Genomic DNA, 112,774 nt, shown 5'->3' on the forward strand with positions numbered 1-112,774 from the left:
ACAACCACCATGATCGTCGGCCGGACTTCCTCGATGTTCGAGGCCAGTTTCTCCAGTCCTTCCGAATAATAGATTTCGGCGCCCAGTCCGATCGGGAAGAACTGACCGGCGCTATGTTCATACGCGTGGCTGAGGGGCAAGAATGACAGGAATACTTCATCGTCCCAGCCAAAATCATTTTCAATGACCTCCGCCGGTCCCTTGACGTTGTGCAAGATGGCGCCGTGATGCTGCATCACGCCGCGCGGTTTGCCTCCCGTGCCGCTGGTGTAGATGAGGCAGGCCGTGTCATCGCGTGTAATGGCCTTGGCCTGATCAGCGACCTCTTTGACATCTTCATCGGTACCCTGAACCAGATCGGCCCAGCGATGGATTGCAAAATCGCCGGTCTGACCGATCCGCAGATCGGAAATGCCGATAACAATATCAGCATCTGCAGAACTGATAATCGAAGGCAACAAATTCTGTGCCAGCTTTTGATCCGAAACGATCACTGCCTGGGCACCGCTATTGTCCAGTATGTGCTGATGATCGCCGGGCGTATTGGTGACATATGTCGGAACGGTCACACATTGCGCCGCCATGATGCCAAGATCAGCGATGCACCATTCCGGACGGTTTTCCGAAACCAGCATGACCCTGTCTCCGGGCTTCAAGCCTATTTTCTTCAGCGATTTTGCGAGAGCTGCGACTTGTCTTGCCGCTTCTGCCCAACTGGTGGAACGCCATTCTCCATCAATCTTGGCGCTCAAAAAAGGCGCTTCTCCAGCCGCTTCTGCACGGGCAAAAAACATCGAAACAAGATTGGAGAAGCCGTCAATTTCAAGATAACGATCTTTTGTTTTTTTCGCAGCCACTATTACACCCTCTCATCAGCCGTGTCCCGAACAGGAAGGCTGCTTTTCCGGTTTCAGGCTAGCGTGGATAGATGGCTCGGGCAAACATTTTTGCTGTAGTCTCGATCATCATCCAGCCCGTCGTCTGGCTAGGGAAGCTCGCTCACCGCCTGGCCGGTGCTGCGCGGATCAACGGCGCCGACCCAGCCTTTGTCAGTTTTCTGAGCACCAGCGAGTTTGGATGGCAGGCCAGATGTGTCCACAACATGACCAAAACTGGCGATATCAGCCTGCAATTTGGTGAGATCACTCGCGCCTTCAATCAAGACCTTGTCTCTGCGAAAATAGATGTTTGGCAGTGCCATGGCCTGTTCGAGCGTCAGGCCATAGTCGATTACGCCAATCAGGGTTTTGGTCACGTGCATGATAATCCGCTTCCCGCCCGCCGAACCCAGCGCCAGAACCGGTTCATTTTGCGCGTTGTAGACAATCGTTGGCGACATCGAAGACAAGGGCCGTTTGCCGGCTTCGACGCGATTGGCAACCGGAGCACCGTCTTTCTCGGGCGCGAATGTAAAGTCGGTCAGTTCATTGTTGAGCACCATGCCGCGCGCCAGCAGCTGACTGCCAAACGGGCCTTCGACCGTGGAGGTCATGTTTGCGATATTACCTTCGCTGTCGACAGCCGTAAAATGTGTGGTGCCAGCGACTTCTGATGATATTGCCGCCGTGCGACGTTCAGCGCCCGGCGGATTTCCTGCCAAATAGCTGTTCCGGGCGCGACGAGCGGAAATCATTTTTGACCGCTTGCCGACATAGGCAGGGTCAATCAGTCCCGCGACCGGTACCGATACAAAATCCCGGTCAGCGAGATATTTTTCGCGATCCGCATAGGCCAGACGCATGGCTTCGGCGATCAGGTGCCAGCTCTTGGCATTGTCGGGACCAATGGCCTTCATGTCGAACCGCTCCAACATGCCAAGTATCTGCTGAACAGTGGTGCCGCCGGATGATGGCGGTCCCATGCCGCATATCTTGTAAGCGCGGTACATGGAACAGACCGGCGCCCGCTGCTTGGCTTTGTAATTTGCGAAATCATCTACAGAAATCGCCGCCTTGTTGGCGGGCGCATTGGCCACCGCTGCAGAAATGGCCGCTGCAGTTTCGCCGGTGTAAAAGGCATCGGCCCCGCCAGCTTGCAAATCCCGAAGAAGCTTGCCGAGCTCCGGGTTTTTAATGATCGTACCGGGCGTAGCGGGAGCGCCATCGCGCCAGTAAAGCTGTTGCATTTCGGGGAATCCAACCCAGAGCGGCGCCAGTCGCTTCATCCAGTCCGATTGCGGGTTGCTGACGGCATAGCCTTGTTCGGCGAGGCGGATCGCAGGTTCAAACAGGCGTTCCCATGGTAGCTTGCCCCACTTGCGATGGGCCATTTCCATCAGTCGCATATTTCCGGGCACGCCCACAGACTTGCCGCCGGGAACCGATGCGCGGAATCCTTCGGGCTTTCCGTCCTTGTCGAGAAATCTGTCTACCTTGGTGGACGATGGCGCCATTTCACGGCCATCGATTGTTTCAATCCAGCCTCGATCTCCGTCATGATGGAGTAAAAAGCCGCCGCCACCGATGCCGCTGGATTGCGGTTCTACAACCGTGAGGGCCAGCATCATCGCCATGGCCGCATCCGCAGCCGAGCCGCCCGCCTGCAATATCTCAAATCCGGCCTTGGTGGCCTCAGGATGAGCTGATGCAGCCGTGCCGACATTCTGAGCCTGTGCCGGCAAGGCTATTGGTGTGATCAGGAAAAAAGCGAAGAAAGTCAGGAGTTTTTTCATGGCCAGAGTTTTATGGACGCGCCGGTCTTTTGGCAAATCATTTGTCGCCCGCGCCGACAGCATCTCCAACCGAAGCAAAGCCGTCGCGTTTGAGCAGCTTTGCAAGGTTGCAGTTCATGCGCCGGGCGATCGCCGGGCCCGCGTAAATCATTGCGGTATAGAGCTGAACCAGAGACGCTCCTGCGAGGATTCGGTCATACGCGTCCTGAGCCGTGCTGATACCGCCCACACCTATAAGCGGTATTTTTCCGCCACTTGCAGTCCGAAAATCCTTCAACCTTTGCAGCGCGAGGTCTTTCAACGGTGCACCGGACAGCCCGCCGGTTTCTTCGCCATTGGCAGATTGAAGCTGCGGACGGGTAATCGTCGTGTTGGATATGATAAGGGCATGCAGCTTGTGGGTCATCACCACATCAATAATATCGTCGATATCAGCCGGTTCGAGATCGGGAGCAACCTTGAGGAAAACCGGAACCTCAATATCGCCGCGGGCTTCCATCACCGCTGACAGCAACTCTTCAAGCGCGCCTTTGTCCTGCAAGGCCCGCAGGCCTGGCGTGTTGGGAGAACTGATATTGACGGTGAGATAGTCCGCGAGCGGCGCCATGTTGCGAACGCCAATGACATAATCGGCGATACGATCTGCGCTGTCCTTGTTGGCACCGATGTTAATTCCGAGAATCCCCTTGCCCATCCGGCGACCTATGCGCTTGATCCGGGGTATCGCCTTGTCCTGCCCTTCATTGTTAAACCCCAGTCGGTTGATGACGGCCTTGTCTTCCGGCAGACGAAAGATGCGCGGTTTGGAATTTCCGGCCTGGGGCAGGGGTGTCAGCGTGCCGACCTCTGCAAACCCAAAGCCCAGACGGACCAGGGCGTCAGGCACTTCACCGTTTTTGTCGAACCCGGGCGCCATTCCGATCGGATTGGGAAATGTCAGTCCCGCCAATTTGGTGGCGAGGACCGGATCGTTTTTGGGGGCAGGACCGAGTGGCAGAGCTTTGAGCCCGGCAATGGTCAGGCCATGGGCTTTTTCAGCCTCGAGGGAGAAAAAGAACGGACGCGCAAGATCATATAGCATGGCCGCGCCTATGGCATTGCAAGGATGGATGGGCAATGGCCTGCATCAGAAGTTTGCCGAAAACTTCGCGGGGAAATTTTGCCGATAATTTGCCGAGAATTTGATCGCAGTCGCAACCAAATATGATATGCGCTCAAACAGAAAAACGAGGTGATTATGATTGCTACTCCTGATTTTGATTTTCAGCTCGGCGAAATGGCCGACCAGATTCGTGATACTACCCGGCGCTTTGCCGAAGAAAAGATCATGCCACTCGCGGAAAAAATGGACCGTGAAGACTGGTTCCCGCGTGAGCTATGGGAGCAAATGGGCGAACTGGGCCTGCACGGCGTTACCGTTGAGGAAGACGATGGCGGTCTGGGGCTCGGGTATCTCGAGCATGCGATTGCAGTGGAAGAAGTCAGTCGCGGCAGTGCGGCTCTCGGACTGAGCTACGGAGCGCACAGTAATCTCTGCGTCAATCAGATCCGCCGCTGGGCATCCCCCGAGCAGAAAGCAAAATATCTGCCGAAGCTGATCTCCGGCGAACATGTCGGATCGCTGGCGATGTCCGAAGCCGGGGCTGGTTCTGATGTCGTGTCGATGAAGCTCAAAGCCGAAGCGGTGCAGGGCGGTTATATCCTCAACGGAACCAAATTCTGGATCACCAACTCGACCGATGCGGACACGCTGGTAGTTTATGGCAAGACACGGCCCGACGCAGGGTCCGGCGGCATTACTGCTTTTCTGATCGAGAAGGGCATGAAGGGTTTCTCCATCGGCCAGAAGATCGAAAAGGTCGGCATGAAGGGCAGTCCAACGGCCGAGCTGGTGTTTGACGATTGTGAAGTGCCGGAGGAAAATGTCATGGGCCCGATTAATGGCGGCGTCGGTGTGCTGATGTCCGGTCTCGACTATGAGCGAGCCGTGCTCGCCGCGATTCCGCTCGGCTTGATGCAGGCGTGCCTCGATACGGTCATTCCGTACGTTCGCGAACGCAAGCAGTTCGGAAAACCGATCGGGACATTTCAGCTGATGCAGGGCAAGATTGCCGATATGTATGTGCGCCTGAACAGCGCGCGGGCCTATGTCTATGCAGTCAACAAGGCGTGCGATGCCGGACAGACCACCCGGTTCGATGCAGCCGGCGCGGTCATGTACGCGTCGGAAAGCAGCGTCCGCGTCGCCGAGGAATCAATTCAGGCGCTCGGCGGAGCAGGCTATACGACAGACTGGCCGGTAGAGCGTTACTGGCGCGACAGCAAATTGCTCGACATCGGCGCGGGCACCAACGAAATCCGCCGGATGCTGATTGGCCGGGAACTGATCGGAGGGGCGTGAACAACGACTTGCCTCGAGGAATCAGTATCTCAATCTTCCAATGGGAGTTTGCATGACCTACACACTTGTCACCGCCAATCGGAACTATTCCAGCTGGTCACTGCGTCCGTGGATATTGATGAACGCTCTGGATATCCCGTTTGAGGATGAGATTGTTTATTTTGAAGCTGAAAATTACGAGCGGTTCCGAAAGTTTGCACCCAATGCGCAGGTGCCGTGTCTCAAGGATAGGGACCGGGAAGGAAACGTAAGCACGATTTGGGATTCGCTTGCGATTATCGAATATCTCGCAGAGCGTCATGCAGGTTGTTGGCCAGTGGAAGATGGCGCGCGAGCATGGGCGCGCTGCGCATCAGCAGAAATGCATGGCGGCTTTTCGGCGTTGCGCAATCAGTGTCCGATGAATGTCGGCGTTCGTGCCAGAATGCATGATATCGACAAATCATTGCAGCGGGATATCGATCGGATCAGCGAACTGTTCGCTGAGGGTGTGGATCGTTTTGGCGGTCCCTGGCTGGCCGGTGAATCGCTTTCTGCCGTTGATGCCTTTTTTGCACCCGTTGCATTTCGTGTTCGTTCGTTTGACCTTGATATTGGCGCTGCTGGCAAGATCTGGGTTGATCACATGATTTCACATCCCGCGATGCAGGAATGGGAAGCGGAAGCTTTGGCCGAACCGTTACGGGAAATCGGTCATGAAGAGGAAATTGCAGCCAGCGCAACGATATTGCAGGATTTTCGGGCGGCCGTTTGATGATCTGCTGCAAATTGACGGTTGATTAGAGACGGCGCTTCGTTCAAAGCCGGGTAAAGCTGATGCTGCATTGCAGCATATTTCCCGAATTTTTTTGATTGAGGCCCGTAACATGGCGATTCACAGCGATTTCAAGCGCGACTGGCTTTCCAACCCGAAAACCGAATTTCTGGCTGGACTGGTTGTGGCTCTGGCCTTGATTCCAGAAGCAATCGGCTTTGCCATCATCGCCGGCGTCGATCCACGCGTGGGTCTCTATGCAAGCTTCTCGATTGCCGTCATCATATCCATGATCGGTGGTCGGCCCGGTATGATCAGCGCCGCAACGGCTGCCGTTGCCGTGCTCGTCGTTCCTCTGGTTCGGGATTATGGACCTGAATATCTGTTCGCGGCAACTATATTAATGGGCATTTTCCAGGCGATAGCGGCACTATTAAGGCTGGATATGCTGATGCGGTTTATCTCGCGGTCAGTGATTACCGGTTTCGTCAACGCGCTGGCGATCCTGATCTTCATGGCGCAATGGCCGCAACTCTGGGGAGATGATATTGGTTGGCAGGCCTATGCAATGGTGGCAGCCGGACTGGCGATAATTTACGGGCTCCCGAAAATTACGACATTGGTGCCGTCACCTTTGGCTGCGATTATTGTCCTTGCGGGCATCAGCATGTACTTCAAAGCGGATGTGTTTACCGTTGGCGACATGGGCGAGTTGCCCGACAGCCTGCCGTGGTTTCACGTACCGCAAATTCCGATTACCTGGGAAACATTGCGGATCATCGCGCCTTATTCTCTGGCCATGGCTGCGGTGGGTTTGCTTGAATCCCTGCTCACCGCCTCGATTGTGGATGACATGACTGAAACGCGCAGTGACAAGAAGCGTGAAACTTATGGTCAGGGCATCGCCAATTTTGTCACCGGTTTCATTGGCGGCATGGGCGGTTGCGCGATGATTGGGCAGTCGGTGATCAACATTAAATCCGGCGGCCGGAGACGGCTCTCCACATTTGTCGCCGGTGTGATGTTGCTGGTACTGATTGTCGGACTGGGCAGCTGGGTGGCGCAAATTCCGATGCCGGCCCTGGTTGCCGTCATGATTTTTGTTTCGATCAGTACCTTCCGCTGGAAAAGCTTTACCGAAATTACCCACCACCCCTGGCCATCCAATGTCGTGATGATTGCAACGGTTGTCATGGTGGTCGCCACTCATGACCTGTCTATCGGCGTGCTGACCGGTGTGCTGCTGTCGGGTATTTTCTTTGCATGGAAAGTTCGCCAGCTCGTTACGATCCAGGATTTTGTCGAAGTCACAACTCACCGCTACGTGTTTGGCGGGCAGATCTTTTTTGGATCGGTCGACATGCTTTACGAAGCCATGGAGTTTAACGAAGACGGTATCGATAAGGTCGTTATCGATGTTCACGATGCCCATTTCTGGGATATTTCGGCGACAGGCATGCTCGACAAGATTGTCGAACGGCTCAAGAATGAAGGCAAAGAGGTTGAACTGATCGGGATGAACGAAGCCAGCGCAACGCTTGTTGAGAAATATAGCGAAAACGACCGGCCGTTTGAAAGCCTGGGTATCGTCGGCCACTAGTTTTCTGCGAGCAGCGGCGAAAGATATGCTAACCCTGCACAAGTTCCTGATTCGTCACTTAATTTAGAGGCCTCTTTAATGATCAAATTGCACCATCTGGAATATAGCCGCTCGACCCGCATCATCTGGCTTTTGGAAGAATTGGGCGTCGAATATGAGATGGTCCGTCATCAGCGCCATCCTGAAACCATGCGCGCCCAAGCCGATCTGGCGGCGATCCATCCTCTGGCCAAGGCGCCTACTGCGATAATTGACGGTCAGCTGATGATGGAATCAGGCGCAATTATTGAATATCTTCTCGAACAATATGGTGAGGGCAGGTTCGCTCCGGCTCCCGGATCAAAGGATCGCTCCGAATATCTGGAATGGTTGCACTTTGCAGAGGGTACGCTGGCTAATCCCGTAATCGTGCAGATGCTCGCGCCTCGCTTTGGCGGACTGGGAGAAGGCTATGCGCCGTTTGTCGAGGGAGAAGTGGTCAAGTTGCTGGACTATGTCGAGCACCATCTGGATAATCGCGAATTCATAGTCGGCGACAGCTTTACCGGGGCCGACATCAATATCATGTATGTCATCGAACTGGCGATGGCAGCGGGCATGCTGGCCAACCGGCCCTCCAGCATGGACTATGGCAAGCGCATGATGGCACGCGACGGATACCGCAAGGCAATCGAGCTGGGCGGACCGATCGTACCTTCGCTCGGCGCCTGAGAACGTCTCCTGACAGTGCAGACTGATCAGGATATCGCACCGCCGTGGGGCGGACGCCTGCTGACGGTCATTTTGCTGATTCTGACGCTTCTGGCATTTGCCGGAAACTCCTTGTTGAACCGGGCGGCGCTGGCTGATCATACCATTGACTGGGCCAGTTTCACCACCATCCGGCTGGTCTCCGGAGCCTTGCTTCTCGCCCTCCTTTTCGGCTTTCGCCACGGCAGGGCGGTTTTGCCCCGCGCAGACACCCTTGTCCCCGCACTGGCACTCTATGCCTATGCCGTTTGCTTCTCTTTCGCTTATGTTTCGCTCGAGGCGGCGATTGGTGCGATTATATTGTTTCCGGCTGGCCAGATCAGCCTGCAGATGATCGGGATAGCGCGGGGGATTTATCCCACGTCCATCCAGTGGACCGGACTGGCTCTCGCGTTGGCCGGTCTGATCGTGTTTCTCGCTCCGGGCGACAGCGCACCATCTCTGCTTGGCGGCCTTGTCATGGCGCTGGCCGGAATATCCTGGGGGTTTTACAGCTGGGCAGGCAAAGGAACATCTCAACCGGCCCTGGCCACCGCGCGCAATTTTGTCGGAGCAGCTTTGCTCTGCCCTTTGCTTGTCCCGTTCATCCCTGACCTTGGATCGATCCAGCCAACCGGGATAATTTTGGCCGTGGTCTCCGGAACCATCACCTCGGCACTGGGCTATATCAGCTGGTATGCCGTATTGCCGCGTATTCCGGTCAGCACGGCTGCGGCATCGCAATTGTCCGTACCGGCTATCGCCGCTCTTGGCGGAGTTGTGCTGCTCGGTGAGATTCTGACGGGGCGGTTTTTTATCGGAAGCGCGATGATTTTCGCTGGTATCGCGCTGACTATGTTTCGCCGGACAGGGAATCCAGATCGCTAGGTCCAGCCGCGTCGCGGACGACCGCTGTGCCAGCCTCTCGCTGTTCCTTCAGTTCCGCTTTCAACTTCACCGGATCCCTGGCAAATACAAAACCGAAACTGACCCCGCCTTCCTTGCCAATGGTGGCATGATGCAGTTTGTGCGCCTGAACCAGTCGTTTGGCATATCCTGATTTGGGCACATATTTGAAATAGCGCTGATGGACCAGTCCGTCATGGATCAATGTGTAAATGATTCCGTAAAACAAGATGCCGAGACCGATCCATGTACCGGGTTCCCAATGACTGTCTCCCATGATCATCGGACTGCCGACGATGAACATGGAGATGCTCATCACCGCACCGACTATGCCAAAGAGATCGTTTTTTTCCAGCGCCTTGTCATGTGGCTCATGATGATCACGGTGCCAGCCCCAGCCAAAGCCATGCATGATATATTTGTGCGATGCCCAGGCGACAAATTCCATCCCGATGACCGCACACAATATCGTTGTTATGATCGCAAAACTGTCCATCTGGCGAAGATAGGCCTTTCTGAAGGGTATTTGAAGTCACTTCGTGCTTGCCTGCGCAATTGATCTGGCTAAACGAAACACCATATTGGGGAAAAGGACGATATGGCAGAAGCAAAAACCCTCTACGAAAAAATCTGGGATGCCCATGTGGTGGATCAGCGTGATGACGGCACAGCACTCATCTACATTGATCGTCACCTGGTTCACGAAGTGACCAGTGCGCAGGCCTTTGAAGGCTTGCGAAAAGCAGGACGGACTGTGCGCAGGCCAGACTTGACGCTTGCTGTTCCCGACCACAACGTTCCCACAACAGCCCGGATTGATGCAGCCGGAAACCGCATGCCGATTCTGGATCCGCAAAGTGCGGAGCAACTTGAGGCGTTGGAAACCAATGTCGCGGCCTTTGGTGTCCCTTATTTCGAAGCAACGGATGAGAAACAGGGCATTGTCCATGTCATTGGACCGGAGCAGGGATTTACCCTGCCAGGCACGACCATGGTTTGCGGCGATAGTCATACCGCAGCCCATGGCGCTCTCGGGGCGTTGGCATTTGGTATTGGGACCAGCGAAGTCGAGCATGTTCTCGCGACTCAGACGTTGTTGCTAAAACGCTCGAAAACCATGGAGATCCGGGTTGATGGACAGCTCGGACCGGATATCAGTCCCAAGGATTTGATCCTGCATATTGTTGGCGTAATCGGAGCAGCCGGAGGTACCGGTCATGTGATCGAATATCGCGGAGAAGTATTCGAAAAAATGTCGATCGAAGGACGCCTTACAGTGTCCAATATGTCCATCGAAGCGGGCGCACGAGCAGGTTTGATCGCTCCGGATGAAACGACTTTTGCATATTTGAAGGGGCGCCCGATGGCGCCTCGGGGCGCGGATTGGGACGCGGCGGTGGCTTACTGGAGAACCCTGCCCACGGACGACAGCGCACGATTTGACAAATCCGTCACGATTGACGCCGCGAAGATTGCTCCCTCTGTAACGTGGGGAACAAGCCCCGAAGACGTTGTGCCGGTCACGGGAATTGTTCCGGCTCCGGAAGATTTTGCAGACCCTTCGAAACAGGATGCGGCACGAAAATCCCTTGAATATATGGGATTGCGGGCCGGTGAGAAAATGAATGAAATTGCGGTGGAGAACATTTTCATCGGCAGTTGTACAAACAGCCGGATCGAAGATTTGCGTGCCGCAGCCGACGTGCTGAAAGGTCGCAAGAAGGCTGATGGCGTCAAATGGGCGATTGTCGTGCCGGGCTCAGGTCTGGTAAAAGCGCAGGCAGAAACGGAAGGGCTCGACAAAATATTTACGGATGCCGGCTTTGAATGGCGGGAACCAGGTTGTTCGGCGTGCCTGGGAATGAACCCGGACAAAATCCCGGCGGGAGAGCGCTGTGCTTCGACCTCGAATCGCAATTTCGTTGGACGGCAGGGACCTGGCGCCAGAACGCATCTGGTTTCACCGGCCATGGCCGCCGCTGCCGCTGTAACAGGAAAGCTCACAGATGTTCGTGAGCTCATAACCCAGGACTGAACGATGACTGATGATAAAAAACCCGAAGAACCGAAAAAGTCTGCATCGCAAGATGGTGAAGACAAGAAATCCGGGAAATGGTCGACTGGCGCAAAAGTCGGCGCTGCGGTTGGGTCTGCAGCGGTGGCAGCTGCCCTGATCTACGCCGGACGCCACAAGATGCGCAAAATGGATGAGTTCAAAGCGGCCAAACCCAAGCCGGGGACGCGTTACGAAAACGAACCGGTTGACGATGACGATGGGGTTCCGGAATGAAACCCGTCCGCTCAGTTGAGGGGCGTGCAATCCCCTTTGGTCAGAAAAACGTCGATACGGACGTTATTATCAGTGCCGAATGGCTGAAAACCATATCGCGGGAGGGACTTGGCGCGGGCGCGTTTGAATCGATCCGAGCGCAGGAAGGCAATATTTTCGACGACCCGGAATATGCGGGTGCATCGATACTGATTGCAGGTGACAATTTTGGCTGCGGTTCAAGCAGAGAACATGCCGCGTGGGCGCTTGATGATATGGGAATAAAGGCGATTATCGCACCCAGCTTTTCAGATATTTTTTCGGGCAATGCGTTCAAGAACGGACTGCTTGCAATTGCCCTGCCTCAGACCGCAATTGACCGGCTGATGGAAGTCGCAAAAACCGATCCCGTCACCATCGATATGGAGAGTATGACCGTCACTACACCTTATCAGGACCGGTTTGAATTCGAGATGGATGCGTTCCGCCAAAAATGTCTGATGGAAGGTCTTGATGAAATAGACCTGACAATGACGAATTCCAGTGCCATAGACCGACACGAACAGAAGGTCGATTCTGCGCAGCCCTGGCACAAGCCGGTGCCCGCCTGATCAAACAACTCTTCGTTGAGAAAAGAGGAAGCAAAATATGAAAGCACTAATGTCTACGAAAGTCGGCGGTCCCGATACGCTGGAAATGATCGACGTCGATGGCCCGGTTGCAGGCAAGGGCCAGGTGATTATTGATGTGAAAGCATGCTCTATCAACTATCCTGATGTACTCATCATTCAGGATATGTATCAATTCAAACCCCCGCGGCCGTTTGCGCCTGGCGGGGAAGTCTCCGGCGTTATCGCGGCGGTTGGCGAAGGTGTGACAGCCGTCAAGGTTGGTGACCGAGTGGCCTCGACTACCGGTCATGGCGGGTTGGTTGAGCAAGTTGCAGTTGATCAAAATAGCGTGTTCAAGATTCCGGACAGCGTCAGTTTTGAAGATGCGTCGGCTTTGATCCTGACTTATGGCACGTCGATCCACGCCCTGGTTGATCGCGGGCATATCAAGGAAGGCGATACGTTGCTGGTTCTCGGCGCATCCGGCGGCGTCGGTATTGCTGCTGTCGAACTTGGCAAGGCTTTCGGCGCGCGTGTGGTAGCGGCCGTGTCATCCGAGGAAAAGGCGGCATTTGCCAAAAAAGCAGGTGCTGATGAAACGGTCGTTTACGGCAGAGCGCCTTTTGACAAGGAGGCGTCGAAGGCGCTTGCCGGTCAGTTTAAAGCAGCTGTCGGACCGGGCGGAGCTGACATTGTTTATGACGCAGTTGGCGGTGATTACAGCGAGCCTGCCGTGCGGTCGATCGCATGGGAAGGTCGCTTTCTTGTGGTTGGATTTCCAGCCGGCATCGCAAAACTGCCGCTAAATCTGACATTGCTGAAATCTTGCGATGTGTGTGGTGTATTCTGGGGCGCTTATGCAGCACGTGATCCGGAGGGCAACCGCTCTCACATCAAACGGCTGTTCAAACTCTGGGATCAGGGCATGATCCAGCCGCGCGTGTCCGAGGTTTTTGCGTTTGAAGATGCCGGGAAAGCAATCCAGAAAATGGCAGATCGTGGCGCGATCGGAAAACTGGTCGTGAAAGTTGCTGATTGATCATGTTGTGCCCTTGTGGCGCGGCGGTACAGTGCCTATTTTTAGATTTGAACAAGACAACAAGAGTTAAGGGAAGATAATGGCTAGCTTTGATGATCGTGAGAAGGCGTTTGAAGCGAAATTTGCACGCGATGAGGAATTGCAGTTCAAGATCACCGCACGGCGAAACCGCTTGGTCGGAGAATGGGCTGCAGAGAAAATGGGTCTGACGTCCGAAGAAACGGATGCCTATGCCAAGGCTGTGGTTCAGGCTGATTTTGAAGAGGCTGGTGACGAAGACGTTATCCGCAAACTTCTGGGCGATCTGACTTCTGCTGGAGTGGATATTGATGACGCCGGCATCCGAACAGCCTTGACCGACAAGATGGTCGAGGCGCGGCGCCAGTTCATCGAACAAGCTGAATAGGACTGCCGAATATGCCGATGGCGAGCGCAGATCTGGAGGCGATGATCCTGGAAGCTTTTCCCGATGCTATTGTCGAAATTCAGGACCTTGCAGGGGATGGTGATCATTATGCCGCCAAGGTGGTGTCAGCTGCCTTTGCCGGTATGAGCCGCGTCAATCAGCAGCGGGCAGTATATGCCGCCCTCAAAGGTAAAATGGGTGGAGAGTTGCATGCGTTGCAGCTGACCACCGGAACTCCCGCTTAGGAGAATTATTATGTCAGATGCAACCAACGCAAAAATCGAAGACATGGTCACGAACAATGACGTCGTGCTTTTCATGAAAGGAACACCCCTGTTCCCGCAATGCGGTTTTTCGAGCAAAGCCGTCGCAATACTGGAGCATCTGGGCGTTGGCTTTGAATCCGTGGATGTGCTCCAGGACATGGACGTTCGCCAGGGCATCAAGGCTTTTTCCGACTGGCCCACGATCCCGCAGCTATATGTCAAAGGCGAATTTGTCGGTGGCTCGGACATCATGATGGAAATGTATGAAGCCGGTGAACTGGGCGAGCTGATGGCCGCAAAGAAAGTTGCGCCCGCAAGCTGATGAGTTTTCGGGCTGTTTGACAGACCACCTTTTCGTAAGCGCTGATATAATATCTTGAAACGGGCGATCGGTTTCGAGCGCAAATCGATATTGGTGTGCTGATTCGATCTGCTGGCCAAAAAGATTACACCAGAATCAGAAGCGGCCCGGATTAGGAGTTCCGAGCCGCTGTGATACAGGGTAGTGTTTGTCTGTAATTTCTATGAGAGGGGACGATGGAGACCAGGCCGTCGTCCCCCTCATTTCTGTTTCGTGGGAATGAAACAATAGGAACAAACCATACCTTGCACTGTTCATGCCAGTTTTGACCTCGGACGCAAATTCAGTGATTTAGCTGGTTATCAGGCTGTTAACGTTTGGTTTGATGTAAAATTTCTCGACAGCGACAGAGCGAATTTTCCGAGTTTCTGACAGGCCAGCGCGCGCGACTTGTAAAATTCATTGTTTACAACCGTAGTCGATTAAACTACAACTGTGGTCAAGTCAGGATAGCCGAAAGCTTGTTTTCGGTTGAGGGAGCACTTTGATGGTTGAGCGCATCAGCGAAGCAGAACATGAAGTCATGGAGGTGCTGTGGGCAAAAGCACCTCTGACCGCGACTGAAGTCGCCGACCGCGTGATCGAGGCAAAGGGCTGGTCGCTTCAGACGGTGAAGACGCTACTTTCCCGGCTGGCTGCCAAAGCCGTTGTCGGAACAGAGCGCGACGGGCGCCGGTTCCTTTATTCGCCACTGGTCGAGAGAGATGCTTATCTGGCGGGAGTTTCACGTAAATTTGTCGATCGACTTTTCGGGGGGAAAGTCACGCCGCTGGTTGCGCACCTGGCGGAGGCCGACGAATTGAGCGCGGATGATATTCGCGAAATCGAAGAGCTTTTAAGGGAGTTGAAAGCATGAGCAGCGAGCTTTTGGGAAGCGGGATTTTTGCAGTTTGGACTCTGGATACAATGGTGTCGATGACATTGTTGATGGCACTGGTGCTTCTCATTCGAAAGCCTGTCAGCCATTTTTTCGGTCCCCATATCTCCTATCTGCTCTGGATTTTACCGCTTGCACGCCTGTTCATGCCGACATTGACTGTCACGGTTCCTGCAGCCGAAGTTGCCGAGCCCCTGGTACCCGCGATTCTTGCTTCGGATCTTGCGCAGTCTTCTGCTGTCCAGCAAGTTGCTGTCAGCGCGTTTGCTTCTGTGAACTGGGTTATGATTGCCGTGATATTGTGGATCGGCGGAGCAGGATTGCTGTTTGTGAGCAAGCTTGCTGGTTATTTTCAGTTTCGCGAAGATATTCTCGCCGATGGCCAGCTCGTTGGCCAGCATGGCAATATTAAAATTCTTGAAACCGCTGCCGTCGGTGGACCGCTCGCATTCGGGATTTTCGACAAATATATCGCCGTGCCTGCAGATTTCTTCCGCAATTACGCGCCGCGCGAACGGGAACTGGCTCTGGAGCACGAAATCGCGCACCATCGCTCCGGTGATCTGGCTGCGAATTTCGTCGGCCTTCTTATTCTTTCACTTCACTGGTTCAATCCGGTGGCCTGGTTTGCTTGGATTGCCTTTCGGCAGGATCAGGAAACGGCCTGTGATGCACGTATATTGCAAAAAAGCGGTCGCGAGGTTCGGGCCGTCTATGGCCGGACGATCGCGAAATCAGTTTCCGGACACAAGCTGGGTCTCGCCAGTCCTCTGAACCAGAAGGACAAGATCAAGGACCGGCTTAAAATGCTTGGCCAAAATGAGAAATCGTCCTTTCGCAAGCGTGTTGGCGCCATTCTGGTCGGTGCGGGCACTATTGTCGCGTTGCCACTGACTGCTACCGTTACATATGCTGTGGAACCAATTGTCGAGGATCTGGTGGAGCCGGATGTTTCGGTTCCTGTTGCACCGGACGCCCCCATTGCACTCGTTCCGCCAGCTGCACCTGCAGCTCCGGAACCATTGGAAGTTGCCGCAACTGATCGGGCAGGGAGTGTCACGAACATCACCATGCTAAACGGACAGAAGAGCGGTGATGACTGGGAAGAGCATGTTCATAAAGTCAAAGTCAATGGACGGACAATTATCCTGCGCACCGGTGAAAAACTGACGGCGAAGCAAGTACGCAAACTGGTTGAGGAAGCCGAAAAGTCTCGTATGGCAGCCGATCAGGCTCTGCGCGAAATGGATTTCGACCGGGAAGAACTGAAGCGCCAGATGCAAGACATCCAGCGTGAATTTCAAAATTCCCAGATTGAATGGAAACGTGAGGTTGCTCTGGCTCAGCGTCATGCGAAGCAAAGCGTTCGAGAAGCCCAGAACGAGGTTCGTCAAGCGCAGCGCGAAGCGTGGCAGGAAGCGCGCGAGGCCGAACAGGAAGCACGCGAAGCGGATCGGGAAGCGCGCGAGGCCGAACAGGAAGCGCGCGCAGCAGAACGCGAAGCACGTGAAGAGGCCCGTGAAGCTCAACGCGAAGCGCGATGGGAAGCCAGAGAGGCTATTCGTGAAGCCGAACGCAATTCCGCCAGTGAAAGTCGCAAAACCTCGCGTATCTGGAGCATTGCCAATCAGGTTGCGGAAATATCCTTCGCACCGCAATTGCCGGTTGCTCCTTCCGCCAGGAAGTCAGACATAAACTGCAAGGCGATGAACAAGAAAATCGCCTTTGGCGGCGAACGGGGCGGAATGACCGAACATGCGTGGGCCGTGGTTGCCGGTTGCGGAACTTTTGAAACCAAGATCGATCAGAAAAAAATGATGAAAATCACGCTTCGCTCCCTCAAGGAGCGCCGGGCTGCGGCAGCAAAATCCTGCGATACACCCAAGGCCAAATTGCGCCGGGATCTGAAAAACTATGATCGGGAAATCGAAAAATTGCAGATCAAACTGCAAACGATTTGATCTAAACTGTCGAAAAATTTGAATGGATCGCGTGCGGCTTCGGTTGCCCAGGATGATTTTTGGTTGTGTTCGCGGCTGAATATGCCACATCCCTGTCATGGATGAGCAATTTGATCCCGCCAGTTTCCCGACAGGCCTGGCAGAGCAGCTGGAACCGCTGATTGTCCGCGTTCTCGCCGGTAACCCCAGTCCCTATACATATACCGGCACCCAGACTTATCTGGTCGGCAATGGTAGTGATCGTGCCGTGATTGATCCCGGTCCTGCGCTGGATACCCATATCGATGCCATTATGGCCGCAGCTGGCGATGCAAAAATCACTGCGATCATGTGCACGCATACCCACCGCGACCACAGCCCTGCTGCGGGACCGCTTTCTGTGCGAACAGGTGCTTCTATCATCGGATGCGCCCCGCTGGTGCTGGAAGATGATGGGCCACGCGCGGATGAAAGCTTTGATCAGACCTATAGTCCGGACCGTATCCTGGTCGACGGCGAAACTCTGGCCGGCGATGGCTGGACGATCGAAGCCGTTGCAACACCAGGTCATACATCCAACCATTTGTGTCTCGCCGTGCAGGAATCCGGTGCGATGTTCACCGGCGATCATGTCATGGCCTGGTCGACCAGTGTGATTTCGCCGCCCGATGGCGACATGGCGGACTATATGGCTTCGCTGCAGAAAATCTATGAACGGGAAGACAAGGTCTATTATCCGGCACACGGGAAGCCGGTGGACAAACCGCAACAGCTGGTTCGCGGGATGATGGGCCACCGCAAACAGCGGGAACGTCAGATCCTAAACCTACTCGATGAGGACGCATCGGCCATTCCGGACATGGTTCAGAAAATGTACAAAGGACTGGACCCGCGGCTGTTTGGTGCTGCTGGCAGGTCAGTTCTGGCCCATCTCCTGGATTTACAAAATCGCGGACGGGTTGGAGAAGAAAATGAAGTCTGGAGCCTGACCGAATGAAGCGGCTGGGCAGCCTGACGATATTGTCTGTCGTCATTGCGGTCGCTGTGCTGGCTTATTTGTTGTGGCCAAAAGGTGCGGAACAATCCGCAGCGGCAGAGGACGACGATATTGTTGCTTCATTTGCCCTGCCGGAAGCGATCACCAACAATGCCGTCGCGAAGGCCCAGGGCCCAGACGGGGCCACTTTGTACAGCTTTAATGGCCTGACAAAGGGCAAGAGCTGGCAGGATACCAGCCATGCGGCATTTGCCTGTGTCATCAGCTCACAAACCTGTGAAACGATTGCACCGGTGCCGGTTGACGAAGGCAGATTGGCCAGCGCTGCCGTTACAATCTCCGGTAAAATCTATCTTTTCGGCGGATATACGGTTGCCGAGAGCGGCACTGAAGTTTCGACTCCGGAAGTATTTGCTTTCGACCCGGAGGATGAGAACTATGCACGGGTGGCCGACATGCCGACACCGGTCGATGACATGGTCGTTCTGCCCTATCTCGACCGCTATATCTATCTGGTATCCGGCTGGCATGATCAGGGCAATGTCAGTCTGGTCCAGCTCTATGATACCCGAACCGACGGTTGGACCCAGGCCACCGCGTTTCCCGGCAAACCCGTCTTTGGTCATGCCGGTGGCATGGTTGGCAACAGCATGATCATTTCAGATGGCGTCGCGGTTGCCGGTCTGGTTGATGGCAAACGCAAGTTTGTCGCTGCCCCATTTACGTGGCGCGGTGACGTTGATCCCGATGATCCGGCACAAATTGACTGGAAACCGGTTGATCCCATGCCCGGTGGACCGCTTTATCGCATGGCATCGATGGGGGATGAGCAGCGCGGGCAGGTAATATTCGCGGGCGGCGGCGACAATCCATATAATTACAATGGCATCGGTTATGATGATGTGCCCGCAAAACCTTCTGACCGGATTTTTGGATATGATCTGAATTCGGATAGCTGGCAGGCATTGGGAAGGCTGGATGCGGCGAGCATGGACCATCGCGGGCTCGTAAAATCGGGCGATGATTACTATATATTGGGGGGCATGGATGCGGCCCGGACAGTGAAAGCGGAAATCGTAAAATTCCGCATCGACGATTGATCTTTTCGGTCGCCGCATGGCATAGCCAAAGCAACTCATTCAAAGGAACGATATAATGGACGCACGTGGTGGAATTGGAGGCAGCCTGGCAGGCGTGGACGTGATCGAAGAGATCAACCGGCTGCGCAAGGAACGCAATGCGATCATCCTCGCCCATTATTATCAGAAGCCCGAGATTCAGGATATTGCCGACTTTGTCGGAGACAGTCTGGAATTGTCGCGCAAGGCTGCGGAAACCGATGCTGATGTCATCGCCTTTTGCGGCGTGAAATTCATGGCAGAGACCGCCAAAATTCTCTCGCCGGAAAAGGTCGTTGTGCTTCCCGATCTGGATGCGGGTTGCTCGCTGGAAGATTCATGCCCGCCAGACAAGTTCAAGGCGTTCCGCGACGAGCATCCTGATCATATCGCGCTTACCTACATTAACTGCTCCGCTGAAGTAAAAGCGCTGTCCGATATTATCGTCACCAGTTCGTCGGCCGAACATATTCTTTCTCAGATACCAAAGGATCAGAAAGTGATCTTTGGCCCTGACAAGCATCTCGGCGGATATATCGCGCGCCAGACCGGCCGCGACATGCTGCTGTGGCCTGGCGTGTGTATCGTCCACGAAGCATTTAGCGAGACAGAGCTGCTCAAACTCAAGGTGAAGCACCCCGATGCGCCCGTCGCCGCGCATCCCGAATGTCCGGCCTATATTGTTGATCATGCCGACATGGTCGGTTCGACCAGCGCGATCCTGAAATATGCGAAGGAATTTAACGGTGACACAATCATCATCGCCACCGAACCGCACATCATCCACCAGATGGAAAAAGCAGTTCCGGAAAAGAATTTTATCGGCGCACCCGGCGCGGACGGAAACTGCAACTGCAATATCTGCCCCTATATGGCGCTGAACACGATGGAGAAACTCTACGTGGCCTTGCGCGATCTGGAACCCCGGATCGAGATGGACGAGGAGCTGCGCCTGGCCGCGAAGAAGAGTTTGGACAAAATGCTGGAAATGGCAAGTGCTACGATTGGGCAGGGCGATTTGGGGCCTACTGATTTGGCCCATGAGGGGTGAGTTAGTTGAATTCAACCTGCGAAAAATTGAAGCAACGTTGGAGCAATAAGCATGAATCTGGCAGGGTCGATTTCATCCAAGGCAATTCAATCAAGTTGCTGGAAGATAGATACGACATCCTGATTCCCGGCACTTTCAAATCCTATCTTCAAACAACAGCGCCAATGCCCCATCAGGACAGCGTTGACGATGATTTTGTTGATTGGTGGTCAGCAGACCGCATAAAAAACATTCCTGAAGAGTATGATGGCGAAATCTCCCACGAACAAATTGCCAAGCATTCGGGCAAATATCTTTTTTTTGCAGACTATTGTATTTGGAGTTGGGCATGGGCGATTTGTTGTCAATCTGGCTCAGACTATGGGAAAATAGCCGTAATCGGAGGCAAAGACAGGTTTGTTGCCGATAATTTTGATAAGTTTGTTGAATTGTCGCTTACGGATATTGATGCGTTGAATTGATTTAAGGGTGTCTACTCTCAATTGTTTTCGCTTCGACGCCCGAGATGCCAGCCTGCGCTAGCATGGCAGATTATCACTTTCGGTCGTGGCAGCTTGTCGTTAGACAGTGGCCATGACCTTCACCCTAGACCGCTTCGACCTCGACGCTTTTGTTCAATCCACGCTAGCGGAAGACCTCGGTCCTACCAGCCGCGATGTCACATCCGAGGCCGTGATTCCGGAAGATGCTGTCTTCACCGGCGTCATGGACAGCCGCCACGATGCCGTTATTGCAGGGCTTCCCATTGCCGAAGCATTTTTTCGGGCGCTGGATCCGGACGTCGAGATTGAAATTCTCACGCAGGAAGGCGAGGCAGTCGAAGCCGGCACGGATATCATGCGCCTGAAAGGCAAGGGCAGGGCGATGCTGACGGCGGAACGCAGCGCGCTTAACACGGTTCAGCATCTCACCGGTATTGCAACCATGGCCAACGAATATGTTCGCCAGATACAGGGCACGAACTGCACGTTGCTCGACACCCGCAAAACCATTCCCGGCCTGCGGGTGCTGGAGAAATATGCGACGCGCATGGGCGGGGCGCAGAACCACCGCATGGGTCTGTGGGACGCAGCGATGATCAAGGATAATCATGTCGCGGTCGCGGGGGATATTAGCGAAGCGGTGAAGCGCGCTGTTGATGCCGGAATTGAACGGATCATTGTCGAGGTAGACCGGGTCGATCAGATTGAACCGGCGCTGGCAGCGGGCGCGACCCATTTGCTGCTCGACAATATGGAGCCGGCAACCCTGCGCGGGGCGGTGACGCTGATTGGCGGACGTGTGCCGACAGAGGCCAGTGGCGGCATCAATCTGGAGACCATTCGCGACAAGGCGGAAACCGGCGTGGATTTCATTTCGGTCGGGCGTTTGACACAATCGGCTCCGGCGGCTGACATCGGGCTGGATTTCTGGCAGGATTAGCAATCAAGACATGACGTATTCGCCAAGGCCCAATTCTGTTCTTTGGTTTGAGCGCTTATACGGGTTGTCGATTTTTGGTTCATTTGTTGAACTCGTGCTCCAATGGGACAATATTTTTGTTGATGATGAATTTGATCCGGAAACATATAGGATTTTCGTGGCCGCCACGATTTCGGCAATGGTCATCGTTTTTGCGATCGAGTTGCTGCTCTGGTTTTACACCGCACATCGCGCGTCTAAAATTGCGAAATGGATACTGATATCAATTTCAGTGGCTTCGCTGGTGAGTTGGGCCGTTGACTACACAGGATATGAAGGAACCGACCTGGTATTTTATGCTGCTTCAAAAACTCTTGCATTTGTTGCTTTTGCGCTTCTTTTCCGATCCGATGCCCGTCTTTGGTTCGCATCAAAAGGGGCAATCTCACTGGAAAAAGACACGGACCTGGAAGATGTGTTCAAGTAGATTGAAAACCAGTGTTTTGAAGGCTGTTTCTCTTTTGACCAGGGCCTTCAGGTCATTTTGCATCCCGCTGATGCTTTTTGTTCCAACAATGGCAAATGCCCAATCCTATCAATGCCGCGCGCCTTCACTCATCCAGCCGGCATCACCATCCAAAAAGCCAGCCAGCCAGCCACGCCGGATCAAGCCGATATCCGGCTATACGCTGGCGATGAGCTGGTCTCCGGAATTTTGCCGTACCCGCAAGGACAATGCGCGCCATAAAACGCAGTGTAGCGGCGATGATGGCAGTTTTGCGTTCATCCTCCATGGCCTCTGGCCGGATGCACAGGGACCGTCTTATCCGCAATGGTGCCGGCCAACCAGGGCGCTTTCACCGGCGATTGTGAAACGCAATTTCTGCATGATGCCCACCGCGCGTCTAATGGCCACAGAATGGGCGAAGCACGGGTCTTGCATGGCCCGACGCCCTGAAACCTATTTTCGCATTTCACGGATCATGTTCGGGGCGGTGGTGTTCCCCAATATGGACCGGTTATCACGCAAACCGCTCACGGCCGGCCAGTTGCGCCAGGCGTTTGTATCCGCCAACGAAGGACTTGCCGCCAATATGATCAGACTCAAAGTCAATCGTCGGGGATGGCTGGAGGAAGTACGTATCTGTCTGGGGCAAGGCTTTCGGCCAAAACGCTGTCCATCGCATATGCAGATGCTGGGTAATGACAGCGCCGTGAAGATCTGGCGGGGAGCTTAGGCGCTAGTCTTTAACGCTATCGGCCCAACGGGCTGACCATTGGTCCAGAGCGATCATTTGCTCGCCCAGTTCGGTTCCCAATGCGGTGTAGCAATATCCTCCTTCTCGATGATCGATGATCGCCATTTTGCGCAGTTCCCGGAGGCGGTTATTCAGTGTTGTGGGCGAGACATCGTCACAGCGTTCCTGAAGATTGCGAAAGGTCTGGGGACCATCACGCAGCTCCCACATGATCCGCAAGGTCCAGCGTTTACCCAGAGCATCCAGCAAAACCATGATCGGCCGACCGGTCGTCGATCCGCGCGTTATACTCCTGTCTGGCATGAGCGTGCACCTTTTTCTTGACGCTACATATAATGTAGCGCATGTATACTACATAATATGTAGCAAGGAGATAGCAGATGCGCAATATTTTAGGGCCTTTGGACCGTCCAATGTGTCCAGAAATCGAAGCAATTTTACAAAACTATCCGCAGCAGGATGGATATTTGCTGACCCTCTTCAGGACCTTTGCGAACAGCAAGAGGTTTTTGCAGAAAGCGGTTCCCAATCTTCTGGACAAGGAAAGTCCGCTATCGCTGCGTCAACGGGAGATCGTTATTCTTCGCACGACTGCCAACCGGAACTGCGAATATGAATGGGGGGTCCACGTCGCGATATTTGCCAAAGCGGCCGGCTTTTCAGAAGCGCAAATTGCTGCAACGCGATATCCGGAGGCGAATAGCGAACTCTGGGATGCTGACGAACATTTGCTGATACGCTGTATCGACCAGTTATGTGATCAGGGAATCGTGGAAGATGCTGATCTGCATCATTTTCAGCAATGCTGGTCGTTGGAGCAACAACTGGAAATTATGGCCTTGTGCGGTACCTATCATACCGTCAGTTTTGTTGCGAATACGGCAAGACTGGCCGGTGAGGAATTTGGCGCCCGCTTCCCCGCTGCCTGATGTTCAGTCCTTGCCGAACAGTGTCGGGCTGTTATCGATGGTGTGCGTTCCGGGATGGTGCTTGTCGAGATGTTTGCGGATGATCTTGAGATTACGGCTGTTGGACCGCCACAAAAAGTCAAACAGGTCACCAGCCAACGGCACTGCTCCCAATGCGGTATCAATGCCGACATTGGCCGCCATGCGGGATAATTGCCATTTGGACATGCCCAGATTGCGGGCTTCCCAGACGATATAGGCCCCCATGACTGCGGTAACGATATCACCAACCACAGGGATCAAACCGACCAGAGAATCGATGCCAATCGGACGGTTTATTCCGGGAATGACAAAGGCACGTTCCAGCACCTTTTCCATCGCTTCAACGCGCTGGCGCACCGCTTGGGGATCGCGGCTGACATCGGGCAATTGCTCCGCGAGCCGTTTCAGCTGCTCTTCTGAAATGGCCATATACGCGTCTCCCTGTCCTATAAACCTCATACACTTATGATATAGGTATTCCCACCAGCGTATTCAATGGATGCCACCCGCGGGGATTTACCGCAAACCCGCGCTGATCGGGCCGTACGATAGACCAGCGGACGGGCGTGCCCAGCGGGATGTAGTTGTAATGATTGACCAGCATCTGTTCGGATTCAGCATAAAGCCTTGCCTTGATTTCAAGGTTGGTTGCTGCGTCAGCTTCGGAAATCTTGCTGTCGGCATCATTGAGGCAGACCGGCGTCTGATCACAACTGAATCGGGACAGGAACCATTGCGGACTGTCATAAGGCGCCAGTTCATCGATCAGAAGAACATCTGCCTCTGCGCCCAATCCGACTTTCCTGGCATCCAGTCCCACCCGGCGCAAATCCGCGCGAATGCGAATGAATAAAATATCTGCACCCGCGGCATCGGGTAAGGAGACGGACAATGGCTGGACAAAGCCTTCGGATGCTTTCCACCGGCTAACGTGCTGCCGGGCAAATGCGATCCGATCCTGCATTGTCATCGAGGCCCAGTCGGGCCGTGTATTGATCCCGGCAACATCAAGAGCTTCCGGGACGATCTTCTGGCGACTTTTCCAGGCTGTGACATTCGGAAAGGACGTCAACAGGGCGGGGCGGTCGATGGCCATTGATAAAATTTCCCGATTTTGGGGGACCGACCAGAAGCCCTCACCGCGGATAAATCGCAATCCGAACAGTCCCGCAACCGGGTCCAGTCGCAGATTATTGGTGTTGATCCCGGACTCGTCGATAAGCGGCAAGTGATGAAACTTGCCATTGAGTACCACGTCAATATGCCCGGCATCAAAGCGCGCGATCGCCCGGGATGCCGTTTCACTGCGCAATGTGACACGCCGGGGGTCGTCTTCGACGGCGGTCTCTTCTTCTTCCGGATTTTCTTCTTCATTCTCATCCGGCAACACGAGCGGAGCCAGTTGATAGAAGGGTGCTCGGTCGAACTCGATCATTGGACCAGCGCCATGGCCGGCACGGAACAGGCCCATTTCCGGTTGCGCCAAAAGCTGCAGGAAATTGGGGTGCGGTGAATCCAGGCGGATTTCTATCACGCGCCCGGTCATCGAGATAATTTCGTCGACTACGCGCAGGTCCCGGCCCAGGCGACTGGTGCGCAATTCCACAAATCGTTCCGTCAGCAAGGTCGCGATGCGTTCTGCTGTAATCTGTCTGCCGTCTTCCCATTTGGTTTCGTTCAGGCGGAAAATATAGCTGAGACCATCATCAGTTACGATCCAGCGCGCTGCAATTGAGGGGACGACACGCCCTTGTTCGTCCAGACCAATTAATCCCTTGGCAACAGCAGACCGCGCAGTGGCCGATGCGTAGTTTAACCGGATTCCGACAGGATTGATGCTGGTGCCAGCGTCATCAATTACGGTCACCCGCGCACGATCTTCATTTCCCGAGGCACTGCATGCCGCAAGCGCCAGGCTGGCCGTCAATGCCAGACAGATCTTGAAGGAGCGAGCGAGGCGAGGCATGATCATTTCGCCCTTATACGCAAAGTACGGCTGGGGTGAACATTGGAAATATTATCTTCCCATCCCGAGATGCGTTCTGAAACCAGTGAACGCGTCACGTAAAAGTACAGAGGCAGAACCGGCGTATCGGCGGACAGGATCTCATCGGCCTGTCTCATGAGGGCATCGCGTTGATCCGGATCCGGTGTCTCCAGCGCTTTGGTGATAAGTCCATCATAATCCGGATTATTGTACCCGGAATAGTTACCTGAACCATTTGCAGATTGATGCACCATCAAAAAATTGTCAGCGGTGGGAATGTCGGCAATCCAGCCGGACCGTGCCAATGCAAAATCATGCTGGCGCAGTGCTGCGAAGTGCAAGGCCGCTTCGCTGTTGAACAGGCTGGCATTCACGGACAATGGTTTCCACATCGCCGCCAGGGCCACTGATACCCGGCGATGTTCGGTCGAGCTGTTGAAACGAATCTCGAATTCCAGAGGATTGTCAACGTTATAGCCTGCGTCCGCAAGAAGCTTTCTGGCCTTGGACAGTCGTTCTTCTCTCGGCTGATCAGCCCATTCCGGCTTGAAATTTTCCTGCCCAGCCAATCCTGGCGGTAACAGGCCCCAGGCAGGGATATTGCCGATCCCGATCACTTCATCCACGATCCATTGACGCTCGACTGCCAGTGATAGCGCCATGCGGACCCGGCGATCATCAAAGGGAGGTCGCCGTGTGTTGAACGCATAATAATAGCTTCCCAGATAGGGCACGCTGTGCGCCAGACCGGGATGCTCTTCCTGCAACCAGCGGTGCCGGCTCGCCGGATAGTCCGCTGCTATATCCGCACCGCCGGCGAGGAAAAGCCGCATTGCCGACAATCCATCATCCATTGGTTTCCAGATGATGGTCTCTACAATTTTCCGTTCGTCGTGCCAGTTGGCGTTGCGATCAAGCCGGGCATGATCGTTGAGTCGCCAGCTTGTCATCTGATACGGGCCGCTGGTAACCAGCGGTCGGTCGGAAGTCCATTTGTCGCCGACCGCACCAATCCGGTGTAACGGAATTGCTGCCATCGCGGGGTGAGCCAGAACTATGGGCAGGGAAGGGGCCGGGGCAGCGAGGATTATCTGAACGCCATTTTCCCCGGTTGCGCGAACTCCAGAGATATTGTCAAATAACGACTTTGCCGGCGCTGCATTGCCGGGGTCGCGAAGTCGCTTCAATATTTGCGGAAAAATGGTGGCATCGAAACTTGCTCCATCTGAAAAGCGCAAATTCTTTCGAAGTATGAACGTCCAGACGCGGCCATCGTCCGACACCATCCATTGCTCAGCCAGTCCGGGTTCTGCCTCGCCTCGGGCATTGAGTCGCGTCAGTCCTTCAAACTGATCTGCCGCGATGCGCAGCGATGACAGATCAGAAATTTTCTGGGGGTCGAGACCTTTGATTTCGGAATCCGAAAGTCTGACAATCTGATGGCGACCGGGCATGGTGTTTTCGTCCAGCCGTGGCTCGCATCCCGTCAGCATCAACAGCAGGCAGAAAAAGAAAGTCATGCGCATATTCTGACACTAGTTGTTTTTGCTGGATCAACAAACAGTAACTCTTATGTTGAGTGCTGTTACGGAGAAAAACATGGTGGGTTTGCAGTATGATATTAGCGGAATCGGCGGATCGACTGGCAATGCCATTATTGAACTGCTCCCGGAAATAGCCAGCCGCGCGAGCGAAACCGAGCAAGCACGGCAGTTGCCGACTGACCTGGCGCTGAAACTGGCAATGGCGGGAGCCTATAATCTTTCAAAACCCGCAGCGATTGGAGGGCTGGAGCTGGAGCCTCTCGATTTTCTGAAAATTATTGAGACTATCGCAGAAGCCGATGCCAGCGCGGGGTGGTGCGCGATGATTGCGGTAACGTCCACACTTGGTGCCGCCTACATGGATCAGACCGCTGCACGGGAAATATTCGGTTCCCGGCATGTGATAACCGGCGGCGTATTCGCACCAATGGGCAAGGCGGTAGACAAGGGCGATCACTATCTGTTGTCCGGCCAATGGCAGTGGGGTTCCGGATCACCAAATTGTGACTGGCTGGGCGGCGGTGCAATGATATTCAAGGACGGAGATTTGCAAAAGTTCGACAATGGTGCGCCCTGCCACCGCATGTTGTTCTTTCCGGCGGATGCAGTGGAATTCATCGATAGTTGGCATGTTTCGGGAATGAAGGGCACGGGATCCGGAGACTTCAAGGTGCAGGATCTGATCGTGCCAAAAGAACGCAGCGTGTCATTCGTTGCTGATGTTCCCAGAGAAAAAGGGCCACTATACAAATTTCCTTTGTTCGGTTTGCTCGCATTGGGGGTTTCGTCGGTTGCTCTGGGAAATGCACGTGCCGCACTTGAGGAAATCAAGACGGTAGCCTTAAACAAGAAAACACCGGGTGGTGGGCGGACCATGGCGCAGCGGCCAACGGTTCAAGTGGATCTCGCCAAAGCAGAAGCCAGGTTGAGCAGCGCATTTTCCTATTTGGAGTCGGCGGTTACCCAATCGTGGATTGAGGCAACGGGAGAAAATGCCATATCGCCCAAAACGCGCGGAAATTTGCGTCTGGCCTGTGCCCACGCAACGGAAATCGCGGCGGACACTTGCAAATCTGCCTATACGCTCGGAGGAGGAGCTGCGGTGTATAGCGGCAATAGCTTGCAACGGAGATTCCGGGATGCGCATGTTGCGACCCAGCATATTGCAACCGCGCCAGCGGTGTTTGAACTTGCAGGCAGGATCATGCTTGATCAGCCTTCGGATATGTCGATGCTTTGAGCCGCTTGAAAGGGTCAGCGGTTAACCTGAATATCAATCCGGTTAGATTTGCAATTCGTCGCCAATTCTGTCGAGTGTTCCGGACATTGTGGTTTTCGCTGAATCGGTCAAAGTCAATAATACCCTGACCCGGTTTGCTTTATCACGGGTCTTGCGTACCAATCCGATGCTGTGCAAATAATCGACATATCTGTTCATCGTACTTTTTGGGACGTTGTAGGCAATCGCGAGATCCGAAGCGACAACCGTTCGTCCGATCTCCTCCGAGCAGGTCAGGTCCAGCAGGATATTCCAGGGAATCTCGGTTATCTCGTCCGAAACCTGTTTGAAGCTTCCCGCACGGATCGTCCAGATCTTCAGCAAAAGAGACGCGATCTTCGGGCTGTCAATATCATCGGCGGAGGGTTCTGGTTCGGCCGATGTCTGAAACATCAATGACGAACTTGAATCTTCAGGCGAAACCATTCCGGAACCTTCCACTGGTTCATTTTCTAGTTCGGAACGATCGCGATCAGTGATGATATTAGCCCCCCTAATCATCATTTGACTGGTTGCAAACGTATCTACCAACCGGATGGTAGTCAACGAAATAGCCGTGTTCCGCCGGTATTTTACATATTGCCGCCATTTGATACGTTTTTTGCATATACGAGATTTGCTGTTACAAGGATGCTATGGATACGCGATCCGCCATATTGGAACATGCAGAGCGAGCCGCCCGGCAAAAAGGGCATAATGGCTTCAGTTTTGGACATATTGCGCGGGATGTTGGTATTCGCAAAGCCAGCATGTTTCATCATTTTCCCACAAAACCCGACTTGCTGGTCGCTGTTTTTGCGCGCTATTCTCAGCGGTTTTACGGCTGGTTTGATGGCATGGATCAAAGCAAGGCAAATGGCGCAACACGTTTGGCCGCCTATCTTGCGGAAACGCGTGCTACCATCGAAGATGGAGAGTCGATCTGTTTGTCGATTGCGCTGTGCGTGGACCGTGACGCTCTTAACGAACAATTGATTGATGATGTGAAAGAGTTTCAGGCTCGCAATATGATCTGGCTAACCGAGGCATTCGCAAGGGGACAGGTTGACGGTTCGGTTTCCGGGATAAGTGATCCTGAGTCAGAGGCCATGGCTTGTCTGGCACAAGTCGACGGAGCTATAGTGATGTCCCGTTTACACAAGGACACTTCCTATTTTGATCGGGCATTGGCGCAGTTGCGATTGCGATTGTCTTGAATTCAGACTGGTGCGGACGGCGGGACTCGAACCCGCACACCCATTTCGGATAGCAGATTTTAAGTCTGCTGCGTCTACCATTTCGCCACGTCCGCACCGGTAGATCCGGTGAGATAACCGGATGTCTTGCGACAAGCATTATTGCACGCGGCGGGTCAAGTGCCGTCAGCATAAAAATGGAAAATTTCATGTGAACCAGACGACAAGGCCGCCATTTGTTCAGATTGTTACCGCTTGTTCAGGCGTTCCCGAATCTCTTTTCCAGGTTTGAAATAAGGTACGCGTTTTGCGGGCACCTGAACGGATTCACCCGTGCGCGGGTTCCGACCAATGCGCGGTTTGCGTTCGCGGGTAGAGAAAGCTCCAAATCCCCGGAGCTCGATCCGGCCACCTTCTGCAAGTTTTTGGGTTATCTGATTGAAAAACAGATCCACAATTTTTTCGATTTCATCCGGCTTTAATTCCGGGTTCTCATGTGCCAGTTTTTCAAGCAATTCGGAACGTATCATCGGCTTGCCTTTCCGCTTCAGGGGCAACCATGCCATTTTTGGAATCAGGCTTTCAAAGAAAGCAGTTCCACCTACTAGGAATAAGCCTTGATAGTGCCAGAAAATTTACATGTTTTCAATGGGCTTTGGATTTTATGACTCGATACGTATTGAATCGGGACGGATTTATACAGGCTCGGTTGGCCTGAAACGCAAAAAAGCCCGCCTCCTCGTGGGAGAACGGGCTTTTTGTCATATTGATCAAGGCAGTTAGCCTGGTTGGATCAATCGTCTTTCTTCTTGAGCGCTTCGCCCAGAATGTCGCCAAGGCTGGCACCAGAATCGGTGGAACCAAATTGCTCGACAGCCTGTTTTTCTTCAGCCAGCTGATGCGCCTTGATCGAGAAGTTTGGTTTCTTGGAACGATCGAAACCAATGACCATTGCGTCAACTTTCTGACCAACCTGGAAGCGATCAGGCCGCTGCTCGTCGCGATCACGGCCAAGATCTGTCCGCTTGATGAATCCGGTAGCACCATCGTCACCAACCTGAACTTCAAGTCCACCGTCGCGTACTTCGAGAACGTTCACGGTCGCAACCGATCCCTTCTTCATGCCGCCAGTGTCAGCGCCGCCAACAGCGGGAGCGCCTTTCTCAAGCTGTTTCATGCCCAGTGAAATGCGTTCCTTGTCAACATCGATGTCGAGAACGATAGCTTTCACCTGCTCACCCTTGTGGTGGAGGTTGAGCGCATCTTCGCCGGAAATGCCCCAAGCGATATCGGACATGTGAACCATGCCATCGACGTCGCCTTCGAGACCAACGAACAGACCGAATTCGGTTGCATTCTTGACTTCGCCTTCGACGGTGCTTCCAACAGGATGCGTGTCTGCAAAATCGGTCCACGGATTGGACTGAGCCTGTTTGAGGCCAAGTGAAATCCGGCGTTTTTCGGTATCAACCTCAAGAACAATCACATCGACTTCCTGCGAAGTGGATACGATTTTGCCTGGATGTACGTTTTTCTTGGTCCAGCTCATTTCCGAAACATGGACAAGGCCTTCAATGCCAGCTTCCAGTTCCACAAACGCACCATATTCAGTGATGTTGGTTACGGAGCCGGACAGCTTGGTGCCCACAGCATATTTCTCGGAAGCCGAATCCCATGGATCGCTTTCGAGCTGTTTCATGCCAAGCGAGATACGTTGTGTATCCTTGTTGATCTTGATGATCTGAACTTTCAGCGTATCGCCGATATTGATCATCTCGTTCGGATGATTGACCCGCTTGTAGCTGAGGTCGGTAACGTGGAGCAGGCCGTCAATGCCGCCCAGATCAACAAATGCACCATAGTCGGTGATGTTTTTGACGACACCTTCGGTAACCTGTCCTTCAGCCAGAGACTCGATAAGGCCGGAACGTTGCTCTGCACGGGTTTCTTCGAGAATGGCCCGACGGGAAACAACAATATTGCCCCGCTTGCGATCCATTTTCAGGATCTGGAAAGGCTGTGAAATGTCCATGAGCGGGGTGACATCGCGCACCGGGCGGACGTCAACCTGGCTGCCGGGCAGGAAGGCTACGGCGCCATCAAGATCGACGGTAAAGCCGCCTTTGACACGTCCGAAGATAATCCCGTCAACACGGTTGCCTTCGTCATATTCTTTTTCAAGCTTGTCCCAGCTTGCTTCGCGGCGAGCGCGATCGCGGGAGAGCATGGCTTCGCCATTTACATTCTCGATGCGGTCGACATAAACTTCGACTTCGTCACCTACGCTGAGTTCGGCTTTCTGACCGGGAGCGGCGAATTCACGCAGCGCAACACGGCCTTCTGATTTCAATCCTACATCGATGACAGCCATGTCATTTTCGATGGCGGTTACGGTGCCTTTGACGACGCGGCCTTCAAAGCCTTGGTCTTCTCCACCGAGAGATTCGTTTAAGAGTGCCGCGAAATCGTCGCGGCTTGGAAATGCCGTTGAGGCCATATGGTTATATCCTTAGTAGTCAATTTTTCGGGCCAAGCGGTTGGTTCCGCTGGTCTTGGACCAAAACACAACCATCACCGAATGTGATAGCCGTATTCCCCGGAAAAGTACCAAAACAGCGGTGCGAAACTGTAAGCACAAATAGCAAAAGCTGCGCCAAAGCCGGAGTGGTTCTGCACCATTCCGTCTTGCACATCGCTTTTCTGCTATGCCGGATCTTTGTTGTGCCGGCCGCTTATCTTCGCATTCACCATGGCAATTGCCCGTTGAACGGCGTCGCCTATAGTCAAATCGGTTGTATCAAGCAAGTCCGCATCTTCAGCGGGTTTCAAAGGTGCGGTGGAGCGGTTGCTGTCACGTTCATCCCGTTTCAGGATATCGGCGAGAATATCATCGAAATTCACCATCTCACCGCGGCCGATCATTTCGTCAAATCGCCGGACTGCCCTTGCATCTGCAGATGCAGTAACGAACAGTTTGGCATCCGCATCTGGCGCAATGACCGTGCCGATATCCCGACCATCGAGAACGGCGCCACCGGTTTGATATGCAAAATCCCGCTGACGTTTGTCGAGCGCCATGCGAACTGCCGGATGGACCGAGACTTTACTCGCATATCCGCCAATACCTTCGCTGCGCAGGACCGGATCATCGAGAAGGCCCCCGTCAAAGATACAGCCTTTTAGCGCATCCTCTTCCTTGTCCGGATCGCCGCCCATCTGGACGACCATCCAGCCAACCGCGCGATACAACAAACCGGTGTCCATCAGCGGAAGTTGAAAATGCTTCGCCAGCTGGCGGGATATGCTGCCTTTTCCGGATGCGGTGGGGCCGTCCACAGCGATGATCATCGTTGCTGCCCCACTTTTTGCTGCCAGGCTTTCCACAAACCGCCCAGCGCGATGGCAATCCAGACAATTTCGAGCAGGAGCGAAGCGAGATTGAAGTGGACCATCAGTGAAACGGTAAGCAGCGCGGCGCCCAGCAGGTTCGCCCCATTATAGGCGAATGGATTTACAGAAGGTGCATAGACATTATACGCATAGGCAGCGACAATCAGCACGCTTCCCAATATACCGACAATATTGGCAGCCAGGTCCGAGATCATGCGGCCGCCAGTCCTTTAAGGAGTTTTTCAAAGCCCGGGAAACTGGTCTGTGCCGGGGTCATGTCATCCACTGTCAGTCCGCCTTTGGTCATCAACCCGGCCACAGCAAAGCTCATCGCGATGCGGTGATCCAAAGCGGTTTCAATGGCTGGCTTTGTGCGTCCGCCTTGAAGTTGTTTACCGCCATTGCCGTTGATGATCAGGCCATCCTCCTTTTCCGCAACATCCACGCCGAGAATGCGAAGGCCGGTTGCCATTTGGGTCAGTCGATCAGATTCCTTCACACGCAATTCGTGCAGTCCGCTCGTGCTTGTCGTACCTTCTGCTAAGGCGGCGGCTACAAACAAGACTGGAAATTCGTCGATCATGGACGGTGCGATATCGCCGGGTACGTCGATTCCGCGCAATGTACTGTGTCTTACGTGAAGATCAGCAACCGGCTCTCCGCCAACAACGCGTTTGCGTTTGAAGGTCAGGTCGCCGCCCATTTGCCGAAGAACATCGAACAGTCCCGCACGCGTCGGATTGATTCCTACATTTTCGACAATGATATCCGATCCCGGGACGATCAGAGCGGCGACCACGGGAAACGCTGCGGAAGAAGGATCTCCCGGTACCTTTATTTTCTGGGGCTTGAGTTCGGCTTCACCGGTCAGTGAAATGATCCGGCAGCCGTCCGCATCTGTTTCGACGGTTACGTCGGCGCCAAAGCCTCGCAGCATGGTTTCACTGTGATCGCGTGTGAGGACGGGTTCGACAATGCGGGTAATACCGGGCGTATTCAGACCTGCGAGCAATATCGCGGATTTTACCTGTGCCGATGCCACGGGCAGGCGATACAGGAGAGGCATTGCCGGAACTGTCCCGTTGACCGTGAGTGGAAGGCAGGCCTTGTAATCTGACGATTGCCGCGCCTGTATCTGTGCACCCATATCGGAAAGAGGATCAATCACCCGGCCCATCGGACGTTTCGACAAGGAGGCATCACCGACAAAGGTTGCGCTAATCGCATGCGAGGCAATCAGGCCGATCAACAGCCGGGTAGATGTCCCGCTATTTCCCATTTCCAGCGCACAGTCAGGTTGCATCAATCCGCCCACGCCCACGCCATGCACCGTCCAGACATCCCCTTTTTTTTCGATCCGAGCGCCCATGGCGCGAAGTGCGGAGGCTGTGGCCAGAACATCCTCCCCCTCCAGCAATCCTGTGATCTGACTCTTTCCAACCGCCAGGGCAGACAGAATCAGAGCGCGATGGGAAATGGATTTATCCCCGGGAACCGATAATTTCCCCTTCAGGCTTCCGGACGGAACAAATCGTTTGTGATTGCCGGTTAGTGGGGGCTGTTTTGCAGTTTTGCGTGTCATTGACGGACTTTGTTTCACGAGTTCGCACGGCTGAAAGGTTCAGCGATTCGTGCAGGGATGTGAAACGGCTTTTGACAGCGCCATCAAGCTATGGCAAGGCGCGCTCCGATTGGATGATCGATTCCGCCTTTTATGGAGTCGTGCATCGCAGATAAACCTGACAAGCAAGGATTTGGAACCAGCCATGGTTAAACCGGAATGGGGCACGAAAAGAAGCTGCCCAAAATGTGGAACACGTTTTTATGACCTGGGTAAAGAAGACCCGGTTGCCTGCATTGAATGCGGTGAAACCTGGACGCCCGAACCGAGCTTGAAATCCAAGCAACCCATGCCGTTTGAAGAAGCGCCGAAGAAAGACGCCAAGAAAGAAGCGGATACAGTCGATGATGACGATCTGGACGTAAACATCGACGATGCCGAACCATCAGCTGATCAAGAGGTTGACCTCGGCGGCGACGATGATTTGGGCGTCAGCAAAGGCAAAGGCGACGACGAACCGGACGAAACCTGATATTCAATTTACATGCAGGCCGCGTTTTGGCTTGCATTTGAGAGCGCGACTGGATTAAACGCGCGCTCTGGATAGGGGCCTTAGCTCAGCTGGGAGAGCGCTTCGCTGGCAGCGAAGAGGTCAGCGGTTCGATCCCGCTAGGCTCCACCAGCCTTCGCTAAAGCTACGGCTGGCAGGCCAGCAAGTAGCTTTAGCGAAGGCTGTCCGCCGAAGCTCGAAGAGCGAAGGAGGACTTGGCAATGCACTATGTTTATGTTCTCCAGAGCCTTTCTCACCCAGAACAATATTATACCGGTTTGACGGACAACGTTGCATCTCGTTTGCGGGATCACAATGCCGGCAAATCTGCCCACACAGCAAGATACAAGCCATGGAAGGTTGTTTCTTTTCACTATTTTCAGAATGAGGAAGTTGCTTTGGCATTCGAGAAATATCTCAAGTCAGGTTCTGGCCGGGCTTTTTCAAAGAAGCGTTTACGTTAACCCATGACCTCGACACCAACCCACTATGACGCAATAATCCTCGGCGCTGGCGGAGCAGGATTGATGTGCGCCGCATTGGCCGGACAACGCGGCCGCAAGGTTCTGTTGATCGATCATGCCGATGAACCGGGAAAAAAGATCCTGATTTCTGGCGGTGGACGATGCAATTTTACAAATAGCAACACCACTCCAGACCGCTACCTGTCTGCAAACAGGCATTTCGCCAAATCTGCGCTTAGCCGCTATACGGCCCAGGATTTTATCGCATTGGTCAACAAATATGACATAGCCTGGCATGAAAAAACTCTGGGTCAGCTTTTTTGCGATGGCTCGGCCAGACAGATAGTCGCGATGCTTATGGAAGAGTGCCCGGATGAATATGTCACCGTCTCGCTGGGACAATCGATCACCGATATCTCGCATTCTGATGGTCAGTATCAGGTGGGCTATGGCAACAAATCGGCTTTCGCGTCCTCCCTCGTGATCGCGACCGGCGGTCCATCCATTCCGAAAATGGGTGCGACCAGCTTTGCTTACGACATAGCCCGGCAATTTGGCTTGAAAGTTGTAGAGCCCCGTCCTGCGCTGGTGCCACTGACTTTGGGCGGAGAAGAAACGTTGTTCCGGTCGTTGTCCGGCGTTTCAGCTCCAGTCATCGCCACTTGCGGAAAAACCGCCTTTCGCGAAGCTGCGCTGTTTACACATAGGGGATTGTCGGGTCCCGCCATTTTACAGATATCTTCTTATTGGAAACATGGTGAACCGGTGTCCGTGAACTTTTTGCCTGACCACAGTCCGGACTGGCTGGTGGAATTGAAACGCCAGCAGCCGCGATTGCATCTCAAAAAGGCGATTGCGGAGTTATTGCCATCCCGGTTGTCCGAAACTTTGATCGAACGCATCGCGCTTGCCGGTGATCTCGGCAATCTGGCAGACCGCAAACTGGAAGAAGCCGCCAGGCGTTTGTCAAATTGGCGCTTTATGCCCAACGGGACCGAAGGTTATGCCAAGGCGGAAGTCACTGCCGGAGGGATTAGCACGGCCGACATTTCATCCAAAAATATGGAAGCTAGGCAGATGCCCGGACTCTATGCTATTGGCGAGGCCGTAGACGTCACCGGCTGGCTCGGTGGCTATAATTTTCAATGGGCTTGGGCAAGCGGTTATGCTGCCGCACAAACTCTTTAAACAAGCGATACAATATCACAGACCGCAGGCGATTGGCATTTCCGCGCGGCTTTCAATCTTTGCCACGGAAATTTGAACATGCCTTTCTCCTCAGTATCTCCGCTTCTTGCCGAAGCGCTTGCAAACCGCGAATATGCGAAACCGACGGCGGTACAGGCCGCGGTGCTGGAGCCGGAAACTGAAGGACGTGATCTTATCGTTTCCGCCCAGACCGGCTCGGGCAAGACCGTTGCTTTTGGTCTCGCGATGGCACCGCAACTGCTTGATGACAACGGTCGCTTCCCGTTCCTGGTCGAGCCGCTGGCTTTGGTGATCGCTCCTACCCGGGAGCTGGCGTTGCAGGTAAGCCGCGAGCTGAAATGGCTTTATGAACCGGCCGGTGTGCAGATCGCGACATGTGTTGGCGGTATGGATGCTTCCAAAGAACGTCGGACCCTTCGTCGCGGTGCGCACGTGATTGTCGGAACACCGGGCCGTCTGCGCGACCATCTGGAACGCGGTGCGCTTGATCTCAGCAAGCTCCGTGCCGCTGTTCTCGATGAAGCAGATGAAATGCTCGACATGGGCTTTCGCGAAGATCTCGAAGAAATACTTGATGCGACGGCTGAAGATCGCCGGACTTTGCTGTTTTCTGCAACGATTCCAAAACCGATTATCAATCTGGCCAAGCGCTATCAAAATGATGCGATGCGCATTTCCACAGTAGGGGAAGATCGTGGACATGGTGATATTGCCTATCAGGCAATTACGGTTGCTCCGGCGGATACTGAAAACGCGGTGGTCAATCTGCTGCGCTTTCATGAAGCGGAATCAGCAATGCTCTTTTGTGGAACCAGGGAGGCTGTACGCCGGCTCCATGCAAGTCTGGTAGACCGGGGTTTCAGCGCCGTTGCTTTGTCCGGCGAACATACACAGGCCGAACGTAACCAGGCGATGCAGGCCTTGCGCAGCAAGCGCGCGCGCGTTTGTGTGGCAACCGATGTGGCGGCACGCGGGCTCGATTTGCCAACATTGTCGCTGGTTGTTCACGTCGAAATCCCGCGTGATGCAGAGACTTTACAGCACCGTTCCGGACGGACGGGGCGTGCTGGTAAAAAAGGAACTGCGGTGATCATCGTGCCCTATCAGCGGCGCAAACGAGTCGAATCCATGTTGCGCGGGGCAAAAATCAATGCGGAATGGAAAGATGCCCCGACCCGGGCGGACATCCGCAAAAATGACGCGGAGCGTTTAATCGAAACCTTGCTGCAACCGGTTGAAATTGACGAGGATGATCTGGAGCTGGCCAAACGGCTGATGGCAGAGAAAACACCGGAAGAAATTGCGGCGATGCTGGTCCAGTCGCATCGGGCCAAAATGCCGGCACCAGAACAAATGCTGGATCGGGGTGCACAGTCAAAACCCGCTCCCGGTGGGCCACGTCCCGGATTTGAAGATACGGTCTGGTTCAAGATGAACGTCGGTCACAACCAGCGGGCAGATGCACGCTGGATCTTGCCGGTGCTTTGCCGTCGGGGCCACATTACGAAGAATGAAATTGGCGCCATCCGGATTAACGGTGATGACACCCTGTTCGAAATTCCGCGCCGGGTGGTGGAAAAGTTTACCAAGGCCATTGCCGAGAAACGCGAAACCGGCAGCGATGATACCGACGATATCACCATCACGCAATTTGAGGGGACACCGCGCGATGCGGCAAAACGCAATCGCAAGGGCGGCCGGCGAGACAATGCAGGTGGTGGTCGCGACTACAGCAATGCCAGCAAGAAGTTCGGTGGCAAGAAGTTTGGCGGCAGGAAATTTGATGACCGCAAATCCGGTGGCAAGTCCGGCGGGCGTGATTTTGGCGGCAAAAAGAAATATGGTCAGAAATCGGATAGTGGACCCGGAGATCGCGGTCCCAAAGATCGCAATGCACGCGGCGAAGGGTCGTCCGATGGCGGCGGAAAGCCTTATGTGAAACGCAAGCCCGCTGGTGACCGGGAAGGCGGAAACGAAGGCAGCGGCAAACGCAGCTTTGGCGATGGTTTCAAAAAGAAATCCGGTGTCAAAGGCGATCGCAAATCCGGCCCCAAAGGCGATTTCGGCGGCAAGAAGAAAAAACCACATCGCGGTAAAAGGCCATTTGAAGGCAAGCCGCAAGCTGACTAAGCCAGACCATGACTGAACCAATCCAGATCTTTGTTGATGCCGACGCCTGTCCGGTAAAGGACGAGATCTACCGGGTCGCTTATCGTCATGAAACTCCGGCGGTCATTGTCAGCAATAGCCATTTCCGGATTCCTCAACACCCCCTGATTAGTAGGGTTGTGGTTAGCGATGCATTTGACGCGGCCGATGATTATATCGCGGAACGGGCGGGGCGCAGGCATGTCATCATAACCAACGACATTCTGTTGGCGGAGCGCTGTCTGAAAAGCGGTTCACACGTGCTCGCACCCAATGGCAAGCCTTTCACCATGGATTCCATCGGTGCAGCAGTAGCGACTCGCGCCATCATGGCGGACTTGCGGGCGGGGATGGGCACCGAAAATATCGGCGGGCCGCCGCCATTCAGCAAAAGCGATAGATCAGCATTTTTGTCGGCATTGGATGAAGTTTTGGTGCGCTTGATAAGAACAGGTTGAACGGCAGGTTCAATCCACAGTGACGCGAAAGGTCAATGCGGCACTTTCAGCAGGGCCCAGCGCAGCGATGTTGGTTGTCAGCAGTGTTCCGATCACCGATGCAGTCACACCGTCACCTTCACCAGCATCGCTTGCGTCATCATCTTCAGCCGTTCCCGCGGCATTGCAGTTGGTTCGGCTCTGCATCGATTCTGCAATATAGGTATAACTGCCCGTAAAATTGTCTGTCGCGACAATGTCGGTTGCGGTTGCGCTTCCGGTGTTACTGATCAGAATACAATATTCCATGATCGCACCAGGGATGGACTTCGGTATGGATGTGCCGTCCACAATACTGACCGGATCGCTGATCACGGAGCTGATCTTCATGACGCTGAACGTCGTTTGTGGTGCGCAAAACGTAATGTCATGGATCGCAATGGCCTGCCCGTCAGGAACGGATGGGGCGGTGGTGTGATTGCCGTAGACGATGGTTATTTCATCGACCGGAGACAAGAACGTCACTACGACATTCCCGTTTCCGGACGTTCCGCCCGAACCGGCATCGCCGATCGCCACATTTCCCACAACATAGTTTGCCACGCCATTGGTCAATGTCGGAATCACGGTCGCGCCGTTAAAACGTCCTGTGACGGTTAGCTTGTCGGCAAAATCGTTCGCGGCAAAGTCGATATCAAAGACTGTGAACTGTACCCCCGGAACGGCGGTCGGCAAGTCTATGACCGTCGTCGCCGTCTGGGACTGGTTGGCAAAATCCAGATATTGGTGAAGAGAAAGTTGTGTGCCGGCAAAACCGCCATTATTCGCGTTTGACAAGCTCGGACTCTGTCCGCCGAAGCTCGCATCATTGACGAAAATACCGGGCGAACTGACCGTCCAGTCGATCGTCCCGATACCGGCAAGAGCATAGTTGTTTGACAAATCTCCGGAGGTCCAGCTGTTGCTATCCCAATCGAATATAATCTGATTGGCGATTGAACATGCCCCCGTGAGGCTTGGCGGTGTTCCGGCGACCCGGGTTCCCGTTACCGTAAAGCTTGCGGTATCATAGTCGTCTTCACCATTGGCCCCGTTGCCCACTGTAGAGTCGATGTCGACAATTGACGATGCAGTAATTTCCGCTGCGTTGATGATTGTGGTGCCGGATGTAACCGCGACGGTGGCCACAATATTGAGAGATGTCGATGAACCAGGGGTCAAAGTGCCAACGGTCCAGATTCCTGAACCATTATTGTAAGCGCCGCCGCCATCATCACTGGTATAGGTCACGCCCAGAGGCAGCAAGTCGGTTACAGCGATACCGGTGGCGCTACTAGGTGAGCTGGCGGCATTTGAGACCGTGAGTGTATATGTGATGCTAGTGGCATTTGCCGGGCTGGCATTGCTGACGGTCTTGTTTATTGACAAATCAGCATAACTTGCAGGAGTATCAGTCAAGAACAGGTCTGCGCGCAGGAAATTACCGTCATCTGCGCCCGGGAAAATGTCACAAATCTCCAAGCGCCACGTGCCGGCACTATTCTCGCCGTTGAATGCCGAAAGTGCATTGTCCGGGATGAAATTATTGTCGTACAAAGGTGCCGCAGTGTTGTGATTTCCCGTCGCCGGATCGGTGTTCACCACCTGAGTACCGCTGTCGTTCAACCGAACATCAAAATTGTCGCCGGAATCGCCGCCGCTTCCGGTTACGACCTGTACCCTTGTGCCGAGCGGGGATTGCAGAGTGATCCGCATATCACCGCGCCAACTATGTGTTGCGATCACGCCGATATCCACATCCGATACCGAGTAACTTGTCGGTACGGAGAAATTTTGCACAAGCGGACTTGCGCAGCTCGTGGCCGCAGTGATGTCATTGGCAACGCCGGCATCTGTAATCGTATACTGAGTTGTGGTTTGGGCTTCGGCAACTCCGGAAAACAGCGCAAGCGCGGCCATGCCAAGCAGCAATTGCCCAAGGCTTCTCACGCAGAATAGTGCGCCGGATCTGGTTAGTCCGCTATGATATGTCCCCACAAACATGGAGCTTGGGTAGCGGAATAGATTGAATATTTGGTAAAAAAACCGGTCGCTAACTTAGCTTAATGAAAATTTACGGTTTCCGATATCTGTGGAAAATCAGATAGATAACCTATTTAGCCGCTGGCAGACCGTTCCAGTCACCGCGCCCGGCCATCCACAGGCTGATTGCCGCCACGGCTGCCGTATCCGCCCGCAAAATGCGCGGGCCAAGTGAAACAGGCACAGATTGAGGCAGCGCCCGGACCAATGCATTTTCTTCGTCCGTAAATCCGCCTTCCGGACCGATTAATATGGCTGCCGGGCCGGCATGTGCGACGAGTGCCTTGCGGAAGCTTCCTTCACCGCTTTCGTGCATTCGCTCGTCTGCGAAGAACAAATGACGGTCTGCCGGCCAGTTCTCGAGCAGTTCTTTCAGCCAGATCATGTCGTCAAGAGTGGGAAGCGCGGTTCGCTCGCACTGCTCTGCTGCCTCGATCATGTGGGTACGCAACTTGTCAGGCTTGATCGCGGCGTTCTGGGTTCGGCTGGTCTGCACCGGGATCATTCTGGATATCCCGAGCTCCGTGGCTTTTTCGGCAATCCATCCAAACCTGTCTTTTTTGATTGGTGCCGCACATAGCCAAAGGTCCGGCACCTGCTCCCGATCCCGGGTTCTACCGTCTATTTGCAGGATAAGGTCCCGTTTCCCCAGGGTCGTCACATGAGCGAGATATTCGCCTGTTCGATCATCGAACAATTTGATCGGCTGACCTTGCCGGACCCGCATGACTTTGAGCAGATAGTGCGCGTGATTGCCGTCCAGACGAATTTCTGCGCCATCTGACAACTCAACATCAACATATATACGAGGTGCGCTGCGCGGGGGGTAGGCTGGTGTAACTGGCATCCGGTGATCCTAGGCAATTTGGCGATATTCGTCATCCTGAAGTTGATTCAGACTCATCCTGTTTAAGGATGACGGTGATGTTATGCCGACCTATAGAGTCTTCATGACGACCCGACCAGACATTGTACCCGATACGGAATATCGCGGTTTCATAGGCTTGCTGCCAACCGCTGCTCGTCCCTATGCGCTTTTGGCTCGTCTGGATCGACCGATCGGCTGGTGGCTGCTGTTTTGGCCCTGTGCCTGGGGGGTTGCACTGGCCGGCGGTGCGTTACAGCGCTGGGACATGATCCTCTGGTTGCTGCTCGGCTCGATCGCGATGCGCGGCGCAGGTTGTGTATACAACGATATCATCGATCGCGATCTCGACAAAAAGGTAGAGCGCACGCGATCCCGACCTCTGGCCAGTGGGGCGGTTTCGACAAAGGCCGCATGGGTCTGGCTAATTTTACTATGTGCGACCGGGTTGATCGTCTGGTGGCAGCTGAACATGGCCGCAAAGCTGATCGCTTTGGCCAGTCTGGCGCTGGTGGCAGCCTATCCGTTCATGAAGCGGATCACATGGTGGCCCCAGGTCTGGCTTGGTATGGTATTCAGTTGGGGCGTCCTGGTGGGCTGGACGACAATTGACCCGGAATATAGCGCGGCAATGACCCTGCTGTATCTGGGGTCGGTATTTTGGGTGATCGGTTTTGATACCATTTACGCCCTTCAAGACCGCGAAGACGATTCCCTTGTCGGGATCAAGTCGAGTGCGCTGCGACTGGGCGATAATGTCCGGTTTGGCGTTCTGCTTTTCTATGTACTTGCGCTGGCCAGCTGGGTGGCCGCATTCTGGATGATCCGGCCCGATTGGCTGGGACTGGCCGGCCTCATTCCGATCGCACTGCATCTGTTCTGGCAAGTCGGCACTTTGCAGAGCAATGATGGCGAAGATGCGCTGATCAAGTTTCGTTCCAATCGTTTCGCCGGTTTGCTGATGTTCCTTGCGTGCATTGTAATGGGTCAGGCGGGTTAAACCCAAACCGGTTTCAATTGTGATCGCATTGCCGCTTGCAACTTGCAGGGATTCTGGCATCTTTAATCAGATAGTTAAACCTCCCGGAGAGTTCGAATGAAACAGCGCCGACTTGGTCGTAGCCCGATTTACGTGTCCGACATTTGCATGGGAACCATGACATTTGGCAGCATGGCGGATGAAGCCATGTCCCACAAGATTCTGGATATGTCGCTCGAAGCCGGAATCAACTTCTATGATACTGCCGAGAATTATCCGGTGCCGCCCAAACCGGAATGGGCCGGGGAGACAGAAAAAATCTTCGGTCGCTGGATGAAGGACAAGGATCGCGACAGTCTGATCATCGCAACCAAGGTTTCGGGTCCTAGCCATGGCTGGATACGGTCGGCCCAACGCGCTGGAATGACAGCCATGGATCGGCACAATATCGTGAAGGCTCTGGATGGGAGCCTGAAGCGTCTCGGGACCGACTATATCGATCTGTACCAGACGCACTGGCCAGACCATGGCACAGCTTATGACGAGACGATGGAAGTTCTGGATGAAGAAATCCGCAAGGGCAAAATCCGGGCGATTGGTTGTTCCAATGAAACCAGCTGGGGCCTGATGAAGTCGCTTGAAGCTTCTGAACGTCTGGGTGTTGCGCGCTATTGTACGATCCAGAATAATTTCAGCATGAACAATCGGCGGTTCGAAGATGAGCTGGCGCAGGTGTGCAAGCACGAAGGTGTGAGCCTGATTCCCTATTCACCTCTCGGCGGTGGTGCCTTGTCCGGCAAATATAATGATGGTGCAAAACCAAAGGGCGCGCGGTTCTCCGCCTATCTTGGTATGGAGGGGCGGCAGCTGGCCATGGCGCGGCGCTTTGTGAACGAGAAGACCGAGGCCTCAACAAAACGCTTCATGGAAATTGGCAAGGAAGCGGGCATCGCGCCGGTGACCTTGGCAACAGCGTGGTCCAAACAGCACAAATTTGTGGCTTCGACCATTGTTGGCGTGACGCATACGGATCAATTGGCGGATATTTTCGCGGCCGGCGAGCTCGTGCTGAGCGATGAAGTGATGAAGGCCGTCGATGCGGTCACCAAAGATATTCTGTACCCGATGGGCTGATCAGCCGACGATATTCCAGAGAAAGACATTATCATGAACCGTTTTCTTGAACATACCGGCGCGACATATCCGATTGTGCAGGCCCCGATGGGCTGGATCGCCCGTTCGCAACTCGCATCTGCTGTCTGCAATGCCGGCGGCCTGGGAATTATCGAAACATCGTCGGGAGAGACTGAAAACTGTCTGGCCGAAATCGAAAAAATGAAAGACCTGACGGAAGCGCCATTTGGCGTGAATTTGCCGATCATGTTTCTGAAAGATCCGGCACTTCTCGACCATATCTGCGGATCCGGCGTTAAATTTGTGACCACATCAGCGGGTAGTCCGGCCAAATTTATAGGGCCGCTCAAGGAAGCGGGGATTACAGTTTATCATGCCGTTCCGACTGTTGATGCTGCGATGAAATGTGTTGAAGCCGGCATTGATGGTCTGGTGGTCGAAGGCGCAGAAGGCGGTGGATTCAAAAACCCTGAAGAAGTCTCTACGCTGGTTTTGCTGCAAGCCATTCGCCGGCAGACAGATGTGCCGATGGTGGCCGCCGGAGGAATTGCAGACGGCAAGGGGATAGCTGCTGCCTTCGCTCTGGGAGCAGAAGCGATCCAGATGGGTACGCGCTTTGTATCCAGCGCCGAAAGTCCGGTGCATCACAATTACAAGCAAGCAATTCTGGATGCCAAGGAAACCGGGACATATGTTCTGAACAAGAAGGCAACGCCGTGCATTCGCGCATTGAAAACCGAACGGACTGCCAAAATTCACGAAGACGGTTTGATGCCGCCTGATACGTTCAAGGGTATATTGGACGTCTATTTTGGCGGCGATATGGAAGCAGCTGTCGGCTTGGCAGGACAATCATCCGGTTTGATCGATGAAATCAAAAGCGCCGCACAGATAATCGAAGAAACTGTTGAAGAATTTTTTGAAATCACTCGGCGATTGGGCGAACTGGGTTCTGGGCATGCTTTTTGACGTCTTCTCTTGAGTGTTGGTCGAAAGCCGGTGCACAGTGAATGACGGCATGTTATTCTGCACCATATGGACGAACCGCGTTCTTTCTACTCGATTGACAAGCCCGCACATCGGTTAGGCCAATACCGCGCCTGGGAAATCGGAGGGGAACCTGGCAGCCTGGACGACCTTCCTCTCGATCTTGTCTGGATCAGTGTCGCGGCAGAATTTGCCCCCGCAGCTCATCGGGTTCTGCCGCACGGCGAACCGAGCATTGGCATATTGCGCAAGCGTGATTTGAGCGGTGGGATCACCGACATCCGGCTTGTTTTATGCGGACCATCGCGGCGGTCTCTATGGTACCGGCCTGATCCTCGCGAAGAGTTGATTGCCGTGCGACTAAAACCCGAATGGTCGGCGGAAATATTTGATATTTGTCCCTCTGAGACCCAGTGCATTGGTGAGAATATCCTGGATGTGCCGCGACGCGTTGCAAGAGCATGTGAGGCCAGCATGACGGCAGCGGAATATGTGCAAGCCCATCAACTGGCTGAAATTTTGTTGACTGATCTGCTGAGAGTAACGCAAAAATTTGTGGCCAGATGCATGCCGGAACGAAAAGCGATCGCGTTGATCCGGCAGACCGAAGGCCGAATGAAAACCCGCCAACTGGCTGATTTTCTCGATATCAGCGAGCGTCATTTGCGCCGCCGTTTTGCCGATCTGCTGGGTTGTTCACCAAAATCCTATGCCCGCCAGTTGCGCCTGTCTTCCACTGTGATCGCAGCAGAAAATTGCGATCAACCACAATGGGCTCAGCTTGCCTGTGCTGCTGGATTTACGGATCAGGCCCACATGATCAACGAATATAAATCACTGCTGGGACTGACACCGCTTGAAATTCAAAAAGAAAGGCGGGCTTTGACCGCTTTTTGCAATAGCTAGCCGAAACTGCGCGATACGCTCCATTGGATTGACCGGATATTCCGGCGAACAGGAGCTACGCCATGTTTCACAAGTTCATGATCTTCATTTTCATCGCTTTGACGGCCGTACTAGCGGGGCCATCGCCGGCGAAAGCTCAGAACGAAAAGCCGGTTCAAACGATAACTTTCGATGGGCAGAACTGGCGTGTTGCTGCCCAAAAAGCCGAAATCGTTGATCATCTTGGCCGTAATGTTCTGGCCCTGACCGGTGGACGTTTGTGGGCCGATGATATCGATTTCACCGATGGCGTGATCAGCTTTGACGTGGCCTATGCAGAGCAGACAATTTTTGTCGGGGCCGGATGGCGAGCGCAAAATGACGGTCGATTCGAAGAGATGTACTTTCGCGGGCACCTTAATGAGAAGCCGGATGCCTTGCAATATACGCCGGTCGAGAACGGAAACAGCGCCTGGCAGATTTTTTCTGACGGCAATGCGATTGCACCTGTCACGCAAACCTTCACGGGATGGAACAAGGTCAAAATCGTCGTGCAGGGTGACAAGGCTGATATATATTTCAACAGCGAAAGTCCGGTGTTGCATATACCTGATCTGAAAACAGGTCTGACGCAAGGAGCCGTCTCGTTGCGCAGTTCCGGGCGGCAGGCAGGGCCAGCGCATTTTTCCAATGTCGCGATCCGACCGCTGGGTCCCCGAGAGGGCGTTGTCGGCGTCGCCAAACCCATGCCGAAGCTACCAGCCGGTGTTATCGGGCAGTGGCAAATATCTTCGCCATTCGACGAGGCGGAGGTGAAGGGTGTGCTCAAGCTGGAAAAAAGACCGTTCAGGCAACTGAAATGGCAGATGCTCAATGTCGAAACCAATGGCATAGCGAACCTCGCCAGGCTGGCCGATCGACGCGAACAGGGCAACACGGTGTTTGTCCGGCTGAAGCTGCAATCTGACACACGTCAAATGAAAATGCTGCGCTTTGGCTATTCCGACCGCGTGCGCATCTATCTCAACGGCAAACGGGTATATGGCGGTGACGCGGGATGGCGCGTGCGTGATTACCGGTTCCTCGGAACGGTCGGGTTTTTTGATACCGTTGGTCTTGATCTGAAGGCAGGATCAAATGAGCTCCTGGTTGCGGTATCGGAAACTTTTGGTGGCTGGGCCTGGGCAGGGGCGTTTGAGGACAGGACGGGTTTGGTGCTCGGCAAACGTTAGGGCTGATTCAGTTTTTCTCGCAACGCGTTATTTTCCACCGTCAACCGCGCAATTTCATCTTGCAGCGGCGCGGCAGCGGCATCGACCATGTCTTTCGTGTAGCGCGGAATGATATGCTGGGGGCAGTTCCAGTCATAGGCTTCCAGTGAGAGTGTCATCAGCCGTTCGGGTTGACCTGCATAGTCTGTGTCCACGATGCGGGCTGCCAAATCAGGATCGCTATCCAGTGCATGCACTGTCATATGGGCGAGCAATTTCAGTCGTTTGCGGCGAGGATAATCCACCATGAAAAGCGCAACCCTGTCATCGGCCCGCACATTGCCAAGACTGACATATTGCCGGTTCCCGCGATAGTCTGCAAAGCCCAGTGTGCGGTCGTCGAGAATTTTGAGAAAGCCGGAAGGCCCGCCGCGATGTTGAACATATGGCCAGCCATTCTCCGATACGCTGGCCATGTAGAAACTGTCCCGCGCGGCGATAAAAGCGGCAGCTCGCTCATCAAACCGATCGAACATGCGATCTCCTGCAAAATCCTCCCATTGTTCTCGTGCTCCGTTTTCCTGCTGAGCATCGATAACGCTCGGCGTGGTCAGTAAATCAAGAAATTTATACGGCATGGGCTGAGCCTCCTGAAAACCGGTTCGCTGAAAATCAGCCAGAAGTTACCGGACCGCTGCTGGCCCTCAACCTTTTTCTGCATAGCTGACAATTTCAAATTCAATTCCGTTCCAGTCGAAGAAATAAAATCTGCGGCCCGGATCATAGTCACCGTGACTGAAGGGTTTCAGGCCTGCGGCAATGACCCTGGCTTCCACTTCGTCCAGGTCATTCACGGTCATGGCGACATGGTTCAGTGGCTCGCCCTTGCGAAATTCCGGTTCGGACTTTTCAATGGAGTCGTTTGTATAAAGCGCCAGATACTGGTCTTCAGTCCCCACATGGATCGTGTGGCCACCCAAGGTTGATGGCCCCTCCCACCGGATATGCCACCCAAAAAGATCGCGCATCAGGTCGGCGGATCTTTGCGGGTTGGCGACCGTCATATTGACATGTTCCAGTTGGGCTGTGTTTTGATTCGTCATGTTTCATTTCCTTTTCCTTGGTTGTTGAGGGCTATTAGGTGTGTGGAATTCGCCAGGGCGGGTTGCGCCGGTTTTCTCCTGCAAAAAAGAGGCAGAGCGGATTACCGGCCGGATCGTGCAATCTGGCTTCCCGCCACCCCCAGCTTTCGTCGGTTGGTGAACTTTTGAAAGCGATGCCGGTGGCTTCCAGGGCACTGACCTTCTCATCCAGCTCCTCAATCTCGAAATAGATTACGGTTGCGGGATTGGAGACCGCATCGACCAAATGGATGGAGAATGTCTCACCTGTTGGCGTTTCAAACCGTGCATAGCGGGGAGCGGCATCGACAATCTGGACGAGGCCCAGCTTCCTGTAAAACGCAACGGAGGCGTCATAGTCGATACATCCGACGGTGACCTGGTTAAGTTGCATATCAATCGTACCTCTGTTTGGGGGTAGGGCCGGATGGTAATTATCGACTCCACCTTGATGCTGTTTCTGGACAGGCTGGACACTCAAACCCCATTTTGCAGGCCGGTGATTCTTTTTCCGAACCCGATGGGAATCGCGTCTTTCTGTCTCTGCTTGCGATTCGTACAACCTCAAGCTAAGTTGAGGTCAAGGAATAATTTCAAATTGCTTTTCTGGAGGTTTTTCATGCCGGAAACCAAAGCCTTGACCATCGGTGCGCTTGCGGCGCGAACAGGATTGTCTGTCTCCGCAATCCGCTTTTATGAAGAGAAGGGTCTGGTGGAGCCATTTCGGTCTGGTGGAGGGCAGCGGCGGTTTTTGCGGTCCGACATTCGCCGACTGTCCTTCGTACTGATCGCCCAGCAACTGGGCCTTTCAATCGGAGAGATCGCATCCGTGCTTTCCGGATTGCCGCACGGCCGAACACCAACGCAAGCGGATTGGACCAGGATCAGCAAAAGCATGCGCAAAGTGATCGACGCCCGGATTGCCGAACTGGAACGCACCCGCGACCGGCTGGACGGTTGCATCGGCTGCGGCTGCCTCAGCCTGAAAAAATGTGCGCTGTACAATCCCGAAGACCGGGTGGGTGTAAGGGGGCCGGGACCAAGGCTGGTGATGGAAGATTGAGGGTGCGAGGATTTTACCTTGTTCGCGATATCCCGAAAGCAGAATTCATACTCAGATGTTCTTGATAGGCTATTCTTACCATGGGTCGAATTGTCTCTAACAGCGTTTGTTATGATACCGTCAATTTTTTAACGTCTGGTCTAGCACGCTCCGATTGTGATATTGCAGTCTTGGTGAGTCAGCTATCTTCCCTATATGCTCGCAAGGCGATCGCCCAGGCACCCTCTTCCCTTGATCGTGCAAGTCTATTCGCACTGTGTGGAATCGATGAAGATGGAGCGCCCGATATATCGGTCATGATAACCGAGCGCGATTATGTGGCCCTGCTGGAAACCATTGCCGCTGCAGAAAAGGACACTCCGACTTTTCATATTCGCCTTGGTGCCTCAATGCGGTGCGAGGACCTGGGAGCGGTTGGACTTGCATGGAAAAGCTCAAGCAACCTGCTGGAAGGGTGGGAGCGAGCCGCGCGTTTCGTGAGCGTTGTCGCTCGGCCAAGGACTCTCGAGATCCTCAAGGGGCGATCAACTACGGAAATCAGATTTCATCGCCTGACAGACGAGTCCAGTCTTGGTGCAAAGCTATCAAACGAGGCAACATTCGCATCGTTCACCGCCATTTGCCGAGACGCGTCGGCACGCCCGTTCAAACCGCGACAGGCTTTTTGCTCGCATCAGTTTATCGGAAACGCGGAGGCAATGGAGACCTATATTGGTTGCCCGATCAGATCTGGTGCCGGGGTGAATGGGATCGTCATCGACAACAAGGAGCTTTCGCTTCCAAATCCAGTGGGCGATGATGCAATCTCGCGCTTTTTCGATCAACGCGTCGAAGAAATGCTCGAACAAATCGGCACCATCGTTCCAGTTTCCTTTCAGGTGAAGTCAGAAGTTGCGAAAAACCTGAGCGGCGGTGTGCCGAAACTGTCAGATGTTGCAGGGGCCCTCGGGATGAGCGCACGAACTTTACAGCGCAAATTGAGTGAGGATGGGGAAGTGTTTCAATCGCTCGTAGATCAGGCGCGGCGCGAACTGGCAGAACGGTTATTGCGTACGACCGATTATCCTCTGATCGAAATCGCCTTTCTCGCAGGCTTTGCCGAGCAAAGCGGCTTCACGCGTGCATTCAAGCGCTGGGCCGGCGAAACACCGCGATCTTATCGAGTTGCTGCATCCCGCACCTCCTGACGCGATCTGCATAAATTCTGGCGTCGGCTGGCAAGAACTTGGCCGATCCGTCGCCTATCCCATGCTTGTCATCTGGAATTTGGAGCAAGCAAATGGAAACTCAAGAAACCCGAAATGAAATCACTTTGGTGCTGGGTGGCACCGGTAAGACTGGACGGCGTGTTGCCGGTCAGCTTCGCGCAACTGGACACGGTGTTCGTATCGGTTCGCGCTCAGCATTTCCTGCATTTGATTGGGATCGAGAAGAAACCTGGGAGATAGCAATCAAAGGCGCTTCCAACATTTACATCACCTACACGCCTGACCTCGCCATGCCTGGTGCGGTCGATGCAATTGCCGCGCTTGTCCGGCACGCAAAGCGCGCAGGCGTGAAACGACTGGTACTGCTTTCCGGTCGCGGTGAAGCGGAAGCGCAGGCCTGTGAGCAAATCGTGATGGATGCCGGTCTGGAATGGACAATTGTAAGAGCAAGCTGGTTCAACCAGAACTTTTCCGAAGGCGCATTTGTCGACATGGTGCGGAGCGGCGTCATAACGCTGCCTGCCGGTGACACGCCTGAACCTTTTGTAGATGTCGACGACATTGCTGATGTGGTCGTCGCAGCATTGACCCAAAAAGGCCATGCTGGCGAAGTGTATGAGGTTACTGGCCCTCGATTGATGACATTTACCGACATTGCGCGTGAACTTTCACAGTCCACGGGCAACAACATAAATTATGTTGATGTGCCTCATGATGCTTTTGTTGAAAGTGTTCGAGAATCTGGAGCTCCTGACGATGTGGTCTGGATGCTCGATTATCTTTTTGCGACTGTGCTGGATGGACGCAATGCGCATGTCACTGACGGCGTAGAACGCGCATTGGGCCGTCCGGCAAGAGATTTTGCTGACTATGCCCGGGATACAGCCACAGAAGGCTGCTGGCGGGTGCAATGATGAAACATCTCCTCATTCGAATCTTTGTCGGTTCCGCTGGTGGGCTGTTGATCGTTGTCGGAACAGGTCTTCTGTTCCAACCGCATGGCTTTTACGCCGCCAATGAAATCATCCTGGGCCAAAACCCGAGCCAGCTTTCAGAGATTCGCGCGCCTGGAGCTTTGCTGATGGTCAGCGCGATATTCATGCTTTTGGGTGTCGGCAGAGAACGATTTTTACAACCGGCATTGGCACTGATTGTGGCCATCTACGGCTCCTATGGATTGGCCCGATTGTTGAGCCTGGCGCTCGATGGCATTCCTTCCGGGTCGTTGGTTCAGGCTATGGTCCTGGAGCTGACGCTGGCTGGTCTCAGCCTGATTGCCTGGCTTCGGTTTGGTTCAACAGTGCCCAGTTAACCGGGCACTGCATTCTCAACATTTTATCAGAAAAGGAATTTCCAATGACCAGATTCATTCTCACAGCGCTTGCTACAATTGCGGCCATAAGTTTTTGGGCGGGAACCGTGTTTATCGGATCAAGTGAAGGATGGTGGAAGACACCAATAACTGCTTCGACATCATCCGACAGTTTTACGGGAGCAGTCCGAAAAAGGGTTGGCGCGGAGCATTTGGGTAATCTGGGCTATGTTCTGATTGAAAATGGCAGAGTGACCGAAAAGTTTTCCGTGTCATCCGGCACGCCAGTCGATGGCGATTCTATCTATCAGGTTGCCTCTCTGAGCAAGTGGCTGACAGCTTGGGGTGTGATGGTACTGGTGGAAGAAGGCTTGATCGATCTCGATGCGCCGGTGTCAAAATATCTGACGCGCTGGCAACTACCTGAAAGCGAATTTGATCATACCGGGGTTACTGTCCGCCGACTTCTAAGCCACACGGCAGGGCTTGATGATCGCCTTGGTTATAACGGGTTTGACAAAAAAGCTGATGTTCAGACACTTGAAGCTTCATTGACCCGCGCCAAGGATGCGTCTCCGGGTAAGTCCGGCATCGTGCAAGTCGGCATCGAACCAGGCAGCGAATGGAAATATTCGGGCGGCGGATATACATTGCTTCAACTGGTCATCGAAGAAGTTTCGGGGCGGTCATTCGCGAACCATATGAAGGCGCGGGTATTTGATCCGCTCGGAATGACGCGGACAACGTTCGACCATGACGAAGCCATCGCAATGGGACTGGCAGAAAATTTTACATTGGATGGCGATACCGAGGCTTTCCGCCGGTACACGGCTCTGGCGGCAACATCTCTTTTTACTTCGCCTGCTGATATGGCCAAATTTGTTGAGCAGCAGACATTCGGCGGAGAACAGTCTGTGTTGTCAAGAGAAACCCTGGATTCAATAGCTATTCCACACGCATCCAAAATGGGCGCAGATGTCTGGGGATTGGGAGCGATGCTCTACGCCCCTAACAATCAAGGCAGCTTCATAATTGGTCATGACGGGAACAACGAGCCGGCGATCAATACCGCTGTGCGATTTGATCCAGCTACCGGCAACGGGATCGTCATCCTAGAAACAGGAAGCGCAATTCTCGCCACTGAGCTCGCTAGCGAATGGGTATTCTGGAAGACCGGCAAGGTAGATAATTTGGCATTTGCCTTGATATTTGAGCGTACATTGTCATGGATTTTGTTCGGCAGCATCGCAATCCTGTTCATAGGAATTTTCATCGGTTGGCGACAATCGAAAAAGTAGCATGAGAAGGACTGGTGCTGGTGTCCGCTTTCGCGCCCATGGCAGGACACCAGCGTAACGTTTGCCATATCCCTAAAGCCGATGTGGGTCGAAATGCGGCAGAAATTATCGCCTGGTCTTGCATTTTATGATTTTGTAGCGCTTTGCGGTTTTGCCAAAGCCCTGTGTCAATGATGCGAACCGGGTTATGCGATACCCTGGCTTCGGCAGAGTTCTAGTGTGAATGCGATCGTAGCGCAGGTCGAAATTGCCGTCATCTTTCAGAAAAAACGGTCCCAGATCATTGTGCTTGTAGACAACCAACTTGCCTCTGGCTCTGACGCTGGCGAGCTCTCCCTGCTTCAGATAGATTTTTATGGAAACATTTTTAACTTCAGGAAAGGCAATGGTGTTCCTTCCCCGCTTGATCGTCTCCCATCCGTAGCTGAGATCGCCTTCTCTGTGGCGAACGCCATATGCCGCTTTGACCGGATGTTTGCATGTATTCTCGATTTCCACGCTGTAGACTGTTGGTCGCTTGTCATTCCCCGGCAAGCCGCTCATTGGGCGGGAGGGCCTGCGTGGGGCGGTTCGCGGAGCCGGTGGCGGCGCGTATCGTTCCGTCTCTTGCGGTGGTTGTGGAGCATCTTGCCGGCCGTAGGATTGCTCGTTGTGAAAGGCGTTTGATGAACAACGCTGATATTGCTGGGTGCAATATCCTGCCGAATAGCATCCTCCCGATGGAGCGGGGCAGGCTTTTTGCAGTTCATTGCGATATGGTCGCCGGCCACAAGCCTGCATAACTGCCTGCTGTCTGTACTTTTGCGCCGCGGAAGCATTGCGGTTGTTTCTCGGAGCCGCCAATGTACTCAAGCGGCGACTTTTGCATTGTTCGTACCGTTGCTGAATCCGCGATCTGCACTGTTTCGTGCGCTGCGTTTCATAGTCGTTATTCGCTTTGCATTGCCGGGAATTGATCATGCAGCTATCCCGGCTGATCCGGCATTGGTTTTCAGCATCTCCGATGGTTTGGAGCAACAAGGCCGGGATTGCGGGTGACGCATGTGCCGGGTTGCCCGATGATGAGGCCGGCATGAGGATCGAGAAAGCAAGTAGCGCCGCTGCAACAAGCCCCACCGCGATGTAATTTTTGTACCCCATTTGCCTCTCCCCGTTTCCGTTGTGCTTTACTGTGACCCAGGAAGCCATGCTCCATGGGTGGCCAGTATTGCAGAAACCGCCTTGTTGTCCGCAAATTGCCTAACATAATTTGCATGTTGGATCTTTGCTTGATCACATCCCGCTTTTTGCCAGCTGTTTGCGACCTGCTTGTCGCGATCCGGATTGCCGCTGGTTTCATCAGCAAGATGGTTGCAGATTTCGAGCCGTTCAAAATGTATGACGAGACCATGGGGCAATCGATTGGACGGGCTGCCAAGCTTTGCCATATCCGCCACAAAAAACCCTTTGGGGCTTGCCGAATATTGACGCCCGGCAGAAGTGGCGGTTCGCCAAGCCGGATATTCAATGCGAGAGTGGGACGCAGCCTTGATGCTTGTCACCGCGCTGCCCTCGATAAAGGTGAATATAATTTCTCCTCGCTTGCCAGAGGACCAGAACCCGCCTGTCAGATTCATCGCCACCGAGGGTTCTTTTATCGAGCTCAGCACGAAAAAAAGCCCGCCTTCGGGACCGGCCATCACCGTCACTCTGTGATTTTGATCGATGCCAGCATATAGAATTTGCCTGTCCATCATGCAGTCGAGATTTGTGAAATTCAGCTCCGGAACCAGGATGCTGGAAAGTGTCGCCATGGGCATTGTGGCCGGATCGCCCAAAGCGTCGGGATTTACAAAAAGCAGTTCAAAAACAGCCTTGTCACTTTCCGGTTCAACCAGTCTGTAACGCAGCTCGCCCGCTCCCGCATTCGGTTCGCTCAACTTCAGCCTTGTTGGCGCCAGTTTCTCACCGTCTCTTGGTTTGAAAAAATCGAGCGTGCCATCACTGGTATTTTCGAAGGCCATCAGATCATCGTGATTTTCACCGATGCACAGTGTGTCGACGGATCTGTATTGGGAAAGATCATCTGCATTGGTTCGTAACATGTAGAAACCATTTTCCGTAGTCGGAAGGCTTTGGGCCAGCGTCGGAGCAGATGCGAGCAGGAAAACCGCACCAAAGACCGCACCGATTTTTCTGACATATCCACGCATGTTACACCTCCTGAGTGGCCCCATCATAAGCCTCTCGGCATTTTGATGACATGGTGTGATCATACTATAAATCCGGACCGGTCAGCCCGCATTGTTTCTCGCAACAACCTTCAATCTCCGGCGCTTTCGGCCATCAGAACGGATACGTCTCCCAACCTATGATTTTGCTGTTCGCATTATTTTGAAAGCCGATGTTAGCGGACATACAAAAAGCCCCGCCAGATACCAATATCTGGCGGGGCTTTGCTGATTTTTTTGTTTGCGTTTAAGCGTAGCTAACTTTGACGTTTGCTTTCCGCTGACGGCGCATTGCACCGCCAATGGCACCAAAGCCAAAGATCATGAAGGCCCATGTTGCCGGTTCTGGAACCGCACCTGCCAAATCTTGCTGCGCTGCCAAACCGAATACAAGGTTTGATGCGGTGCTACCGATCTGTGTCCCGTTTAGTGTGGCCAAATCGATCGTGTAAAGAAAGCCATCGTTACCGTGGCTAAACAGTTCACCATTTGCGTCAAACGATAGTGCCTCGCTCGTAACTCCGGTTGAGCCCAGGAGAGTTAGCGCTCCGGTCCCGACATCGACAGAGAAAAGATTAGAGCCATCAGCACCGAAAACTGAACCCGCCGCATACATGGTTCCATTGATTGTTACTGAACTCTGCGCCGTTGTTAAGCCATCCAGAGTGGTGCTTGTTGCACCAATCAGCGTGGACGCACCGGTCCCAAGATCGATGCTATAGAGGTTATTGTCAGCCGTTGCATAACCAACTGTTCCGTCTCCGCTAATGGTAAAGTCTTCCGCTCCGATTCCTGCATTGCCAACGAGTGTAGAGGCGGCCGTGACCGTATCGATGGTATAAAGGCTCTGTGAAGCACGTTCAAAAGCGTAGAGCACACTTCCTAAACCGAATGCCATGCCCAAGGAATCAGCACCCAGTCCCAAATCGCCAACCAAAGTCTCGGTAGCAGTGTCGGTATCGAAGGAATAAAGATCGTTACTAAAACCGCCTTGGTAAAAAAGAGTTGCTGCATTGGCGGTCGAAGACAGCAGCATTGTCGCCGCTGTTGCGAGTATGATTTTTTTCATTGTTGCCTCAAAAGTAATTAGGTTAGTATTCACCATTACAGGTCGAATCTTCACCGCGGTTTTGCGAACCCTAACAAACCATTAACATAGTCGACACTTTATTATCAACTCCATAGATCTTCTAAAGATTTTCGTGCCATTTCAAGACAATATTGAACCTCCGCTTTTGCACCGATAGCGGGATCGCTTGACCCCGTAACAGACATAACTCAGCATTCGTTTTGCTTGGCAAACAGTGCTTCTATTCAATAGCGGCCAACATGTTTTGGCAAGCTCAGCCCGTGCCTGATATTCCAAGCCGACGGTTCCTCGATGGCATCGAAGCCTGTGCTATCCTGCAGCTACCGGATCGTTGTGAAAGACTTTCCGCATGAGCGGTTCAAAGCTTTCCAGTGAGTCGACTTCGAAATCCGGATCAAATGCCGGCGCATCCCATTCATCCACAAGTTTCACCGCAAGATCATACCAGGGCTCATCGACCCATTGTTTCCTGAGGTCGGTCGGGGCGCCCATATAGTGATAATAATGCTCGCCCTGAAACGCCTGGTGATTGCGGATGACATGGTAGCTGTCGTCGCTGATATAGGGGCGCATGATTTCTGCCGCGATGGGTCCGTGATTGGGAACATTGATCGCTTTTCCAATGTCATGGCACAACGCAATTACGATTTCCTCGTCACTGGCCCCGGCCCGGCGCGCAAGCGTGCCTGTCATCAGGCTGTGCTGCAGCTGGTCACATGCAAAACCCAGCGTATATTGTTCCAGAGACTTCAGCATGCCGATAAAACGGTCGGCGGTATTCTTGAATTCCTCTTTGTGCGCCGCTCCGATAATCTTCCATTCTTCCTGCGTGCCATCCTGCATTTTGGTAAACGTTGCCTGACTAGCCATATCCTACATCCCTTCGATTTCGTTGCGGAACACCTGTTACCTTTTAGAGGATCGGTGTGCTGAGTCCATAGCGGCGACTGCAATAGGGTCTGGACGGAAATGATAGTGCTGTGGCTGATATGGCGGCAATATCCTGAAAGCGGACACTAAAACGGCACACCAGTTTCAGGCTAGGTCGTCCATTCTGGATCTCCAAGCCACTAGTTCGGCTCGGTTGGAGAAAGCCTTGGCAAATTCTGGAGTGGCTCCAGAAAAGCCCGTGGCGCTGATACCGTAGATGGCAAAGTCCGCAACGCTTGGCTGGTCAGAATAGAAGAACGGATGTTGCTTGAGCAGCTCTGCAAGATTGTCCAAACGCAGTTCCAGCTCCTCAACAAGAATTTCATATGGTAACCGTCCCAGTCCTTGGCTTATCGGTTGCTTGCCAACCAGTTGGCGCAATATGGGCTTTGCGAAAAAGCGGAGTGGAGCGGGAACGAACCCGCGACTTTCTTGCACAGTTCGCGGTTCGTTTCTTACGTTCCACCGCAGAGCCTGAACATACCAGTATAAAGATTCATCACTCCAGTCTTCGAGCAAATATTGCTTTGCAGCGAGCGCTGTGTCTTCTGAGATCAGGGGTGGCGATGGTTTTTCAATATCCAGCTTGCGTAGGATCAGGCTGGAATCAAAAATCACCTCATTACCAAAAAGAACTATCGGTACTTTCCCAGTTTTGGGATTCAGCTTCCTGAGTTCAGATATGCCCACATATTCCTGATGCTCGAACGGAAGTTTCTTATAGGCAATCGCCGCCTTTACCTTTGTCACAAAGGGAGAGATTGATGGGCCAATGACCTTGATTTTTGAGATTGAAGATTCTCCTCGCGAAGGCACAGAAGTCAAATTAATATACCGGCAATTCCAAGAAGGACTACAATGCCAAAAAGCGGAATGACGGGAAAAGTCCGCAAAGGCAATTTGGCTTTTACCGACACACCTGTTGCTAGCGCTATTAGAGAAAAAGCAATCCCAGTGGAGATGATGGCGTAGTCCAATCTCTCTGACCAGATAGCCGCAGCCGTATAGCCCAAGGCAACGACAGCAATGACGATGGTTGCAATATGCCAGCTATAGTAGGCCATCCATTTCAGATTGGGTTCCATGTCGACGGCCATAAATGGCCGGACAAACACTTTTCCTCCCGCAAATATGTGGATGAAAACCGTAGCATAGCAAATCAACGCTGCCGCCCAGAGGAATAGAGTTGCGCTCAAATCAGTTCCCTCGTGCTTGCTATCATTTCATACACTTATGACGGCCGCGAGAATTTGTCGATTAGCTGAATATCCAATGTCCGACTTTACACCCAAAACAGATATTGCTTGGCATCCAGGAAACCACCAGTCCGAACTCTCACCTCGCGCGCATATCCGACGCCACGCTATTGCGGTTTGAACACCGCAAGGAACACGATCATCGCAATGAAAATCCAGAGCACGCCCAAAATGGATGTTGCGCGCCAATAGATGCGTTGCACCTGTCGGTTGTTTTCATCGTCCGGTCCATTTGTTTCCATCGCGGTCCAGCAGGCGAAATGCCGGATCAATACAAAACGAATGGCGACTCCGCACAAGATGACACCGGCAAAGCAGGCCATTTTCAAACTCAGCCACAGAGGGACGTTGATGATCAGGCCGGATATTCCTGCAAGCATCGCTACCGCGATCATATAGCGGAAAACCCGATCGATTTTCGCCAGTATTTGACCTGATTTCTGTTTGCGTAGCCTGTGGCCTGCCTCGATGAGTATCAGCCACAAAATACCAAAACAGAGAACCGCAATTTGTCCCGCAGTGCCGGTTGGAATATATCCCGCCTCCAGAGCCAATATTGTGCCGAGCAGAAATTGCAGTGCCAGCGCATAACGCACATGCTGATCAATATCCATCAAATGGTCATTAATGGCGTCACGGGCCGCGAATTCGAGATCATCCCGGAAGCATACAAATCTGTACAGGCTGTTGATGCAAAGCTCGGATCCCATCCAGTAGCCAAGGACCGCAATGTGGGCGACAAGCAAAATCATATATGTCATCGGGGGGCACGCGGTGAATAGTGATGATAGGAAGGATCATCATAAGCTTGCCAGTCTCGGGAAATCAGTTTCTCGTTGATCAACGTCCGCTGAAACAGTCGCCCGTCACGATACCAGTGCCAACTGCGGTTCTTGGTTTGGCCATCTTCGGAAAGTGTGATCATTTCATAGTAACGAAAACTGGCGTCATCTGTCTTTGTCCACAACACCATCAATGTCCGTTCGGTTTCGTCCAGCACGAGCGGGGCGACCCAGCCATCGATATTCTCATTCTGGATGACCAGCTTGTCATTGTTCAAAATGCCGACAAAATGCCTGGTCTCGCGGCTGTTGTCCGGCCAATCGTAGATATTGCTCTGTTCCAGCCGCTGTTTTCCGGGTTCATTCAGCAATTTGCATATCAGCATTGATGCGTGCCGGTCTATTTCGCGGTTGTCACCGTCAAAATGCACATATTCGCCTTTCCACACGCCGACATGATGCAATAGCTGAGGCATTGCTTCTTCGATTTTCATCTATGTTCACCCCCGCTCTTGCGCTTGAAGCGGATTACAACCCGCGCCTACTCCGCCGCCAGCAACTCTTCTGCTGCGTCAAGATCGACGGACACCAGCTGCGATATTCCGCGTTCGATCATCGTGACACCGAACAGTCGGTGCATGCGGCTCATCGTCACCGCGTTGTGCGTGACGATCAGATAGCGGGTGTTGGTTTCCGCCACCATTTTGTCGAGCAAGTCGCAGAAGCGCTCGATATTGGCATCGTCCAGCGGCGCATCGACCTCGTCTAGTACGCAAATAGGTGCCGGATTGGTTAAAAATAGACCAAAAATAAGTGCCACTGCGGTTAAAGCCTGTTCGCCGCCGGACAGCAATGTCAGCGACGTCAGTTTCTTGCCAGGGGGCTGGGCCATGATCTCGAGGCCGGCTTCCAGCGGGTCATCACTGTCGACCAGTTCGAGATGTGCCTTGCCACCATCGAACAATGTCCGGAACAGGCGTTGGAAATGCTGATCAACTTCTTCAAATGCCGCGAGCAGGCGCTGGCGTCCTTCGCGGTTGAGACTGCCGATGGATCCGCGCAGCTGGTTGATTGCTTCGTTAAGCTCGCCGCTTTCTTTCGTGGATTTCTCCCACTCGGTTTCCAGCTCCGCCAGTTCGTCAGCCGCGACCAGGTTCACCGGACCGATCCGTTCGCGACTGAGGGTCAGGCGTTCCAGCTCCGCCGATTCCAGTCCGGCATCGCCAACCGTGCTTTCATCAAATTCCTGCTTTTCGGGCAGCAATTGGGGCGGGCACTCAAACTTTTCTCCGGAGATCCTGCCCATTTCGACGCGTCGCAATTCCTGATTTTCCGCACGGGCTTTGGCACCAGCGCGTAGTTCGCGGGCCTGGCTCTGGGCTTCGCTGGTCTGATTGAGTCGGTCTTCGTGGTCACGCTGTGCCAGTTCGGCCGTCTGGAGAGCCGTATCTTTTTCAGCAACAGCCGCGTTTAAAATTTCTTGCTGTTTCTGCAATTTGCCGACTTCAACTTCAATGACGCGCGGTCGATCCGCCAGTTTTTCAACTTCGGTTTCGATCGCGGCGGCGCGTTTGGTCATCTCGGCCATGCGGGTGGCGGCTTCGCTGGACCGGTCCTGCCATGACCGCATCTGCGCGCTGGCAACAGCCTTTTGTTCTTTCACCTGTGCCAGCTTCTGATCGAGTCCGGACAGGGCTGCCTGAGACGACAGAACCTGTTGCCGTGTGGCATCCCGCTGATCCTGCAATGCCGCGCGTGCCTGTTCCTGAGCCGCGCCGTCGGGCTGACCCGCACGTTCTTTTTCCGCGTCCTGCAACTCGGCCTTGGCACTCGCTGCTTCCGCTTTCAGGGATGTTTCGCGCTCGGACAGGCTGGCCGTTCGCTTTTGCAACCAGCCGAGAGCTTCTTCCGCCTGATCGGCCGCGCGCAACGCCTGGCGCAATGCATCTTCAGCGGTGCGCCGGTTTTCACGTGCTTTTGACAGTTGCTGCTCGGTCGCCGCGATTGCCTCTTGTTCAGCGATCAGCGCGGTCTCTGCTTTGGCCACTTTTTCACTGGCGGGCGCGAGCAGCGCGCCAAGCTCGGCCAGACGGTTTGCACGAACCAGTCGTTCCGCGCTGGCATTGCCATCGTCGCGTGCAACAAATCCGTCCCAACGGCGCAGCGCGCCCGCTTTGGTCACCAGCCTTTGCCCGGCAGACAATTTTTGTCCGTCATCGGTTGCCGCGATGAAAATTTGCGACAGGCGATTGTGCAGTGCTTTGGGCGCCTTCACATGATCGAGCAGGGTCTCTGTTCCGGCGGGTGCTTTACCCGCATCCGCCAGATCAGTGCCGCCACCCCAGAAGCGGTCGCCATCTTCGCCGATTGAAGCCAGCAGATCGTCGCCCAAAGCTGCAGCCAAGGCGCGCTCGTATCCTGCGGCCGGTTTGACCTGATCGATTGCTTTGTGTTCGCTCTCATTGCCGGAAAGTTCGCGTTCCAGAGCGGCATGTTCGGCGTTCAGGCCAGCCAGTTCCGCCTTGAGCGCAGCAGTCGCTGATTCTGCAGCGTCCCGCGCCTCGCTGGACGCCAGGCGCCGTGCTTCGAGTTTCGCGATTTCAGAGCTGCTGCTATCAGCCAGTTTTTGCGCCTGATCGCGTGCAGATCGAGATGTGGTCAGCGCCGCCTTCAATTCTGCTTCATCGCCCATTTCAGCGCGTTCTGCGGCAAGCCGTTCCAGTTCGCTTGTCAGCCTGTCCAAACGGGTCCGGGCTGCTTCAAGTGCAGCATTGGCCACTTTGATTTCCGCCTGAATTCGCGCTTCTTCCGCGACAGCCTTGGCCAGTTCGACTTCGCTGTCGCTGGCAGCGCGTTCAGCGCGTTCTGCCTGTTTCTCAAGATCAGGCCGTTCGGTATCCAGATCAGCCAGCTCTGCGGTCAGGCGCTTGTCATCCTGCTCGAGCCGGGACAGGGCCTCCATGGCATCACGGGTCAGTTGGTCTTCACGGGCATTGTCATCATGAATTCGCTGGGCCTGGGCTTGCAGATCCAGCAACCGGGATTTCAGATTGTCGCGCTCGTTGGTGAGCGTCAGCAACCGATGGCTGGACTCGCTGGCTTCATCGCGCGCCTTTTGCAGATCCGCACGAACGATACCAAGTGATTTTGCGCTCTCGCTTTGTGCTTTGACCGCTGCCTGTTGAGCGCTCTGTGCGGCATTGACTGCGGCTTCGGCAGCTTCCGCTTCGGCCTTGGCAATGTCTGCTGCCGCTGCCGCCTCCTGCCAGCGTGCATATATCAAACGGGCTTCGACCGTTGTGATCTGGCCGGAAAGTTTCTTGTACCGCTCTGCCTGTTTGGCCTGTCGCCTAAGGGCAGAGGCGCGCTGCTCCATATCGCCCAATATGTCGTCCAGCCGGGCCAGATTTTTCTCGGCGGCTCGGAGTTTCTGCTCCGCATCCTTGCGTCGGACGTGCAGCCCGGAAATGCCTGCCGCTTCTTCGAGCATTTCGCGCCGGTCGGTGGGCTTGGACGAGATTACGTTGCTGATCTTGCCCTGGCTGACAAGGGCAGGGCTGTGCGCGCCGGTCGCAGCGTCTGCAAATATCAGTGCGACATCTTTGGCGCGAACGTCCGCACCATTTGCGCGATAAGCACTGCCGGCGCCCCGTTCTATCCGCCGGACAATTTCCAGCTCGCTATCATTGTCGCCGACATGGAGCGACGATACGTCATTGGTTTCGCGTTCGGCGTGCAGGGCGACTTCTGCAAACTGGCGTTCGGGGCGATCCTGGGTTCCGGCAAAGATCACATCTTCCATGCCGCCGCCACGCATCGATTTGGGTGAACTTTCGCCCATCACCCAACGGATCGCCTCGAGGAGATTTGACTTGCCGCAACCATTCGGGCCGACCACACCGGTCAGACCTTTTTCGATCCGCAGTTCCGTGGGATCGACAAAGCTCTTGAAGCCCGAAAGTTTGAGCTTCTTTATTTGCACAGGCAAGACCTCATGCTGTTTTCACTTTGTCGTCCCCACATGGTTCGCCCCCCAGCGACCCTGAACCCTACCGGGCTCCGGCTTCCTGTAATTTGGTTTCTACAATCGCCCAGTTAGTGCCTTCAACCATCTGACCATTGATCAGAAATGTCGGTGTGCCCGGAATATTATATTCCTTGGTCGCCGCATCGGTATCCGCGATCAGTTTCTCGGCAACAGCGGTATCGCTGAGGCAGGCCTTGGCTTGATCTGCCGAAATGCCGCGCTGTTGAAAATAGGTGATGAGGCCCAGTTCTTCTGCCAAAGCAACAAAGCGTTCATTCGCAGCCGACTGCAGGATTGCGCCATATTTTTCTTCGCCCATGGCTTGTGCTTTTTCAAACATCGGGCCCTGATTGCTGAGCGCCTGCTTGGTCAGCGCAAAAAACGGTCCGGGACCTCCACAGCGGGCCAGGATAGCCGCGCTCAGGTCGAGAGGGTCACGAACAAAATTGCGGACTTCGAAACTGACCCGGCCAGATGCAACATAGGTATCGCGGATTGCATCAAATGCCTGATCCCCAAAATCCTTGCAGTGCGAGCAGGTGATCGACATGAATTCCACCAGCTTGATCGGAGCATCCGGATTGCCCATGACAAATCCGCCTGCTTCGGTTTCGGTCACGGTTTCTGCCCAGTTCTGGCCAGCCGGTGCTTCTATGGCAGCCAAGGGTTCCGATGAACTGGCGCCGCCTTCGGTTTCGGCTGCTCCGCCGCACCCCGTGAGCGCCAATGCCAGGCTGATCGCAGTGAATGTTGTAAGATTACGCATGATGATGTTGATCCTGTTACGAATGTTAAGGCGAATGTTTTACTAGCGATCGAGGCCCGCCAGCACGGTTTTCAGAGACGGCCAGCTATGGACCTTGTCAATTAATTTTCCACCAAGGGTAAAGCTGGGCGTACCGGTGATCTTCAATGATTGACCATATTTGGTCATCCCGACAATGGCTTGCTGGGCAGTCTCGTCGGCGAGACAGGTATTGAGCTGGGCACGGGTATAGCCGCGATTTTCCATCAGCGCGTAAAATTGCGCATCTTTCGCGATTTTCTTCATCCGCTCGACCGAGCTGCCTTCGTACCAGGTTTTCTGGACTTCCGCAGGGGTCTCAACGACGCGTTTGAGCCAGATACTCTGTCCGGCCATGAATGCTTTGTGATTGCCGAAAAACTTGTCGCGCCCGCCACAACGCGCCAGCATGGCTGCAGTCAGATCCACAGGGTCGCGCACATAGTTGCGGACTTCGGTATTGATATGTCCTTCAGCTACAAAGACAGTTTTCAGCGGTGTGTGGGATGTGACTTCAAAGTTTGCGCAATGGTTGCACGTATAGCTCACATATTCGACGAGCTGATGCCGCGCGAGAGGGTTGCCCAATATATGTCCGCCTTTTTCGGAAACGGTCACGCGCTTGGTCCAGTCCGTCTGTGCCGTTGAACTTTGCGCGGACGCCTGATGTGCCAAAGGAGCGGCCAGAAACGCTGCCGCTGCCGCTGAAGCAAATACTACTGCTCCGTATTTCATTCGTCGTCCTTTCGATCTTCCGGTCGGGTCCCGGACAATGACGGTTTTTCATTGCCGCCAATCTTGCCCGCGATTTCAATCCCTATTTGAGGAGCCTCTTCGGACTTGGCAATACCCGACGCCAGTGATTCCAGCACCCTGTTCAATTCCGGGTCACCAATATCCCGCAAACTATCCCCGAGTCCAAACGAAGCCGGTTTCAGCGAAGGCGGAGGCGGAACCTGCTTTTCCTTTTGTTTTCTTGTATTTACTTCGCCCTGCCTGAATCTGACCTGACTGATTGCGCCATAGCCAAAAAAGCGATTCACCCGCTCGATAATCTCTGGCGAAATATGCTGCATCAGGGTCGCATGTGCACCGGAAACCAGCAGGTGCAGCGTTCCGCCCTCTTTCTCTCCGCGCGGGAAGCGGATTGATTCGGGTAACGAGACATCCGCATAGCGTTCGCCGACAATTTCAGCCCATCGGCTCACTACACTGCTCTGGATAAAGCCATAGCGCCGAAAGGCCGCGCGCCCAATTTCCGGCATCAGATCAGAAATGCTGCGCGCTTCCCCTCCACGCGGGCGCTGATATTTATAAAATTTCTTGGGTGCACGAGCGGACTTCGGGGGCTTGCCCTTTGCGGGATCGGATCCCTTGTCGCTACTCGTGCCATTTTCCTTCGTCATCGCGCGCGACCATGGCATAGGGAGCCTATGGGCGTCGACAGAATAACGGGCAGTGCGGGTAAAATCGCTGCCAAAATCAGTGAACATTATGTGGATAACGCCCGAATTTTACCCTGGCGCGTTCCGCCGGGTCAATCTGGTGGTGGAATCTGGCCTGATCCCTATCACGTGTGGCTGTCGGAAGTGATGCTGCAGCAAACAACGGTTGCGGCGGTGATCAGCTATTTTGAGAAATTTACGAGGCGCTGGCCAACCGTGGCTTCGCTGGCGGCGGCTGAACAGAGCGATGTTCTCGCAGCGTGGGCTGGTCTCGGATATTATGCAAGAGCACGAAATCTTCACAAATGTGCTCGCTATATCATTGATAATAAAGAAGGATTATTTCCTCAGAAAGAGTCTGAACTTCTCGAACTTCCGGGTATCGGCCCCTATACGGCGGCAGCGATCGCAGCCATTGCCTTTGGCGAGCGTACCGTGGTTGTGGATGCCAATATTGAACGGCTGATGGCTCGCCTGTTTGCCATTGATACGCCATTGCCGGCTGGCAAGGCGGGCATCCGCGTCGCGATGGACAGGTTGACACCCGAGCAAGGTGCAGGAGATTTTGCGCAGGCCTGCATGGATATGGGGGCAACGATCTGTACCGCCAAAACACCGCGATGCGGGGATTGCCCGGTGCAGTCTCTATGCCAGGCACATGCGCTGGGAGAGGTCGAGCGTTATCCGGTCAAACCTGCGAAGAAAACCAAGGCGGTCCGTCGGGGTCGTTTTTTCTGGATTGAAGACAACGACAATCTGCTTTTGGTGACGCGTCCGGGCAAGGGCATGCTGGCGGCAATGCGGGCGCTTCCCGATGATGGCTGGGCAGCACGCAATGACGGGTATGCAGCTGCGCCGTTCCCCGGCAAATGGGAGCTGCACGAGAATATTGTTCAGCATAGCTTCACGCATTTTTCGCTTGAGGTTGATTTGGCAGTTTATCATGGCGACAAAATCGCTATTAACAGTCGTGATAGTAGAGAAAGGCCGATCTCCGATGCTATCTGGTGGCCAATCAGAGAGCTCGAACATGCTGGCCTGCCAACATTATTTGGCAAAGTCGTAAAATGGAAACTGAAGGAACAGTAATGACCAATCCCAAGACAATATCTCCCGCATTTGACCGTCGTTCTGTTCTGGGTGCCATTGGTGCCAGCGCCTTGCTGGGCGGGACTTCTGCCACCGCTTTTGCACGATCAATGGTCAAGGACCCTGCTCGCTTTCCCGGACTGACGAAAATCATCAATGATTACGTGTCGGAGAAAAAGGTTGCAGGGATGCTGGCCGCTATCGGATATCAGCAGGAAGCACCGACTGTTATTTCAGCGGGTACGCAGAGCCTCGGCGGAACAACCCCGGTGAGCATGAAGACCTTGTGGCGTATGTATTCACAAACCAAACCGGTCACCGGAATGGCTGCGATGATGCTGGTTGAAGATGGGAAGCTCGACCTCGATCAGCCGCTGTCCGAAATTTTGCCGGAATTCAAAGATATGCAAGTTTTGGTCGATCCGGAAGGTGCGGTTGAAAATACCGTAGCGGCCAAGTCCCCCATTACGATCCGTCAGCTGCAGACACATACTGCGGGATTGGGCTACACGATTATTTCCAAAGGCCCGATCCAAAAGGCATATCTCGCTGCGGGGCTAACCCCCGGGCGGGTTAGCCGCAATCCGATACCGGGTGTTGATCCCGGCGCACCGACACCGGACCTCAAGACTTTTATCGAGCGGCTGGCAGAATTGCCGCTGGTGTATCAACCGGGTTCCAAATGGAGCTATTCGCTGAGCCATGATGTGCTGAGCTATGTGATCGAGGTCATTTCCGGAAAATCACTCGACGCGTTTTTGCAGGAGCGCATGTTCGGACCGCTTGGCATGAACGACATGTTCTATCAGGTGCCGGCTGACCGTGTCGGGGACCTTGCCGACAATTATGCGCCTTTTGCAGGATCGCTCTTCCCGATTGATCCCGGCGCCACCAGCATATATCTCGACGCTCCCGCTTTTGCTTTTGGGAGCACTGGCCTGGTGGGAACGGCAGCGGACTATGACAAGTTTCTCCAGATGCTGCTCGGATTTGGGCGCCTCGGGGATGTCCAGGTGATGAAACCGGAAACCGCAAAACTGGGCATGTCCAACCTGTTGCCCGCAACAGCTGATCTGTCGGGCACATGGGTTGCCAAACAGGGCTTTGGTGCCGGTGGTCGTGTCGGACTGGGCACGGCGGCAAGTCCAGCCGGTACATTTGGTTGGGGCGGCGCAGCCGGAACTGCGGCATTTGTCGATACCAAAAACGGATTCCGGGCAGGGGGCTATACGCAATATATTCCTTCGAACAGCTATCCGTTCCAGTCCGAATTCCCGAAATATGTATATGCCGATCTGCTTGGCGCAGATGCGGTCGAAGGAAAGACCAGCCCGTGAATCAAATTGTACCGGCCTTTGCAGGCGGCACCATGGACCGGGCCGATCAGGTCCGGGTCAATCCCGAAAAATTGCGTGAAGCGATTATGCGGCCCAACGCGCGGCTGCTCAAGCTTGACGGTCTCAATCCCGTTTTTGACAATCAGGGTGATCTTGCCTGGGGAGCTGCTTACGAGGCGTCGCCTGACAATGATCTGCTGTTGCTGGGAGTGGATGGCGATACACCCTGCTTCGCGGAGCTGAATGGCGGCGGCAATTCCGGACCCGCCTCAGATCCCCGGCTTTGGCAGGCGTTGGGTGCTCTCTCTCCCGACCAGGCGGCTGTCTATGCGACGGCGCGCAGTCTGGTTGACTGGCATGCACGCCATAAATTCTGCGCGCAATGCGGCAAACCTACGTCTTCGCGAAAAGGCGGCTGGGCACGGCAATGCGACAAGGATGATGGCGGATGTGGTGCGGAACATTTTCCGCGGACAGATCCGGTGGCGATCATGTTGTCGGAATGTGAAGGCAAAGTGCTGCTGGGGCGTCAACCGATGTTTCCGCACAAGCGTTTTTCAGCGCTGGCCGGTTTTATCGAACCCGGCGAAAGTATCGAGGGCGGCGTGAAGCGCGAACTCTGGGAAGAAGCCGGAATCAAGGTTCGTGATGTGCAATATGTTGCGAGTCAGCCATGGCCGTTTCCGTCATCCCTGATGATGGCTTGCACCAGCATCACGGACGATCCGAAATTGACTCTGGACGAAGAAGAAATTGAGGAAGCCCACTGGTTCTCGCTCGACGAAGTGAAAGCTTCGATGAACGGAGATCCGGACGCGCCGTTTATAGCCCCGCCGCCATTTGCGATTGCCTACAACTTGCTGGTGCACTGGCTGGACGGGCAAGACAGCTAGCGAATAGTCCAACCCGCCCGGTTTGCGAGATCAGTTCTTGGTTGGCGGTGCTCCCGGGAAAGTTGCGCGCTTGTCCGACGGTGGATGCTGAACAGGTGGCAGCATGCCGGGAACGGGCCCGGGCGTGGCGAGCGCCCGCATTTTCTTGTACGCCGGTCTTTCAACAATCTTTGCATTCCAGGCGACGACATTCGGGAATTGCTCTGAATCAACAAGGTTCAATCTGAAGGCAACATTGAGCGGCCAGTGCATCATAATGTCCGCAGATGAAAATTCCGGTCCGCCAAACCACGGATTTTCTCCGAGATAATCTTCGGCATATTGCACAACATTTTCACTGTCGACCAAGGGAGATCGAACCTTTGGAGGATTGACACGCCAGGCGCGATAGTCGCTGAACAGACGAGCGGCCAGCGAACCTTCTGCATAATGCATCCATTTAACATGATGCGGATAAGCCCGGCTTGCGGTGGGCGGGACCAGTTTGCCCGGCGCATGCCGCATCAAAATCGTATCGATAATCGCACCGGATTCGACGATGATGTCATCACCATAGACCACCGTCGGTGCCATCGGCATGCCATGTCCCAGTGCCTTGATCTGAGCCATCGAAGCGCCCAAATCGCCTTTCACATATTTCAGCTCGTAAGGCAGTTCGAGTTCTTCCATCAGCCAGATAATGCGCTCTGACCGTCGACCTTCGAGATGATAAATTGTTACATCCGGCATCGGGGCAGCCTTTTCCATATCACTTGTTGCAGTCGATGTGTCGGCATTCTGCGCAGCTGCACCCGAGCTTGCGAGGCTCAAGGCCACCAGACTTGCGGTAAAAAGGCTCATCAATTTTTCTCCCAAAGCTCCGCTTGATTCGCGGTTCGTCGCAATAGTGCACTGCCTTGGATGAATTGGCAAAGCCGGATTATCGCATCAGTATTGTCATCGCCGAGAATGCGGGAATCTCAGGCTTTCAGACTTTCCCAAGGGCCAGTGATCGCGAAGGTCATCCCGGGTTGCTGCACATTGACGAACATGGTCTTTCCGTCGGGAGAAAAGCAAGCACCGCAAAATTCATTTTCGTCATCATGCGCATTGCGGGCAAAATCATATATCTGGCCTTCCGGTGTCAGACCGCGCAGATACTGGCTGCCCATGCCATCTTCGCACAAAATCAGGTCTCCCCATGGGGCCAGTGCCATATTGTCGCACAGATCAAGCACATCGGAACTTGGGGATTCATAGAGCATCGTCAGCTTTCCAGTGGCACCGGGAGTATATCGCCAGACTTGTCCGGACCGCGTCGCTCCGCCTTGCGTGCAATTGAAGAATATCTCACCCGTGTTGCTTCCCGGGCGCAGGCCGTAGGCCATGCCTTCTCCCCGACAGAAATATGCTGCGCCGGCGTTGTGGCCGCGGACTGCCAAATCGGCATTGGGCGATTCGACGTCATCCATGTCAATCCAGTAGGTTTCATACTCGACACCAGCCTTGACGCGCCCGGCACCGCCACCGCCCCAATCCAGAGGCCAGTTGTTGGTATTTGCAGATTCCCAACCCGTGATTGCAAGCGCTTGCAGTCGGCCGCCTTTTTCCAATTGCCCTGGCGTGTCTGGAATGAACCGGTAAAATAGTCCGTTGCGATTATCTTCGGTCAGATAAACAATGCCGGTCTCGGGATCGACCGCCGCTGCTTCATGAGCAAAGCGGCCCATCGCCTTGAGTGGCACTGGATCGATCAGCCCGGTTGCAGATGAAGGTGTCTCAAAGACAAACCCGTGATGCTTGCCGGGGCCTTCTTCCGGTTTCAGCATCTCTTCTTCGCAAGTCAGCCAGGATCCCCACGGCGTCGCTCCGCCTGCGCAATTGGCGGCGGTTCCGGTCAGCACCAGAAAATCAGATTCAATCTGCCCGGTTTTGAGATTATACACCATCTTGCTGACACCGCCGAAAAACGGGCTGCCATCCGCCTTTTTGTCGTAAAGCTTGCCGGGAGCCAGTTTACCGAGAAGCTCATTATTCGGTCCGAAAGGGCTTCCATCCTCTACACTGAGCCAGTTTTCGTGATTGCACATCAACACGCATTTGTCGGAAGACGGGGGATGGGAAAAACACGCCATGCCGTCCGCACGTCCGGGGCGCAGAAATCCATCGGACATTTCTTCACCGGCTTTTGCGATCAGACGGTAGGAGAACCCCTCGGGCAAATCCAGCAATCCCGCGGAATCAGGCATGAGCTTGACTGCGGAATTGTCACTGTGCGCCCGGACTGCCGAGGATAAGGGAAACGCCGCGTAGAAAAGGCCTATCATTTGTGCCCGTCGGACAAAATCGCGTCGTGAAATGTTCATCTGAATTCCCCTGTTTGCATACGTAATGCGCCGAGAATAATGTGCGTTTTTGTCAAGAACAGCATTTTTCTGCGAACAACGTTTCTGGCTGGTCGAGATGCGATGGGCAGGTCAAACCAGGCCGAGCTTTGACAGCTCACCCAGCATTTCTGCCGGCATTTCCGTCGCGCCTTCCGCTCCGGAACCAAGATCCGGCGGTGCATCCTTTTCTTCAAGATAGCGCCAGCCCTGATGGGCTCGGCGGGGGATGGTCTGCACGGCGATCAGCTTTGGTTCTAGCCGGATCCATTGCCGGCCCTCTCCGTTATCCTGAAACCCGATGATTGGACTGCGTCCGACAATTTTCTTCTGGTGTATCCAGAACAGCGACCCGCCCGCCATTTCCTCGAAGCGCTTCGGCTTGTAGCGGGTTGTAAGCCGGGCTTCCCCATTGGTTGCGGCATTGTCGACGTGGGATTCCAGCCAGCGCCGCAATGTCGCGGGGCTTTCACTGCGAAAAGCGATTTTGGTTATGTTGAGCGGCATCCGCTTTATCTGTGGGGAGTGGCCGGGTTAGTCAAGCATCGAAATGGACTTGCTCCGGATCGCCAACCGGTCAATGAAGGGAGGAAACCACAAAGAGGGATGAGGATATGAATTTGCGAACATTGTTAGCCACAGGATTGGCGATTTGCGCATTGGCAGGACCGGGGCTGGCAGAGCATCACAAGACATCACCCTATGGCGCAGACGATACAATAGGCGCTGCCAATAACCTCAGTGCGGAAGGCGTGCTGGCGGCAACGAAACTGGTCAAGACCGGAAAGACCTATGCGCTTGGTCTGATCACCGGTCGCGATACTCCGGCTTATCCCGGACGGGCCTATGACATTGAGGTGTTCGGATTTCCGGAGGCTGGCGCCAACAAGGTTTCCGGGCATGATGACAGGCTGGTGACCCATGTCGGGATCGGGTCGCAGCTCGATGGTTTCGGTCATATGGCGCTGAACAAGACCCACTATAACGGGATAAAGTCAGCTGATATATTTGACCCCAAGGGCTTGAAGAAACTGGGCACGGAACATGTGCCTCCGATTGTAACGCGCGGTGTGATGATTGATATGGCGGCACATCGCGGTGTCGAGCGGCTCGCACCTATGGCATCCTTTGGTGAAGCGGATATCAAGGCGGCGGCAAAAGCACAGGGTATCGCTATCGGCAAGGGCGACGTGGTTTTATTCCATACTGGCTGGCTAAGCATGGCGGAAGAGGATCCCAAAGCCTTTATCGAGCAGCAGCCGGGACTGAATGCCCAAGGCGCACGTTATCTGGCCAATCTGGGAGTGGTTGCAGTCGGCGCGGATAGCGCGGCTTTGGAAACCATGGACTTTGGTACTGAAGGCATATTGTTCCCGGTCCACACGACCTTGCTTGTGGAGCACGGAATCTATGTGCTTGAATCGATGAACACCACAGAATTGGCGAAAGACAAAGCCTATGAATTTCTGTTCGTTCTCGGTCAGCCCCGCTTTGCCGGATCGGTACAGGCGGTGATAAATCCTATCGCCATAAGATAGCGGGAACGGCGAATTGAAGGCGGCACAGGATTAACCGTCATAATCTTTGTTGCAAATGATTATCAATAGCATAATATAGTTTCGAATCATCGAGAGGAGAAGCTGTTTATGGGTGTCTGGACTGCAAGTATTGCGAAATTGCAGGCTCAATTGCCTGATCTGTTGTCGCTATCCGGAGCTGAGGCGCGGATTTTGCTGGCGTTGCGGCATGCGGTGATCTGCCACAAGCTGGGACGGAATCCGCGACCCGGCCTCGAAGAGAAACTGGGCAGCGGACTCGCGGTGACCCGCTTTCTTATCGTCATCGAAACAGTTGGAAGTGCCTGGCCGGAGAACTTTCACATCGGCCGTACCTGCTGCCCGTGCACGACGCCCGACGAGATATTATTGTTGCAGATGATCCGGCTTGGTGGTGCCGGAAACCGGCCCGCTTTTGATCGTCTGATCATGGAGATGATCGGCGACAGTGAAAGAAACCGCATCTTCATTGATATCAGCAATTTTGCGGCGTCGTATGGACCACAGGCGACGGATTAAACCGCCGGCCGTTCAAACAGAGTCACCGGACTACCCTTATACTCCTGTTCGTCAAATGGTTCATATCCGAGTTTTGTCGCGAGCCGGATCGAAGGCAGGTTTTCCGTACTGATGATGCAGACCGTTTTGTCCGGTTCATGCTGTTCGATCAGCCAGTCATGTATCGCCAGTCCGGCCTCTTGCGCATAACCCTTGTTCTGGCCTTTGCCCGAAAAAATCCAGGCCGCTTCGTGAAACGGGTCGAATTGCGGACCGAGACCGCGACGGAATTCGCCAAACCCCATTTCGCCGATGAAATTGTTGCTAGATTTTTCAATGACTGCAAATAATCCATAGCCGTGCAGACGCCAGCGACCGGCATTGGCCAGAAAACGCAACCATGCATCATCATCGGAAGACAGTTCCGGTCTGATATATTGCATGACTTGTGGATCCTGAATCATCTGGCGATAGGCGTCAAAATTGTCTTCGACATGCGGTTGCAGCAACAGGCGTTCGGTTTCGATCATCTGTCGACCCCGCTAAAAACCGACCAGACCGCTGGCTACCGCCAAACCCAGGAAGGCCATGAAGCCCATGGTATCGGTAATCATGGTGACGAATACGGATGAAGCGAGTGCCGGATCCTGATCCATCCGATCGAGCATGACCGGTACGAATATGCCGGCAAATCCTGCAATGACGATATTGATCAACATGGCTGCGCCGATGACGACGCCCAGCATCGGGTTAGTAAACACCAGTCCGGTACCTATGCCCACCAGCACCGCAATTGTCCCCCCGTTCAGCAAAGCTATTCGGAATTCGCGTCCGATAATCCTGCGGGTGTTGGATCGCGTCAGCTCGTTCATTGCAAGGGCGCGCACAGAGACTGCCATTGTTTGCGTGCCGGCATTGCCTCCTATCGAAGCAACTATTGGCATCAGGATGGCCAGTGCAACCATCTGCTCGATAGCGGCTCCAAATATCGAGATGACAAAGCTGGCAACCAGTGCTGTGGCGAGATTGGCCACCAGCCAGCGAACCCGGGCTCTGTAACTGTCGCGGATAGGTTCGTTAATATCGCCTTCGCCTGCGCCGGAGAGCAGCAGGACATCTTCGCTGGCCTCGTCTTCGACAATGTGAAGGATATCATCAACCGTGATCATGCCGATCAACCGCCCGTCTTCGTTGACCACGGCAGCGGAGATGAGATTATATTTCTGAAAGCGCAGGGCGACTTCTTCCTGATCCATGTCGACCGGGATCATCGTCTGTTCGCGTTTCATGATGTCGGACACTGCAATGTCGCGCGGGACTCGCAATATCCAGCTGAGCTGGCATGTACCAACCGGCCGATGGGCCGGATCCACAACATAGACTTCCCAGAATTCAGTGGTCAGGTCACCATGTTCGCGCAGATAATCAATCAACTGACCGACGTTCATATGTTCTGGAACCGCCACCAGATCCCGCTGCATGATCCGGCCTGCTGATTCTTCAGGATAGGTCAGGGCGCTTTCAATCGCCGCACGGTCTTCGGCATCGAGTTCGGCGAGAACAGCCTTTTGTTCGCCTTCCTTCAGATCCTCGATAATCGCGACCGCGTCATCGGTTTCCAGTTGCTCCGTGAGGTCGGCAATCTGGCCCGGATCAAGCACTTCGATCAAATCTTCGCGAACGTGCTCGTTCATTTCGGCCAATACGTCCGCGCTGACCAGATCTCCCAGGGCTCCGGCAAGCGGCGCGCGCGCATCTTCATCGACCAGTTCAAACAGATCGGCAATGTCGGCATTATGGAGCGGATTGACCAGTTCCTGAGCGAGATTGGAATCTTCGGAATCGACGGCGTCGGAAACCGAGCGGACAAATTCGTCGGTCAGCCGATTGTCTTCATCCAGGCTTTGGGGCACAGTTTCTACTTCGGTACCATCGGGTGCATTGGTCAACTCGGTCATGTCGATGCTCCCCGCTCTAACGTCGAACCCCATCCGGTTCTCGACCGCTGTCTAGTAGCACTACACGCCCAAATGCAATGTTTTGTGACATTTATCGAAAGCAGCGGGTGATTTTTTGTTTGGCTGTGCCTATATGCGCTGCAACGAAATTTTCTCATCGAAAAAGGAATTGCACATGGCACATGAAAAAATGACTCTTCACCTTGATTCTGGTGATGTTGAAATCAAGCTTCGCGCTGATCTGGCTCCTGGCCACGTCGAACGGATTACCCAGCTGGCGGCAGACGGTTTTTATGACGGCGTGGTATTCCATCGCGTCATTGACGGTTTCATGGCCCAGGGCGGCGATCCAACCGGGACCGGCATGTCAGGATCCGACAAGCCCGATATTGCCGCCGAATTTTCCCAGGAACCTCATGTCCGCGGTGTCTGCTCAATGGCGCGCACCATGGATCCAAACAGCGCCAACAGTCAGTTTTTCATCTGTCTGGATGATGCGACGTTCCTCGATGGTCAGTACACGGTCTGGGGTGAAGTGACGAGCGGCATGGATGCAGTAGATGCGCTTCCCAAAGGCGAACCACCAGCAGAGCCTGGGGCGATCAAGTCTGTTACACTGGGATAATTGTCTTTCACGAATATCGATTGCAGGGGGAAAGTGATGCAGCAAAATGACCGGATATGGATCGGGACATTTTGTTTGTTGCTTGCCTCCTGCAGCGAAACCGAAAAACCGCAGGAGCCGGCATATCCTGACGCGATTTTCGAGAATTTGCCGTCAGCCGAAGCGGGCACCATTGCCGAGATGCAGGGTGATTGGCAATCGGATGACGATGCCAAAATTCAAATCAATATTACCGGCTCGGAATTCCGGACTGTCCGTGACGGACAGGAACAGAATCGCGGGCCTTTTGTTTTTGTGACAGACTGCAAGTCGGGCGATCCCGATCCGCAAGGCACCGCCTTTGTTGTCCGCGAAGCAGAAGATCGACCATGTTACATCATGTCGGCGGTAACCGAAGACAAGCTCAGCTATATTCATTCAAAGCGGGGCAGGGTGTCTCGCTTTACGCGTCAGATCGACAAATAAACGAAAGCGAACCCCATGCGATTGGTCGAAGCCAGAATCCAACCTTTATCCGATGCCGAGCTGGACGCGGAGCAATCTGCCGCGATCCGCAAAACCTTTCCGGTTGGAACCATTTACAATGTTTTCCGCACATTGATGCGGGTACCCAAAGCCAGCAAGGGGTTCATGGCATGGGGCGGCTATATTCTTTCGAAACATAATGATCTCGCTCCGCGCGAGCGGGAAATTGTCATCCTGCGTACCGGATTTAACTGGAAGTCCGGCTATGAGTGGGCCCAGCATGTTCGCATCGGCAAGGACGCCGGACTTACTGATGACGAAATCAAATGGATAAAACAGGGCCCCGAAGCACCGGGATGGTCACCGCTCGAAAGCGCGATGCTGCGTGCCGTGGATGAACTGACGAACGATTCCTTTGTGACCGATGCAACCTGGACTGCATTATCGGACCTGAGCGATAAACAGCGCATGGACCTGGTGATGACTGTGGGCCAGTATACGCAGGTGTCGATGATGCTTAACTCGTTCGGTGTGCAGCTGGATGAAGGACTGGAGCTCGATCCCGATCTGAAGGTCTGACTAGAGACCGGCCTTGATCACCCAGTCGTGGAATATCCGGACAGCCCGGTTTTTCTTGTCCCGTTTGCGACAAACGAACCAGTAGCTGTAGGGACTGTCGACATCATGATTGAAGAGGCGGGTCAGGCGTGGATCATTGGCGTCCGAGAAATGTCCGCCGTGCATGATTGCAACGCCCAGACCTTGCGCCGCAGCTTCCAGCATCAGCGGCCCGCTGTTCAGATGGTCGATGCTGGCGGGTTCCAGGTCCGGCAAGCCAACCGCATTTTTCCATTGTTCGAAGGCCCGTGTCATGTCGCTGTGGACAAGGATATTGTGATTTTTCAGATCTTCCGGTTCGTTGATCGCATTCGGTCCGTTGGTCAGTTCTTTCGACGCGATTGCATAGACCTTGTTGGAATCCAGCTTGACGCGATAGAGATTGGGATCAACATGATCAGCGATAATGATCGCGGCATCGATAACGTCGCCCAGCATATTCTCGGCATGAGAAGATGTGTCGACGTCAATGTGGAGTTTCGGGAAAAGCTGGCGCAATTCCGGAAGGCGAGGCAGCAACCTCGTCGCACCAAACAGAGGCAAAACACCGAGCCTCAGACGCAGATCACCACCGCTGACCGTCATCTGATCAACCGCTTCACCGATTGTTTCGAGAGCGGGCGCGACTTCGCTTAGCAGAAGCTTGCCATCGTCATTCAGTATCATGGCCTGATTGCGGCGTTCGAACAGCGGTTTGCCAATATGCTCTTCGAGCGATTTAATCCGCCGGCTCAAGGCTGGTGCCGACAATGCCAGCTCTGCGGCAGCCGCTTTGGACGATCCGAGTCTGGCAACACGGATGAAGGCTTCGAGGGCGCGGAGAGGGGGAAGGCGTCTCATTACCGAATTCATATCGGAGTTTATTTCGAATTGTGCAATGCAAAACTTGATAGAAAACATCGAATATGGCTGTTTTCAGCCATATCTGTTTTGATAGGTTGCAAATCGTGCAACTCATTATGTTTATTTCGCACTTGCAACATAAGCGATTCGGGCGCAATTAGGACGGGCCTTTCAGGCATCCTCTCCTAAAAACTTTTCGGGCCAGTCCTTCGGGATTGGCCCTTTTTTTGTCCGTTGCACAGAGCGTCTCGCCTGTCTTTGATAATTCAGAGTCGCATATTGGCATTGTCATCCCTATCTTGCTGGAAACATTAGAAGCGGCAGGAGATTCTCCCGATGTCTGACGATCCGGAATCAAAGAGCAAGAAAAAGGACGCTGACTCATCCACACTGAAATTGCAGGTCGCCAACGCACGTTCCGAAGATAGCGGACGCGGCCTCGCCCGGTTGTCCCGTGACAATTTGACCAAATTGGGCCTGATGGAAGGCGACGTTGTCGAGATCTGCGGCAAACAGGCGACTCCGGCCCGCGCGGTTCTTCCCTATGCGGAAGATGAGGGCCTTGATTTCGTTCGGCTTGATGGATTGCAACGTGCCAATGCCGGTGTTGGATCAGGTGATTTCGTTGAGATTCGCAAGGTCGAGTCCAAGCCCGCAAAAAAAGTGATATTTGCTCCTGCCCAGAAAGATTTGCGCCTGCATGGCAGTGGCAACGGATTGAAACGCAGCTTCATGGGACGCCCTTTGAACGCTGGCGATTTTGTAGCCACCCATGGACAACAGCAAGTCGATCAAAGCGACATGCCCCCCCAGTTGCGGCAAATGCTCGCTGCGCCGGCTTTCTCGCTTCAGCAGATCCGGCTGACGGTTGTGTCAACTGTGCCCAAGGGCTTTGTTCATATTGACGAGAATACCGAGGTCGAGTTGCGGCCGGAATATGAAGAGTCGACCGAGCACCGCCGGGCGGATGTCACTTATGATGATATTGGCGGCCTGCATGAAACCATCGATCAGCTGCGCGAAATGGTGGAGCTGCCGTTGCGCTATCCGCAGCTGTTTACGCGTCTGGGTGTTGATCCGCCACGCGGTGTCTTGTTGCACGGCCCTCCGGGAACCGGCAAGACGCGGCTGGCCCGGGCTGTGGCCAATGAGAGCGATGCCGAGTTTTTCCTGATCAACGGTCCGGAAATCATGGGGTCGACCTATGGCGAGTCAGAAAAGAAATTGCGGGAAGTCTTTGAAGCAGCGACCAATGCTGCACCTTCGATCCTGTTCATCGACGAGATCGACTCAATCGCTCCAAAACGCGGCGAAGTGCAAGGGGAGACGGAAAAGCGTCTCGTCGCACAATTGCTGACCTTGATGGATGGACTGGAATCGCGTCTCAATCTGGTGGTAATCGCCGCAACCAATCGTCCCGAGGCTATTGATGAAGCCCTGCGGCGTCCAGGCCGGTTTGACCGTGAAATAGTTGTCGGTGTTCCCGATGTCCGTGGACGCAAGGAAATACTCGGGATTCATACGCGCGGCATGCCGCTGGAGCCGGCGGTTGATTTGAAAGAACTTGCTCGGACCACTTATGGTTTTGTCGGTGCAGATCTCGCTGCGCTGACGCGCGAAGCCGCGATTGAGGCGGTCCGTCGGATCATGCCCAAGCTGGACCTGGAATCTGAAACAGTGCCACCCGAAGTGCTCGACGAGTTGGTCGTGCGCCGGGATGATTTTGTGGAAGCGCTCAAGCGCGTCCAGCCGTCTGCCATGCGGGAAGTCATGGTCCAGATGCCCGATGTGCGCTGGGAGGATATTGGCGGTCTCGATGACGCCCAGACCCGGCTGAAAGAAGGCATTGAGCTTCCCATGAAAAACCCGGAGGCCTTTACCCGGCTTGGCATCAGACCGGCAAAGGGTTTTCTTTTATATGGTCCTCCGGGCACCGGAAAAACATTGCTGGCCAAGGCAGTCGCGCGAGAGGCTGAAGCGAATTTTATCGCGATCAAGTCCAGCGACCTGCTGTCGAAATGGTATGGCGAGAGCGAGCAGCAAATCGCCCGCTTGTTTGCCCGTGCGCGACAAGTGGCACCGACGATTCTGTTTATCGACGAGATTGACAGTCTGGTTCCGGCTCGCGGTCGCGGCATGGGCGAACCCCAGGTCACTGAACGTGTCGTCAATACGATATTGGCCGAAATGGACGGGCTGGAGGAAATGCAGTCGGTGATCCTGATCGGGGCGACCAATCGACCTGCATTGGTCGATCCTGCGTTGCTGCGTCCCGGACGTTTTGACGAGCTGGTTTATGTTCCCGTACCCGGCAAAGACGGACGGCGCCGGATATTGGCAATCCATACGTCCAAAATGCCGATTGCCAAGGATGTCGACCTGGATGACATTGCCAAACGGGCTGAGCGCTATTCTGGTGCTGATCTTGAAGATTTGGTCAGGCGGGCGGGTCTGTATGCGCTGCGCGAACATGGCGGTCTGGTCGAAACGGTTTCAATGAAGCATTTCGAACGCGCGCTGAAAGACAGTCGTGCGTCTGTGACGCCGGAAATGGAAGAAGAATATTCCAAGATGGAAGCTGCGTTGAAGCAGAATGCTTTGCGGGTCGAACCAATTGGTTTTGTCGCACCCGGCATGTTGACGCCGGAACGCGACAGCAAGCATGGCGATTGATCGATAGTGCGGTCAGTTGCTGTTCAAATGCGTTTCGTCGATCTGCAAGGTCTTGAAACCCCAGCCGAAGATGAAAACACACATGGTGAGCGCCAGCCAGAACGGCAGGGCGCCGCCATAGGTGTAAAGCAGCACGCCAAGAGCCGGTGAGGCTATAAACGCGACGCCGTTGACAGAGGCAACAATCCCGGCGACCCCGTTTTGCTCCGATCGCTTGACGGCGAGTGATGCACCGGCCGTGAACCCGGGCCGAAAAAGTCCAAACCCGAGCGAGCTGATCGCGAAGCCGATAATGATGCCATAGAGGCCGTCGGAAACCCCCACCACAAGACACCCGATGGCGGCGAGTAGCATGCCCCATAATACAGATGATCTGGGCCCCATTTGCAGCAACGGAATCAATCCCCATTGAGCCAGCAGAGTAGCTGCCGCGCCAGCCATCAGCACGATACCGGTCATTTCAATGCCGGTTGCCGGATCGCCGCGCAGTCCCAGGCGGTCGAGGACCAGAAAGCCCATAACACCCAGAACAATTGCATGAGCATTGCCGCCCATGATGCCGGTAATCAGCCAGGGTTTGATGCGCGCATCGTTCCAGCGCAGGCGCGGCGGCAATTCTGGTGGTGAGGCAGCCTGCTCCGGATTCTCATCATGGTCGTCATCGTCTTTCAGACTGTTGGAAGATGGTGCGGAACTATACGGCTCGGACGTGATGACACCCTTGGCTTCAAATCCTGGATCGTCATTGGGTAGTTTCAGCGCCAGAGCCACCATCACCACAACACCGATAGCGGCAAAGGCGAACATTGGGCTGGATAGTCCAAAAAAGGGCAAAATCAGCAATGGCGCAATTGCCGGTCCGACGATTGTTCCCAGACCAAAGGATGAAGAGATGAGAGACAGCGCTTTGGTCCGGTCCTGCCGGGCGGTGCGGGCGGCGACATAGGCTTGAACCGCTGGTGGAGCGGCTGAACCCAAGCCGCCATAGAGGCTTCGGAAAAAAGCAAAAAATATGAAGGTCCAAAGCGCATTATACCAGCCTTGAAGTCCCAGAAAAAGAGCCAGGCCGGCAAGTGCGAACGAGGACGTGAATCCGATCATGCCCAGATGCATCAGCGCTTTGCGGCCGCGGTGATCGGACATGCGGGCCCATTTGGGTGCCGTGTAAACCCATAGCAAAGCGGACCAGCTAAAGGCTGCACTGACCCAAAAGTCTGGAATATTGAGCTGGGTTCCGATGGTCGGCAAAATCGACTGCATCGCGGTATTGCCGGACGCGGTTACCAGCATGACTGAAAACAGCACGGTCATTCGCGTGCTGTCGATTGGCTTGTGTTTTTTTGTCTGAATCAAGTTGGTGGGAGAATCGGCCATGGCGGTCCTATGCCATGCTATTTTTCCCAATCATAGCTGCGTTCGATGCTCGCAACGTGCAAGCTGTAGCTGCTATACCATTTGGCACGTCCGCTTTCGCGGATTGCGGCATGGTCTGAATTGTCCCGCCAGGCTTTGGCTGCCGCGTCATTTGCCCAGTAGCTGACGGTAATACCCGACCCGTCTTCTGAACGCGAGTGATCCATCCCGCGATATCCATCTTGTTGTGCAGCGAGCGTTTCCATCGCCTGCGCGGCCTGCGCATAACCGCTATCATCCTCGTCCGTGCGCTGTGCACAAAATATAACCGCGATCGTTCCGGGCGTGAAAACAGTCATGCATGCCTGTTTACGCTTCTGTCTATCGCAGGCAAGCACGAACTTGTTTGAATTCGATGCTGTTTCGCTCTAGTAAGACAGCTGATTCTCCGGAGGAAAAATTTGACTAACAGCATCGCGAAAGCGCCCTTGATAGGACGAATCAAACTCAGATTGCAGCGACTTTTCGGTGCATGGGGCGTGTTCTTCAAGGGCTTCGTCAAGCATCCCGTGATGGTCGGTTCGATAATTCCGTCATCCGCGATTACTGTCACCAAAATGCTTGAGCCGGTGAAGTGGGACGAATGTGACGTTTTCGTCGAATATGGCCCGGGTGTCGGAACCTTTTGTCGTCCGGTTCTGGAACGGATGAAACCCGATGCCACTCTGATCGTTATCGATCTTAACCCCGATTTCATCGACTATCTCGGCAAGACAATCGGCGATAGCCGGTTTTTTCCGATACATGGTTCGGCCGCCGATGTGCAGCAGATTATTGCCGATCTGGGGCATGAGAAAGCAGATTACATATTGTCGGGCCTGCCCTTCTCTACCCTGCCTGACCAGCTGGGACCAAAAATCGCCCTGGAGACCTATGCTGCCATCCGTCCCGGCGGTGCTTTCCTGGTATACCAGTTTGTCAAAAAGGCACGCCAATTCATGGCTCCCCACTTTGATCATATCGATAGCGGCTATTCGATCTGGAATATCTTGCCCTGTCACCTGTTCTGGGGCTGGAAGACAAAGTAGTCATTTCTGAATCGCCACCGTTCGTCGACGATTATCGTATGTTTGTCGAAGATGAGATCAGGCAAGGCGCCATTCACGGTCAGAAAGATCGCAAATATATTGTTGAGACCAATTTGAGAGGAATATCATGATGCAACGTTTTTCAGGTTCTCCTGTTTCCCGAACCCTGGGCTATGCTCTTGCTGCCGTAACGTTGACAGTTTCGGTCCCCGCTTGGGCTGATGATCACGCGGCATCCAAACCTGCACCGGTTAGCGAACTGGTGAACGCCGTCGACATTCCTTATGAAGAATTTACGCTTGATAATGGTTTGAAGGTTCTGGTTCATACAGACCGCAAAGCACCGATTGTGGCCGTATCCATCTGGTATGGGGTCGGTTCTGCGCACGAACCGAAAGGCAAGACCGGATATGCCCATCTTTTTGAGCATATCATGTTCAACGGATCGGAAAACGCACCGGGTGATTTCTTCGGTCCGCTCCGTCAGATCGGTGCCACGGATCTGAACGGGACGACATGGCTGGATCGCACCAATTATTTTCAGACTGTTCCGAAATCCGCACTGGAAGTTGCCCTGTTTCTGGAAAGCGACCGCATGGGTTATTTGCTGGGCGCCGTGACGCAGGAGAAGCTGGATAACCAGATTGGCGTGGTGTCAAACGAGAAACGTCAGGGCGACAATCGCCCTTACGGACTTGTTGGCTACCGCCAGACAGAATTGCTGGTCCCCGATGACAGTCACCCTTATGGCCATGACACAATTGGTTCGCTGGAAGATCTTGAAGCCGCTTCGCTGGATGATATGAAAACATGGTTCAAGGATCATTACGGACCCAATAACGCGATACTTGTGCTGGCTGGCGATATTGATGCCAAGGCAGCCAAACCGCTCGTTGCGAAGTGGTTCGGTGCCATCCCGAAAGGTAAACCCATCCCGACGCTCAATCCGGAGCTGCCAACCCTGGATGCTCCCGTCTATGAAGTAATGAAGGACAAAGTTGCGACAACGCGCATCTATCGCAACTGGATGGTGCCAGGTTTGAACGACCCCGATTATACGCCGCTTGATGTCGGGATGACGGTCCTGGGCGGTCTCGCGAGTTCGCGTCTTGACAATATCATGGTGCGTGAAGAGAAAAATGCAGTTGCTGTATCTGCCTGGGTCCTGCCATTTGTGCATGGCAGCATGGTCAATATTCAGGCTGACGTGAAACCGGGCGAAGATGCGGATGCGGTTGCAAAGCGTCTGGATGAAATCATTGCAGATTTTATTGCCAACGGCCCGACGGCTGATGAAGTGCAGCGGGTTGCAACCCGTGATGCCGCTGCCCGGATTGCCGGCCTCGAACAGGTTGGCGGATTTTCCGGTAAAGCCGTTGCGCTGGCCGAAGGTGAACTTTATTCGGATGACCCCGAACATTATAAAAAAGAACTGGCTCGTCTCGCGTCGACAACCCCGGAGGCAGTCACAGCAGCTATGCAAAAATGGCTGACACGTCCGGTGGTTGGCATTCGTGTCGTGCCGGGAGAACGGGAAGCTTATGAAGAAGTCGCGGCAGGAGAGGGCGCGCGGACCGGCTCGCTGACGTCGCCCGCATTCTTCATGCAGGGCGATCAGCCGCCAACAGCATCCCTGCCTGACCGGTCAAAGCTTCCCGATGTCGGTGAAGTGCCGAATGTGGATTTCCCTGATGTCGAGACCGCGACATTGTCCAACGGTGTCAAAGTTTATTTCGCGCAGCGTGACGCAGTGCCGATGACACGGGTTTCGCTGTCTTTTGATGCTGGAGCAACTGCAGATCCGGCTGATAAACCGGGCCTTCAGAATTTTGTCACTTCCATGCTGGAAGAAGGCACGACAAGTCTGAACTCGGTACAGATTGCAGAACAACAGGAACGACTGGGTGCGAATATCTCTGTTGGCGGAGGTCGTGACCGGACAAGTATCAGCTTGAGAGCGGTGAATCCCAATCTCGATTCCTCGCTGGATCTTCTGGCAGATATCGCCAAAAACCCAGCTTTTGGTGCCGCTGAAACGGAACGCATCAGAGTTCAGCAGTTGACGGCAATCGACCGCGAAGAGAGCAATCCGCGGAGTATTGCTACCAATGCTCTGCCACCGCTGCTTTTTGGAAAACAGCATCCCTATGGGCGCGGGTTGTCAGGCAATGGCACAAAAGAATCTGTCGCCTCGATTACGCGCGAGGATCTTGTGTCATTCCACGACAACTGGCTTCATTCTGGCAATGCGACGATTTTCGCGGTTGGCAATATTGAACGAGATGCATTGATCGAAAAACTTGAAATGCGGTTTGGCCAGTGGGACGCCGCGACAGCGATGCCAGTCAAGAACTTCGACGCCGAGATTCCGCCATCGCAAGGCCGGATCGTGGTTATCCACCGCGCTAACTCGCCGCAATCGATGATCCTGGCCGGACAGGTGACACCGTCCAAAGGGTCTGATGATCTGCTGAAACTCAACGCCGCCAACGAGATTCTCGGCGGCAGTTTCCTGTCGCGGATCAACATGGATCTTCGGGAAACGAAAGGGTGGAGCTATGGCACCCGCAATTCCGTATTGAGAGGTGTGGACCGGGTGCCATATATCATGAGGGCTCCTGTTCAGACCAACCAGACAGGCCCGGCGGTTGCGGCAATGATGGAGCAGGTGAAAAGCTTTCTCGGAACCAATGGCGTTACGCCGGAGGAACTGGAACGAACCGTGAATGGCAATGTGCGTCAGCTTCCCGGTCAGTTTGAACGATCCACACGCGTGCTCGGGCAAATGCAGAACGACGTGATGTTTGGTCGTCCGTCCAACTATGCAGAGACTGTCGCCGAACGCTACAAGACGTTGACCGCTGACGAACTGAACAAGGCGATGGCGGATGCCATTGATCCTGACAAGTTTACCTGGGTGATTGTGGGCGATGCCGACAAGATCAAACCGCAGCTGGATGCTCTGGGACTGCCGATCGAATATCGCGGCTATGAAGCTAGTAACACTGATGTTAGTAGTATTGACAGTTCAGATGATTCGGATTCAACACGCGGTTGAACCTGCGGATCAGAGCTAAGTTAAAAGGAGAAAAAACATGTCAGTAGCAGGCGTATATGATTGCGTAACCAAATCCCCTATGGGTGACCAGGCTTCGGTTTTGACACTGGAAGTAGATGGCGACACCGTAACCGGAACCAATGCGGGTGCGCAGGGTTCACTGGAAGTGGAAGATGGCAAAGCGGATGGCAATAGCGCGACGTGGACCATGAACATGACCGTTCCCATGCCGATGAAACTCACGGCCAACGTAACCGTAGACGGTGATGCGCTGACGGGCAGCATCAATGCCGGTGCATTCGGTGATATGGCGATTTCAGGCACCCGTCAGGGCTAAGTCTGGGACCGAAAAACAAAAAAAGGCCGCTGTCCAGTCCGGATGGCGGCCTTTTTTATGGATCAGTTCATCCGCTAGCGAATAACAACACTCACCGCCCGGCGGTTCTGTGCCCATGCGGACTCATCGGAGCCGAGCGCTTCGGGCCGTTCCTTGCCGTAACTCACCGTCGTCATGCGGGATGGGCTGACGCCCAGTGATGCGAGATAGTTTTTCGCCGCATTGGCCCGGCGCTCACCCAGCGCAAGGTTATAGTCCCTGGTGCCGCGTTCATCGGCGTGACCTTCGATTGTGATTCGCGACTGCGGGTTCTGGGCCAGCCACTGGGCCTGGCTCTGCAGAATGATCTGATCTTGCGAATCCACGTTGAAGCGGTCGGTATCAAACAGGATGCGATCAGACATTGTGTTCGCGAGGAAATCGCCTTGTGAGCCAGGAGCATATCCCGGGCCCGGATCAGGCGGCGCGGTGGTTACCGGTGCCGTTCCAATCGGAGCTGGCGGCAATTCTTCCGGTGCTTTTTTAGCACAACCTGCAACAATCAAGCTGGAGGTAATCAGGAGGGGTGTTGTATATTTCCACATTTTTTCTACTCCTAGTCTAGTCTGCCCTTGTGGCACTTATAACCTGTTTTCAGTTACTTGTCGCATAATAGTTACACGGCTTCCCGCTTTTATGGCAGCAATGGTCCCCATGAGGGGTCGGAACCGTTGACCGGCGTCGGCAACTGACGCTCGTTTCTCCCGGTAAGATCGACCTGCCAGATACCGGTCCGGCCATTGCCGCGGGTTGTTCGGAAATACTGGATGACGCGTCCATTGGGAGCCCAGGTCGGGGCTTCGTCCTGCCAGCTGTTGGTAAGCAATCTTTCGCCGCCACCGCTCGGCGTCATGACGCCAATGCGGAAATTCCCAGAAGTTCGGGTAAAGGCGATGAGATCTCCGCGCGGACTCCATTCCGGCGTCGCATAGCGGCCGCCGCCAAAACTGATCCGGCGTGCATTGCCACCGCCCGCGCTCATCACATAAAGTTGCTGGCTGCCAGAGCGGTCACTTTCGAAAACGATCCGGCCACCATCCGGTGAAAAGCTGCCCCCGATATCGATGCCTGGAGAAAAAGTCAGGCGCTGCGGCTGACCGCCTCCGGAGGAGACTTTATAGATATCCGTATTGCCCGCAATCGCCATGGAATAGAGAATCCATTTGCCATCCGGTGACCAGCGCGGGGCAAAAGTGGGATTGGTGCTCTGGGTAATCAGCCGCTGCCGCCCGGTTCCGATATCGTAGATGTAAATACGCGGATTGCCATCGAGAAAGCTGAGATAGACGATGCTCTTATAGTCAGGCGAGAAACGCGGCGTCAGAGCAGTTGCCTGACCATTGGTGATGAACCGGTGATTGGCGCCATCACTGTCCATGATCGCAAGCCTTTTGCGCCGATTATCCTTCGGCCCGGTTTCGGCAATATAGGCGATCCGGCTGTCAAAAAATGGCGATTCACCGCTGAGCCGTGAATAGATAACATCGGCGCATTTATGGGCCGCCCGGCGCCAGTCGCGGGGCTCTACAACAAAACCCTGCCGAGTCAGTTCGGATTCCAGTGCAACATCATATAGATAACAGCCGACGGTCAATTTGCCATCCGGGTTGGTGCGGACAAAACCCTGGATCAGGGCCGCAGCGCCGGTACCGCTCCAGTAAGGGAATTGCGGTGCGGTGACTTCAATGAAACTGATACCGCGTACCTGATTGCGTCCCTTGGGCTGGAACAGTCCGCTTGAACGCAGATCGGTCACGATGACATCACTGATTTTTCCGCCAAGATCAGCGGTGCTTCCGGCAGGTGTGTTCGTGTCCTGCGGTGTTGGAAGGCCTGGCACGGCGATGATCAATTGATTGTCGCCATCGGCTGTTACAGTCCCGGTCAACTGAGCTAATGCTGGTGTGGTTGAAAAAATGAACGCAACAAGTGCAAGACTTTTCATGATCAGGTTAGTGCTGAAGGTCACGACAATGTTGTTCATATTCTTCAATCCTTTAGCGCGATAGGCTCTTGTCGAAATCATATCTAATTGACTTCCATTCTGCATAAAATTTTTCGGGAAGCCTGAAAGGGGCAGCGCGGCGTATCGCTGCTACTGCTCTTTCCGCATGAAGCGCAACTTGTGGCCGGTTACTGGGTGTTGCACCCGAGGTACGGATGACGTTTGGAGGTCCCGACAAACTTCCATCCGGGTTTAAGTTAAAAATTATGGTAGTCCGGAGAAGCTCTGCATCCGCACCTGAAGGCGCAAGTCGTTGCCAATGCGGTTTGAGTTGTCGCGTCACTTCTCGATTCAGTGAGGCCACAGCAGCCGGAGAAGCCTTTTCAGCGGCAATGTTTTGATTACGGCTCGTCGAAGGGGCGTCTGTCACACCTTTGAGGAAATCCTTGCCTAATCTCGATCCCTTTGGCTTTTCTTTCGGTTTGGGCGTTGGTTTGGGCGGTGCCTTCGGTTTCGCTGCAGGTTTTTCGCGGGGCGGTGTTGGTTTTACATCCGGAAGTTCCGGCAACGGCGCCACATCGGGTTCTACGAGCTCCGCTGGATCGGGTGTGCCCAGTTCCGGTGCGACACTGGTTGCTGGCGGTACGAGAGAAGGATTGGGTGCAGAACTTTCCAGCCCAACCTCATCGGCAATCATCACTTCGATCGGTTTGGGTTTGAAGCTGTCATCGGTGCCGCCGAAAAAGCTGAACGACAACACTCCGAACAGGGCAATATGCCCTGCAGCCGCTACTCCCAAGCCAATTTTCTCAGCACGTTCCATATCAGCGAACCATTTCTATGGCGTCTCGGATGAACCGCTGGTGACTGGACCGGTGACCAGGGACAGGCGGTTCAAACCTACCCGGTTCAACTCACCCATCACTCCCATCACCAGCCCATATTGCAATGTCGTATCGCCGCGCAGCATAATTTGTCTCGGATTCTGAGGGTCTTGAGCTCCTGCAATATCACTCAGACGTATGACGAGGTCGTTTCGGCTCAATTCTTCATCGTCCAGAAAAATCCGTCCATTCTCGTCAATCGAGATTTGCACGGGTTCCTGGTCCTGTTCCAGCGCATTGGCCCTGCTTTCCGGCAGATTGACCGGTACACCGGCAACCAGCAACGGTGCGGTGACCATGAAGATGATCAGCAGGACCAGCATCACATCTACAAAAGGTGTGACGTTGATTTCGGCCATGGGCGGCCGTCCTCTGCCGCGCCGGCCGCCGCGGGACGAGATATTCATCGCCACTAGCCTCTCCCCAGTTCGAGTTCGCGACTGAGACTGGCATGGAGGCCATCGGCAAATCGGCCCATACGCGCTTCCAGTTTATTCAGCCGGTGCGAGAAGCGGTTGTAGGCAATGACTGCGGGGATGGCAGCGAACAGCCCGATTGCCGTTGCAAAAAGCGCTTCGGCAATACCGGGCGCGACGACGGCGAGTGAACTGTTCTGTTCCGCCGCAATCGCGGAAAAACTGCGCATGATGCCCCATACCGTGCCGAACAACCCGACAAAAGGCGCGACGCTGCCGACGGTGGCGAGAAAATTCAGTCGATCGGCCATCCTGTCGATTTCTCTGGTGATCGTAGCGTTCATCGCGGTCGCGAGACGCTCTCTTGTCCCTTCGCGATCCACCGGGCCGGCGGATGTAGATCGGCGCCATTCCTTGATACCGGCGGTAAAAACTTTCGCGACCGGCAGAATGGATTTGCGATATTTGTCAAAAAACCGGTCGACATCCTGCGTGCTGGAATAGGCAGATTCGAACTTCTCTGTTCTCGCCTGAACTCTGCTGATTTTCAGCGCGAAACTGACGATGATCGTCCATGTCCAGATACTGGCGAGCAGCAAGCCGACCATGACAAGCTTCACGACAATATCCGCCTGCAAGAACAGGGCAAATGGAGAAAATCCACTGGATACAGCATCAACGGATAGGGTTTCTAGCAAAGCAAAATCCTTTTGGGTTTATTGCGGGACCATGACGCTGGCGAACGCTTTTGTCCATGCTTCAGGCTGGCGTCGCGGACGTCCCGAAGGTGCAAGGAAAGCGGCCTGCACCATTGCAGATGCGATTTCTTCATTTTCCCGGAAGATTGTCTGTTTGATGATAACACTGGCTGCGCGCAGTTTTTCAACACTGCTCACGATGACGAGATCATTGTCCAGTTTGGCTGGCCGCACATATTTGATCGAAAGATCGGCGACAGCATAGACCCCTTCGCCCGAATCATATGCCGCAGCCTGGTCCATATCCAGCCCCCGCAGCATGTCCGATCGCGCCCGTTCCATGTAGCGCAGGTAATTGGCATGATAGACAATACCTGAAAAATCCGTGTCTTCGAAATAGACCCGGCAGGCGAAATAGTGCTTTCCGTCCACAAACCGGCCGTCATGGGGTTTGACGTCGTCTGGAACCTTTTCAGAAACGTTCATGGTGCAGACATTAGGCTGCTGGATTCACGGACGAAAGGGGGAATTTTCCGAGGCCATGCAACTGGACCCGATTTTGAGTCCGTTGGGCGGCATATCAGTGCTGTAAAACGGGATTGCTGGCCCGGCCCGTTGCCTCATTGTCCAGCATTATTTCTAGCGCGCGCATCCTACGCAAAGATGAGCCGCGGGGTCTATTAACAGGCGTGCGTGCGCCACGGGTTCGCCGCATTCTGCACACCAGCCATAATCGTCGCTTTCCATCCGCTTGAGCGCATTGTCGATCCGGGCAAGATCGCTGATTCGCCGCCGCGCTTCAGCCTGGGCCATTTCCTGTTGCTGCATGGCATCCATGCGCGACAATCGGCCGACGCTCTGCTGGTCAAGTTCGACGGTGCTGCGCCAGCCTTCGGCTTCGGCATCGAGTGCTTTGAGTTCCGATTGACGGGCGATCAGCATGGCCTTCAATTCTTCGACCTGACTGGCTGAAAGCTCGTCTGCCATATGGGATTACCGGGTTTTCGGTGCCAGCAAGTCCAGTGCGGCTGCGGTCATCGCTTCGGTCCCCAGAGTAACGGATTCTCTCGGGGCCACTTTGAAGAAGGGTGAATGATGGGATGGCACCTGTGCGCCGCCATTTTTCTCCCGATCAAAATCCGCTTGCGGTGTCCCGCCAACCGAGAAATAAACGCCGGGCACATCGGTATTGGGAGCCACAAAATAGGCAAAATCTTCTGCGCCCATACCTTCCCGTGGTTCTTCATGGAACACGTCACCTCCAAATCTTTCACCGAAAAGGGCCTTGATGCGGCTGGTCAATGGCGCGTCGTTATAATTGGCCGGTGTCGATTCATGAGATACTTTTACCTCAGGCAGCTTGTCTTCCGGCAAGCCATTCATGCGACCGACATTTTCCGCAATTCGTTTTATACCCGCAAGCAGTTTTTTGCGGGTATTTTCGTCATCAGAACGGACAGTCAGTTGCATCTCGGCTTTGTCGGAAATGATGTTGTGCTTGAACCCGCTGTGGAAGGACCCAACTGTCACCACACCCGGCTTGAGAGGGGCGATCTCACGACTGACAAGCGTCTGCAAATTCATGATGATCTGCGCACCCATGACGATCGGGTCTTTCCCGCGGTGGGGAGAAGCACCATGTGCTCCGACGCCGTGAACGACAATGTCAACGCTGTCGGAGGAGCTGCTGGCGATACCCGAGTCAACGGCAATTTTACCGGTTGGAACGCCTGATGAAACGTGAAAAGCCATGGCATAATCGGGCTTTGGAAAGCGGCTGTACAGGCCATCATCCATCATCAGTTTCGCGCCGCCAATCCGTTCTTCGGCAGGTTGAGCGATCAGGATCAATGTCCCGCTCCATTGGTCTTTCATGCCAGCAAGCTGTCGCCCGGTACCGATCAGCGAGGTAATGTGTACATCGTGGCCGCAAGCGTGCATGACCGGTTTTTCCTGACCGTCTATGCTGACCTGCGTAACAGTCGACATATAATCCAGACCGCTGTCTTCGACCAGTGGCAGACCATCCATGTCCGCACGCAGCATCAATGTCGGGCCGTCACCATTTTTCATGACAGCCACAACACCGGTTCCGCCAACTTTTTCTGTCACCTCAAAACCGGCAGCACGCCATTCCTTGGCCATGATCGCTGCCGTGCGGGTTTCCTTGTAGGAAAGTTCCGGGTTGCGGTGAAAATCGAGAAACAGTGCTTCCAGCTTGTTGTCATAATCTACGGAAATGGCTTTCCCAAGATCGGTTGATTGGGCTGATGCAGGCTGGAAGGCCGCCATACTTGTGGTAGCGGCCAGAGCCAGAATGAAACGTTTCACGATTTTCCCCTCGGTAATTTTTTCTCTTTATGCCGGTCCAAGGCGGAACGCGCAAAGCTTATTGCCTTCCGGATCCCGAAAATAGGCTGCATAAAATGCCATTGGCCCGTCATCGCCGCGAACACCGGGCGCGCCTTCGTCGCTGCCACCCAGTTCGATGCCTTTGTTGTAGAAATTGTCGACTTCGGACCGCTCCTGCATTTGCAGCGCAATCATGTTGCCATTGCCCGGCTGGGCGGCATCGCCGTTAAATGGCTGGGTGATTGCTATGGATGGCGAAGTCATATCGACGCCATATAAGGTGAAACCGTTTTCCTCCATTTCCATGAGGCGTTTCGCGCCCAATTCGCCGAGCAACCCATCATAATAGTTGCGCGCTTTTTCGAGATCATTCGTGCCAAGAGTTACATATCCAATCATCGATTCATCCTCCCATGTTCATTTTGCAAACGCAGATTTTGTTGCCGTCAAGGTCGCGGAAATACGCGCCGTAGAACACGTCCGGTGCCCGCCAGCCCGGTTCGCCTTCATCGGCGGCGCCCAAGCCCAGTGCCTTTGCGTGCAGCGCGTCAATTTCTTCGGTTGAGTCAAACGACAGGGCAACCATCGTCCCATTGCCGAAACAGGCTTCACCCTCGTCATAGGGGCTTGTGATACACAGCATCGGCTGCCCCGGCCCCTTGCCGAAAAACTGACCGCCTGCGGGCGTCTTGAACAGGCGCTTGATGTCCGTATCTTCGAACAGGGCATCATAAAATGCGAAGGCTTTGTCTTTGTCGTTTGTTCCGAGCATGGTGTAGGCGATCATCGTTCTTCTCCTGGAAGCGTTTGCGGTTGATTCGGTTTCGGAGTGAAACCTATCAGTCGCAGGAAAAGATGCAATGACCTGCGGGGTCATTTTCCGGAACCTGAGTACGAAAAAAGGCTGTTCCGGTTTTACTTTCCGGATCGAACCACAATCCCGATCTGAGACCATAGGCTTCTCCGGAATGGCCGTAACGCGTTATGCCATCCCCAAACGGATCGTCCTTGCAGACACCGGGACGCCCGGCGAGCGCCAATATGTGTACGGACAGGCCATAAGCACAGAAATATCCATCTTCGCTTTCACCGTTATTGCCATCATAAACCCATATCGGTTTCAATAGCTCGGCAACTGTTCCCGGTTTCAGGAAAGGTCGCGTCTTCATCAGCTCAGACCGATCTGCTGATGCGCTTTTGACGCGACCGCCATTCAAAAACATCTGGCCGACTTTCGCCAATTGCTGGGCAGAGATCCGCAATCCACCTTGAGGGCTGAACGGACTTCCGGTCACGCCCGCGCGTTCTTTGGAATAGCCGCATTTCCCGGAAGTGGCTGGCACAGTGGAACAAGGCTGTTCCCGAAATTCCGCGTCCCGAAGGGCTTTGCCCTCACTGTCATACAAGGTGACGGCTTTGGCGGCGGTTTCGTCGGTGCATGCGACCCAGTTATAGCATGCTGTCAAACCCAATGGCGCAAAAACCTGTTCGGCCATGATCTTACTGAACGGCGCATTGTGGCCACTGGGAAGCTGTGTCGTGGTTTCGATGACTGCGGCGATTATCTGCGAATTGAGATTTGAATAGGCAAAATAACTGCCGGGTTCATGTACCAGATCCCATGCTTTGGGATCGGTGGTTATTCTAGCGAGCGGAATATCAACAGCAATCGCATAGCCTGCTGCATCCCGCAAACCCGCTGTGTGCGACATAAGCTGCCGCAACGTGATCGATCGCCGGGGAAAAGCGGGATTGTGCAGGTCCCAGGATAGATAGTCGTTTACGTCTCGATCCAGATCAAGTTTACCTTGGTCGACAAGGCGCATGACGCCAAGCGCCATGACAAATTTCGAAATGGACGCAATACGGACAGGGTCATTCGGCTGAAGTGCGCGCTGGTCAATATGGTTCGCTTCGCCCTGAAGGGCAGTGACGTTGAAACTATTCGAGCCAAAATCGATCATCACCGCAGCGGGTGATCTTGCGTCGCCATACCCGGCTTCCCGTGGATGAACCCGTTCTGTAGGCCAGCCCGCCGCAAAAAGAAAAACGCAGCAAAGACAAAGTGTCTTCACTGCGTTTTTCAAATGTTCATTTCGCACGAGTTAGCCGGCGGTGCATGCGCCAATCCGTTTGCCGCTGTTCTTTGCGGTGATTTTCATATTCACGCCAGCTGCTCCGCCATCCATGCTCAACGTCATGTCATAGCTGCTGGGGCCATATTGACCGGTCATCGCCATTGTCATCTGTCCGGCGCCCTGGTTCATGTTGGTGCAGGACATTTCGGAATCGATCGCTCCGCCGCTCATGTCGAATTTTTTGACTTCACAATCAAATTCCTTCTGCGCAGAGAAAAATTCTGCACCAGGGTTTTTGGCCTGTTCTTCGCTCATGCACGACTTGCTTGTCGTTTTCTGGCTCTTCATGTTTTCGATCAGGCCGGCCGGCGCACCGCCCGGCATACCTTCGATTTCAACATCTATGATCTCAACCGTGTTTTCCCATTCGCCATGCTCCAGGCTGACTTCATTCATTTCAGCGGCGACTTCTTCGGTCGTGATTTTGCCATCACCGTCCGCATCTGCGCCATTATCAGAGCAGCCGGATATGAGTGCCACAACTGCGGCAGAAGCTAGAATCTTTTTCACGTTAATTCCCCAACATTTTTCAATCTCTGGTTTTTGCCATAGCCTGCAGCATTTGTCTTGTAAATTTGCGTTACCTGCCGTCCAGAATTGGGATGACAATGGACCCTTTTTGTTCCATATCCCGCTGATGGCAAAACTGGTGATCAGAGAGGGTCTGGCCGAACCGGACACAGACGGAAAATTTGTTCCGCACAAACCCGCACGCCCCGAGAAATCAGAGGGTGGCAGGTCTTTTGAGCTAGTCAGCGATTTTGAACCATCCGGAGATCAGCCCACTGCTATCGCGGAACTGGTCGAAGGGATTGGCGGCGACGAAAAAGATCAGGTGCTGTTGGGAGTTACCGGGTCGGGCAAGACGTTCACGATGGCAAAAATCATCGAGAAACTGCAGCGTCCGGCACTGATTCTTGCGCCAAACAAGATATTGGCGGCCCAGCTCTATGGAGAATTCAAGAGCTTTTTCCCCAATAATGCGGTCGAATATTTCGTCAGCTATTATGACTATTATCAACCCGAGGCCTATGTCGCGCGTTCCGACACCTATATCGAGAAAGAAAGCTCGGTTAATGAAGCGATAGACCGGATGCGGCACAGCGCTACCCGGTCACTACTCGAACGCGACGACGTGATTATTGTTGCATCTGTTTCCTGCTTGTACGGGATCGGCTCGGTTGAAACCTATTCGGCGATGATCTTTGACCTGAAAAAGGAACAATCGGTTGATCAGCGGGATATCATCCGCAAGCTGGTGTCGTTGCAATATAAGCGTAACGATCAGGCCTTTGCCCGCGGGAATTTCCGGGTGCGCGGAGATAATCTTGAGATTTTCCCATCCCACTATGAGGATATGGCCTGGCGGATTTCCTTTTTTGGTGACGAGATAGAGGATATTGTCGAATTTGATCCGCTGACCGGCAAGAAGGGCGCAAGCCTGAACCGGGTCAGGATTTTCGCCAATTCGCACTATGTAACGCCCGGACCGACAATGAAACAGGCGATGGAGGCGATCAAACTGGAGCTCGGTGTGCGGCTCAAGGAGCTGGAGGCTGAGGGCAAGTTGCTCGAACACCAGCGGCTGGAACAGCGGACGAATTTCGATCTGGAAATGATCGGCGCAACGGGAAGCTGTGCAGGCATCGAGAATTATTCGCGGTTTTTGACCGGTCGCATGCCCGGCGAGCCGCCACCCACCCTGTTCGAATATCTGCCGGACAATGCGCTTCTGTTCGTTGATGAAAGTCACCAGACGGTTCCGCAAATCGGCGCCATGTCAAAGGGTGATCATCGCCGCAAGATCACGCTGGCGGAATACGGGTTTCGCTTGCCGAGCTGTATCGACAACCGGCCACTGCGATTCAACGAATGGGATGCCATGCGGCCACAAACCGTCAGCGTTTCGGCGACACCTGGGAATTGGGAAATGGAACAGACGGGGGGCGTTTTCAGCGAGCAAGTCATTCGTCCAACCGGCCTTATCGATCCCCCGGTCGAGATCAAGCCGGTTGAAGATCAGGTGGATGATCTGATCAACGAGTGCCGGAAAGTGGCGCAGCAGGGCTATCGCACTCTGGTGACAACGCTGACCAAGCGGATGGCGGAAGACCTGACCGAATTCATGCACGAAGCGGGAATCAAGGTCCGTTACATGCACAGCGATACCGAGACACTGGAACGGATCGAACTGATCCGCGATCTGCGACTGGGCGTCTATGATGTGCTGGTGGGCATCAACCTGCTGCGGGAGGGGCTGGATATTCCCGAATGCGGGCTGGTCGCGATACTCGATGCGGACAAGGAGGGTTTTCTGCGTTCCGAAACATCATTGATCCAGACGATTGGCCGCGCTGCGCGTAATGTGGAAGGCCGGGTCATTCTCTATGCCGATCGCATGACCGGTTCGATGGAGCGGGCACTGAATGAAACCGGACGCCGGCGCGCGAAGCAGGAAGAATATAATCTCGAGCACGGGATAACGCCAACAACGATCAAGAAGAATATCGGCGATATTGTCGCACATGTTGCAAGCAAGGATCAGGTCACCGTTCCTATTGATGATGATACGGAACATCTCGTCGGACATAATTTGCGCAGCCATATCGAAAGCCTCGAAAAACGCATGCGCGATGCTGCGGCTGATCTGGAGTTTGAAGAAGCCGGCCGGTTGCGTGACGAAATTCGCAAACTGGAGGCGGATGAACTCGGCGTGCCCGCAGATCTGCAGGTCGCCGCGCCGAAGGGCAGGTCGACCGAAGGCCGGCCTGGGACCCGCAAGGGCAAATATGGCCGAACCAGCAAAAAACGGATGGGGTGAAGCGAGAGATAAACTCCATTGAATTGCCGGTCGTCCGATTGAGCGGAAGGCTGAATCCGTATATAGTCGAGTCGGGCAATCAAAAGGCAGGGGACAACTGGAGCGCCGATCGTAGCGGCGTTGAAAGGATGACACGATGACCCTCGCATCCCGCCTGTTCACCAAAGCCGCCGGAAAGCTTGATAACAGGTTCCGCAATGTCCACCCCGGTGACGTACTGCATTATGATTTTGGGATAGGCGAAGAACTGGACCCGGAAGATCTTGCTGCAGATACGGGCATCGCAATTTCCAAGATAAAGTCAGTCGTGCATTGCAAGGCTGGAATCGACGCTGATATGGATTTGCGACTGGGTCGCTATTTTCAGCTTCCCGATGGCTTTTTCCTGCGAATGCAGAATGACTATGATCTGGAAGCCGTGCATAATGAGGTCGATGCGGATCTGATCCAGATTGAACCCCGAGGCAGCTAGTTTCCGGCCAGCGTCCATTCGATCAACAACAGATTGAAGCAGACCAACAACATGCATCCGTCTTGTGCAAACCGGGTGGCAGGTTCATGTTCCCTCGAACGTTGAGGGAGAGAATATCATGCGTGCATTCATAACGACGGTTCTAGCGACATCGGTTCTGGCGCTGGGCGCCTGTACTTACTCGGAAACAGAATCCGGGTCCGCGTCTTCAGCTGCAACCCGGCAGGCTGCTCCCGATTTTGCTGCCGCTGTATCCGCGCCGGGACGTGTAGACGGTGATACCAAGCTGGACGGCAGCCGGATGCCGGTTGAAATTCTGTCGTTCATGGGGCTGGAAACGGGCGATACCGTTGTCGATATATTCGCGGGCGGGGGATATTATTCCGAGATCATGGGTGCGGCAGTCGGGTCGGGCGGATCGGTCCTGGCCGTGAATCCACCGCAATTTGTATCGAGTGACGCCGCCAAAGCGAAATGGGCCGGCGTCAAAGCGCGGCAGTCCCATGTCTCTATGCTGCCTTCACAATTGCCGGGCTATAAACCCGCTGCCAACAGCATCGATTTTGCCATGCTGCATTTGATTTATCACGACTTTTATTGGGAAAGCGAGCAGTTCAAAGTTGAGCGCATGGATCCAGCCGTAATATTGTCCAATCTCTATGCCGGTATGAAGCCGGGCGGCATTGTGGCCGTGATCGATCACACCGGCAATGCCGGCGACACACGCGAGATTGTTGAAAAAACACATCGGATTGATCCGGCCACCGCAAAAGCGGATTTCGCAGCAGCTGGGTTCGTCCTCGAAGCGGAGAGTAACATGTTTGCCAATCCCGAGGATGATCTTGATAAAAATGTATTTGATCCAGCTCTTCGCGGAAAAACGGATCGTTTTGTGATGAAGTTTCGCAAACCCGAATGATGTCTGGATGTTCGCAAAAGTCCCGCGGAGGGCCCGCGAATCGCTTCCCGGAGAGCAAGTGATTGATCCTGCAAGCCTATTTGCGATGTTGTCCGGTACAGGAAAAACGCGGGTTTTTTCCGGCTTCTTCTGCAGTGGTAAAGTTACCGAAAAATATAATAATATTTCAACACATTACGACGAGTTACAATTGTTTACATGACTATTCATGCTGAATTCGGTTATTGACCTCTATGTAAGTTGCGTATTCGCGAGTTGGCGAAATGACTTCGTCACCGAATTTTGGATGACGGGATTTCCATGGAGCTTTTTGTGAATAGCGACGGCAAAAGCAAAAACAGCAGTTCGTCTGCAGCGGGATGGCGTGGCCGTTCTGATGGTATCGCGTTTGACCGTGCAGAAGTGCGGGCTGGTCCAACCTTGGGTGATGGTTTGTATCTGGTTGTCTCGGGGCCAGTTCCCGATATTCCGGCGCAGATAAAATTGCGCCCGGTGCTGAATGATCTCGCACCTGAGTATCGGCGGATTGAGATTGTATCGGAATCGCAGCCAGAAGCCGGTGTCGCCGGAAACAAGAATGGTGACAAGCGTGGGGGCAAGTATGAACGATCCATGCCGCTGTCCGGACTGTCCGGAACCAAAGGCATCGAGCTCGTGGGAAGCAATGGGACCAGGAAATTTGATTTGATCAGTCATTGAGTTTGACCGACGGCGCCCGGATTCAGGGTCGCAGGTTGTCGGAACAAAGGCGGGAGACAGGTTTGAGTAGCGTAGAAACCTGTCTCCCGATCCTTGGAAACCCTGAAGTTGCGTAGTCTAAAAGTTTAGTCCGGCACTCCTTTTTACGAGGGGGCTTTCAGGGGGTTTGCAAGCCGCCGGACAATGGAAGCAGAGTTGGTGCGCCAGTTGAGTATTGCGCGTCAGCTCTGCTTTTTTGTGCCTAGCTGGCGTATTTCACCGAACAGCCATAAGCCCGGGACTGGGCAATGCGGATCGCGTTACCACTTTTCAGGTCTGACAGGGCGGCGGCAACATGGTTGCGCGCACCTTTGATGTCGGCAGGATTGGCCGTGGGCTTGTCGTCAATACCGCCCTGGTAGACAAGCTTGCCTGCACCATCGATGACGTACATGTGCGGCGTCGTACGGGCGCCATATGCCTTGCCGATCAGGCCTTTGCGATCGAGCAGATAGTGGCTGGCCTTTAGATTTTGCTCTGCAAACAGGGTCTGTGCCTGCTTGCTGGACATATATCCTTGCTTGCCCGGTGCTCCGCTGTTGATGGTGAGCCACACGACGCCCTGTTTGCGCGCTGCAGCCTGGGTGCTTTGCATGTTACCGCTATCATAATGTTTCTTCACGAACGGACAGCCGGGATTATGCCATTCCAGCACAACGGTCTTGCCGCGAAAACTGGATAGCTGAACGGTGTTGCCGTTCATGTCAGTCAATTTGAAATCCTGCGCCACAGCACCATTTTTTTGCCCGGCGGCAAGCGGCTGAGCCAGTCCTGCAACTGCAACCGTTGCCATTGTGGCCAGAGCAAAATTTTTCAGCATGATTCTTTCCTCGCTTGTTCAGTGTGCATTGGCTGCGAATTCCGATTGTGTGACAAGATCTGTCAATGTCCCGACAGTCAATATTTGTGGCAGGATCACAGGATCCTTGCCCGGTGCATAATAAAGATAGAGCGGAACACCGGCGCGGCCGTGTTTTTCAAGAAATTTGCTGATCGCCGGATCGGGGCGTGTCCAGTCACCCATCAACACAGCCACATTGGCAGCGGCAAAGGCATCGGCAGTTTCCTGACGCTGGACCGCAGCCGCTTCATTGGCTTTGCAAGTGATGCACCAGTCGGCCGTGAAATAGGCAAATACCGGTTGCCCGGCCGCCCGCAATTCGCTGAGCCGGGCTTCGGCAAATGGCTCGCTGGGAAGAGTTGCAGAAGAGGCGGTGGCAACTTTCTGGCTGTCCATGGCTTCTTCTCCAGGGAGAGCCCAGACACCAGCCAGCACTGCAACAACAAGCGCCGCTGTCGTAACTGCACCGCGGGAGAGTCCCTTCAGCTGACCGCCACCAAACCACCACAATGTGATCGTCACAATGAGCAGGAACACGAGGGACAGACCAAGGGCATCGGTTCCAATCTGGCGGCCCAATAGCCAGATCAGACCAATACCGGTCAGGAACATCGGGATGGCCATGATTTTGCGGAAACTGTCGAGCCAGGCGCCGGGCTTGGGCAACCGGTTACGAATGGCCGGTACAAACGCAATGAGCAGGAACGGCAGGGCGAGGCCAACTCCCAGTCCGGCAAAGATTATCAGCGCAGCAATCGGAGGAAGGACGATGGTTGCACCCAATGCTGCCGCCATGAACGGCCCGGTGCATGGGGTCGCCACAAAGGCTGCGAGAGCGCCCGTCCAGAACGATCCCGACGCTCCATCTTTTTGCGTCAGCTTGTTCCCGAAATTGAGATTGGGCAGTTCGAAAAGGCCCGCGAGATTGAATCCGATCGCGGTTACCAATGCGAGCAAGACGAATATTATTCGCGGATCCTGCAGTTGAAATGCCCAACCCACTGCAGCTCCGCTGGCGCGCAATGCCAAAAGTAATCCGCCCAGAGCGGTCGCAACAACGATCACGCCAGCTGTGTAAGCAAGCGCATCCCGCCGTACGACAGTTTCATCCCCGCCCGCCTTGGCCAGGCTGATCGCCTTCAGACTCAGAATGGGGAAAACGCAAGGCATGAGATTCAACAGGAGCCCGCCGACAATCGCGCCGCCCAATGCAACCAAGAGCAAGTTGGCTTGTGACTGGCCACCACCGGAGCCGCCATCACTATTGCTCAATGCAATGCCGGTCATGGCAACGTCGCCGCTGGTAGCTTTCAACGAAAATCCCATGTTCGAGCCGATTTTCAGAACACCGCTTATCGTATCCAGAGCATCGCCGCGGGCACCGGTCTCGATGATCAAGCGGTCGCCATCCCGATTGACCGTCTGGGGCGCGGCATAATCAACAACGCCATCTTCCTTGATAAAGAAATATGGCTTGGAGACGGCGACATCAGCAGGGAACGGAACCGAAAGGCGGAACATGTCATTCTCGACATCAAAGGTCGCCTGGCTTCCGAGCTGGCGGGGCAGGGCTTCGCGATAGGCGTTAAACGCATTGTTCAGCGATACGGCAGCATCGGGTCCAACGACTTCCAGATTGATTGACAGCTCATCCTGCTCCGGCACACAGATCTCATCGGTACAGGCCAGCCATTCGGATTTCACCGATATCGGAAGAAGACCGGGTTGAACCTTTTCCGACACCACCAGATTGACAAGGACGGCATAGTCACCCTTGTAAATGTAGTTCATGATCCCCGAGATCAGCAATGTATCCGGAACCGGATAGCGGGCTTTGCCTGCGGTCACGCCATCCGGCAGCTTCCAGTCAAAACTCATTCCGATGCCGGCATCTCCGGGATTTTCCCAATAGCCGTGCCATGTGGGCTTGGGTGTCATGACAAAGGCGAGGGTGACGCTTTGACCCGCTTGCACCTGCTGCGATTCGGCCACCAATGTCGCCGGTACATTCAGTTCCTTGCTGCCCAGAACATTTTGTGCGCGCGCCGGACTGACGCTGAGAACAAACGAAAACAGCAATGCCATTGCCACAGTCTGCAGTGTAGTCACCAGGTTTTGCCTGCGATGTTTATGTCCCGACAGAAACATGTTTTTCATGAAAACTCACCATTTCGCTTTTCGTGTCATTTAAGCTATCAGCGGCGCTCTTGCCATAGCTGCTTTTGATCATGGGGAATTATTCGTGCGCCTAGCCAGATTTGTTACAGCCTTTGCCGGTCTTATTGCAATATCCGGTAACGCCAGTGCCGAGCATCACAATCCGGATACACCGGCAGCACCAAAACTTGTGGTCGCAATCTCGGTTGACCAGTTTTCGGCGGACTTGTTCAGCGAATATCGCAGCACTTTTACTGGTGGATTGAAGCGCCTTTCGGATGGAGCCGTTTTCCCGTCCGGTTATCAATCACATGCTGCGACGGAAACCTGTCCTGGCCATGCCACGATCATGACAGGAACCCACCCCGGACGCGCCGGTATTATCGCCAATAACTGGATCGATCTGTCTGTAAAACGTGACGATAAAACCATCTACTGTGCCGAGGACGAGCGCATTGAAGGCACAAGTTTTGGAAGTATCACGGCTGCAACCCAGGGAGATTACGTGGCCTCGCCCTGGCATCTGCTGGTCCCCACGCTGGGCGAACGGCTCAAGCAGATATCGCCCAAATCGCGCAATGTTGCCGTGTCGGGCAAGGATCGCGCAGCATTGATGATGGGAGGCGCAGATGTTGACGCGATTTACTGGTGGAAAGGCAGAGGCTTTACGACGCTGAAGGGCCAAACTGTTGCCCCCGCGATTGGAACACTGAACGCTGCCATCGGTGAAGCGATAGACAAGGCGCGGGCACCTTATGCTGTTCCGCAGCATTGTGAGGCGCGGAATCAGAAGATTTCCATCAATAAAAACCAGTCGGTCGGCACCTATGCGTTTCAGCGGCCGCAAGGCGCAGGGCGGATTTTTCGGGGGTCTCCCGGGTTTGACAAAGCCACGATCGATGCAGGTCTGGCTTTGGTGCGGTCGATGAAACTGGGGCAAGCAGAAGCCACGGACATACTCTCGCTGGGATTGTCAGCGACGGACTATATTGGACACGCCTTCGGCACAGGTGGTCTTGAAATGTGTATTCAAATGTCCGAACTCGACCGCAACCTGGGTATGTTGTTCAAGACACTGGATGAGCAGGGCATTGACTATGCCGTCATGCTGACGGCTGACCATGGCGGACATGATTTGCCGGAACGTTTGCAGATGCAGGGCGTTCCTGATGCCGAACGGATCGACCCCAATCTCAATGCCGGGTTTGTCGGAAAACAGGTAAAGGACATTATCGGCGACACCTCGGGCGCGCAGGTTCTTTTCGCGGACAGCCCGTTTGGCGATTATTATGTCAGCCTGGATCTGCCGGATGAAAAGCGGGCAGAAGTGAAGAAGGTCGCCATGACCATGTTCTCCGCCCATCCACAAGTCGAAGCGGTATTTGATCATGAAGATCTTGCAAAGGCACCCACGCCCGCCGGCCCCGTTGAAGAGTGGACGATGGCCGAACGCACCCGCGCTTCATTTCATCCTGATCGCTCAGGTGATTTTATCGTGCTGTTGAAAAAGGCGGTCACTCCGATTGCGAAGACCGGCATGGGTTATGTTGCAACCCACGGTAGCCCGTGGGATTATGATCGGCGGGTGCCGATTTTATTCTGGCGCGCGGGCATAGGACACTTCGAGCAGCCGCTATCCGTCCGAACAATAGACATCGCGCCGACTCTGGCAGCCATGATTGGGTTCAACATTCCGGATGACGAGATTGACGGCATCTGTCTTGATATTGATGGCAGCGCCAGAAACAGCTGCCACCGCCAATGACGCTTCGTATTATCGTCGTTCGTATCGCGTAAGCCCGCGGCCCAGAGTGTTGTTGGCAATGCGCAGTTGATCGCCGCTCCAGTCCGCCACAAACCAGGTATTGCGGTTTACACCCCTCGCCAGCGCGGCATTGTTGGAGTGAATGTTGAGGCCCGCTGAACTGTGTTCCCGACCTTCGGCAGCCACGGCCACGAACGCACTGTAATTTTCCTTGTCCTGCCCCTGAACAAAAATATTGTTGGTGATAGTCCCGGTGGCACCGGCTGGAAGGTCGATCATGTAATTGGTCCCGCGTCCCTGCGTATCATCAAAGCTGCTTCCGGTTACAGAAATACGCCCGGACCGGCTTTTGACATAATGTCCGCCATTGCCCTTTTCGAAGCGAGAATTGGTCACGGTCAACGAACCGAAATCACCAATATAGATGCTGTGCGCGCAGGAAAGCCCGCGATCACATCGCCCCAGACGCTGGAACGTCGATCGGGTGATTACAATTTCGGCGCTCGGATCATCGGCACTGAGAATGCCCTGTTCGGCATTACGAAACAGCGCATTGTTGATGTAAAGGTCACCTCTTTCGATCCGGATACCTGCACCGTTGCCATCGGGGACACGCTGATTCTGGAAAACGATGCCGTCGATGGACGCGGCTTTTCCGCGCAACACCAGACTTGCCTTGCCTTCGCAAATACCGCCGTCAAACACGGACTGTCCCGCGATCGCAGCCTTGTAGGTAATGCGCCCGGCATCCTGTACGGCACAATCACCATAGGTGCCCGGTGCGATGACGATCGTCGCGTTGTTTCCGCCCACAGCTTCAACCGCATCGGCCAGACGTGAATAGCCCTGACCGGTTTCAGCCACGGTGAAAGGTGCTTCTCCGCCTTGTGCCAGTGCTGATCCGGCAATCGCCAGCGACAATGCGGCAGCGGAGGTAATATAGACAGGCAATCTCATGAAATGCAGGCTCCTTGGAGGACATGTATCTTGATCTATCGGCCCTAGTGATGGTTCAACATCAGTACAATGCGGCTATCCTAGTTGTCCCAAATGAATCCAAGCTGATCGAAAGAGGTTAAATATCACCTTATCCGCAGTGGAATTGCGCATGTGACTGATTGGTGTGAGGTAGCTGTCTCGATATGAGACGATCTAAAGGTACGAGACTCGCAATTGCGTTAGGAATTTGTTAAGATATTTCCACGGGTCGCATTGTTAGCGAGTTTTTTGCTCGCAAAAGGAAGAATGACAATGCAAAATTTTCTTAAAACTACCGCAGTGATTGCTGCTCTGGCGACCGCCGGAACCGCAAATGCCGCTATCGTGATGGGGGAACTCACCGGTGGTACAGCTGCAGCTAATGGCGGTGTTTTTCAACAACTTACGCCAGCAGCTGGTTTCGCAGTCGGCGATAATAATCAACAGTCAAATGACCTGTTTGCTTTTGACGAAGCACAGGGCGTGGCACTGGCAGCTGACGTTGGAGGATTGACCGCCGGCACGGTCGTCTACAGCCACTATGTCGCGTTTGACCCCGGTCCGAGTCGCACCGGCGTCGGCTATGTCGACTTTGATGGTGACATTCTCGCCGTTCTGGATGCCAAAGCAGATATGGATCTGACAGACGCATTGCTTGGCAATCCCAATGTCAACTATATCAGTGTTGCTCTTCGCGGCCTCGAAAGCGCGGATAGCTTCAATGTTGTCGGCAATCGACTGAATATCGATTTCCGTGCTTCTGATCCAGGTGACTATGTGCGCGTTTTGACCGCCGCTCCGGCTGTTCCTGAACCAGCTACATGGGCAATGATGATTGGCGGCTTTGGATTGGTCGGAGGCGCAATGCGTCGCCGCCGCAACGTAATGACGAAAGTCAGTTACGCCTAAGCCGTTTCATTTGGCAAATTGATAAAAGCCGGTCTCGAAAGAGGCCGGCTTTATTCGTTGAGATTGGGGCGCAGCCATTGCCGTGCGCGGTCAAGCGGCACGTCGCGGCGTGCAGCATAATCCTCGACCTGGTCTTCGCTTATTCTGGCGACCCCGAAATAGTCGGCATCCGGGTGCGCAAAGTAAAATCCCGAAACAGCGGCCGTCGGAGTCATGGCAAAACTGCTGGTCAGTTCGATGCCGGTATGGGCCGTGGCATCGAGCATATCAAACAATAGCGGTTTCAGGCTGTGATCGGGGCAAGCGGGATAGCCGGGGGCAGGTCGAATGCCCTGATATTGTTCCTGGATCAGGGCCTTGTTGGTGAGATTCTCATCCGGTGCATATCCCCAAAGATCTGTCCGCACATGTTCATGCATGCGCTCGGCAAAAGCTTCGGCCAGACGGTCAGCGAGAGCTTTGAGCAGAATACTGTTATAGTCGTCCTTATCGGCCTCAAACCGGGCAACATGCGCATCTATGCCGTGGCCTGCGGTCACTGCAAAGCCGCCAATCCAGTCATCTGATGTGTCGATATTGTCAGCCAGGCAGTTATTGGTTTTCCCGCCGCGCTTCATCACCTGTTGCCGGAGCATCGGCAGGGTGACTTCGTCATTTTCCGGGGATACCAGGATGTCATCCCCATCCCTGCGCGCGCGCCACAAACCTGCAACTCCTTTTGCGGTCAACCATTTTTCTGCAATGATCTGGTCGAGCATTACCTGTGCATCCCGGAACAGATCGCTTGCGCTTTCACCCACAACATCGTCGGTCAGAATGGCGGGATATGTGCCTGCAAGCTCCCAGGCGCGAAAGAATGGGGTCCAGTCAATATAGGCGCGGAGATCTTCCAGATCCCAGTCTTCATAGACATGCAGCCCCGGCTTTTGCGGGGCTGGCGGTTTTTTACCCATGTCCAGCGTGGCCGCGTTTGCACGTGCTTCGTCCAGCGTCGCCAGCTTCTTGGCAGTTTTTCCGGCGCGCGCGATCCGCACCTGTTCATAATCCTCCCGGGTGGACGCAATAAATCCGTCGGCCTGGGTATCGCTGACCAGCTGTGATGCCACGCCGACGGCACGGCTTGCGTCGAGGACATAGACGGTCGGTCCGGCATAGGCCGGTTCGATCCGCAAGGCGGTATGGGTTTTGGATGTCGTTGCGCCGCCGATCAGCAAAGGCGTTTTCATGTTCGCCCGCTCCATCTCTTCGGCCACCGTGACCATTTCATCCAGCGATGGCGTGATCAATCCGGAAAGGCCTATTATGTCAGCGTCATTTTCATTGGCCGCTTTCAATATGTCCGTCCACGGCACCATCACGCCGAGATCGACAACTTCAAAGCCGTTGCACTGCAGGACCACGCCGACGATATTCTTGCCGATATCGTGCACATCGCCCTTGACCGTGGCCATGATAATCTTGCCTTTGCCCTTGGCGCCTTCTTCCTTTTCCGCTTCGATATAGGGGAAGAGATGGGCCACAGCCTTTTTCATGACGCGTGCGGATTTGACGACTTGGGGCAGGAACATCTTGCCGGAGCCGAACAGATCACCAACGACATTCATGCCGTCCATCAGCGGGCCTTCGATAACTTCGATCGGACGCCCGCTTCGGTCTTTGACGGCCAGGCGCGCTTCTTCGGTATCCTCGATAATATGGGCATCAATCCCTTTGACAAGCGCATGTTCGAGACGCTTGGTGACTTCATAGCTGCGCCATTCTGCTGCCGCTTTTTCTGCTGCCTTGTCGGTGCCCCGGAATTTCTCGGCCAAGGTAATCAACCGGTCCGTGGCATCGTCCCGCCGATCGAGCACAACATCTTCACAATGTTCGCGCAATTCGGGATCAATATCGTCATAAATGTCGAGCTGGCCGGCATTGACGATGGCCATGTCCATCCCAGCCGGGATCGCGTGGTAAAGAAACACGCTGTGCATCGCCCGGCGGACGGGCTCATTGCCGCGAAAACTGAATGACAGGTTGGACAGACCACCCGATATGTGAACATGCGGGCAGCGCTGTTTTATCTCCGCAGTGGCTTCGATAAAATCGAGCCCATAGCGCCGGTGCTCGTCAATGCCTGTCGCTACAGCAAAGACATTGGGATCAAAGATAATATCTTCGGGCGGAAAACCGATACCGGTAAGCAGCTTGTATGCCCGTTCGCAAATCTCGACTTTGCGGTCTTTCGTATCGGCCTGACCTGTTTCGTCAAAAGCCATGACGACAATGGCCGCGCCATAAGCCATACACTTGCGGGCGTGGCTGAGAAATTCCTCTTCGCCTTCCTTCATCGAAATCGAGTTGACGATGGGCTTGCCGGATACGCATTTCAGCCCGGCCTCGATGACAGACCATTTTGAGCTGTCGATCATCACCGGTACGCGGGCGATATCGGGCTCGGCAGAAATCAGCTTGAGAAAGGTCGTCATCGCCATTTCGGCGTCGAGCAAACCTTCATCCATATTCACATCGATTATCTGCGCCCCGTTTTCGACTTGTTGCCGGGCGACTTCAACTGCGGCTTCATAGTCATCATTGAGAATGAGCTTCTTGAAACGTGCCGAGCCGGTCACATTGGTGCGTTCGCCGATATTGACGAAATTGGTGGAAGAGAAAGTAGTGGTCATTTTTATGATAACTCGTCACGCTGAACCGGTTTCAGAATCTTGTGCGGATGGCGGCTAGGCGGCCATTGTGAAGGGCTCCAGTCCGGCAAGCCGGGTGTGCACGGGGGGCTTGGGCAGGGATCGCGGACGGGCTTCACCCACAGCCTTTGCAATGGCACCGATATGTTCCGGCGTGGTTCCGCAACATCCACCAACAATATTGACCAGCCGGTCATCCAGCCATTCCGAAATCAGCGCAGCAGTCTCTTCTGGCATTTCGTCATATTCGCCCAGTTCATTAGGCAGGCCGGCATTGGGATAAGCCATGATCAGCGTATCCGCTTCCTTGGCGAGCATCGCGAGATGCGGGCGAAGCTGGTCCGCGCCAAAGGAACAATTGAGACCGATGGTTATGGGTTTGAGGTGCCGGACAGCATGCCAGAACGCTTCGACCGTATGGCCTGACAGGTTGCGGCCCGACAGATCCGTGAGGGTCATTGATATCATCAGCGGGACATCGCGGTCACAGGCATCGGCTGCTTCCTGGGCTGCCATGCCTGCGCATTTGGCATTTAACGTGTCGAAGATGGTCTCGATCAACAGAAAATCGACCCCGCCTTCAATCAGCGCATCGCATTGCTCGCGATAGACACGTTTCAGATAATCATAGTCAATCTCCCGAAAACCGGGGTCATTGACGTCTGGGGAAAGGGACAGGGTTTTGTTGGTCGGACCTATGGCGCCTGCCACGAACCGGGGGCGACCATCCTTTGCTTCTGCCTTGTCACAGGCCGCGCGGGCAATCTCGGCTGACTTGACGTTCAAATCCCGAACGAGATGTTCACATCCATAATCAGCCTGACTGATTTCCGTCGAACTGAACGTATTGGTTTCAACAATATCTGCACCCGCGTCCAGATAGGCAGTGTGGATGGATTCAATAATATCGGGCCGGGTCAGGCTGAGCAGATCGTTATTGCCTTTCTGGTCATCCTTCAGTTCCAGATTGCCGCGATAGTCCCGTTCGCCGAGGCCATGGTTCTGGATCGCCGTGCCATAACCACCATCAAATACCAGGACCCGTTCGGCTGCTATTGAGCGAAGCCTTTCTGCTGGACCGCTCATGCTGCTTTCTCCTGGCGCGATCCGACAGGTCGCTTGCCCAGCAGGTGACAGATGGCGTAGCTCAATTCTGCGCGGTTCAATGTATAGAAATGAAACTGACGTACGCCGCCCGCATATAATTTCCGGCACAGTTCAGCCGCAACAGTTGCCGCAATAAGCTGACGCGCCGCCGGGTGATCATCCAGACCTTCGAACAGATCATTCATCCATGCCGGAATCTCGGCTCCGCACATGCCCGCAAATTTTCTGGTCTGTGCGACATTGGATACCGGCAAGATACCGGGTACGAGTTCCGCATCAATACCCGCTTTCAGGGCAGCATCCTGAAACTTGAAAAATGCCTCCGCGGTAAAGAAAAACTGGGTAATGGCGCGGCTGGCGCCTGCATCAAGCTTGCGCTTCAAATTGTCGAGATCTGTCTGTGGACAATCCGCATCCGGATGGGTCTCGGGATAGGCTGCAACCGAAATCTCAAATGGGGCAATCGCCTTTAGCCCCGCCACAAGTTCTGCCGCACTGGCATAACCTTCGGGATGCGGCACAAATACCTGTCCCTCGGCGGGCGGGTCCCCGCGCAGTGCTACAATGTGCCGGATACCGGCTTCCCAATAGGCTTCTGCAACTTCCGCGATTTCAGCCTTGCTGGCGTCGACACAAGTCAAATGCGCCGCTGCCGGAATATTGGTTTCACTGGCGATACGCGCCACGGTTGCGTGCGTCCGCTCGCGGGTTGATCCGCCAGCTCCGTAGGTCACCGATACAAAACGGGGATTGAGGGGTTCCAGGGTAATGACACTGTCCCAAAGCGTCTTTTCCATTTTCTCGGATTTGGGCGGGAAAAACTCGAACGACACATCGGCATCACCGTTCAGACCGGCAAATAGCGGCACATCAAGAGCACGCTTTGCTTCTTCAAGCTGGCTGAGGCCAATTGGCCCTTTTTGATTTGTCATGCGCTTGCCCTTCGATTCTCGGTCGGTCTGTTGTCCCGTTCGGCGGGATTGTTGTGGATGCGAGTCAGATCTGATTTGCGACCGACCCAGATTTTTACGGTCAGTTGACCCCCATCGAGAGTGCGGGATTGCACCAGATCAATGCCGGTCTGTTGAAACCATCTCTCCATGCTGTCATCGGAAAAGCCGAGGCGCGCATGAGCATGGGCCGTTCGCAATTCCTCGCGGTCATGTGCAGCAAAATCGGCAATCACGACAATGCCGCCAGGCCCGAGGACCCGGGAAACCTCTGCAAGAACCGCTTCGGGATGCTGGGCATAATGCAGGACCTGATGCATGATGACACTGTCAGCCTTGCCATCATGGACGGGCAGGCGACTAAAATCACCCAATTTGAGTTCGGTCTTCCGGGTCAGGGCAGTCTGACCCGACGGACTGCCGTCGCCGGCCAGCAATTTTGCGCGCGCCAGCCGCAGCATTTCCGGACTGTTATCCAAAGCTGTTACCTGTTCGGCGCCCGGACCGAACAGTTCCACCATCCTGCCTGTGCCGGTTCCAATGTCCAAAAGATGACCAAGATGCACATCTTTCACAAGAGCGAGCATGGCCTGTTCGACCTTGTCTTCGGGTAAATGCAGCGAACGAATGGCGTCCCATTCTTCGGCATGCGCAGCAAAATATTGTTCCGCCATTTGCGCGCGCTTCTGACGAACGGTCGCAAGTTTCTGTTCATCACTGATCGCTTGTTCAGATGTGACAACATTCTCCGAACGGAAAATCCGGTGCAGGGTTTCCAGTGCTTGCGTTTTTCCCGGTCTCAGAAATACCCAGCTGCCTTCTTTGCGTCGTTCGGCGAGATCAGCTTCATCCAATATTCTGATATGCCGGGAAATACGCGGCTGGCTTTGCTCCAGGATCTGGGCGAGCTCGCCCACCGCAAGTTCCATTTTCAGCAATAAAAGCATGATTCGAATCCGGGTGGGATCCGCCAGAGCTCGGAAAATGGTTAAAATTTCATCCATGGGGCACTTTATATAAAGAATTCTTTATATCTGGTCAATTGCTTAGATTTATTGGATTTGAAGACCCCCCGGATAAAGAATTTACAAGAAATTGCGCGGTATGACAGCATGGTGCACCGGATGATTATTGCTATCCGGTTTCGATATCGCTAATGGGTTTCGCCACAACCGTGTGGAGGAT

Annotated in this window: 115 protein-coding genes and 2 tRNA genes (1 of these 117 cut by a window edge); 58 read left to right on the forward strand and 59 right to left on the reverse strand. The window is 54.2% G+C overall.

Annotated elements, in window-relative coordinates:
* The 3 genes from ABJI30_RS02215 to ABJI30_RS02225 all read right to left on the reverse strand — a co-directional run.
* Nucleotides 1-794, reverse strand: partial view of an AMP-dependent synthetase/ligase gene (locus tag ABJI30_RS02215; RefSeq protein ID WP_348015635.1) — the 5' end (the start) only. It extends 964 nt beyond the left edge of the window; the window shows 794 of its 1,758 coding nt (coding positions 1-794); its start codon is at nt 792-794; its stop codon lies beyond the left edge, outside the window.
* 191 nt (nt 795-985) lie between these two features.
* A complete protein-coding gene (ggt, locus tag ABJI30_RS02220; RefSeq protein WP_348015277.1) occupies nt 986-2,671 on the reverse strand; it encodes a gamma-glutamyltransferase in 1,686 nt (561 codons plus the stop codon).
* Between the two features lie 37 nt (nt 2,672-2,708).
* On the reverse strand, nt 2,709-3,752 hold the full coding sequence (locus tag ABJI30_RS02225; RefSeq protein WP_348015278.1) for a quinone-dependent dihydroorotate dehydrogenase: 1,044 nt from the start codon (nt 3,750-3,752) through the stop codon (nt 2,709-2,711).
* A gap of 156 nt (nt 3,753-3,908) precedes the next feature.
* On the opposite strand from ABJI30_RS02225, the gene ABJI30_RS02230 reads away from it, so the two are divergent.
* The 5 genes from ABJI30_RS02230 to ABJI30_RS02250 all read left to right on the forward strand — a co-directional run bounded on the left by ABJI30_RS02230 (nt 3,909) and on the right by ABJI30_RS02250 (nt 9,043).
* A complete protein-coding gene (locus ABJI30_RS02230; RefSeq protein ID WP_348015279.1) occupies nt 3,909-5,072 on the forward strand; it encodes an isovaleryl-CoA dehydrogenase in 1,164 nt (387 codons plus the stop codon).
* 52 nt (nt 5,073-5,124) lie between these two features.
* A complete protein-coding gene (locus ABJI30_RS02235) occupies nt 5,125-5,826 on the forward strand; it encodes a glutathione S-transferase family protein (RefSeq protein ID WP_348015280.1) in 702 nt (233 codons plus the stop codon).
* Nucleotides 5,827-5,938: 112 nt separating this feature from the next.
* Nucleotides 5,939-7,426 (forward strand): SulP family inorganic anion transporter, encoded by a 1,488-nt coding sequence (locus ABJI30_RS02240; RefSeq protein WP_348015281.1) that lies wholly within the window; start codon nt 5,939-5,941, stop codon nt 7,424-7,426.
* Between the two features lie 78 nt (nt 7,427-7,504).
* Complete coding sequence (locus ABJI30_RS02245) at nt 7,505-8,137, forward strand: glutathione S-transferase family protein (RefSeq protein WP_348015282.1); 633 nt, start codon at nt 7,505-7,507, stop codon at nt 8,135-8,137.
* Between the two features lie 15 nt (nt 8,138-8,152).
* On the forward strand, nt 8,153-9,043 hold the full coding sequence (locus ABJI30_RS02250; RefSeq protein WP_348015283.1) for a DMT family transporter: 891 nt from the start codon (nt 8,153-8,155) through the stop codon (nt 9,041-9,043).
* Here ABJI30_RS02250 and ABJI30_RS02255 read toward each other — a convergent pair.
* Entirely contained in the window at nt 9,009-9,557 is a 549-nt protein-coding gene (locus tag ABJI30_RS02255; protein ID WP_348015284.1) for a sterol desaturase family protein, read from the reverse strand. The genes ABJI30_RS02250 and ABJI30_RS02255 overlap by 35 nt on opposite strands.
* Before the next feature lie 102 nt (nt 9,558-9,659).
* On the opposite strand from ABJI30_RS02255, the gene leuC reads away from it, so the two are divergent.
* The 16 genes from leuC to ABJI30_RS02335 all read left to right on the forward strand — a co-directional run bounded on the left by leuC (nt 9,660) and on the right by ABJI30_RS02335 (nt 22,635).
* On the forward strand, nt 9,660-11,096 hold the full coding sequence (gene leuC / locus ABJI30_RS02260) for a 3-isopropylmalate dehydratase large subunit (RefSeq protein ID WP_348015285.1): 1,437 nt from the start codon (nt 9,660-9,662) through the stop codon (nt 11,094-11,096).
* 3 nt (nt 11,097-11,099) lie between these two features.
* Nucleotides 11,100-11,351, forward strand: a complete 252-nt coding sequence (locus tag ABJI30_RS02265; RefSeq protein WP_348015286.1) for a hypothetical protein — start codon at nt 11,100-11,102, stop codon at nt 11,349-11,351.
* Nucleotides 11,348-11,941: a 3-isopropylmalate dehydratase small subunit gene (leuD, locus tag ABJI30_RS02270; protein WP_348015287.1), complete on the forward strand. Its 594-nt coding sequence runs from the start codon at nt 11,348-11,350 to the stop codon at nt 11,939-11,941. The genes ABJI30_RS02265 and leuD overlap by 4 nt, the downstream gene beginning before the upstream one ends.
* A gap of 37 nt (nt 11,942-11,978) precedes the next feature.
* Nucleotides 11,979-12,980, forward strand: coding sequence for an NADPH:quinone oxidoreductase family protein (locus ABJI30_RS02275; protein ID WP_348015288.1), 1,002 nt, complete (start codon nt 11,979-11,981; stop codon nt 12,978-12,980).
* Between the two features lie 79 nt (nt 12,981-13,059).
* Complete coding sequence (locus ABJI30_RS02280) at nt 13,060-13,386, forward strand: DUF1476 domain-containing protein (protein ID WP_348015289.1); 327 nt, start codon at nt 13,060-13,062, stop codon at nt 13,384-13,386.
* A gap of 11 nt (nt 13,387-13,397) precedes the next feature.
* A complete protein-coding gene (locus tag ABJI30_RS02285; RefSeq protein WP_348015290.1) occupies nt 13,398-13,631 on the forward strand; it encodes a BolA family transcriptional regulator in 234 nt (77 codons plus the stop codon).
* Nucleotides 13,632-13,641: 10 nt separating this feature from the next.
* Nucleotides 13,642-13,974, forward strand: coding sequence for a Grx4 family monothiol glutaredoxin (gene grxD / locus ABJI30_RS02290; protein WP_348015291.1), 333 nt, complete (start codon nt 13,642-13,644; stop codon nt 13,972-13,974).
* 526 nt (nt 13,975-14,500) lie between these two features.
* Nucleotides 14,501-14,869, forward strand: a complete 369-nt coding sequence (locus ABJI30_RS02295; protein ID WP_348015292.1) for a BlaI/MecI/CopY family transcriptional regulator — start codon at nt 14,501-14,503, stop codon at nt 14,867-14,869.
* Entirely contained in the window at nt 14,866-16,851 is a 1,986-nt protein-coding gene (locus ABJI30_RS02300) for a M56 family metallopeptidase (protein ID WP_348015293.1), read from the forward strand. The genes ABJI30_RS02295 and ABJI30_RS02300 overlap by 4 nt, the downstream gene beginning before the upstream one ends.
* A 97-nt stretch (nt 16,852-16,948) precedes the next feature.
* Nucleotides 16,949-17,827 carry an MBL fold metallo-hydrolase gene (locus ABJI30_RS02305; RefSeq protein WP_348015294.1) on the forward strand — a complete coding sequence of 293 codons (879 nt, stop codon included), beginning with the start codon at nt 16,949-16,951 and terminating at the stop codon, nt 17,825-17,827.
* The gene (locus ABJI30_RS02310; RefSeq protein ID WP_348015295.1) at nt 17,824-18,927 is read left to right on the forward strand and encodes a hypothetical protein; all 1,104 of its coding nucleotides are present in this window, start codon (nt 17,824-17,826) and stop codon (nt 18,925-18,927) included. The genes ABJI30_RS02305 and ABJI30_RS02310 overlap by 4 nt, the downstream gene beginning before the upstream one ends.
* Nucleotides 18,928-18,982: 55 nt before the next feature.
* Nucleotides 18,983-19,996: a quinolinate synthase NadA gene (gene nadA / locus ABJI30_RS02315; protein ID WP_348015296.1), complete on the forward strand. Its 1,014-nt coding sequence runs from the start codon at nt 18,983-18,985 to the stop codon at nt 19,994-19,996.
* A gap of 5 nt (nt 19,997-20,001) precedes the next feature.
* The gene (locus ABJI30_RS02320) at nt 20,002-20,457 is read left to right on the forward strand and encodes a hypothetical protein (RefSeq protein ID WP_348015297.1); all 456 of its coding nucleotides are present in this window, start codon (nt 20,002-20,004) and stop codon (nt 20,455-20,457) included.
* Nucleotides 20,458-20,569: 112 nt separating this feature from the next.
* On the forward strand, nt 20,570-21,418 hold the full coding sequence (nadC, locus tag ABJI30_RS02325; protein ID WP_348015298.1) for a carboxylating nicotinate-nucleotide diphosphorylase: 849 nt from the start codon (nt 20,570-20,572) through the stop codon (nt 21,416-21,418).
* Between the two features lie 10 nt (nt 21,419-21,428).
* The gene (locus tag ABJI30_RS02330; protein ID WP_348025363.1) at nt 21,429-21,884 is read left to right on the forward strand and encodes a hypothetical protein; all 456 of its coding nucleotides are present in this window, start codon (nt 21,429-21,431) and stop codon (nt 21,882-21,884) included.
* Nucleotides 21,885-21,954: 70 nt separating this feature from the next.
* The gene (locus ABJI30_RS02335) at nt 21,955-22,635 is read left to right on the forward strand and encodes a ribonuclease T (protein ID WP_348015300.1); all 681 of its coding nucleotides are present in this window, start codon (nt 21,955-21,957) and stop codon (nt 22,633-22,635) included.
* 3 nt (nt 22,636-22,638) lie between these two features.
* On the opposite strand, the gene ABJI30_RS02340 is transcribed toward ABJI30_RS02335, so the two are convergent.
* On the reverse strand, nt 22,639-22,959 hold the full coding sequence (locus ABJI30_RS02340; protein ID WP_348015301.1) for a helix-turn-helix domain-containing protein: 321 nt from the start codon (nt 22,957-22,959) through the stop codon (nt 22,639-22,641).
* Nucleotides 22,960-23,036: 77 nt separating this feature from the next.
* On the opposite strand from ABJI30_RS02340, the gene ABJI30_RS02345 reads away from it, so the two are divergent.
* Complete coding sequence (locus ABJI30_RS02345) at nt 23,037-23,585, forward strand: carboxymuconolactone decarboxylase family protein (RefSeq protein WP_348015302.1); 549 nt, start codon at nt 23,037-23,039, stop codon at nt 23,583-23,585.
* 3 nt (nt 23,586-23,588) lie between these two features.
* Here the strand turns inward: ABJI30_RS02345 and ABJI30_RS02350 are convergent, their stop codons facing one another.
* The 3 genes from ABJI30_RS02350 to ABJI30_RS02360 are packed head-to-tail and all read right to left on the reverse strand — an operon-like array spanning nt 23,589 to nt 27,113.
* Nucleotides 23,589-24,035, reverse strand: coding sequence for a DUF4112 domain-containing protein (locus tag ABJI30_RS02350; RefSeq protein WP_348015303.1), 447 nt, complete (start codon nt 24,033-24,035; stop codon nt 23,589-23,591).
* A 34-nt stretch (nt 24,036-24,069) separates the two neighbouring features.
* Nucleotides 24,070-25,572, reverse strand: a complete 1,503-nt coding sequence (locus ABJI30_RS02355) for an ABC transporter substrate-binding protein (protein ID WP_348015304.1) — start codon at nt 25,570-25,572, stop codon at nt 24,070-24,072.
* Between the two features lie 2 nt (nt 25,573-25,574).
* A complete protein-coding gene (locus ABJI30_RS02360) occupies nt 25,575-27,113 on the reverse strand; it encodes a peptide ABC transporter substrate-binding protein (protein ID WP_348015305.1) in 1,539 nt (512 codons plus the stop codon).
* A gap of 79 nt (nt 27,114-27,192) precedes the next feature.
* On the opposite strand from ABJI30_RS02360, the gene ABJI30_RS02365 reads away from it, so the two are divergent.
* On the forward strand, nt 27,193-28,377 hold the full coding sequence (locus tag ABJI30_RS02365; protein WP_348015306.1) for an acyl-CoA dehydrogenase family protein: 1,185 nt from the start codon (nt 27,193-27,195) through the stop codon (nt 28,375-28,377).
* Nucleotides 28,378-28,419: 42 nt separating this feature from the next.
* Here ABJI30_RS02365 and ABJI30_RS02370 read toward each other — a convergent pair whose 3' ends face one another.
* The gene (locus ABJI30_RS02370) at nt 28,420-28,842 is read right to left on the reverse strand and encodes a hypothetical protein (RefSeq protein WP_348025364.1); all 423 of its coding nucleotides are present in this window, start codon (nt 28,840-28,842) and stop codon (nt 28,420-28,422) included.
* A 209-nt stretch (nt 28,843-29,051) separates the two neighbouring features.
* On the opposite strand from ABJI30_RS02370, the gene ABJI30_RS02375 reads away from it, so the two are divergent.
* Nucleotides 29,052-29,612 carry a TetR/AcrR family transcriptional regulator gene (locus ABJI30_RS02375; RefSeq protein ID WP_348015308.1) on the forward strand — a complete coding sequence of 187 codons (561 nt, stop codon included), beginning with the start codon at nt 29,052-29,054 and terminating at the stop codon, nt 29,610-29,612.
* Between the two features lie 8 nt (nt 29,613-29,620).
* Here ABJI30_RS02375 and ABJI30_RS02380 read toward each other — a convergent pair.
* The 6 genes from ABJI30_RS02380 to aroA all read right to left on the reverse strand — a co-directional run bounded on the left by ABJI30_RS02380 (nt 29,621) and on the right by aroA (nt 34,563).
* Nucleotides 29,621-29,707: transfer RNA gene (locus tag ABJI30_RS02380), tRNA-Leu, on the reverse strand.
* A gap of 132 nt (nt 29,708-29,839) precedes the next feature.
* Nucleotides 29,840-30,121, reverse strand: coding sequence for an integration host factor subunit beta (locus tag ABJI30_RS02385; protein ID WP_348015636.1), 282 nt, complete (start codon nt 30,119-30,121; stop codon nt 29,840-29,842).
* Between the two features lie 263 nt (nt 30,122-30,384).
* Nucleotides 30,385-32,088 (reverse strand): 30S ribosomal protein S1, encoded by a 1,704-nt coding sequence (gene rpsA / locus ABJI30_RS02390; protein ID WP_348015309.1) that lies wholly within the window; start codon nt 32,086-32,088, stop codon nt 30,385-30,387.
* 206 nt (nt 32,089-32,294) lie between these two features.
* Complete coding sequence (locus ABJI30_RS02395) at nt 32,295-32,939, reverse strand: d(CMP) kinase (protein ID WP_348015310.1); 645 nt, start codon at nt 32,937-32,939, stop codon at nt 32,295-32,297.
* Entirely contained in the window at nt 32,936-33,196 is a 261-nt protein-coding gene (locus ABJI30_RS02400) for a permease (RefSeq protein WP_348015311.1), read from the reverse strand. Before ABJI30_RS02400 ends, ABJI30_RS02395 begins: the two co-directional genes overlap by 4 nt.
* Nucleotides 33,193-34,563, reverse strand: coding sequence for a 3-phosphoshikimate 1-carboxyvinyltransferase (gene aroA, locus ABJI30_RS02405; protein ID WP_348015312.1), 1,371 nt, complete (start codon nt 34,561-34,563; stop codon nt 33,193-33,195). The genes ABJI30_RS02400 and aroA overlap by 4 nt, the downstream gene beginning before the upstream one ends.
* Nucleotides 34,564-34,747: 184 nt before the next feature.
* Between aroA and ABJI30_RS02410 the strand changes: the two genes are divergently transcribed.
* The 5 genes from ABJI30_RS02410 to ABJI30_RS02430 all read left to right on the forward strand — a co-directional run bounded on the left by ABJI30_RS02410 (nt 34,748) and on the right by ABJI30_RS02430 (nt 39,371).
* On the forward strand, nt 34,748-35,074 hold the full coding sequence (locus ABJI30_RS02410) for a TIGR02300 family protein (RefSeq protein WP_348015313.1): 327 nt from the start codon (nt 34,748-34,750) through the stop codon (nt 35,072-35,074).
* Nucleotides 35,075-35,148: 74 nt separating this feature from the next.
* Nucleotides 35,149-35,224 (forward strand) — tRNA-Ala (locus ABJI30_RS02415).
* Between the two features lie 335 nt (nt 35,225-35,559).
* The gene (locus tag ABJI30_RS02420) at nt 35,560-36,744 is read left to right on the forward strand and encodes an NAD(P)/FAD-dependent oxidoreductase (RefSeq protein ID WP_348015314.1); all 1,185 of its coding nucleotides are present in this window, start codon (nt 35,560-35,562) and stop codon (nt 36,742-36,744) included.
* Between the two features lie 78 nt (nt 36,745-36,822).
* Nucleotides 36,823-38,895: a DEAD/DEAH box helicase gene (locus ABJI30_RS02425; RefSeq protein WP_348015315.1), complete on the forward strand. Its 2,073-nt coding sequence runs from the start codon at nt 36,823-36,825 to the stop codon at nt 38,893-38,895.
* A gap of 20 nt (nt 38,896-38,915) precedes the next feature.
* Nucleotides 38,916-39,371, forward strand: coding sequence for a YaiI/YqxD family protein (locus tag ABJI30_RS02430; protein ID WP_348015637.1), 456 nt, complete (start codon nt 38,916-38,918; stop codon nt 39,369-39,371).
* A 9-nt stretch (nt 39,372-39,380) separates the two neighbouring features.
* Here the strand turns inward: ABJI30_RS02430 and ABJI30_RS02435 are convergent, their stop codons facing one another.
* Both ABJI30_RS02435 and ABJI30_RS02440 read right to left on the reverse strand, forming a co-directional pair.
* Entirely contained in the window at nt 39,381-41,309 is a 1,929-nt protein-coding gene (locus tag ABJI30_RS02435; protein ID WP_348015316.1) for a proprotein convertase P-domain-containing protein, read from the reverse strand.
* Between the two features lie 193 nt (nt 41,310-41,502).
* Complete coding sequence (locus tag ABJI30_RS02440; RefSeq protein ID WP_348015317.1) at nt 41,503-42,279, reverse strand: 16S rRNA (uracil(1498)-N(3))-methyltransferase; 777 nt, start codon at nt 42,277-42,279, stop codon at nt 41,503-41,505.
* Nucleotides 42,280-42,382: 103 nt separating this feature from the next.
* Between ABJI30_RS02440 and ubiA the strand changes: the two genes are divergently transcribed.
* From ubiA to ABJI30_RS02465, 5 genes are all read left to right on the forward strand, one after another.
* The gene (ubiA, locus tag ABJI30_RS02445) at nt 42,383-43,297 is read left to right on the forward strand and encodes a 4-hydroxybenzoate octaprenyltransferase (protein ID WP_348025286.1); all 915 of its coding nucleotides are present in this window, start codon (nt 42,383-42,385) and stop codon (nt 43,295-43,297) included.
* 96 nt (nt 43,298-43,393) lie between these two features.
* Nucleotides 43,394-44,410, forward strand: coding sequence for an aldo/keto reductase (locus ABJI30_RS02450; RefSeq protein ID WP_348015319.1), 1,017 nt, complete (start codon nt 43,394-43,396; stop codon nt 44,408-44,410).
* Nucleotides 44,411-44,443: 33 nt separating this feature from the next.
* Nucleotides 44,444-45,379, forward strand: a complete 936-nt coding sequence (locus ABJI30_RS02455; protein WP_348015320.1) for a nitronate monooxygenase family protein — start codon at nt 44,444-44,446, stop codon at nt 45,377-45,379.
* Between the two features lie 66 nt (nt 45,380-45,445).
* Complete coding sequence (locus ABJI30_RS02460; protein WP_348015321.1) at nt 45,446-46,303, forward strand: helix-turn-helix transcriptional regulator; 858 nt, start codon at nt 45,446-45,448, stop codon at nt 46,301-46,303.
* Nucleotides 46,304-46,365: 62 nt separating this feature from the next.
* Nucleotides 46,366-47,514: a hypothetical protein gene (locus tag ABJI30_RS02465; protein WP_348015322.1), complete on the forward strand. Its 1,149-nt coding sequence runs from the start codon at nt 46,366-46,368 to the stop codon at nt 47,512-47,514.
* Here ABJI30_RS02465 and ABJI30_RS02470 read toward each other — a convergent pair.
* From ABJI30_RS02470 to ABJI30_RS02480, 3 genes are all read right to left on the reverse strand, one after another.
* Nucleotides 47,511-48,131 (reverse strand): pyridoxamine 5'-phosphate oxidase family protein, encoded by a 621-nt coding sequence (locus ABJI30_RS02470; RefSeq protein WP_348015323.1) that lies wholly within the window; start codon nt 48,129-48,131, stop codon nt 47,511-47,513. The two genes, ABJI30_RS02465 and ABJI30_RS02470, sit on opposite strands and share 4 nt — an antisense overlap.
* A 66-nt stretch (nt 48,132-48,197) precedes the next feature.
* Complete coding sequence (locus ABJI30_RS02475) at nt 48,198-48,596, reverse strand: VOC family protein (protein ID WP_348015324.1); 399 nt, start codon at nt 48,594-48,596, stop codon at nt 48,198-48,200.
* Between the two features lie 34 nt (nt 48,597-48,630).
* Nucleotides 48,631-49,008: a VOC family protein gene (locus ABJI30_RS02480; protein ID WP_348015325.1), complete on the reverse strand. Its 378-nt coding sequence runs from the start codon at nt 49,006-49,008 to the stop codon at nt 48,631-48,633.
* 225 nt (nt 49,009-49,233) lie between these two features.
* Here ABJI30_RS02480 and soxR point away from each other — a divergent pair, with 225 nt between their 5' ends.
* The 5 genes from soxR to ABJI30_RS02505 all read left to right on the forward strand — a co-directional run bounded on the left by soxR (nt 49,234) and on the right by ABJI30_RS02505 (nt 53,495).
* Nucleotides 49,234-49,677 (forward strand): redox-sensitive transcriptional activator SoxR, encoded by a 444-nt coding sequence (soxR, locus tag ABJI30_RS02485; protein WP_348015326.1) that lies wholly within the window; start codon nt 49,234-49,236, stop codon nt 49,675-49,677.
* Nucleotides 49,678-49,850: 173 nt separating this feature from the next.
* Nucleotides 49,851-50,864: an AraC family transcriptional regulator ligand-binding domain-containing protein gene (locus tag ABJI30_RS02490; protein WP_348015327.1), complete on the forward strand. Its 1,014-nt coding sequence runs from the start codon at nt 49,851-49,853 to the stop codon at nt 50,862-50,864.
* A 92-nt stretch (nt 50,865-50,956) separates the two neighbouring features.
* The gene (locus tag ABJI30_RS02495) at nt 50,957-51,799 is read left to right on the forward strand and encodes an NAD(P)H-binding protein (RefSeq protein ID WP_348015328.1); all 843 of its coding nucleotides are present in this window, start codon (nt 50,957-50,959) and stop codon (nt 51,797-51,799) included.
* Complete coding sequence (locus ABJI30_RS02500) at nt 51,796-52,197, forward strand: DUF4345 domain-containing protein (RefSeq protein ID WP_348015329.1); 402 nt, start codon at nt 51,796-51,798, stop codon at nt 52,195-52,197. The genes ABJI30_RS02495 and ABJI30_RS02500 overlap by 4 nt, the downstream gene beginning before the upstream one ends.
* A 44-nt stretch (nt 52,198-52,241) precedes the next feature.
* Nucleotides 52,242-53,495, forward strand: coding sequence for a serine hydrolase domain-containing protein (locus ABJI30_RS02505; protein ID WP_348015330.1), 1,254 nt, complete (start codon nt 52,242-52,244; stop codon nt 53,493-53,495).
* A 105-nt stretch (nt 53,496-53,600) separates the two neighbouring features.
* On the opposite strand, the gene ABJI30_RS02510 is transcribed toward ABJI30_RS02505, so the two are convergent.
* Nucleotides 53,601-54,038 carry a hypothetical protein gene (locus tag ABJI30_RS02510; RefSeq protein WP_348015331.1) on the reverse strand — a complete coding sequence of 146 codons (438 nt, stop codon included), beginning with the start codon at nt 54,036-54,038 and terminating at the stop codon, nt 53,601-53,603.
* Nucleotides 54,039-54,453: 415 nt separating this feature from the next.
* On the opposite strand from ABJI30_RS02510, the gene ABJI30_RS02515 reads away from it, so the two are divergent.
* Nucleotides 54,454-54,621, forward strand: coding sequence for a hypothetical protein (locus ABJI30_RS02515; protein WP_348015332.1), 168 nt, complete (start codon nt 54,454-54,456; stop codon nt 54,619-54,621).
* Between the two features lie 40 nt (nt 54,622-54,661).
* Here the strand turns inward: ABJI30_RS02515 and ABJI30_RS02520 are convergent, their stop codons facing one another.
* The 11 genes from ABJI30_RS02520 to ABJI30_RS02570 all read right to left on the reverse strand — a co-directional run bounded on the left by ABJI30_RS02520 (nt 54,662) and on the right by ABJI30_RS02570 (nt 65,980).
* A complete protein-coding gene (locus ABJI30_RS02520) occupies nt 54,662-55,687 on the reverse strand; it encodes a hypothetical protein (protein WP_348015333.1) in 1,026 nt (341 codons plus the stop codon).
* A gap of 265 nt (nt 55,688-55,952) precedes the next feature.
* Nucleotides 55,953-56,774: a PEPxxWA-CTERM sorting domain-containing protein gene (locus ABJI30_RS02525; RefSeq protein WP_348015334.1), complete on the reverse strand. Its 822-nt coding sequence runs from the start codon at nt 56,772-56,774 to the stop codon at nt 55,953-55,955.
* 330 nt (nt 56,775-57,104) lie between these two features.
* Nucleotides 57,105-57,665, reverse strand: coding sequence for an HD domain-containing protein (locus ABJI30_RS02530; protein ID WP_348015335.1), 561 nt, complete (start codon nt 57,663-57,665; stop codon nt 57,105-57,107).
* A gap of 165 nt (nt 57,666-57,830) precedes the next feature.
* Complete coding sequence (locus ABJI30_RS02535; RefSeq protein ID WP_348015336.1) at nt 57,831-58,475, reverse strand: glutathione S-transferase family protein; 645 nt, start codon at nt 58,473-58,475, stop codon at nt 57,831-57,833.
* A gap of 71 nt (nt 58,476-58,546) precedes the next feature.
* Nucleotides 58,547-58,921: a hypothetical protein gene (locus ABJI30_RS02540; protein WP_348025287.1), complete on the reverse strand. Its 375-nt coding sequence runs from the start codon at nt 58,919-58,921 to the stop codon at nt 58,547-58,549.
* A gap of 167 nt (nt 58,922-59,088) precedes the next feature.
* Complete coding sequence (locus ABJI30_RS02545; RefSeq protein ID WP_348015338.1) at nt 59,089-59,742, reverse strand: hypothetical protein; 654 nt, start codon at nt 59,740-59,742, stop codon at nt 59,089-59,091.
* On the reverse strand, nt 59,739-60,257 hold the full coding sequence (locus ABJI30_RS02550; RefSeq protein ID WP_348015339.1) for a DUF3598 domain-containing protein: 519 nt from the start codon (nt 60,255-60,257) through the stop codon (nt 59,739-59,741). Before ABJI30_RS02550 ends, ABJI30_RS02545 begins: the two co-directional genes overlap by 4 nt.
* 47 nt (nt 60,258-60,304) lie before the next feature.
* Nucleotides 60,305-63,745 carry a chromosome segregation protein SMC gene (gene smc / locus ABJI30_RS02555; protein WP_348015340.1) on the reverse strand — a complete coding sequence of 1,147 codons (3,441 nt, stop codon included), beginning with the start codon at nt 63,743-63,745 and terminating at the stop codon, nt 60,305-60,307.
* Nucleotides 63,746-63,812: 67 nt separating this feature from the next.
* Nucleotides 63,813-64,556, reverse strand: coding sequence for a thioredoxin domain-containing protein (locus ABJI30_RS02560; RefSeq protein ID WP_348015341.1), 744 nt, complete (start codon nt 64,554-64,556; stop codon nt 63,813-63,815).
* Between the two features lie 42 nt (nt 64,557-64,598).
* Complete coding sequence (locus ABJI30_RS02565) at nt 64,599-65,309, reverse strand: thioredoxin domain-containing protein (protein ID WP_348015342.1); 711 nt, start codon at nt 65,307-65,309, stop codon at nt 64,599-64,601.
* Nucleotides 65,306-65,980: a DciA family protein gene (locus ABJI30_RS02570; RefSeq protein ID WP_348033347.1), complete on the reverse strand. Its 675-nt coding sequence runs from the start codon at nt 65,978-65,980 to the stop codon at nt 65,306-65,308. Before ABJI30_RS02570 ends, ABJI30_RS02565 begins: the two co-directional genes overlap by 4 nt.
* A 27-nt stretch (nt 65,981-66,007) precedes the next feature.
* Here ABJI30_RS02570 and ABJI30_RS02575 point away from each other — a divergent pair, with 27 nt between their 5' ends.
* From ABJI30_RS02575 to nudC, 3 genes are read left to right on the forward strand one after another with little or no spacing between them, the layout of a single operon-like run.
* Nucleotides 66,008-67,108 (forward strand): A/G-specific adenine glycosylase, encoded by a 1,101-nt coding sequence (locus tag ABJI30_RS02575; protein ID WP_348015344.1) that lies wholly within the window; start codon nt 66,008-66,010, stop codon nt 67,106-67,108.
* Nucleotides 67,108-68,445: a serine hydrolase domain-containing protein gene (locus ABJI30_RS02580; protein ID WP_348015345.1), complete on the forward strand. Its 1,338-nt coding sequence runs from the start codon at nt 67,108-67,110 to the stop codon at nt 68,443-68,445. The genes ABJI30_RS02575 and ABJI30_RS02580 overlap by 1 nt, the downstream gene beginning before the upstream one ends.
* Nucleotides 68,446-68,477: 32 nt before the next feature.
* On the forward strand, nt 68,478-69,338 hold the full coding sequence (gene nudC / locus ABJI30_RS02585) for an NAD(+) diphosphatase (protein ID WP_348015638.1): 861 nt from the start codon (nt 68,478-68,480) through the stop codon (nt 69,336-69,338).
* A gap of 30 nt (nt 69,339-69,368) precedes the next feature.
* Here the strand turns inward: nudC and ABJI30_RS02590 are convergent, their stop codons facing one another.
* From ABJI30_RS02590 to ABJI30_RS02600, 3 genes are all read right to left on the reverse strand, one after another.
* Nucleotides 69,369-70,178: a glutathione binding-like protein gene (locus ABJI30_RS02590; protein ID WP_348015346.1), complete on the reverse strand. Its 810-nt coding sequence runs from the start codon at nt 70,176-70,178 to the stop codon at nt 69,369-69,371.
* A gap of 119 nt (nt 70,179-70,297) precedes the next feature.
* A complete protein-coding gene (locus ABJI30_RS02595; RefSeq protein ID WP_348053608.1) occupies nt 70,298-71,566 on the reverse strand; it encodes an alkaline phosphatase PhoX in 1,269 nt (422 codons plus the stop codon).
* 228 nt (nt 71,567-71,794) lie between these two features.
* Entirely contained in the window at nt 71,795-72,208 is a 414-nt protein-coding gene (locus tag ABJI30_RS02600) for a DUF1489 domain-containing protein (RefSeq protein WP_348015348.1), read from the reverse strand.
* Nucleotides 72,209-72,321: 113 nt separating this feature from the next.
* Between ABJI30_RS02600 and ABJI30_RS02605 the strand changes: the two genes are divergently transcribed.
* Nucleotides 72,322-73,239 carry a cyclase family protein gene (locus ABJI30_RS02605; RefSeq protein WP_348015349.1) on the forward strand — a complete coding sequence of 306 codons (918 nt, stop codon included), beginning with the start codon at nt 72,322-72,324 and terminating at the stop codon, nt 73,237-73,239.
* Nucleotides 73,240-73,347: 108 nt separating this feature from the next.
* Entirely contained in the window at nt 73,348-73,776 is a 429-nt protein-coding gene (locus ABJI30_RS02610) for a hypothetical protein (protein WP_348015350.1), read from the forward strand.
* Here ABJI30_RS02610 and ABJI30_RS02615 read toward each other — a convergent pair.
* Both ABJI30_RS02615 and mgtE read right to left on the reverse strand, forming a co-directional pair.
* Complete coding sequence (locus ABJI30_RS02615; RefSeq protein WP_348015351.1) at nt 73,773-74,285, reverse strand: GNAT family N-acetyltransferase; 513 nt, start codon at nt 74,283-74,285, stop codon at nt 73,773-73,775. The genes ABJI30_RS02610 and ABJI30_RS02615 overlap by 4 nt on opposite strands.
* A 12-nt stretch (nt 74,286-74,297) precedes the next feature.
* The gene (mgtE, locus tag ABJI30_RS02620) at nt 74,298-75,713 is read right to left on the reverse strand and encodes a magnesium transporter (protein WP_348015352.1); all 1,416 of its coding nucleotides are present in this window, start codon (nt 75,711-75,713) and stop codon (nt 74,298-74,300) included.
* A 175-nt stretch (nt 75,714-75,888) separates the two neighbouring features.
* Between mgtE and ABJI30_RS02625 the strand changes: the two genes are divergently transcribed.
* Genes ABJI30_RS02625 through ABJI30_RS02635 form a run of 3 tightly spaced genes read left to right on the forward strand, consistent with a single transcriptional unit; the run spans nt 75,889 to nt 77,382 of the window.
* Nucleotides 75,889-76,338, forward strand: a complete 450-nt coding sequence (locus ABJI30_RS02625; RefSeq protein WP_348015353.1) for a peptidylprolyl isomerase — start codon at nt 75,889-75,891, stop codon at nt 76,336-76,338.
* Between the two features lie 36 nt (nt 76,339-76,374).
* Nucleotides 76,375-76,803 (forward strand): hypothetical protein, encoded by a 429-nt coding sequence (locus ABJI30_RS02630; RefSeq protein ID WP_348015354.1) that lies wholly within the window; start codon nt 76,375-76,377, stop codon nt 76,801-76,803.
* Between the two features lie 15 nt (nt 76,804-76,818).
* Nucleotides 76,819-77,382, forward strand: coding sequence for a carboxymuconolactone decarboxylase family protein (locus tag ABJI30_RS02635; protein ID WP_348015355.1), 564 nt, complete (start codon nt 76,819-76,821; stop codon nt 77,380-77,382).
* Here ABJI30_RS02635 and ABJI30_RS02640 read toward each other — a convergent pair whose 3' ends face one another.
* Nucleotides 77,383-78,261, reverse strand: coding sequence for a LysR substrate-binding domain-containing protein (locus ABJI30_RS02640; protein ID WP_348015356.1), 879 nt, complete (start codon nt 78,259-78,261; stop codon nt 77,383-77,385).
* 339 nt (nt 78,262-78,600) lie between these two features.
* On the opposite strand from ABJI30_RS02640, the gene ABJI30_RS02645 reads away from it, so the two are divergent.
* Complete coding sequence (locus tag ABJI30_RS02645; RefSeq protein WP_348015357.1) at nt 78,601-80,937, forward strand: CDC48 family AAA ATPase; 2,337 nt, start codon at nt 78,601-78,603, stop codon at nt 80,935-80,937.
* A 12-nt stretch (nt 80,938-80,949) separates the two neighbouring features.
* On the opposite strand, the gene ABJI30_RS02650 is transcribed toward ABJI30_RS02645, so the two are convergent.
* Together ABJI30_RS02650 and ABJI30_RS02655 are read right to left on the reverse strand one after the other, a co-directional pair.
* Entirely contained in the window at nt 80,950-82,311 is a 1,362-nt protein-coding gene (locus ABJI30_RS02650) for an MFS transporter (protein WP_348015358.1), read from the reverse strand.
* Nucleotides 82,312-82,328: 17 nt separating this feature from the next.
* Nucleotides 82,329-82,649, reverse strand: a complete 321-nt coding sequence (locus ABJI30_RS02655; RefSeq protein ID WP_348015359.1) for an antibiotic biosynthesis monooxygenase — start codon at nt 82,647-82,649, stop codon at nt 82,329-82,331.
* A 102-nt stretch (nt 82,650-82,751) separates the two neighbouring features.
* Here ABJI30_RS02655 and ABJI30_RS02660 point away from each other — a divergent pair, with 102 nt between their 5' ends.
* The 3 genes from ABJI30_RS02660 (at nt 82,752) to ABJI30_RS02670 (ending at nt 86,773) form a co-directional block, all read left to right on the forward strand.
* A complete protein-coding gene (locus tag ABJI30_RS02660; RefSeq protein WP_348015360.1) occupies nt 82,752-83,378 on the forward strand; it encodes a methyltransferase in 627 nt (208 codons plus the stop codon).
* 127 nt (nt 83,379-83,505) lie between these two features.
* Nucleotides 83,506-86,436 (forward strand): pitrilysin family protein, encoded by a 2,931-nt coding sequence (locus tag ABJI30_RS02665; protein ID WP_348015361.1) that lies wholly within the window; start codon nt 83,506-83,508, stop codon nt 86,434-86,436.
* Between the two features lie 37 nt (nt 86,437-86,473).
* The gene (locus ABJI30_RS02670) at nt 86,474-86,773 is read left to right on the forward strand and encodes a hypothetical protein (RefSeq protein ID WP_348015362.1); all 300 of its coding nucleotides are present in this window, start codon (nt 86,474-86,476) and stop codon (nt 86,771-86,773) included.
* A 74-nt stretch (nt 86,774-86,847) separates the two neighbouring features.
* On the opposite strand, the gene pal is transcribed toward ABJI30_RS02670, so the two are convergent.
* The 12 genes from pal to ABJI30_RS02730 all read right to left on the reverse strand — a co-directional run bounded on the left by pal (nt 86,848) and on the right by ABJI30_RS02730 (nt 95,755).
* Entirely contained in the window at nt 86,848-87,357 is a 510-nt protein-coding gene (pal, locus tag ABJI30_RS02675) for a peptidoglycan-associated lipoprotein Pal (RefSeq protein WP_348015363.1), read from the reverse strand.
* Nucleotides 87,358-87,446: 89 nt separating this feature from the next.
* Nucleotides 87,447-88,757: a Tol-Pal system beta propeller repeat protein TolB gene (gene tolB, locus ABJI30_RS02680; RefSeq protein ID WP_348015639.1), complete on the reverse strand. Its 1,311-nt coding sequence runs from the start codon at nt 88,755-88,757 to the stop codon at nt 87,447-87,449.
* 52 nt (nt 88,758-88,809) lie between these two features.
* Nucleotides 88,810-89,580 (reverse strand): cell envelope biogenesis protein TolA, encoded by a 771-nt coding sequence (locus ABJI30_RS02685; RefSeq protein WP_348015364.1) that lies wholly within the window; start codon nt 89,578-89,580, stop codon nt 88,810-88,812.
* Between the two features lie 15 nt (nt 89,581-89,595).
* On the reverse strand, nt 89,596-90,054 hold the full coding sequence (tolR, locus tag ABJI30_RS02690) for a protein TolR (protein ID WP_348015365.1): 459 nt from the start codon (nt 90,052-90,054) through the stop codon (nt 89,596-89,598).
* On the reverse strand, nt 90,054-90,755 hold the full coding sequence (gene tolQ / locus ABJI30_RS02695) for a protein TolQ (RefSeq protein ID WP_348015366.1): 702 nt from the start codon (nt 90,753-90,755) through the stop codon (nt 90,054-90,056). Before tolQ ends, tolR begins: the two co-directional genes overlap by 1 nt.
* An 18-nt stretch (nt 90,756-90,773) precedes the next feature.
* The gene (locus tag ABJI30_RS02700; RefSeq protein ID WP_348015367.1) at nt 90,774-91,241 is read right to left on the reverse strand and encodes a YbgC/FadM family acyl-CoA thioesterase; all 468 of its coding nucleotides are present in this window, start codon (nt 91,239-91,241) and stop codon (nt 90,774-90,776) included.
* Between the two features lie 153 nt (nt 91,242-91,394).
* Nucleotides 91,395-91,742 (reverse strand): TraR/DksA family transcriptional regulator, encoded by a 348-nt coding sequence (locus ABJI30_RS02705; protein ID WP_348015368.1) that lies wholly within the window; start codon nt 91,740-91,742, stop codon nt 91,395-91,397.
* 6 nt (nt 91,743-91,748) lie between these two features.
* On the reverse strand, nt 91,749-93,086 hold the full coding sequence (locus ABJI30_RS02710; protein WP_348015369.1) for an amidohydrolase: 1,338 nt from the start codon (nt 93,084-93,086) through the stop codon (nt 91,749-91,751).
* A 27-nt stretch (nt 93,087-93,113) separates the two neighbouring features.
* Nucleotides 93,114-93,506: a VOC family protein gene (locus tag ABJI30_RS02715; RefSeq protein ID WP_348015370.1), complete on the reverse strand. Its 393-nt coding sequence runs from the start codon at nt 93,504-93,506 to the stop codon at nt 93,114-93,116.
* Nucleotides 93,507-93,510: 4 nt separating this feature from the next.
* Nucleotides 93,511-93,894 carry a VOC family protein gene (locus ABJI30_RS02720; RefSeq protein WP_348015371.1) on the reverse strand — a complete coding sequence of 128 codons (384 nt, stop codon included), beginning with the start codon at nt 93,892-93,894 and terminating at the stop codon, nt 93,511-93,513.
* Nucleotides 93,895-93,946: 52 nt separating this feature from the next.
* On the reverse strand, nt 93,947-95,209 hold the full coding sequence (locus tag ABJI30_RS02725) for a serine hydrolase (protein WP_348025366.1): 1,263 nt from the start codon (nt 95,207-95,209) through the stop codon (nt 93,947-93,949).
* Between the two features lie 3 nt (nt 95,210-95,212).
* Complete coding sequence (locus ABJI30_RS02730) at nt 95,213-95,755, reverse strand: DUF3617 domain-containing protein (protein ID WP_348015373.1); 543 nt, start codon at nt 95,753-95,755, stop codon at nt 95,213-95,215.
* A gap of 127 nt (nt 95,756-95,882) precedes the next feature.
* Between ABJI30_RS02730 and uvrB the strand changes: the two genes are divergently transcribed.
* From uvrB to ABJI30_RS02750, 4 genes are all read left to right on the forward strand, one after another.
* Nucleotides 95,883-98,066 (forward strand): excinuclease ABC subunit UvrB, encoded by a 2,184-nt coding sequence (gene uvrB, locus ABJI30_RS02735; protein ID WP_348015640.1) that lies wholly within the window; start codon nt 95,883-95,885, stop codon nt 98,064-98,066.
* Between the two features lie 136 nt (nt 98,067-98,202).
* Nucleotides 98,203-98,538, forward strand: coding sequence for a HigA family addiction module antitoxin (locus ABJI30_RS02740; RefSeq protein ID WP_348015374.1), 336 nt, complete (start codon nt 98,203-98,205; stop codon nt 98,536-98,538).
* 118 nt (nt 98,539-98,656) lie between these two features.
* Nucleotides 98,657-99,457: a methyltransferase gene (locus ABJI30_RS02745; RefSeq protein WP_348015375.1), complete on the forward strand. Its 801-nt coding sequence runs from the start codon at nt 98,657-98,659 to the stop codon at nt 99,455-99,457.
* A 300-nt stretch (nt 99,458-99,757) separates the two neighbouring features.
* Nucleotides 99,758-100,156, forward strand: coding sequence for a hypothetical protein (locus ABJI30_RS02750; protein ID WP_348015376.1), 399 nt, complete (start codon nt 99,758-99,760; stop codon nt 100,154-100,156).
* Between the two features lie 241 nt (nt 100,157-100,397).
* On the opposite strand, the gene ABJI30_RS02755 is transcribed toward ABJI30_RS02750, so the two are convergent.
* Both ABJI30_RS02755 and ABJI30_RS02760 read right to left on the reverse strand, forming a co-directional pair.
* On the reverse strand, nt 100,398-101,015 hold the full coding sequence (locus tag ABJI30_RS02755) for a thioredoxin family protein (RefSeq protein ID WP_348015377.1): 618 nt from the start codon (nt 101,013-101,015) through the stop codon (nt 100,398-100,400).
* Between the two features lie 18 nt (nt 101,016-101,033).
* Nucleotides 101,034-103,145, reverse strand: a complete 2,112-nt coding sequence (locus tag ABJI30_RS02760) for a protein-disulfide reductase DsbD domain-containing protein (RefSeq protein WP_348015378.1) — start codon at nt 103,143-103,145, stop codon at nt 101,034-101,036.
* Nucleotides 103,146-103,278: 133 nt separating this feature from the next.
* Between ABJI30_RS02760 and ABJI30_RS02765 the strand changes: the two genes are divergently transcribed.
* Nucleotides 103,279-104,958 carry an alkaline phosphatase family protein gene (locus tag ABJI30_RS02765; protein WP_348015379.1) on the forward strand — a complete coding sequence of 560 codons (1,680 nt, stop codon included), beginning with the start codon at nt 103,279-103,281 and terminating at the stop codon, nt 104,956-104,958.
* A 9-nt stretch (nt 104,959-104,967) separates the two neighbouring features.
* Here the strand turns inward: ABJI30_RS02765 and ABJI30_RS02770 are convergent, their stop codons facing one another.
* Complete coding sequence (locus ABJI30_RS02770; RefSeq protein WP_348015380.1) at nt 104,968-105,915, reverse strand: right-handed parallel beta-helix repeat-containing protein; 948 nt, start codon at nt 105,913-105,915, stop codon at nt 104,968-104,970.
* Nucleotides 105,916-106,209: 294 nt separating this feature from the next.
* Here ABJI30_RS02770 and ABJI30_RS02775 point away from each other — a divergent pair, with 294 nt between their 5' ends.
* The gene (locus ABJI30_RS02775; protein ID WP_348015381.1) at nt 106,210-106,845 is read left to right on the forward strand and encodes a PEPxxWA-CTERM sorting domain-containing protein; all 636 of its coding nucleotides are present in this window, start codon (nt 106,210-106,212) and stop codon (nt 106,843-106,845) included.
* A gap of 50 nt (nt 106,846-106,895) precedes the next feature.
* Here ABJI30_RS02775 and metH read toward each other — a convergent pair whose 3' ends face one another.
* Genes metH through ABJI30_RS02795 form a run of 4 tightly spaced genes read right to left on the reverse strand, consistent with a single transcriptional unit; the run spans nt 106,896 to nt 112,593 of the window.
* Entirely contained in the window at nt 106,896-109,514 is a 2,619-nt protein-coding gene (metH, locus tag ABJI30_RS02780; RefSeq protein WP_348015382.1) for a methionine synthase, read from the reverse strand.
* Between the two features lie 54 nt (nt 109,515-109,568).
* Nucleotides 109,569-110,618 (reverse strand): homocysteine S-methyltransferase family protein, encoded by a 1,050-nt coding sequence (locus tag ABJI30_RS02785; RefSeq protein WP_348015383.1) that lies wholly within the window; start codon nt 110,616-110,618, stop codon nt 109,569-109,571.
* Nucleotides 110,615-111,571, reverse strand: a complete 957-nt coding sequence (metF, locus tag ABJI30_RS02790) for a methylenetetrahydrofolate reductase (protein ID WP_348015384.1) — start codon at nt 111,569-111,571, stop codon at nt 110,615-110,617. Before metF ends, ABJI30_RS02785 begins: the two co-directional genes overlap by 4 nt.
* Nucleotides 111,568-112,593, reverse strand: coding sequence for a metalloregulator ArsR/SmtB family transcription factor (locus ABJI30_RS02795; protein ID WP_348015385.1), 1,026 nt, complete (start codon nt 112,591-112,593; stop codon nt 111,568-111,570). Before ABJI30_RS02795 ends, metF begins: the two co-directional genes overlap by 4 nt.
* Between the last annotated feature and the right edge of the window lie 181 nt (nt 112,594-112,774).

Origin of the sequence: Parasphingorhabdus sp. (genome assembly GCF_039968395.1) — a bacterium.
Lineage (GTDB): Bacteria > Pseudomonadota > Alphaproteobacteria > Sphingomonadales > Sphingomonadaceae > Parasphingorhabdus.

What these genes read in the sequence shown, in the direction of transcription:
- grxD (WP_348015291.1), top strand. Translation starts at nt 13,642, where the DNA reads ATGTCAGATGCAACCAACGCAAAAATCGAAGACATGGTCACGAACAAT.
- leuC (WP_348015285.1), top strand. Translation starts at nt 9,660, where the DNA reads ATGGCAGAAGCAAAAACCCTCTACGAAAAAATCTGGGATGCCCATGTG.
- ABJI30_RS02495 (WP_348015328.1), top strand. Translation starts at nt 50,957, where the DNA reads ATGGAAACTCAAGAAACCCGAAATGAAATCACTTTGGTGCTGGGTGGC.
- ABJI30_RS02285 (WP_348015290.1), top strand. Translation starts at nt 13,398, where the DNA reads ATGCCGATGGCGAGCGCAGATCTGGAGGCGATGATCCTGGAAGCTTTT.
- ABJI30_RS02350 (WP_348015303.1), bottom strand. Translation starts at nt 24,035, where the DNA reads ATGGCCATTTCAGAAGAGCAGCTGAAACGGCTCGCGGAGCAATTGCCC.
- aroA (WP_348015312.1), bottom strand. Translation starts at nt 34,563, where the DNA reads ATGACACGCAAAACTGCAAAACAGCCCCCACTAACCGGCAATCACAAA.
- ABJI30_RS02335 (WP_348015300.1), top strand. Translation starts at nt 21,955, where the DNA reads ATGCTTTTTGTTCCAACAATGGCAAATGCCCAATCCTATCAATGCCGC.
- mgtE (WP_348015352.1), bottom strand. Translation starts at nt 75,713, where the DNA reads ATGACCGAGTTGACCAATGCACCCGATGGTACCGAAGTAGAAACTGTG.
- ABJI30_RS02525 (WP_348015334.1), bottom strand. Translation starts at nt 56,774, where the DNA reads ATGAAAAAAATCATACTCGCAACAGCGGCGACAATGCTGCTGTCTTCG.
- ABJI30_RS02505 (WP_348015330.1), top strand. Translation starts at nt 52,242, where the DNA reads ATGACCAGATTCATTCTCACAGCGCTTGCTACAATTGCGGCCATAAGT.
- ABJI30_RS02475 (WP_348015324.1), bottom strand. Translation starts at nt 48,596, where the DNA reads ATGACGAATCAAAACACAGCCCAACTGGAACATGTCAATATGACGGTC.
- ABJI30_RS02625 (WP_348015353.1), top strand. Translation starts at nt 75,889, where the DNA reads ATGGCACATGAAAAAATGACTCTTCACCTTGATTCTGGTGATGTTGAA.
- ABJI30_RS02435 (WP_348015316.1), bottom strand. Translation starts at nt 41,309, where the DNA reads ATGGCCGCGCTTGCGCTGTTTTCCGGAGTTGCCGAAGCCCAAACCACA.
- ABJI30_RS02775 (WP_348015381.1), top strand. Translation starts at nt 106,210, where the DNA reads ATGCAAAATTTTCTTAAAACTACCGCAGTGATTGCTGCTCTGGCGACC.
- ABJI30_RS02375 (WP_348015308.1), top strand. Translation starts at nt 29,052, where the DNA reads ATGGATACGCGATCCGCCATATTGGAACATGCAGAGCGAGCCGCCCGG.
- ABJI30_RS02715 (WP_348015370.1), bottom strand. Translation starts at nt 93,506, where the DNA reads ATGATTGGATATGTAACTCTTGGCACGAATGATCTCGAAAAAGCGCGC.
- metH (WP_348015382.1), bottom strand. Translation starts at nt 109,514, where the DNA reads ATGACCACTACTTTCTCTTCCACCAATTTCGTCAATATCGGCGAACGC.
- ABJI30_RS02365 (WP_348015306.1), top strand. Translation starts at nt 27,193, where the DNA reads ATGGTGGGTTTGCAGTATGATATTAGCGGAATCGGCGGATCGACTGGC.
- ABJI30_RS02425 (WP_348015315.1), top strand. Translation starts at nt 36,823, where the DNA reads ATGCCTTTCTCCTCAGTATCTCCGCTTCTTGCCGAAGCGCTTGCAAAC.
- ABJI30_RS02370 (WP_348025364.1), bottom strand. Translation starts at nt 28,842, where the DNA reads ATGGTTTCGCCTGAAGATTCAAGTTCGTCATTGATGTTTCAGACATCG.
- ABJI30_RS02340 (WP_348015301.1), bottom strand. Translation starts at nt 22,959, where the DNA reads ATGCCAGACAGGAGTATAACGCGCGGATCGACGACCGGTCGGCCGATC.
- ABJI30_RS02750 (WP_348015376.1), top strand. Translation starts at nt 99,758, where the DNA reads ATGGAGCTTTTTGTGAATAGCGACGGCAAAAGCAAAAACAGCAGTTCG.
- ABJI30_RS02685 (WP_348015364.1), bottom strand. Translation starts at nt 89,580, where the DNA reads ATGGAACGTGCTGAGAAAATTGGCTTGGGAGTAGCGGCTGCAGGGCAT.
- ABJI30_RS02745 (WP_348015375.1), top strand. Translation starts at nt 98,657, where the DNA reads ATGCGTGCATTCATAACGACGGTTCTAGCGACATCGGTTCTGGCGCTG.
- ABJI30_RS02615 (WP_348015351.1), bottom strand. Translation starts at nt 74,285, where the DNA reads ATGATCGAAACCGAACGCCTGTTGCTGCAACCGCATGTCGAAGACAAT.
- tolB (WP_348015639.1), bottom strand. Translation starts at nt 88,757, where the DNA reads ATGAAAAGTCTTGCACTTGTTGCGTTCATTTTTTCAACCACACCAGCA.
- metF (WP_348015384.1), bottom strand. Translation starts at nt 111,571, where the DNA reads ATGACAAATCAAAAAGGGCCAATTGGCCTCAGCCAGCTTGAAGAAGCA.
- ABJI30_RS02265 (WP_348015286.1), top strand. Translation starts at nt 11,100, where the DNA reads ATGACTGATGATAAAAAACCCGAAGAACCGAAAAAGTCTGCATCGCAA.
- ABJI30_RS02305 (WP_348015294.1), top strand. Translation starts at nt 16,949, where the DNA reads ATGGATGAGCAATTTGATCCCGCCAGTTTCCCGACAGGCCTGGCAGAG.
- ABJI30_RS02665 (WP_348015361.1), top strand. Translation starts at nt 83,506, where the DNA reads ATGATGCAACGTTTTTCAGGTTCTCCTGTTTCCCGAACCCTGGGCTAT.
- ABJI30_RS02580 (WP_348015345.1), top strand. Translation starts at nt 67,108, where the DNA reads ATGACCAATCCCAAGACAATATCTCCCGCATTTGACCGTCGTTCTGTT.
- ABJI30_RS02395 (WP_348015310.1), bottom strand. Translation starts at nt 32,939, where the DNA reads ATGATCATCGCTGTGGACGGCCCCACCGCATCCGGAAAAGGCAGCATA.
- ABJI30_RS02235 (WP_348015280.1), top strand. Translation starts at nt 5,125, where the DNA reads ATGACCTACACACTTGTCACCGCCAATCGGAACTATTCCAGCTGGTCA.
- ABJI30_RS02450 (WP_348015319.1), top strand. Translation starts at nt 43,394, where the DNA reads ATGAAACAGCGCCGACTTGGTCGTAGCCCGATTTACGTGTCCGACATT.
- ABJI30_RS02230 (WP_348015279.1), top strand. Translation starts at nt 3,909, where the DNA reads ATGATTGCTACTCCTGATTTTGATTTTCAGCTCGGCGAAATGGCCGAC.
- ABJI30_RS02635 (WP_348015355.1), top strand. Translation starts at nt 76,819, where the DNA reads ATGCGATTGGTCGAAGCCAGAATCCAACCTTTATCCGATGCCGAGCTG.
- nudC (WP_348015638.1), top strand. Translation starts at nt 68,478, where the DNA reads ATGGACCGGGCCGATCAGGTCCGGGTCAATCCCGAAAAATTGCGTGAA.
- ABJI30_RS02720 (WP_348015371.1), bottom strand. Translation starts at nt 93,894, where the DNA reads ATGATCGCCTACACCATGCTCGGAACAAACGACAAAGACAAAGCCTTC.
- pal (WP_348015363.1), bottom strand. Translation starts at nt 87,357, where the DNA reads ATGTGGAAATATACAACACCCCTCCTGATTACCTCCAGCTTGATTGTT.
- ABJI30_RS02645 (WP_348015357.1), top strand. Translation starts at nt 78,601, where the DNA reads ATGTCTGACGATCCGGAATCAAAGAGCAAGAAAAAGGACGCTGACTCA.
- ABJI30_RS02705 (WP_348015368.1), bottom strand. Translation starts at nt 91,742, where the DNA reads ATGGCAGACGAGCTTTCAGCCAGTCAGGTCGAAGAATTGAAGGCCATG.
- ABJI30_RS02255 (WP_348015284.1), bottom strand. Translation starts at nt 9,557, where the DNA reads ATGGACAGTTTTGCGATCATAACAACGATATTGTGTGCGGTCATCGGG.
- ABJI30_RS02275 (WP_348015288.1), top strand. Translation starts at nt 11,979, where the DNA reads ATGAAAGCACTAATGTCTACGAAAGTCGGCGGTCCCGATACGCTGGAA.
- ABJI30_RS02545 (WP_348015338.1), bottom strand. Translation starts at nt 59,742, where the DNA reads ATGACATATATGATTTTGCTTGTCGCCCACATTGCGGTCCTTGGCTAC.
- ABJI30_RS02640 (WP_348015356.1), bottom strand. Translation starts at nt 78,261, where the DNA reads ATGAGACGCCTTCCCCCTCTCCGCGCCCTCGAAGCCTTCATCCGTGTT.
- ABJI30_RS02410 (WP_348015313.1), top strand. Translation starts at nt 34,748, where the DNA reads ATGGTTAAACCGGAATGGGGCACGAAAAGAAGCTGCCCAAAATGTGGA.
- ABJI30_RS02600 (WP_348015348.1), bottom strand. Translation starts at nt 72,208, where the DNA reads ATGCCGCTCAACATAACCAAAATCGCTTTTCGCAGTGAAAGCCCCGCG.
- nadC (WP_348015298.1), top strand. Translation starts at nt 20,570, where the DNA reads ATGACCTTCACCCTAGACCGCTTCGACCTCGACGCTTTTGTTCAATCC.
- ABJI30_RS02700 (WP_348015367.1), bottom strand. Translation starts at nt 91,241, where the DNA reads ATGAACGTTTCTGAAAAGGTTCCAGACGACGTCAAACCCCATGACGGC.
- ABJI30_RS02795 (WP_348015385.1), bottom strand. Translation starts at nt 112,593, where the DNA reads ATGGATGAAATTTTAACCATTTTCCGAGCTCTGGCGGATCCCACCCGG.
- ABJI30_RS02595 (WP_348053608.1), bottom strand. Translation starts at nt 71,566, where the DNA reads ATGCCTGATTCCGCGGGATTGCTGGATTTGCCCGAGGGGTTCTCCTAC.
- ABJI30_RS02530 (WP_348015335.1), bottom strand. Translation starts at nt 57,665, where the DNA reads ATGGCTAGTCAGGCAACGTTTACCAAAATGCAGGATGGCACGCAGGAA.
- ggt (WP_348015277.1), bottom strand. Translation starts at nt 2,671, where the DNA reads ATGAAAAAACTCCTGACTTTCTTCGCTTTTTTCCTGATCACACCAATA.
- ABJI30_RS02610 (WP_348015350.1), top strand. Translation starts at nt 73,348, where the DNA reads ATGGGTGTCTGGACTGCAAGTATTGCGAAATTGCAGGCTCAATTGCCT.
- rpsA (WP_348015309.1), bottom strand. Translation starts at nt 32,088, where the DNA reads ATGGCCTCAACGGCATTTCCAAGCCGCGACGATTTCGCGGCACTCTTA.
- ABJI30_RS02300 (WP_348015293.1), top strand. Translation starts at nt 14,866, where the DNA reads ATGAGCAGCGAGCTTTTGGGAAGCGGGATTTTTGCAGTTTGGACTCTG.
- ABJI30_RS02295 (WP_348015292.1), top strand. Translation starts at nt 14,501, where the DNA reads ATGGTTGAGCGCATCAGCGAAGCAGAACATGAAGTCATGGAGGTGCTG.
- ABJI30_RS02650 (WP_348015358.1), bottom strand. Translation starts at nt 82,311, where the DNA reads ATGGCCGATTCTCCCACCAACTTGATTCAGACAAAAAAACACAAGCCA.
- ABJI30_RS02670 (WP_348015362.1), top strand. Translation starts at nt 86,474, where the DNA reads ATGTCAGTAGCAGGCGTATATGATTGCGTAACCAAATCCCCTATGGGT.
- ABJI30_RS02465 (WP_348015322.1), top strand. Translation starts at nt 46,366, where the DNA reads ATGTTTCACAAGTTCATGATCTTCATTTTCATCGCTTTGACGGCCGTA.
- ABJI30_RS02630 (WP_348015354.1), top strand. Translation starts at nt 76,375, where the DNA reads ATGCAGCAAAATGACCGGATATGGATCGGGACATTTTGTTTGTTGCTT.
- ABJI30_RS02470 (WP_348015323.1), bottom strand. Translation starts at nt 48,131, where the DNA reads ATGCCGTATAAATTTCTTGATTTACTGACCACGCCGAGCGTTATCGAT.
- uvrB (WP_348015640.1), top strand. Translation starts at nt 95,883, where the DNA reads ATGGCAAAACTGGTGATCAGAGAGGGTCTGGCCGAACCGGACACAGAC.
- ABJI30_RS02400 (WP_348015311.1), bottom strand. Translation starts at nt 33,196, where the DNA reads ATGATCTCGGACCTGGCTGCCAATATTGTCGGTATATTGGGAAGCGTG.
- ABJI30_RS02510 (WP_348015331.1), bottom strand. Translation starts at nt 54,038, where the DNA reads ATGAGCGGCTTGCCGGGGAATGACAAGCGACCAACAGTCTACAGCGTG.
- nadA (WP_348015296.1), top strand. Translation starts at nt 18,983, where the DNA reads ATGGACGCACGTGGTGGAATTGGAGGCAGCCTGGCAGGCGTGGACGTG.
- ABJI30_RS02355 (WP_348015304.1), bottom strand. Translation starts at nt 25,572, where the DNA reads ATGCCTCGCCTCGCTCGCTCCTTCAAGATCTGTCTGGCATTGACGGCC.
- ABJI30_RS02550 (WP_348015339.1), bottom strand. Translation starts at nt 60,257, where the DNA reads ATGAAAATCGAAGAAGCAATGCCTCAGCTATTGCATCATGTCGGCGTG.
- ABJI30_RS02420 (WP_348015314.1), top strand. Translation starts at nt 35,560, where the DNA reads ATGACCTCGACACCAACCCACTATGACGCAATAATCCTCGGCGCTGGC.
- ABJI30_RS02770 (WP_348015380.1), bottom strand. Translation starts at nt 105,915, where the DNA reads ATGAGATTGCCTGTCTATATTACCTCCGCTGCCGCATTGTCGCTGGCG.
- ABJI30_RS02755 (WP_348015377.1), bottom strand. Translation starts at nt 101,015, where the DNA reads ATGCTGAAAAATTTTGCTCTGGCCACAATGGCAACGGTTGCAGTTGCA.
- ABJI30_RS02500 (WP_348015329.1), top strand. Translation starts at nt 51,796, where the DNA reads ATGATGAAACATCTCCTCATTCGAATCTTTGTCGGTTCCGCTGGTGGG.
- leuD (WP_348015287.1), top strand. Translation starts at nt 11,348, where the DNA reads ATGAAACCCGTCCGCTCAGTTGAGGGGCGTGCAATCCCCTTTGGTCAG.
- ABJI30_RS02240 (WP_348015281.1), top strand. Translation starts at nt 5,939, where the DNA reads ATGGCGATTCACAGCGATTTCAAGCGCGACTGGCTTTCCAACCCGAAA.
- ABJI30_RS02740 (WP_348015374.1), top strand. Translation starts at nt 98,203, where the DNA reads ATGACCCTCGCATCCCGCCTGTTCACCAAAGCCGCCGGAAAGCTTGAT.
- ABJI30_RS02575 (WP_348015344.1), top strand. Translation starts at nt 66,008, where the DNA reads ATGGGCGTCGACAGAATAACGGGCAGTGCGGGTAAAATCGCTGCCAAA.
- ABJI30_RS02560 (WP_348015341.1), bottom strand. Translation starts at nt 64,556, where the DNA reads ATGCGTAATCTTACAACATTCACTGCGATCAGCCTGGCATTGGCGCTC.
- ABJI30_RS02360 (WP_348015305.1), bottom strand. Translation starts at nt 27,113, where the DNA reads ATGACTTTCTTTTTCTGCCTGCTGTTGATGCTGACGGGATGCGAGCCA.
- ABJI30_RS02785 (WP_348015383.1), bottom strand. Translation starts at nt 110,618, where the DNA reads ATGAGCGGTCCAGCAGAAAGGCTTCGCTCAATAGCAGCCGAACGGGTC.
- ABJI30_RS02245 (WP_348015282.1), top strand. Translation starts at nt 7,505, where the DNA reads ATGATCAAATTGCACCATCTGGAATATAGCCGCTCGACCCGCATCATC.
- ABJI30_RS02455 (WP_348015320.1), top strand. Translation starts at nt 44,444, where the DNA reads ATGAACCGTTTTCTTGAACATACCGGCGCGACATATCCGATTGTGCAG.
- ABJI30_RS02480 (WP_348015325.1), bottom strand. Translation starts at nt 49,008, where the DNA reads ATGCAACTTAACCAGGTCACCGTCGGATGTATCGACTATGACGCCTCC.
- ABJI30_RS02310 (WP_348015295.1), top strand. Translation starts at nt 17,824, where the DNA reads ATGAAGCGGCTGGGCAGCCTGACGATATTGTCTGTCGTCATTGCGGTC.
- ABJI30_RS02590 (WP_348015346.1), bottom strand. Translation starts at nt 70,178, where the DNA reads ATGAGCCTTTTTACCGCAAGTCTGGTGGCCTTGAGCCTCGCAAGCTCG.
- ABJI30_RS02440 (WP_348015317.1), bottom strand. Translation starts at nt 42,279, where the DNA reads ATGCCAGTTACACCAGCCTACCCCCCGCGCAGCGCACCTCGTATATAT.
- soxR (WP_348015326.1), top strand. Translation starts at nt 49,234, where the DNA reads ATGCCGGAAACCAAAGCCTTGACCATCGGTGCGCTTGCGGCGCGAACA.
- ABJI30_RS02330 (WP_348025363.1), top strand. Translation starts at nt 21,429, where the DNA reads ATGACGTATTCGCCAAGGCCCAATTCTGTTCTTTGGTTTGAGCGCTTA.
- ABJI30_RS02520 (WP_348015333.1), bottom strand. Translation starts at nt 55,687, where the DNA reads ATGCGTGGATATGTCAGAAAAATCGGTGCGGTCTTTGGTGCGGTTTTC.
- ABJI30_RS02345 (WP_348015302.1), top strand. Translation starts at nt 23,037, where the DNA reads ATGCGCAATATTTTAGGGCCTTTGGACCGTCCAATGTGTCCAGAAATC.
- ABJI30_RS02565 (WP_348015342.1), bottom strand. Translation starts at nt 65,309, where the DNA reads ATGAAATACGGAGCAGTAGTATTTGCTTCAGCGGCAGCGGCAGCGTTT.
- ABJI30_RS02280 (WP_348015289.1), top strand. Translation starts at nt 13,060, where the DNA reads ATGGCTAGCTTTGATGATCGTGAGAAGGCGTTTGAAGCGAAATTTGCA.
- ABJI30_RS02570 (WP_348033347.1), bottom strand. Translation starts at nt 65,980, where the DNA reads ATGACGAAGGAAAATGGCACGAGTAGCGACAAGGGATCCGATCCCGCA.
- ABJI30_RS02515 (WP_348015332.1), top strand. Translation starts at nt 54,454, where the DNA reads ATGCAGCTATCCCGGCTGATCCGGCATTGGTTTTCAGCATCTCCGATG.
- ABJI30_RS02225 (WP_348015278.1), bottom strand. Translation starts at nt 3,752, where the DNA reads ATGCTATATGATCTTGCGCGTCCGTTCTTTTTCTCCCTCGAGGCTGAA.
- ABJI30_RS02460 (WP_348015321.1), top strand. Translation starts at nt 45,446, where the DNA reads ATGGACGAACCGCGTTCTTTCTACTCGATTGACAAGCCCGCACATCGG.
- ABJI30_RS02385 (WP_348015636.1), bottom strand. Translation starts at nt 30,121, where the DNA reads ATGATACGTTCCGAATTGCTTGAAAAACTGGCACATGAGAACCCGGAA.
- ubiA (WP_348025286.1), top strand. Translation starts at nt 42,383, where the DNA reads ATGACGACCCGACCAGACATTGTACCCGATACGGAATATCGCGGTTTC.
- ABJI30_RS02655 (WP_348015359.1), bottom strand. Translation starts at nt 82,649, where the DNA reads ATGACTGTTTTCACGCCCGGAACGATCGCGGTTATATTTTGTGCACAG.